General features: G+C 69.0%; 112 protein-coding genes and 2 tRNA genes (2 of these 114 running past the window's edge). 51 read left to right on the top strand and 63 right to left on the bottom strand.

Annotated elements, in window-relative coordinates:
- The 11 genes from ACAM26_RS06465 to surE form a co-directional block, all read right to left on the bottom strand.
- Positions 1-266: the start of a heavy metal translocating P-type ATPase gene (locus tag ACAM26_RS06465; protein ID WP_369613311.1), read on the bottom strand. It extends 2,242 nt beyond the left edge of the window; only the first 266 of its 2,508 coding nucleotides appear in the window; the start codon lies at positions 264-266; the stop codon falls past the left edge of the window.
- A gap of 10 nt (positions 267-276) precedes the next feature.
- A complete protein-coding gene (locus ACAM26_RS06460) occupies positions 277-795 on the bottom strand; it encodes a FixH family protein (RefSeq protein WP_123140102.1) in 519 nt (172 codons plus the stop codon).
- A gap of 39 nt (positions 796-834) precedes the next feature.
- Positions 835-2,253 carry a cytochrome c oxidase accessory protein CcoG gene (ccoG, locus tag ACAM26_RS06455; RefSeq protein WP_369613310.1) on the bottom strand — a complete coding sequence of 473 codons (1,419 nt, stop codon included), beginning with the start codon at positions 2,251-2,253 and terminating at the stop codon, positions 835-837.
- A 134-nt stretch (positions 2,254-2,387) separates the two neighbouring features.
- Positions 2,388-3,302 carry a cytochrome-c oxidase, cbb3-type subunit III gene (gene ccoP / locus ACAM26_RS06450; RefSeq protein WP_123140101.1) on the bottom strand — a complete coding sequence of 305 codons (915 nt, stop codon included), beginning with the start codon at positions 3,300-3,302 and terminating at the stop codon, positions 2,388-2,390.
- Positions 3,289-3,507, bottom strand: coding sequence for a CcoQ/FixQ family Cbb3-type cytochrome c oxidase assembly chaperone (locus ACAM26_RS06445; RefSeq protein WP_123142218.1), 219 nt, complete (start codon positions 3,505-3,507; stop codon positions 3,289-3,291). Before ACAM26_RS06445 ends, ccoP begins: the two co-directional genes overlap by 14 nt.
- A complete protein-coding gene (gene ccoO / locus ACAM26_RS06440) occupies positions 3,500-4,246 on the bottom strand; it encodes a cytochrome-c oxidase, cbb3-type subunit II (protein ID WP_123140099.1) in 747 nt (248 codons plus the stop codon). The genes ACAM26_RS06445 and ccoO overlap by 8 nt, the downstream gene beginning before the upstream one ends.
- Positions 4,247-4,260: 14 nt before the next feature.
- Complete coding sequence (gene ccoN, locus ACAM26_RS06435; RefSeq protein WP_005222653.1) at positions 4,261-5,694, bottom strand: cytochrome-c oxidase, cbb3-type subunit I; 1,434 nt, start codon at positions 5,692-5,694, stop codon at positions 4,261-4,263.
- Positions 5,695-6,102: 408 nt separating this feature from the next.
- Positions 6,103-6,774 (bottom strand): tetratricopeptide repeat protein, encoded by a 672-nt coding sequence (locus tag ACAM26_RS06430; RefSeq protein ID WP_369613309.1) that lies wholly within the window; start codon positions 6,772-6,774, stop codon positions 6,103-6,105.
- A gap of 356 nt (positions 6,775-7,130) precedes the next feature.
- Positions 7,131-8,180 carry an RNA polymerase sigma factor RpoS gene (gene rpoS, locus ACAM26_RS06425; RefSeq protein ID WP_123140096.1) on the bottom strand — a complete coding sequence of 350 codons (1,050 nt, stop codon included), beginning with the start codon at positions 8,178-8,180 and terminating at the stop codon, positions 7,131-7,133.
- 20 nt (positions 8,181-8,200) lie between these two features.
- Positions 8,201-9,040 carry a peptidoglycan DD-metalloendopeptidase family protein gene (locus ACAM26_RS06420; RefSeq protein ID WP_369613308.1) on the bottom strand — a complete coding sequence of 280 codons (840 nt, stop codon included), beginning with the start codon at positions 9,038-9,040 and terminating at the stop codon, positions 8,201-8,203.
- A gap of 89 nt (positions 9,041-9,129) precedes the next feature.
- Entirely contained in the window at positions 9,130-9,882 is a 753-nt protein-coding gene (gene surE / locus ACAM26_RS06415; protein WP_123140094.1) for a 5'/3'-nucleotidase SurE, read from the bottom strand.
- A gap of 248 nt (positions 9,883-10,130) precedes the next feature.
- Here surE and ACAM26_RS06410 point away from each other — a divergent pair, with 248 nt between their 5' ends.
- Both ACAM26_RS06410 and lgt read left to right on the top strand, forming a co-directional pair.
- The gene (locus tag ACAM26_RS06410) at positions 10,131-10,688 is read left to right on the top strand and encodes a Smr/MutS family protein (RefSeq protein WP_132229179.1); all 558 of its coding nucleotides are present in this window, start codon (positions 10,131-10,133) and stop codon (positions 10,686-10,688) included.
- A gap of 42 nt (positions 10,689-10,730) precedes the next feature.
- Complete coding sequence (gene lgt, locus ACAM26_RS06405) at positions 10,731-11,567, top strand: prolipoprotein diacylglyceryl transferase (protein WP_369613307.1); 837 nt, start codon at positions 10,731-10,733, stop codon at positions 11,565-11,567.
- 121 nt (positions 11,568-11,688) lie between these two features.
- On the opposite strand, the gene rpsT is transcribed toward lgt, so the two are convergent.
- A complete protein-coding gene (gene rpsT, locus ACAM26_RS06400) occupies positions 11,689-11,952 on the bottom strand; it encodes a 30S ribosomal protein S20 (RefSeq protein ID WP_123140091.1) in 264 nt (87 codons plus the stop codon).
- 150 nt (positions 11,953-12,102) lie between these two features.
- Here rpsT and murJ point away from each other — a divergent pair, with 150 nt between their 5' ends.
- From murJ to ACAM26_RS06360, 8 genes are all read left to right on the top strand, one after another.
- A complete protein-coding gene (gene murJ / locus ACAM26_RS06395; protein ID WP_369613306.1) occupies positions 12,103-13,644 on the top strand; it encodes a murein biosynthesis integral membrane protein MurJ in 1,542 nt (513 codons plus the stop codon).
- Positions 13,645-14,083: 439 nt separating this feature from the next.
- On the top strand, positions 14,084-15,028 hold the full coding sequence (gene ribF / locus ACAM26_RS06390) for a bifunctional riboflavin kinase/FAD synthetase (protein WP_369613305.1): 945 nt from the start codon (positions 14,084-14,086) through the stop codon (positions 15,026-15,028).
- A gap of 55 nt (positions 15,029-15,083) precedes the next feature.
- Positions 15,084-15,971, top strand: a complete 888-nt coding sequence (locus tag ACAM26_RS06385) for an alpha/beta fold hydrolase (protein WP_123140088.1) — start codon at positions 15,084-15,086, stop codon at positions 15,969-15,971.
- A 67-nt stretch (positions 15,972-16,038) separates the two neighbouring features.
- A complete protein-coding gene (locus tag ACAM26_RS06380; RefSeq protein WP_123140087.1) occupies positions 16,039-16,446 on the top strand; it encodes a DUF2177 family protein in 408 nt (135 codons plus the stop codon).
- A gap of 106 nt (positions 16,447-16,552) precedes the next feature.
- Positions 16,553-16,834, top strand: coding sequence for a FeoA family protein (locus ACAM26_RS06375; protein ID WP_123140086.1), 282 nt, complete (start codon positions 16,553-16,555; stop codon positions 16,832-16,834).
- Between the two features lie 53 nt (positions 16,835-16,887).
- Positions 16,888-17,121, top strand: a complete 234-nt coding sequence (locus ACAM26_RS06370; RefSeq protein WP_005222635.1) for a FeoA family protein — start codon at positions 16,888-16,890, stop codon at positions 17,119-17,121.
- The gene (gene feoB, locus ACAM26_RS06365; protein WP_369613304.1) at positions 17,118-19,451 is read left to right on the top strand and encodes a Fe(2+) transporter permease subunit FeoB; all 2,334 of its coding nucleotides are present in this window, start codon (positions 17,118-17,120) and stop codon (positions 19,449-19,451) included. The genes ACAM26_RS06370 and feoB overlap by 4 nt, the downstream gene beginning before the upstream one ends.
- An 18-nt stretch (positions 19,452-19,469) precedes the next feature.
- Positions 19,470-19,688, top strand: a complete 219-nt coding sequence (locus ACAM26_RS06360; protein WP_062274077.1) for a FeoC-like transcriptional regulator — start codon at positions 19,470-19,472, stop codon at positions 19,686-19,688.
- Between the two features lie 393 nt (positions 19,689-20,081).
- Here ACAM26_RS06360 and ACAM26_RS06355 read toward each other — a convergent pair whose 3' ends face one another.
- Complete coding sequence (locus tag ACAM26_RS06355; RefSeq protein WP_369613303.1) at positions 20,082-20,588, bottom strand: hypothetical protein; 507 nt, start codon at positions 20,586-20,588, stop codon at positions 20,082-20,084.
- A 123-nt stretch (positions 20,589-20,711) separates the two neighbouring features.
- On the opposite strand from ACAM26_RS06355, the gene ACAM26_RS06350 reads away from it, so the two are divergent.
- Entirely contained in the window at positions 20,712-20,843 is a 132-nt protein-coding gene (locus ACAM26_RS06350) for a hypothetical protein (protein ID WP_255419368.1), read from the top strand.
- A gap of 4 nt (positions 20,844-20,847) precedes the next feature.
- Here ACAM26_RS06350 and ACAM26_RS06345 read toward each other — a convergent pair whose 3' ends face one another.
- The 5 genes from ACAM26_RS06345 to cbiM are packed head-to-tail and all read right to left on the bottom strand — an operon-like array spanning position 20,848 to position 25,155.
- Positions 20,848-21,882: an MlaD family protein gene (locus tag ACAM26_RS06345; RefSeq protein ID WP_369613302.1), complete on the bottom strand. Its 1,035-nt coding sequence runs from the start codon at positions 21,880-21,882 to the stop codon at positions 20,848-20,850.
- Positions 21,879-22,631, bottom strand: a complete 753-nt coding sequence (locus ACAM26_RS06340; protein WP_369613301.1) for an ABC transporter ATP-binding protein — start codon at positions 22,629-22,631, stop codon at positions 21,879-21,881. The genes ACAM26_RS06345 and ACAM26_RS06340 overlap by 4 nt, the downstream gene beginning before the upstream one ends.
- Positions 22,628-23,791 (bottom strand): ABC transporter permease, encoded by a 1,164-nt coding sequence (locus ACAM26_RS06335; protein WP_369613300.1) that lies wholly within the window; start codon positions 23,789-23,791, stop codon positions 22,628-22,630. The genes ACAM26_RS06340 and ACAM26_RS06335 overlap by 4 nt, the downstream gene beginning before the upstream one ends.
- Positions 23,784-24,524 carry a cobalt ECF transporter T component CbiQ gene (cbiQ, locus tag ACAM26_RS06330; protein WP_123142228.1) on the bottom strand — a complete coding sequence of 247 codons (741 nt, stop codon included), beginning with the start codon at positions 24,522-24,524 and terminating at the stop codon, positions 23,784-23,786. Before cbiQ ends, ACAM26_RS06335 begins: the two co-directional genes overlap by 8 nt.
- A gap of 4 nt (positions 24,525-24,528) precedes the next feature.
- Positions 24,529-25,155: a cobalt transporter CbiM gene (gene cbiM / locus ACAM26_RS06325; RefSeq protein ID WP_123140080.1), complete on the bottom strand. Its 627-nt coding sequence runs from the start codon at positions 25,153-25,155 to the stop codon at positions 24,529-24,531.
- Between the two features lie 327 nt (positions 25,156-25,482).
- Here cbiM and ACAM26_RS06320 point away from each other — a divergent pair, with 327 nt between their 5' ends.
- Genes ACAM26_RS06320 through ACAM26_RS06310 form a run of 3 tightly spaced genes read left to right on the top strand, consistent with a single transcriptional unit; the run spans position 25,483 to position 31,188 of the window.
- Complete coding sequence (locus ACAM26_RS06320) at positions 25,483-27,411, top strand: ATP-binding protein (RefSeq protein ID WP_369613299.1); 1,929 nt, start codon at positions 25,483-25,485, stop codon at positions 27,409-27,411.
- Positions 27,408-27,839, top strand: a complete 432-nt coding sequence (locus tag ACAM26_RS06315) for a response regulator (protein WP_123140079.1) — start codon at positions 27,408-27,410, stop codon at positions 27,837-27,839. The genes ACAM26_RS06320 and ACAM26_RS06315 overlap by 4 nt, the downstream gene beginning before the upstream one ends.
- A 4-nt stretch (positions 27,840-27,843) precedes the next feature.
- Positions 27,844-31,188: an EAL domain-containing protein gene (locus ACAM26_RS06310; RefSeq protein WP_369613298.1), complete on the top strand. Its 3,345-nt coding sequence runs from the start codon at positions 27,844-27,846 to the stop codon at positions 31,186-31,188.
- Here the strand turns inward: ACAM26_RS06310 and truD are convergent.
- The 7 genes from truD to ACAM26_RS06275 form a co-directional block, all read right to left on the bottom strand.
- Positions 31,185-32,246, bottom strand: a complete 1,062-nt coding sequence (gene truD, locus ACAM26_RS06305; RefSeq protein WP_123140077.1) for a tRNA pseudouridine(13) synthase TruD — start codon at positions 32,244-32,246, stop codon at positions 31,185-31,187. The genes ACAM26_RS06310 and truD overlap by 4 nt on opposite strands.
- Positions 32,243-32,713 (bottom strand): 2-C-methyl-D-erythritol 2,4-cyclodiphosphate synthase, encoded by a 471-nt coding sequence (gene ispF, locus ACAM26_RS06300; RefSeq protein WP_062275677.1) that lies wholly within the window; start codon positions 32,711-32,713, stop codon positions 32,243-32,245. Before ispF ends, truD begins: the two co-directional genes overlap by 4 nt.
- Positions 32,714-32,783: 70 nt before the next feature.
- Positions 32,784-33,494: a 2-C-methyl-D-erythritol 4-phosphate cytidylyltransferase gene (gene ispD / locus ACAM26_RS06295; RefSeq protein WP_132229163.1), complete on the bottom strand. Its 711-nt coding sequence runs from the start codon at positions 33,492-33,494 to the stop codon at positions 32,784-32,786.
- Positions 33,491-33,787, bottom strand: a complete 297-nt coding sequence (gene ftsB / locus ACAM26_RS06290) for a cell division protein FtsB (RefSeq protein WP_123140075.1) — start codon at positions 33,785-33,787, stop codon at positions 33,491-33,493. Before ftsB ends, ispD begins: the two co-directional genes overlap by 4 nt.
- 59 nt (positions 33,788-33,846) lie before the next feature.
- Complete coding sequence (eno, locus tag ACAM26_RS06285; protein WP_369613297.1) at positions 33,847-35,124, bottom strand: phosphopyruvate hydratase; 1,278 nt, start codon at positions 35,122-35,124, stop codon at positions 33,847-33,849.
- A gap of 79 nt (positions 35,125-35,203) precedes the next feature.
- A complete protein-coding gene (gene kdsA, locus ACAM26_RS06280; protein ID WP_369613296.1) occupies positions 35,204-36,052 on the bottom strand; it encodes a 3-deoxy-8-phosphooctulonate synthase in 849 nt (282 codons plus the stop codon).
- Positions 36,052-37,695: a CTP synthase gene (locus ACAM26_RS06275; protein WP_190287899.1), complete on the bottom strand. Its 1,644-nt coding sequence runs from the start codon at positions 37,693-37,695 to the stop codon at positions 36,052-36,054. Before ACAM26_RS06275 ends, kdsA begins: the two co-directional genes overlap by 1 nt.
- Positions 37,696-37,953: 258 nt before the next feature.
- Between ACAM26_RS06275 and ACAM26_RS06270 the strand changes: the two genes are divergently transcribed.
- The gene (locus tag ACAM26_RS06270) at positions 37,954-38,367 is read left to right on the top strand and encodes a sulfur globule family protein (protein ID WP_123140073.1); all 414 of its coding nucleotides are present in this window, start codon (positions 37,954-37,956) and stop codon (positions 38,365-38,367) included.
- 13 nt (positions 38,368-38,380) lie between these two features.
- On the opposite strand, the gene ACAM26_RS06265 is transcribed toward ACAM26_RS06270, so the two are convergent.
- Positions 38,381-38,629, bottom strand: a complete 249-nt coding sequence (locus ACAM26_RS06265; protein ID WP_369613485.1) for a hypothetical protein — start codon at positions 38,627-38,629, stop codon at positions 38,381-38,383.
- Here ACAM26_RS06265 and fnr point away from each other — a divergent pair.
- Entirely contained in the window at positions 38,571-39,329 is a 759-nt protein-coding gene (fnr, locus tag ACAM26_RS06260; protein WP_062275660.1) for a fumarate/nitrate reduction transcriptional regulator Fnr, read from the top strand. The genes ACAM26_RS06265 and fnr overlap by 59 nt on opposite strands.
- Positions 39,330-39,439: 110 nt before the next feature.
- Here the strand turns inward: fnr and dnaQ are convergent, their stop codons facing one another.
- Genes dnaQ through ACAM26_RS06245 form a run of 3 tightly spaced genes read right to left on the bottom strand, consistent with a single transcriptional unit; the run spans position 39,440 to position 41,363 of the window.
- Positions 39,440-40,171 (bottom strand): DNA polymerase III subunit epsilon, encoded by a 732-nt coding sequence (gene dnaQ, locus ACAM26_RS06255; RefSeq protein WP_132229161.1) that lies wholly within the window; start codon positions 40,169-40,171, stop codon positions 39,440-39,442.
- A gap of 6 nt (positions 40,172-40,177) precedes the next feature.
- Positions 40,178-40,609 (bottom strand): ribonuclease HI, encoded by a 432-nt coding sequence (gene rnhA / locus ACAM26_RS06250; protein WP_005222591.1) that lies wholly within the window; start codon positions 40,607-40,609, stop codon positions 40,178-40,180.
- Positions 40,602-41,363, bottom strand: a complete 762-nt coding sequence (locus ACAM26_RS06245; RefSeq protein ID WP_132229159.1) for a class I SAM-dependent methyltransferase — start codon at positions 41,361-41,363, stop codon at positions 40,602-40,604. Before ACAM26_RS06245 ends, rnhA begins: the two co-directional genes overlap by 8 nt.
- A gap of 176 nt (positions 41,364-41,539) precedes the next feature.
- Between ACAM26_RS06245 and ACAM26_RS06240 the strand changes: the two genes are divergently transcribed.
- The 5 genes from ACAM26_RS06240 to ACAM26_RS06220 all read left to right on the top strand — a co-directional run bounded on the left by ACAM26_RS06240 (position 41,540) and on the right by ACAM26_RS06220 (position 46,186).
- Positions 41,540-42,988 (top strand): LysM peptidoglycan-binding domain-containing protein, encoded by a 1,449-nt coding sequence (locus tag ACAM26_RS06240; protein ID WP_369613295.1) that lies wholly within the window; start codon positions 41,540-41,542, stop codon positions 42,986-42,988.
- A gap of 21 nt (positions 42,989-43,009) precedes the next feature.
- Positions 43,010-43,597 carry a murein L,D-transpeptidase family protein gene (locus ACAM26_RS06235; protein ID WP_132229157.1) on the top strand — a complete coding sequence of 196 codons (588 nt, stop codon included), beginning with the start codon at positions 43,010-43,012 and terminating at the stop codon, positions 43,595-43,597.
- Positions 43,598-43,723: 126 nt separating this feature from the next.
- Positions 43,724-43,813, top strand: a tRNA-Ser gene (locus ACAM26_RS06230).
- 196 nt (positions 43,814-44,009) lie between these two features.
- The gene (mtaB, locus tag ACAM26_RS06225) at positions 44,010-45,329 is read left to right on the top strand and encodes a tRNA (N(6)-L-threonylcarbamoyladenosine(37)-C(2))-methylthiotransferase MtaB (protein WP_123140068.1); all 1,320 of its coding nucleotides are present in this window, start codon (positions 44,010-44,012) and stop codon (positions 45,327-45,329) included.
- A gap of 494 nt (positions 45,330-45,823) precedes the next feature.
- The gene (locus ACAM26_RS06220; RefSeq protein ID WP_369613294.1) at positions 45,824-46,186 is read left to right on the top strand and encodes an endonuclease domain-containing protein; all 363 of its coding nucleotides are present in this window, start codon (positions 45,824-45,826) and stop codon (positions 46,184-46,186) included.
- 87 nt (positions 46,187-46,273) lie between these two features.
- Here the strand turns inward: ACAM26_RS06220 and murI are convergent, their stop codons facing one another.
- The 3 genes from murI to ACAM26_RS06205 form a co-directional block, all read right to left on the bottom strand.
- On the bottom strand, positions 46,274-47,107 hold the full coding sequence (gene murI / locus ACAM26_RS06215; RefSeq protein WP_369613293.1) for a glutamate racemase: 834 nt from the start codon (positions 47,105-47,107) through the stop codon (positions 46,274-46,276).
- A gap of 393 nt (positions 47,108-47,500) precedes the next feature.
- Entirely contained in the window at positions 47,501-48,319 is an 819-nt protein-coding gene (gene xthA, locus ACAM26_RS06210) for an exodeoxyribonuclease III (protein ID WP_369613292.1), read from the bottom strand.
- Position 48,320: 1 nt separating this feature from the next.
- On the bottom strand, positions 48,321-48,638 hold the full coding sequence (locus tag ACAM26_RS06205; RefSeq protein WP_369613291.1) for a hypothetical protein: 318 nt from the start codon (positions 48,636-48,638) through the stop codon (positions 48,321-48,323).
- Positions 48,639-48,867: 229 nt separating this feature from the next.
- On the opposite strand from ACAM26_RS06205, the gene ACAM26_RS06200 reads away from it, so the two are divergent.
- Together ACAM26_RS06200 and murU are read left to right on the top strand one after the other, a co-directional pair.
- On the top strand, positions 48,868-50,625 hold the full coding sequence (locus tag ACAM26_RS06200; RefSeq protein ID WP_369613290.1) for a SulP family inorganic anion transporter: 1,758 nt from the start codon (positions 48,868-48,870) through the stop codon (positions 50,623-50,625).
- Positions 50,622-51,287 carry an N-acetylmuramate alpha-1-phosphate uridylyltransferase MurU gene (murU, locus tag ACAM26_RS06195; protein ID WP_369613289.1) on the top strand — a complete coding sequence of 222 codons (666 nt, stop codon included), beginning with the start codon at positions 50,622-50,624 and terminating at the stop codon, positions 51,285-51,287. The genes ACAM26_RS06200 and murU overlap by 4 nt, the downstream gene beginning before the upstream one ends.
- Positions 51,288-51,346: 59 nt before the next feature.
- Here murU and ACAM26_RS06190 read toward each other — a convergent pair whose 3' ends face one another.
- The 3 genes from ACAM26_RS06190 to ACAM26_RS06180 all read right to left on the bottom strand — a co-directional run bounded on the left by ACAM26_RS06190 (position 51,347) and on the right by ACAM26_RS06180 (position 54,748).
- A complete protein-coding gene (locus ACAM26_RS06190) occupies positions 51,347-52,984 on the bottom strand; it encodes a c-type cytochrome (RefSeq protein WP_369613288.1) in 1,638 nt (545 codons plus the stop codon).
- Between the two features lie 34 nt (positions 52,985-53,018).
- Positions 53,019-53,564, bottom strand: coding sequence for a cytochrome b (locus ACAM26_RS06185; protein WP_123140061.1), 546 nt, complete (start codon positions 53,562-53,564; stop codon positions 53,019-53,021).
- A gap of 164 nt (positions 53,565-53,728) precedes the next feature.
- Entirely contained in the window at positions 53,729-54,748 is a 1,020-nt protein-coding gene (locus ACAM26_RS06180) for a PHB depolymerase family esterase (RefSeq protein WP_123140060.1), read from the bottom strand.
- A 274-nt stretch (positions 54,749-55,022) separates the two neighbouring features.
- On the opposite strand from ACAM26_RS06180, the gene moaA reads away from it, so the two are divergent.
- Positions 55,023-56,045: a GTP 3',8-cyclase MoaA gene (gene moaA / locus ACAM26_RS06175; protein ID WP_123140059.1), complete on the top strand. Its 1,023-nt coding sequence runs from the start codon at positions 55,023-55,025 to the stop codon at positions 56,043-56,045.
- Positions 56,046-56,059: 14 nt separating this feature from the next.
- Here moaA and ACAM26_RS06170 read toward each other — a convergent pair whose 3' ends face one another.
- Positions 56,060-58,474, bottom strand: a complete 2,415-nt coding sequence (locus tag ACAM26_RS06170; protein WP_369613287.1) for a diguanylate cyclase — start codon at positions 58,472-58,474, stop codon at positions 56,060-56,062.
- 133 nt (positions 58,475-58,607) lie between these two features.
- Between ACAM26_RS06170 and mobA the strand changes: the two genes are divergently transcribed.
- From mobA to ACAM26_RS06140, 6 genes are all read left to right on the top strand, one after another.
- Positions 58,608-59,246 (top strand): molybdenum cofactor guanylyltransferase MobA, encoded by a 639-nt coding sequence (mobA, locus tag ACAM26_RS06165; RefSeq protein WP_123140058.1) that lies wholly within the window; start codon positions 58,608-58,610, stop codon positions 59,244-59,246.
- 330 nt (positions 59,247-59,576) lie between these two features.
- Positions 59,577-60,491 carry a VWA domain-containing protein gene (locus ACAM26_RS06160; RefSeq protein WP_132229202.1) on the top strand — a complete coding sequence of 305 codons (915 nt, stop codon included), beginning with the start codon at positions 59,577-59,579 and terminating at the stop codon, positions 60,489-60,491.
- Between the two features lie 300 nt (positions 60,492-60,791).
- Entirely contained in the window at positions 60,792-61,265 is a 474-nt protein-coding gene (locus ACAM26_RS06155) for an Hsp20 family protein (RefSeq protein WP_369613286.1), read from the top strand.
- Positions 61,266-61,399: 134 nt separating this feature from the next.
- Complete coding sequence (locus tag ACAM26_RS06150) at positions 61,400-62,758, top strand: trypsin-like peptidase domain-containing protein (protein WP_369613285.1); 1,359 nt, start codon at positions 61,400-61,402, stop codon at positions 62,756-62,758.
- Between the two features lie 4 nt (positions 62,759-62,762).
- A complete protein-coding gene (locus ACAM26_RS06145; protein WP_369613284.1) occupies positions 62,763-63,725 on the top strand; it encodes a DUF72 domain-containing protein in 963 nt (320 codons plus the stop codon).
- Entirely contained in the window at positions 63,722-63,985 is a 264-nt protein-coding gene (locus ACAM26_RS06140) for a hypothetical protein (protein WP_369613283.1), read from the top strand. The genes ACAM26_RS06145 and ACAM26_RS06140 overlap by 4 nt, the downstream gene beginning before the upstream one ends.
- 6 nt (positions 63,986-63,991) lie before the next feature.
- Here the strand turns inward: ACAM26_RS06140 and galE are convergent, their stop codons facing one another.
- The 16 genes from galE to ACAM26_RS06060 all read right to left on the bottom strand — a co-directional run bounded on the left by galE (position 63,992) and on the right by ACAM26_RS06060 (position 81,967).
- Positions 63,992-65,005 (bottom strand): UDP-glucose 4-epimerase GalE, encoded by a 1,014-nt coding sequence (gene galE / locus ACAM26_RS06135; RefSeq protein WP_369613282.1) that lies wholly within the window; start codon positions 65,003-65,005, stop codon positions 63,992-63,994.
- Positions 65,006-65,055: 50 nt separating this feature from the next.
- Positions 65,056-65,514, bottom strand: coding sequence for a protein YgfX (locus tag ACAM26_RS06130; protein ID WP_123140052.1), 459 nt, complete (start codon positions 65,512-65,514; stop codon positions 65,056-65,058).
- A gap of 76 nt (positions 65,515-65,590) precedes the next feature.
- The gene (locus tag ACAM26_RS06125) at positions 65,591-65,860 is read right to left on the bottom strand and encodes a succinate dehydrogenase assembly factor 2 (RefSeq protein WP_123143347.1); all 270 of its coding nucleotides are present in this window, start codon (positions 65,858-65,860) and stop codon (positions 65,591-65,593) included.
- A gap of 87 nt (positions 65,861-65,947) precedes the next feature.
- Positions 65,948-66,640 (bottom strand): succinate dehydrogenase iron-sulfur subunit, encoded by a 693-nt coding sequence (locus tag ACAM26_RS06120; protein WP_005222533.1) that lies wholly within the window; start codon positions 66,638-66,640, stop codon positions 65,948-65,950.
- Positions 66,641-66,767: 127 nt separating this feature from the next.
- Positions 66,768-68,531, bottom strand: a complete 1,764-nt coding sequence (gene sdhA / locus ACAM26_RS06115; protein ID WP_123140050.1) for a succinate dehydrogenase flavoprotein subunit — start codon at positions 68,529-68,531, stop codon at positions 66,768-66,770.
- 8 nt (positions 68,532-68,539) lie between these two features.
- Positions 68,540-68,884, bottom strand: coding sequence for a succinate dehydrogenase, hydrophobic membrane anchor protein (sdhD, locus tag ACAM26_RS06110; RefSeq protein ID WP_062271791.1), 345 nt, complete (start codon positions 68,882-68,884; stop codon positions 68,540-68,542).
- Positions 68,881-69,264, bottom strand: a complete 384-nt coding sequence (gene sdhC / locus ACAM26_RS06105; protein ID WP_123140049.1) for a succinate dehydrogenase, cytochrome b556 subunit — start codon at positions 69,262-69,264, stop codon at positions 68,881-68,883. The genes sdhD and sdhC overlap by 4 nt, the downstream gene beginning before the upstream one ends.
- A gap of 176 nt (positions 69,265-69,440) precedes the next feature.
- The gene (locus ACAM26_RS06100) at positions 69,441-70,361 is read right to left on the bottom strand and encodes a lysylphosphatidylglycerol synthase transmembrane domain-containing protein (protein WP_223806169.1); all 921 of its coding nucleotides are present in this window, start codon (positions 70,359-70,361) and stop codon (positions 69,441-69,443) included.
- Positions 70,362-70,369: 8 nt separating this feature from the next.
- Positions 70,370-71,296: a lysophospholipid acyltransferase family protein gene (locus ACAM26_RS06095; protein WP_123140047.1), complete on the bottom strand. Its 927-nt coding sequence runs from the start codon at positions 71,294-71,296 to the stop codon at positions 70,370-70,372.
- The gene (locus ACAM26_RS06090; RefSeq protein WP_369613281.1) at positions 71,296-75,297 is read right to left on the bottom strand and encodes a translocation/assembly module TamB domain-containing protein; all 4,002 of its coding nucleotides are present in this window, start codon (positions 75,295-75,297) and stop codon (positions 71,296-71,298) included. Before ACAM26_RS06090 ends, ACAM26_RS06095 begins: the two co-directional genes overlap by 1 nt.
- On the bottom strand, positions 75,294-77,009 hold the full coding sequence (locus tag ACAM26_RS06085; protein ID WP_369613482.1) for an autotransporter assembly complex family protein: 1,716 nt from the start codon (positions 77,007-77,009) through the stop codon (positions 75,294-75,296). Before ACAM26_RS06085 ends, ACAM26_RS06090 begins: the two co-directional genes overlap by 4 nt.
- A gap of 209 nt (positions 77,010-77,218) precedes the next feature.
- Positions 77,219-78,028, bottom strand: coding sequence for an ion transporter (locus ACAM26_RS06080; RefSeq protein WP_123139342.1), 810 nt, complete (start codon positions 78,026-78,028; stop codon positions 77,219-77,221).
- Positions 78,029-78,151: 123 nt separating this feature from the next.
- Complete coding sequence (locus ACAM26_RS06075) at positions 78,152-78,352, bottom strand: heavy-metal-associated domain-containing protein (RefSeq protein ID WP_123143485.1); 201 nt, start codon at positions 78,350-78,352, stop codon at positions 78,152-78,154.
- A 49-nt stretch (positions 78,353-78,401) separates the two neighbouring features.
- A complete protein-coding gene (gene glk / locus ACAM26_RS06070; protein ID WP_369613280.1) occupies positions 78,402-79,391 on the bottom strand; it encodes a glucokinase in 990 nt (329 codons plus the stop codon).
- Positions 79,392-79,520: 129 nt separating this feature from the next.
- Positions 79,521-79,823 carry a sulfur globule protein CV3 gene (locus ACAM26_RS06065; protein ID WP_369613279.1) on the bottom strand — a complete coding sequence of 101 codons (303 nt, stop codon included), beginning with the start codon at positions 79,821-79,823 and terminating at the stop codon, positions 79,521-79,523.
- Positions 79,824-80,059: 236 nt separating this feature from the next.
- On the bottom strand, positions 80,060-81,967 hold the full coding sequence (locus ACAM26_RS06060) for a bifunctional diguanylate cyclase/phosphodiesterase (RefSeq protein WP_123139346.1): 1,908 nt from the start codon (positions 81,965-81,967) through the stop codon (positions 80,060-80,062).
- A 363-nt stretch (positions 81,968-82,330) separates the two neighbouring features.
- On the opposite strand from ACAM26_RS06060, the gene ACAM26_RS06055 reads away from it, so the two are divergent.
- The 4 genes from ACAM26_RS06055 to ACAM26_RS06040 all read left to right on the top strand — a co-directional run bounded on the left by ACAM26_RS06055 (position 82,331) and on the right by ACAM26_RS06040 (position 86,684).
- Entirely contained in the window at positions 82,331-83,074 is a 744-nt protein-coding gene (locus tag ACAM26_RS06055) for a glutathione peroxidase (RefSeq protein ID WP_123139347.1), read from the top strand.
- Between the two features lie 186 nt (positions 83,075-83,260).
- A complete protein-coding gene (gene gorA / locus ACAM26_RS06050; protein ID WP_369613278.1) occupies positions 83,261-84,652 on the top strand; it encodes a glutathione-disulfide reductase in 1,392 nt (463 codons plus the stop codon).
- Between the two features lie 148 nt (positions 84,653-84,800).
- A complete protein-coding gene (gene dusA, locus ACAM26_RS06045; protein WP_123139349.1) occupies positions 84,801-85,790 on the top strand; it encodes a tRNA dihydrouridine(20/20a) synthase DusA in 990 nt (329 codons plus the stop codon).
- Positions 85,791-85,805: 15 nt separating this feature from the next.
- Positions 85,806-86,684, top strand: coding sequence for an EamA family transporter (locus ACAM26_RS06040; protein WP_123139350.1), 879 nt, complete (start codon positions 85,806-85,808; stop codon positions 86,682-86,684).
- Between the two features lie 7 nt (positions 86,685-86,691).
- On the opposite strand, the gene ACAM26_RS06035 is transcribed toward ACAM26_RS06040, so the two are convergent.
- Positions 86,692-88,293, bottom strand: a complete 1,602-nt coding sequence (locus ACAM26_RS06035; RefSeq protein ID WP_369613277.1) for an AAA family ATPase — start codon at positions 88,291-88,293, stop codon at positions 86,692-86,694.
- 114 nt (positions 88,294-88,407) lie between these two features.
- Here ACAM26_RS06035 and ACAM26_RS06030 point away from each other — a divergent pair, with 114 nt between their 5' ends.
- Positions 88,408-88,608: a DUF2892 domain-containing protein gene (locus ACAM26_RS06030; RefSeq protein ID WP_123139352.1), complete on the top strand. Its 201-nt coding sequence runs from the start codon at positions 88,408-88,410 to the stop codon at positions 88,606-88,608.
- 39 nt (positions 88,609-88,647) lie between these two features.
- On the opposite strand, the gene rimO is transcribed toward ACAM26_RS06030, so the two are convergent.
- Positions 88,648-89,952 carry a 30S ribosomal protein S12 methylthiotransferase RimO gene (gene rimO / locus ACAM26_RS06025; protein ID WP_200189299.1) on the bottom strand — a complete coding sequence of 435 codons (1,305 nt, stop codon included), beginning with the start codon at positions 89,950-89,952 and terminating at the stop codon, positions 88,648-88,650.
- 335 nt (positions 89,953-90,287) lie between these two features.
- Here rimO and ACAM26_RS06020 point away from each other — a divergent pair, with 335 nt between their 5' ends.
- The 6 genes from ACAM26_RS06020 to ACAM26_RS05995 all read left to right on the top strand — a co-directional run bounded on the left by ACAM26_RS06020 (position 90,288) and on the right by ACAM26_RS05995 (position 95,108).
- The gene (locus ACAM26_RS06020) at positions 90,288-90,425 is read left to right on the top strand and encodes a hypothetical protein (protein WP_165913451.1); all 138 of its coding nucleotides are present in this window, start codon (positions 90,288-90,290) and stop codon (positions 90,423-90,425) included.
- Positions 90,426-90,519: 94 nt separating this feature from the next.
- Positions 90,520-91,002, top strand: a complete 483-nt coding sequence (locus ACAM26_RS06015) for a peptidylprolyl isomerase (protein WP_123139354.1) — start codon at positions 90,520-90,522, stop codon at positions 91,000-91,002.
- Between the two features lie 95 nt (positions 91,003-91,097).
- Positions 91,098-92,045: a 4-hydroxy-3-methylbut-2-enyl diphosphate reductase gene (ispH, locus tag ACAM26_RS06010; protein WP_123139355.1), complete on the top strand. Its 948-nt coding sequence runs from the start codon at positions 91,098-91,100 to the stop codon at positions 92,043-92,045.
- A 130-nt stretch (positions 92,046-92,175) separates the two neighbouring features.
- On the top strand, positions 92,176-93,264 hold the full coding sequence (gene thiO / locus ACAM26_RS06005) for a glycine oxidase ThiO (RefSeq protein ID WP_369613276.1): 1,089 nt from the start codon (positions 92,176-92,178) through the stop codon (positions 93,262-93,264).
- 671 nt (positions 93,265-93,935) lie between these two features.
- Positions 93,936-94,925, top strand: coding sequence for an IS110 family transposase (locus ACAM26_RS06000; protein WP_369612936.1), 990 nt, complete (start codon positions 93,936-93,938; stop codon positions 94,923-94,925).
- Positions 94,926-95,032: 107 nt separating this feature from the next.
- Positions 95,033-95,108 (top strand) — tRNA-Thr (locus ACAM26_RS05995).
- A gap of 18 nt (positions 95,109-95,126) precedes the next feature.
- Here the strand turns inward: ACAM26_RS05995 and ACAM26_RS05990 are convergent.
- The 5 genes from ACAM26_RS05990 to ACAM26_RS05970 are packed head-to-tail and all read right to left on the bottom strand — an operon-like array spanning position 95,127 to position 98,108.
- Positions 95,127-96,008, bottom strand: coding sequence for an ATP-binding protein (locus ACAM26_RS05990; RefSeq protein WP_369613275.1), 882 nt, complete (start codon positions 96,006-96,008; stop codon positions 95,127-95,129).
- The gene (locus ACAM26_RS05985) at positions 96,005-96,853 is read right to left on the bottom strand and encodes an ATP-binding protein (RefSeq protein ID WP_123142846.1); all 849 of its coding nucleotides are present in this window, start codon (positions 96,851-96,853) and stop codon (positions 96,005-96,007) included. Before ACAM26_RS05985 ends, ACAM26_RS05990 begins: the two co-directional genes overlap by 4 nt.
- A 3-nt stretch (positions 96,854-96,856) precedes the next feature.
- Positions 96,857-97,342 carry a NifB/NifX family molybdenum-iron cluster-binding protein gene (locus ACAM26_RS05980; protein WP_369613274.1) on the bottom strand — a complete coding sequence of 162 codons (486 nt, stop codon included), beginning with the start codon at positions 97,340-97,342 and terminating at the stop codon, positions 96,857-96,859.
- A gap of 23 nt (positions 97,343-97,365) precedes the next feature.
- Positions 97,366-97,734 carry a NifB/NifX family molybdenum-iron cluster-binding protein gene (locus ACAM26_RS05975; protein WP_123139360.1) on the bottom strand — a complete coding sequence of 123 codons (369 nt, stop codon included), beginning with the start codon at positions 97,732-97,734 and terminating at the stop codon, positions 97,366-97,368.
- Entirely contained in the window at positions 97,734-98,108 is a 375-nt protein-coding gene (locus ACAM26_RS05970; RefSeq protein WP_123139361.1) for a DUF134 domain-containing protein, read from the bottom strand. The genes ACAM26_RS05975 and ACAM26_RS05970 overlap by 1 nt, the downstream gene beginning before the upstream one ends.
- 240 nt (positions 98,109-98,348) lie before the next feature.
- Between ACAM26_RS05970 and petA the strand changes: the two genes are divergently transcribed.
- The 7 genes from petA (at position 98,349) to ACAM26_RS05935 (ending at position 104,405) form a co-directional block, all read left to right on the top strand.
- The gene (gene petA / locus ACAM26_RS05965; RefSeq protein WP_123139362.1) at positions 98,349-98,942 is read left to right on the top strand and encodes a ubiquinol-cytochrome c reductase iron-sulfur subunit; all 594 of its coding nucleotides are present in this window, start codon (positions 98,349-98,351) and stop codon (positions 98,940-98,942) included.
- A gap of 157 nt (positions 98,943-99,099) precedes the next feature.
- Positions 99,100-100,086 carry a hypothetical protein gene (locus tag ACAM26_RS05960; RefSeq protein WP_369613273.1) on the top strand — a complete coding sequence of 329 codons (987 nt, stop codon included), beginning with the start codon at positions 99,100-99,102 and terminating at the stop codon, positions 100,084-100,086.
- Between the two features lie 81 nt (positions 100,087-100,167).
- Positions 100,168-100,722 carry an ankyrin repeat domain-containing protein gene (locus tag ACAM26_RS05955; RefSeq protein ID WP_123139364.1) on the top strand — a complete coding sequence of 185 codons (555 nt, stop codon included), beginning with the start codon at positions 100,168-100,170 and terminating at the stop codon, positions 100,720-100,722.
- Between the two features lie 392 nt (positions 100,723-101,114).
- Entirely contained in the window at positions 101,115-101,573 is a 459-nt protein-coding gene (locus ACAM26_RS05950) for an SRPBCC family protein (protein ID WP_123139365.1), read from the top strand.
- A 51-nt stretch (positions 101,574-101,624) separates the two neighbouring features.
- The gene (locus ACAM26_RS05945) at positions 101,625-102,083 is read left to right on the top strand and encodes a PAS domain-containing protein (protein ID WP_123139366.1); all 459 of its coding nucleotides are present in this window, start codon (positions 101,625-101,627) and stop codon (positions 102,081-102,083) included.
- Positions 102,084-103,194: 1,111 nt separating this feature from the next.
- Positions 103,195-104,091, top strand: coding sequence for a hypothetical protein (locus ACAM26_RS05940; RefSeq protein WP_123139367.1), 897 nt, complete (start codon positions 103,195-103,197; stop codon positions 104,089-104,091).
- On the top strand, positions 104,088-104,405 hold the full coding sequence (locus ACAM26_RS05935; protein WP_123139368.1) for a BolA family protein: 318 nt from the start codon (positions 104,088-104,090) through the stop codon (positions 104,403-104,405). Before ACAM26_RS05940 ends, ACAM26_RS05935 begins: the two co-directional genes overlap by 4 nt.
- A 16-nt stretch (positions 104,406-104,421) precedes the next feature.
- Here the strand turns inward: ACAM26_RS05935 and ACAM26_RS05930 are convergent, their stop codons facing one another.
- Positions 104,422-105,759: a sodium:alanine symporter family protein gene (locus ACAM26_RS05930; protein ID WP_123139369.1), complete on the bottom strand. Its 1,338-nt coding sequence runs from the start codon at positions 105,757-105,759 to the stop codon at positions 104,422-104,424.
- 210 nt (positions 105,760-105,969) lie between these two features.
- Here ACAM26_RS05930 and ACAM26_RS05925 point away from each other — a divergent pair, with 210 nt between their 5' ends.
- The 3 genes from ACAM26_RS05925 to ACAM26_RS05915 all read left to right on the top strand — a co-directional run bounded on the left by ACAM26_RS05925 (position 105,970) and on the right by ACAM26_RS05915 (position 107,916).
- On the top strand, positions 105,970-106,644 hold the full coding sequence (locus ACAM26_RS05925) for an inner membrane-spanning protein YciB (RefSeq protein WP_369613272.1): 675 nt from the start codon (positions 105,970-105,972) through the stop codon (positions 106,642-106,644).
- Position 106,645: 1 nt separating this feature from the next.
- Positions 106,646-106,957, top strand: coding sequence for a YciI family protein (locus ACAM26_RS05920; protein WP_369613271.1), 312 nt, complete (start codon positions 106,646-106,648; stop codon positions 106,955-106,957).
- Positions 106,958-107,079: 122 nt separating this feature from the next.
- Positions 107,080-107,916 carry a peptidylprolyl isomerase gene (locus ACAM26_RS05915; RefSeq protein WP_123139372.1) on the top strand — a complete coding sequence of 279 codons (837 nt, stop codon included), beginning with the start codon at positions 107,080-107,082 and terminating at the stop codon, positions 107,914-107,916.
- Positions 107,917-107,962: 46 nt separating this feature from the next.
- On the opposite strand, the gene ACAM26_RS05910 is transcribed toward ACAM26_RS05915, so the two are convergent.
- The 3 genes from ACAM26_RS05910 to ligA form a co-directional block, all read right to left on the bottom strand.
- On the bottom strand, positions 107,963-108,745 hold the full coding sequence (locus ACAM26_RS05910) for a carbonic anhydrase (RefSeq protein WP_369613270.1): 783 nt from the start codon (positions 108,743-108,745) through the stop codon (positions 107,963-107,965).
- 4 nt (positions 108,746-108,749) lie between these two features.
- A complete protein-coding gene (locus ACAM26_RS05905; protein ID WP_123139374.1) occupies positions 108,750-109,022 on the bottom strand; it encodes a segregation and condensation protein A in 273 nt (90 codons plus the stop codon).
- Positions 109,023-109,406: 384 nt separating this feature from the next.
- Positions 109,407-110,959, bottom strand: partial view of an NAD-dependent DNA ligase LigA gene (gene ligA / locus ACAM26_RS05900; RefSeq protein WP_369613269.1) — the 3' portion only. 715 nt of this gene lie beyond the right edge of the window; only the last 1,553 of its 2,268 coding nucleotides appear in the window; its start codon lies off the right edge, out of view — the gene reads right to left on this strand; it ends in the stop codon at positions 109,407-109,409.

Genomic DNA, 110,959 nt, shown 5'->3' with positions numbered 1-110,959 from the left:
TCGAGATCGTAGTGCTCGAGGTCGCGCGGCGGCTCGGGCGGCGGCGCCAGCAGCTCGTCGGCGCCGGTACGGCGATAGAAGCCCTCGAGCCCGGCGGCGTGGATCGCCTCGCACACCCCCTTGCAACCGCTGCAACAGAAGCGGCGCTCGACCCCGGCGATCCGTGCCCGCTCGCCACCGCCGGGCCCGATCGGCAGACCGCAGTGATGGCAGCGCGCGGGCGTCTCCCCGGTCGTCGGCGCATGCTCCTCGATGATCGCGTCCATCGCCCAGGCGTCAGCGCGTGCCGACCTCGAGACGCTGGTCGAGGCTGTACTCGTCCTCGCCGTGACCCACGGCGATCAGGGTGTCCCAGACCCCGGGCAGCGGGAAGGCGACCTCGGCGACATAGCGCCCCGCGCCCTCGCGGCGCATCGGTACGCTGAAGTCGCGCGCGGCGTCGGCCGGGCGATAGGCGTGGAGGGTGACGGCGTCGGCCTCGACCGGCTGGCCGGCGCGATCGACCAGGAACAGCCGGATCGCCTCGACGCGCCCCGGCTGCAGCGGCGGGATGTCGGCCTGCATCACCCAACCCGGATCGCGCGCGCGACGCGAGACCAGGGTGCGCTCGTAGTCCTGACCGCGCTCGTAGTAGTCGGCGTTGACCAGACCGGGGTTGGTGGCGACGGCGAGATAGACCATCAGCAGGTTGACCAGCAACACCACCACGATCAGCCCGACCCAGGCGATCACCCAGGGGCTGCGCCAGGCCGGAAGGGGTTGCGCCGGATGGACGGCGCCCGACTGTATCGGCATCTTGACCTCCTCCGCACCCGTCGGGACGGGCACGGCAACTCAGGGCGCGGGGGCGATGAACACGCTCTCGCGCGCGGTGTCGAGCCGCTGGCCGTCGCGACGGCGCGCCTCGGCATGGAAGACCACCGGCTGCTGCTCGGCGGCGAGCGCCGACTCCGGCACCCGCACGAACACCAGCGCCGGGGTCACCACCCCGGCGGCGGCCTGGATCGGCCGCTCCAGCCCGCTCACCTCGAGCCCGGGCGGTCCGCTCACCCGGATCTCGACGGCGAGCGGGTCCGGGGTCTTGTTGAGCAGTTTGAGGGTATAGCGGTTCTGGATCGAACCGTCGCTCAGACGCACGAACAGCGGCGCGCGCTCGTGCAGCACCTTGAGATCGAGCGCGGCGAGCGAGGCCAGACCGTAGACGATCCCGGCGAGCGCCAGGGTGAGGATGCCGCCATAGAGCCAGACCCGCGGGCGCAGTGCCAGGGGCCGGGTCGGTCGTCCCTCGAGTTCGTCGAGCGAGGCGTAGCGGATCAGTCCGCGCGCCTTACCGACCTTGTCCATCACCTGATCGCAGGCGTCGATGCACAGCGCGCAGGTGATGCAGCCCTCCTGCTGCCCCTGGCGGATGTCGACCCCGGTGGGACAGACCGCGACGCACTGGTTGCAGTCGATGCAGTCGCCCTGCCCGGCGGCGGCCTCGCCGCCCCGCCGCAACCGTCCGCGCGGCTCGCCACGCCCGGTGTCATAGGCCGGCACCAGGGTGGTGGGATCGAGCATCACACCCTGGATGCGCGCATAGGGACAGAGCCAGAAGCAGACCTGCTCGCGCAGGAAGCCGGCGAGCACATAGGTACCGGCGGTGAACAGGGCCACGGTGACATAGGCCGCAACCCCGGCCTCGCCGGTGAAGAAGGTCCGCCACAGCGTTGGCGCGTCGACGAACCAGGCGACGAAGCTGAAGCCGGTGAACCAGCCGATCACCAGCCACAGCAGGTGCTTGGGCAGGCGCGCCCGCAGCCTGGTGACGAACGGCGCCTGGTCGAGCCGACGGCGCGCCGCCGGCGGTCCCTCGAGGCGTTCCTCGATCCAGGTGAAGACATCGGTCCACACCGTCTGGAAGCAGAAGTACCCGCACCAGGCGCGCCCCACCACCGCCGTCACCACCGCCAGCAGGATGGCGAAGAACAGCAGCAGCAGCGAGAGCATCCAGAAGTCCTGCGGCAGCACGGTGGCGCCGAACAGGTGGTACTGACGGTTGGGGATGTCGAAGAGCACCGCCTGACGACCGTCCCAGCGCACATAGGGTCCGAGGAAGAACACCAGCCAGACCGAGGCGGTGAGCCACTTGAAGGTGCGCCAGCGACCCGCCAGCCGCTTGGCGTGGATGGTCTCGCCGCCGGCGTTGACATGCCACTGCGCGGCCTCGGCGTACAGACCCTCGACCTCGGTGGCGCGATCTCGGCTACTCATCGACATCCCTCGGGGCGAGACCCCGCTGCGACGGGGCACGACCGCCCCGATTGATGCCCCACGACTCGGCGGTCAGGGGCAGCGTACCGGTCAGAGCATTGGGGCGCGGCACCCCGTGACCAAGCACCGGCGTCTCAGAGACCACCGCCGAGCAGGCGCACGTAGACCACCAGCTTCTTGATCTCCTGGGGATCGAGACGGCGGATCTCGACGTCCTCGACCCGCGCGGTCGGGCCGAAGGCGGGCATCACCGCCTCGCGGGTCTGCTCCACCCCGGACTGGTTGACGCCGTAGAGGATGGTATGACGCGCGCTCTCGTAGCCGCCGGGCTCGAAGCGCCAGATGCGGTCGGTGAGATCGGCCGCGCCGACGGTGATCACCTCGCCGCCGGGCAGCTCGGCGAGCACGCCGTTGGCCGTCGGTCCGTGACAGCCGCTGCAGCCCTTGGTCGAGAACAGCTGCCAACCGGCCTCGCTGCCCGGCTCGCCCTGACTCATCTCGACCGTCCAGCGCGCCAGGGTGTCGACCTCCTCGGCGCTGAGGATGTCCTGATGCGCCAGCATGTTGCCCTTGCGCCCCTGGGTGATGGTCTCGGTGAGCTTGGCGGTGCTGCCGCCATAGAGCCAGTCGTCGTCGGCGAGCACCGGATAGCCGGGGTTGCCCTGACCGCCGCTGCCGTGACAGGCGGCGCAGTTGTCGCCGAACAGCACCTTGGCCGAGGCCAGGGTGTACTGGGTGAGCCCGGGGTCGGCGAGGATCTCCTCGACCCCGAGCGCGCCGATGCGTGACTCGAACTCGGCGCGCCGCGCCTCGATCTGCGCCACCCCCCGCTCGTACTCCTCGATCTGGGTCCAGCCGAGGATGCCGGGGGTGGGCTCCTCGCCCACCGGCCAGCTCGGGTAGAGGATGGTGTAGCCGATCACCCACAGGATCGAGGTCCAGAAGCCGATCATCCACCAGCGCGGCGGCGGGTTCTGCAGCTCGCGCAGGTCGCTGTCCCAGATATGACCGGTGTTGTTCTCGCCGGGGAAGGGGTTATGGTCGGCCATCGCGCGCTCCCGTGCCTTCGTCGTCGTCGTCATCGAAGGGGATGTGCTTCATGGACTCGAGACGGTCGCGGTTCTTCGGGCGGAAGACCAGGAAGTAGGCCACCACCATCAGCACGAAGACCACCACGGTGAGGATGGTGCCGATCCAGTCGTTGACCGTCATCGCCTGCCAGTCGGTGTGGAAGTAATCGCTGAGGCTATTCACGGTAGGTCTTGGCCTCGTCGAGTGCGACCATGGTGCCGAGCACCTGCAGATAGGCCACCAGGGCGTCCATCTCGGTCTTGCCCTCGAGCAGCGCCGGGGCGGCCTCGATGTCGGCCTCGGTGTAGGGCACGCCGAGCGAGCGCAGCCCGCGCATGTGCCACTGGATCCGCCAGCCGCTGGGGTAGCGGGTATCGAGCCAGGGATAGCCGGGCATCACCGACTCGGGCACCACCGCACGCGGGTCGCGCAGGTGCTGGCGGTGCCAGGCGTCGGAGTACTTGCCGCCGACCCGCGCCAGGTCCGGCCCGGTGCGCTTGGAGCCCCACTGGAAGGGGTGGTCGAACATCGACTCGGAGGCGAGCGAGTAGTGGCCGTAGCGCTCCTTCTCGTCGCGGAAGGGGCGCACCATCTGCGAGTGACAGGTGTAGCAGCCCTCGCGCTGGTAGATATCACGCCCGACCAGCTCCAGCGGGGTGTAGGGTCGCACCCCCTCGCCCGCGGTCCAGTTCCACTGCTCGCGCCCGTCGGCATCGACGGTGACGATCGGGGCCTCGCCGGCCTTGGCCCAGACGATCTCGGGGAAACGCGCGTGCTCCATGGTGTTCTTCATGTAGAACAGCGGCACGATCTCCACCAGCCCGCCGACCGACAGCACCAGGGCGAGCACGATCAGCAGCCCCCAGATATTGACTTCCATCCACTCCTGGAAGCTCTTCGGCTTGGTCTTCTGCCTGCTCATGGGACAACTCCGGTTCAGGCCGGCGCCGGCAGCGCGCGGGCACGATCGAGATTGCCCTCGGCGAGCGACTTGCGCACGGTCATCAGCACGTTGAACAGCATGATCACGGCGCCGAACAGGAAGATCATGCCGCCGGTGGCGCGCATCGCGTAATAGGGATGCATGGCGTCGACCGACTCGACGAAGGTGTAGGCGAGGGTCCCGTACTCGTCATAGGCGCGCCACATCAGCCCCTGCATGATCCCCGAGACCCACATCGCGACGATATAGATCACGGTGCCGATGGTGGCGGTCCAGAAGTGCAGGTTGATCAGCCGTATCGAGTACATCTCGGTGTGATAGAGCCGGGTCATCAGGTGGTAGATGGCGCCGATGGAGATACCGGCGACCCAGCCGAGCGCCCCGGAGTGGACGTGACCGATGGTCCAGTCGGTGTAGTGCGAGAGGGCGTTGACGGTCTTCAGCGACATCACCGGTCCCTCGAAGGTCGACATCGCGTAGAAGGCCAGGGCGATGATCAGGAAGCGCAGCACATAGTCGGTGCGCAACCGGTCCCAGGCCCCGGAGAGGGTCATCATGCCGTTCACCGCCCCGCCCCAGGAGGGGATGATCATGGCGATCGAGACCGCCGCACCGAGCGAGCCGGTCCAGTCGGGCAGCGCGGTGTACTGCAGATGATGGGCGCCGAGCCAGACGTAGCCGAACATCAGCGACCAGAAGTGGATCACCGAGAGGCGATAGGAGTAGACCGGCCGACCGGCCTGCTTGGGCACGAAGTAATACATGATGCCGAGGAAGCCGGCGGTGAGATAGAAACCGACGGCGTTGTGCCCCCACCACCACTGGATCATCGCATCCTGCACCCCGGAGAAGATGGAGTAGGACTTGAACAGCCCGACCGGGATGGCGAGGCTGTTGACCACGTGGAGATAGACGATCATCACCATCATGCCGAGGAAGAACCAGTTCGACACATAGATGTGCGAGGTCTTGCGCCGGGCGATGGTCATGATGAAGTTGATGGTGAAGGCCAGCCACACCACCGCGATGAGGATGTCGATCGGCCACTCCAGCTCGGCATACTCCTTCGACTGGGTCAGCCCCAGCGGCAGGGTGATCACCGCCAACAGGATCACCAGGTTCCAGCCCCAGAAGGTGAAGCGCGCCAGCCGCGGACTCCACAACCGCACCCCGCAGGTGCGCTGCACGGTGTAGAAGGCGGTGGCCATCAGGGTACAGCCGCCGAAGGCGAAGATGACGGCGTTGGTGTGGAGCGGGCGCAGCCGCCCGAAAGAGAGATAGGGGGAGTCGAAGTTCAGCGCCGGCCAGGCGAGCTCGGAGGCGATGTAGACCCCGACCGCGGCGCCGACGACCAGATAGACCACGGCCATGACCGTGAACCAGCGTACGACGTCGAGGTCGTATTTCTGCTCCAGATTGGCATCCATAACGGCTCCTCTGGACACGACGATGGATGAGCCGGGAAGCGCCGCATCCGTGACGACTCCCGAGGTGCGAACGCGCACCACCCTGCTCGGGCGTCCCGGCGATGCCACCGATCACGCCCCGACGGTCGACTCGAAACCGATCCATCCGCTGCCGTCGGCCCCGACACCGCCGGGCAAATAACACTGGATCCGCGCCCCAAAGTCAACCAAAACGCTCAGGTAATTCCCACCGCCGTCCTCCAAGCGCTGGCAGCGGCGAGCGCGGTTGCAAGACTGCCGCCGCGAACCGGGCGGGAGCGGGACATCACACACGGAGAAGTTGCGTCCATCCCGGCATGCGCACAAGGGCGGCGCGACGGATCGGGGAGCACCGCTCGTCGGCAAGGGCGCAAGCGATGGCGCCGAGGACTAGAAGCCGAGCGGCAGTGGCTGGACGGGGCCGGTGGGGTGTGGCAGGTCGCGATCGATATGGCGCGAACGATCCTGGGCGCGATTGACCTCCTCGGTCGAGAGCATGCGGCGCAGCCGGTCACGATCGATCTCGGCATGGGGATCGCCGCGCGCCGAGGCGAGATTCAGCCAGACATAGGCCTCGACCAGGTTCTTCTCGACACCACGACCGGTACGCAGCATCCGCCCCAGTCGCGCCATCGCCTGGGGATTACCCTGGGCGGCGGCGCGCCGATACCAGGCGAGCGCCAACTCGTAGTCCTGGATCACCCCGCGTCCCTTCTCGTAGAGTCCGCCCATCACCAACTGGGCGCGCACGTGCCCCTGTTCGGCGGCCTTGGCGACCCACTCGGCGGCCTCGCCGAGACGACGCTGCTCGCCACGCTCCCAGTGCCGCTGCACGATCGCCAACCCCAGCTGGTACTGCGCCTCGGCATCGCCGGACTCGGCCGCTGCCAGCAGTTCGGGATTGGCGTAGGGAAGCGAAAAACCATAGGGCTCGGGCGCCAGGACGGCCAGCACCGGGTCCTCCGACGCGGGGCGCTCACGTTCGACCGCGCCGCCATCGGGCTGGCGCAGCGCCGCCCACACCCCCGCGCCCCCGATCACCGCCAGGGCGATGCCAGCCATCGCCCACTGCTGGATGAGCAGGTAGTCGGTACTCAGGAAGCGCGCACCACAGTCACAGCAGCGAAACCAGGATCGAAACCAGGGGCGTGCCCTCCGCCCACCGGACTGCAAGCGCGACTTGCGGGTGTTGTAGCTTCCACACTGCGGACACTGTTCCATGACGACGACACCGGGAGAAACTGGAGCGGGAGCAACACGAATCAACGACGCGGCGACAACGAAGATCGTCCGTTCACGCAGTGGCCACGCAGCGCCAAGGCCCAATATTCCACATCGGTGCAGCAAACACAAAGGCATGCGACAAGACGCAGGGCATGTCGCAACCGTCACGAAAAGTGCTCAATGCACGAGGAACACTATTTGAAAAACGCGTCGACCGAGAACCCTTCCTTCTCGAGGATGTCACGCAGCCGGCGCAACGCGTCCATCTGGATCTGACGCACCCGCTCGCGGGTCACACCGAGCTCCTGGGCGACGCTCTCCAGGGTCGAGTGCTCATAGCCGTGCAGCCCGAAACGGCGCTCGACGACCTCGCGCTGCTTGTCGTTGAGCTTGCCCAGCCAGTGCTCCAGATTGGTCTGGATATCGGTGTCCTGGATGCGTTCGGTGGGGTCGTCGGCGCCCTCGTCCTGGAGCATGTCGACGAGCGGTTTGTCGGCATCCTTGCTGAAGGGGGTATCGACCGAGGCGATGCGCTCGTTGAGCCCGAGCATGCGCTTGACCTCGGTGATCGGACGATCGAGCAGCTCGGCGATGTCCTCGGTGGTCGGCTCGTGATCGAGCTGCTGGGCGAGCTGGCGTGCGGCCTTGAGATAGACGTTGATCTCCTTGACCACATGAATCGGCAGGCGCACGGTGCGGGTTTGATTCATGATCGCCCGCTCGATGGTCTGACGGATCCACCAGGTCGCGTAGGTCGAGAAGCGAAAGCCACGCTCGGGGTCGAACTTCTCGACCGCGCGGATCAACCCGAGGTTGCCCTCCTCGATGAGGTCGAGCAGCGGCAGACCGCGATTGAGATAGCGCCGGGCGATCTTCACCACCAGCCGCAGGTTGCTCACGATCATCCGCTGACGCGCGGCATTGTCTCCGGCCTGCGCCAGGCGCGCGTAGTGCACCTCTTCCTCGGCGGTGAGCAGCTTTGAGCCGCCGATCTCGTTCAGATAGAGCCGGGTGGCGTCGAAGTCGGCGTCACTCGATGGCAGGCGGGCGGTCGTCGCACTGCGCGCCCGTTCGCCCGCCCCGTCGCTGTCACCATCGTTTTCAGCGTCGCTCTGATCGACAGTGTCAGAGTCGCGACCCTCTTCCTGACCATCCTCGTCGTCACGCTCATAGCCCGAGACCGGGACATCGTCCTCGGTCGCGTTGGGGTTGTCGTGGGCCTGTCGACCTTTGGCGGTTGGCATCCACCTCTCCCTCCGTTGAATCAACGGGGTTGTTTACGCACGGGCAAGTAGAGTACCGGATCGACAGCCGTGCCGTGGCGGCGAATCTCGAAATGCAACAGATAGGCGCCATCCGGGGACTGTCCGATCTCGGCCAGGGGCTGGCCGCGCTTGACCTGCGCCCCTTCCTTGACGAACAGCTTGCGGTTGAATCCGTACGCGCTCAGATACTTCTCGCTGTGCTTGACGATGATAAGGTTGCCGTATCCCTTGAGTCCACTACCGCTGTAGACCACCTTGCCGGGTGCCGCGGCACGCACCTGCAGACCCACGCGACCACCGATGCGGATCCCCTGGCGGGTGCGGTCGGCGTTGCGGAAGTCCTGCACCACGGGACCGTCGATCGGCCACTCCCAGTCCACCCCGGAAGCGGCCCGACGACTCCCCGGCGCGCCCGCCGGGCTGGTGTCGACGCGCGCAACCACCGGCCTGGACGACGACGGCCGACGGGGCGGTGTCGTCGCCTTGTCAGCGCCGGCGTGCTGCGTCACGGCGCGTGCCGGAGGACCGGAACGGGCCCGTGCACCGGTCGGGGGGTCGATCCGCAACAGGGTCCCGGCATAGATGGTGTAAGGCGCCTCGAGTCGGTTCCACTCGGCCAGGGCGCGCAGCCGCTGGCCGCGTCGCGCGGCGATCTCGCCGAGGGTGTCGCCGGGGCGCACCAGATAGAAGCCGTCGGGAACCGGACCCTGCCAGTCCCAGTCATAGACCGGCGCCGGCCCGGTCGAGCCGCAACCACCGAGCCCGAGCGCCGAGACCAGCGCCAGCAGCACCAGCCACCCGATCCCGGAGCGCCTGCTCGGGGTACGGTCGGGGGCCATTCCTCGGGGACAAGTCACCACAGTGTCGCCTCCAGTCATCCTTCAATGGGTGTCGACGCGCGATAGACAAGGGGTGGGGCGACAGACGCTCAACGGCGTTCGCCGTCCAGCCATCGATCAAGGGTCTCGAGCGCACTGTGTCGGGTCAGGTCGACCTGCAGCGGCGTGATCGAGACGAAGCCATTGCGCACGGCATGGAAATCGGTGCCGACGCCCGCGTCCTGCTCCGGGCCGGCCGGCCCCACCCAGTAGATGGTCCGTCCGCGCGGATCCTGCGCGGCGACCACCGGCTCGGCCTTGTGACGCTGCCCCAGACGCGTCGCGCGAAAGCCGGCGAGCGACTCATAGGGCAGATCCGGCACATTGACGTTGAGGATCAGGTTCGGTTCGAGCGGCCGCTCGCGCAGTCGCGACACCAGCTCGACGGCGACCCGCGCGGCGCTGTCGAGATGACGCGGCGCATGCACCGCGCTCGACACCGCGATCGCCGGCAGCCCGAGGAAGCGTCCCTCGGTCGCGGCGGCGACGGTGCCGGAGTAGATCACGTCGTCACCCAGGTTGGGGCCGTGATTGATCCCGGCAACCACGATATCGGGCTCGATCTCGGGCAGCCCGGTGAGCGCCAGATGCACGCAGTCGGTCGGCGTGCCGTCGACACTCATGTAGCCGTTGGGCCGGCGCCTGACGCGCAGCGGGACGTCGAGCGTCAGCGAATTGCTGGCGCCGCTGCGATCGCGTTCGGGCGCCACCACGTGCACGGTGCCGAGCGCGCGCAGCCCCTCGGCCAATGCCACCAGTCCGGGTGACTGATAACCATCGTCGTTGCTGACCAGGATCTTCATGCGTTGGTTGTCTGTCGATTACTGAGATGGATGCGGACAGGCTGACGGGGCACGCCAGCGTCGGCGCCGACGCCCCCGGAGACGCGGACAGGGACCGGGTGACAGAGCGGCAGGATGAGCGCAGATCATACGCAAAAGGCGCGGCGCCGACACCCGTGCCCCGGCGCGTGCCCCTGATATACTGCCCCGCGCCTGGCCACGGCCATCCTCATTCAATGCCCAGGACAACCCACAGCCCGGACCCCCGCATGAAGAGACAGATCGAGCAAGCCGATGTGGAGCTGTTCCTGCAAACGGTCGGCGAGGTCACCCGGCTGGAGATCGAGACGCCACCACCGAGCGAGCGGCGCCGACCGCCGCCCGTGCCGCGCCCGCGCGAACCCGAGCTCGATGATCCGGAACCCATCGCGGGACTCTCCGAGGTCAATCTCGAGACCCCGGAGTACCTGCTGTTCTCGCGCCCCGGAATCCAGCGCAGGGTGCTCGGCGAGCTGCAGCGCGGCGCCATCGAGGTCGGGCTCGAGGTCGACCTGCACGGCCTCAACGCCACCTACGCCAAGGCGCTGCTCGGCGACTTCCTCGCCGAGTGCGGACATCGCCGGATCCGTTGCGCGCGCATCATCCACGGCAAGGGCTACCGTTCATCGGGCAACCAGCCGGTGCTCAAGCAGAAGCTCAACTACTGGCTGCGGCTCTACGATCAGGTCCTCGCCTTCTGCTCGGCGACGCGACGCGACGGCGGTACCGGCGCGCTCTACGTGCTGCTGCGCAACCCCGACAAGTCGCGCCGTCAGCAGCGCCGCTGAGCATTCATCCAACCGCCATCCCCGAGTGAGACCATCGCCCTCATGCTGACCTACCCCGACATCGATCCCGTCGCCCTCGCCCTCGGCCCGCTCCAGATCCACTGGTACGGCCTGATGTACCTGCTCGGCTTCGCCGCCGCCTGGGGGCTGGGACGCTGGCGTGCCGCCCGTCCCGGCAGCGGCTGGAGCGGGGTCATGGTCGACGACCTGATCTTCTACGGGGTGATCGGAGTGATCCTCGGCGGGCGGCTCGGCTACATGCTGTTCTACGGGCTCGACCAGGTAGCCGCCGACCCGCTGGCCCTGCTCCGGGTCTGGGAGGGCGGCATGTCCTTCCACGGCGGGCTGCTCGGGGTGCTGATCGCCACCGCGCTGTTCGCGCGCCGCCAGGGCCTGACCTTCTTCCAGGCCACCGACTTCCTCGCCCCGCTGGTGCCGCTGGGTCTGCTCGCCGGGCGGATCGGCAACTTCATCAACGGCGAACTCTGGGGACACCGCACCAATCTGCCCTGGGGGGTTCAGCTGCCCTGCGAGCAGTTTCCCCGCCAGTGTCTCGACCAGCCGGCCACCACGCTGTTGAGCCCGGCGGTGCACGCCTCGCAACTCTACGAGGCGCTGCTCGAGGGGCTGGTGCTGTTCGTCGTGCTGTGGCTGTTCTCCAGCCGGCCGCGCCCGACCATGGCCGTCTCCGGGCTGTTCCTGGTCGGCTACGGGGCGGCGCGCTTCAGTGTCGAGTTCGTGCGCCTGCCAGACGCCCATCTCGGCTATCTCGCCTTCGGCTGGTTGACCATGGGCCAGCTGCTCACCCTGCCGATGATCCTCGCCGGGGCCTTGCTGCTGGCGCTTGCCTATCGGCGCCCGACCGGCGAGCGGGCCTGATGGGGTACGCCCGAGGTCCGGACTGCGCGCCCGGAGCGGGCGCCGGAGCGCCGGGACGCGGACACAAAAAAACCGGCCAGTGGCCGGTTTTTTCGGTGCCGGAAGCGGTTGCTTCGACGGATCAGCCCATCGCCTTGATGTGTGCGTTCAGGCGGCTCTTGTGACGAGCGGCCTTGTTGGCGTGGATCAGACCCTTGCGGGCGGCACGATCGATACGGGGAGCGGCGTCTTGGAAGGCCTGGACGGCTGCTTCCTTGTCGCCCGCCTTGATGGCCTTGATCACCTTCTTGACGAAGGTGCGCAACGTGCTGCGCTGCGCCATGTTGCTCTGGCGGCGGGTTTCGGCCTGACGGGCGCGCTTGCGGGCTTGTGCTGAGTTGGCCAACGGGGGTCTCCTGGAAATCCGGCGAATTGATCTTAAGAGCGGATAAAGACCGAGCATTCTTCCGCCATCTCTGTCCATTGTCAAGGACCTTGATGCGCTAAATGCTTCTTACGCCATTATAATGTGCGATTTCACGAGGAGTCCCGCCAGGTGTCATCGCTCTCCGGTTCAGCACTCGTGGTCGGCGGCAACACCCTGCTCTCGCGCATCCTCGGCTTCGTCCGCGATCTGGTGATCGCCCGTGCCTTCGGCGCCGACGCCACCACCGATGCCTTCTTCGTCGCCTTCAAGATCCCCAACTTCCTCCGCCGGCTGTTCGCCGAGGGCGCCTTCGCCGCAGCCCTGGTACCGGCACTGGAGGAACGCCGTCGCCACGGCGGGCGCGCCGGCCTGACACGACTCGTCGACGAACTCGCCGGCACCCTGGGGCTGCTGCTGGTGCTCTTCACCGCGCTCGGTACCCTCGTCGCGCCGCTGTTGATCCTGCTCTTCGCCCCCGGCTTCGGCGCGGACACCGACCAGCTCGCCCTCGCCGCCGAGCTGCTGCGCCTGACCCTGCCCTATGTGCTGCTGATCAGCCTCACCGCGCTGGCCGGTGCGGTGCTCAACTGTCACGAGCGCTTCGCCGTACCCGCCTTCACCCCGGTGCTGCTCAACCTGGCGCTGATCGGCGCGGCGCTGTTGCTCGCCCCCCGACTCGAGCGTCCGGTGCTCGCGCTGGCCTGGGGGGTCTTGCTCGGCGGCACCGCACAGCTCGCGCTGCAGCTCCCGGCGCTCGCCCGGCTCGGCCTGCTGCCACGCCCGCGCCTCGCCCTCGACTCGCCGGTGGTGCGGCGCATCCTGCGCCGCCTGGGACCGGCGCTGCTCGGCGTCTCGGTGGTCCAGCTCAGCCTGCTGCTCGACACCCTGCTCGCCTCCTTCCTCACCCCGGGCAGCATCTCCTGGCTCTATTACGCCGAACGGCTGATGGAGTTCCCGCTCGGGCTGCTCGCCGCCGCGCTCGGGGTGGTCATCCTGCCCCGACTCACCCGTGGCAGCGGCGCGGCAAGCGCACGACGCTTCTCCGCCACCCTCGACTGGGGACTGCGCTGGACGCTGCTGCTCGGACTGCCGGCGGCGGTGGGGCTCGCGGTGCTCGCCGAGGGGCTGATCGCCACCCTGTTCCAGTCCGGCGCCTTCGGCGACACCGATGTCACCCACGCCGCCAGGGCGCTGAGCGCCTATGCACTCGGCCTGCTCGCCTTCATCGCGATCAAGGTGCTCGCCCCCGGCTGCTATGCCCGTCACGACACCCGCACCCCGGTGCGGATCGCGTTGATCGCCCTCGGGATCAACCTGGTGCTCGACCTCGCGCTGATGGGGCCGCTCGGACACGCCGGACTGGCGCTGGCCACCACCCTAGCGGCCCTGCTCAACGCCCTGCTGCTGCTGCGCGCGCTGAGACGCGACGGCAGTTACCGCCCGCGCCCGGGCTGGCCCGCGCTCGGCGCCGCGGTGCTCGGCGCCAGCCTGGCGATGGCCGGGATGTTGCTCTGGGCGCTCGGCACACTCGACTGGGGCGCGCTCGCCCCCTGGGACCGGGCCTGGCACCTCGGCGGCGCCATCCTCGCCAGCGCCACCCTCTACGCCGCCCTCGTCCTCCTCGCCGGCGTGCGTCCGCGCCACCTCGCCGCCCCCGAGCGACGGCGCTGACACCAGCGGCCAGCGGATTGAACCGCAAAGCCGCAAAGCACGCGAAGGGAGAGGAAGGATCAATCGATGATCATGGCGGTCACCCTTCCCCTCCGGCGGCTGGGGGCTGGGGGCTGGGGGCTGGGGGCTGATCGCTGGCGGCTATAACCGACAGGCCGGATGCCGATGCGCGCGGTCTTCGCTTGGTCACTCATCCCAGCCTACGTCTCACCCCCTTGGCGTCCTTGGCGCCTTTGTGGTTCGATCCCTCGCTGGCGGCTGGCGGCTGGCGACTGGCGACTGGCGACTGGCGACTGGCGACTGGCGACTGGCGACTGGCGACTGGCGACTGGCGACTGGCGACTGGCGACTGGCGACTGGCGAGAGCCTCTCACGCCCCATCGTCGCCCCACGACGCGTATACTCAGCACCTTTGCCCATTGTTCCCTGCACTGCTGCCATGAGGCTTATCCGCGGTCTTCACAACCTGCGTCCCGGCGACCGGGGCTGTGTCGCCACCATCGGCAACTTCGACGGCGTCCACCTCGGACACCGCAGCATCTTCCAGCGTCTGCTCGAACAGGGGCGCGCGCTCGGGCTGCCGGCGACCGTGATCACCTTCGAGCCGCAGCCGCTCGAGTGCTTCGCGCCGGAGACCGCGCCGGCGCGGCTCACCCGGCTGCGCGAGAAGCTCGCGGCGATCGCCCACTGCGGCATCGAGCGGGTGATGGTGCTCGGCTTCGGCCCCAGGCTCGCGGCGATGCCGGCCGAGCGCTTCGTGCACGAGCTGCTGATCGAGGGGCTGGGGGTCAATCACCTGCTCGTCGGCGACGACTTCCGCTTCGGTCACGGTCGCGCGGGCGACTTCGCGCTGCTCCGGCGCATGGGCGCGGCACACGGCTTCAGCCTGGAGAACCTCCATACCGTGACCCACGCCGAGGAGCGCATCAGCAGCACCCGGGTACGCGAGGCGCTCGCCCGCGGCGATCTCGAGCAGGCCGAGCACCTGCTCGGGCGGCCCTATCGCATCGCCGGACGGGTCGGTCACGGCGACAAGCGCGGACGCACCATCGGCTTCCCCACCGCCAACATCGACCTGCACCGCCGGGTCAGCCCGCTGCACGGCGTCTACGCGGTGCGGATGCACGGACTCGGCCCCGCGCCCCGCCCCGGGGTCGCCAACATCGGCACCCGCCCCACGGTCGACGGGCGCGCCCATCAGCTCGAGGTCCATCTGTTCGACTTCGCCGCCGACATCTACGGGCGTCAGGTCGAGGTCGAGTTCTGTCTCAAGCTGCGCGACGAGCAGCGCTTCGCCTCCTTCGAGGCGCTCAAGCACCAGATCCAGCTCGACGCGGACGCCGCGCGCGCCTATCTCGACCGCGCCCCGGCGCCCGCCCCCTGACCCCCCGAGCGGCCACGGCGCCGCCCACAACCCCGAGAGCGAGAGCATCATCGTCATGGATCCAATCGCCCCCACCGACCCGGCCGCCGACACCGCCCGGTTCATCGACTGCAACGGCTTCCGTCTCCACTACCGCCGTCTCGGCGACGGCCCCCGGCTGCTGTTGCTGCTGCACGGCAGCTTCCTCAGCCTGCGCTCCTGGCGCGCGGTGATGGCGCCGCTGGCCGAGGCCGGCTACACCGTGGTCGCCTTCGACCGCCCCGCCTTCGGCGCCAGCTCCAAACCGCTGCCCGGCGCCGACGGCCAACCCGGCTACAGTGCCCACGACCAGAGCGCGCTGATCGCTGCGCTGATCCCGGCGCTCGGCTTCGAGCGCGCGGTGCTGGTGGGCAACTCCACCGGCGGCACCCTGGCGCTGATGACCGCGCTCGAACACCCCGAGCGGGTCGAGGCGCTGGCGCTGGTCGACGCGATGATCCTCAGCGGTTACGCCACCAGCGAGATCCCCGGCTTCGTCAAGCCGCTGATGCGCGCCCTCACGCCCTTCTTCTCCTGGCTGATGGGCCGGCTGATCGCACGGCTCTACGACAAGGCGATCCGCGCCTTCTGGTACCGCCCCGAGCGGCTCGACCCCGAGGTGCTCGCCGCCTTCCGCGCCGACATGATGCAGGGCCCCTGGCCGCGCGCCTTCTGGGAGCTGTTCCTCGCCACCCGCAAGCTCGGGCTCGAACCCCGACTCGCCGGGGTCACGCCGCCCACGCTCGTGGTCACCGGCGCCCACGACCAGACGGTCAAGGTCGCCGAGAGCGAGCGCATCGCCGCGGCCATCCCCGGCGCCCGGCTTGAAGTCATCGCCGACAGCGGCCACCTGCCACACGAGGAGTCGCCACAGGCCTTCGTCGCGACCCTCACCGACTTCCTGCAGACACTGCCGGAACACTGATCGAGGCCGAGGCCGGGGGCTGCCTCCCGGCATCGACGAAGGCCCATCATCACCCCGGGAGCGCGTCATGGGTCCGTGGTTCGTCGTCAAGCTCTATCTGCTCACCTTCACGGTCTTCATGGCCATCGACCTGCTGTGGCTGGGGGTGATCGCGCGCGGCTTCTACCGCGCCCAGCTCGCTCACCTGCTCGCCGACACCACCCGCTGGCCGGCGGCCATCGCCTTCTATCTCATCTATGTCGCCGGCATCCTGGTGATGGCGATCCTCCCCGGCGTGGAGGCGGGCTCGCTCGACAGGACCCTGTTGCTGGCCGCCGGCTTCGGCTTCTTCACCTACATCACCTACGAGCTGACCAACATGGCCACGCTGCCCGATTGGCCGCTACGCCTGGTGCTGGTCGACACCCTGTGGGGCGTGGTGCTGTGCACCCTGGTCGGCGCCGCCGGCTTCTATCTCGCCCGGCTGCTCGGCTGATCGGCGCGGAGACCGTCCGAACCCCGTCATTGAGAACGATTTGCAATAAAGCAGCCGGAGGAATATGCTGCGAATCATTCTTATTGACGTACGAGGCGGCACCCGCATGCACATGGCACCGACTTCGCTCCCCCTTCAGCAGCAGTCCCCGCACCCCTCCTATCCGCTCACCATGGCCGACAACGACACCCTAGTGCGGGTCTGCAACCTACTGGGCGGTCGCCAGTTGGTGCGCCGACTCACCGAGCTCGGGCTCAACCAGGGTGCCGAACTGCGTGTCGTCCAGCGCCAGGGCGGCGGTCTGATCGTCGCCCGCGGCGAGACCCGGATCGCACTCGGCGGCGGCATGGCCGCCAAGATCCTGGTCACCGACGCCGCCACCGCCTGAGCCTCGACCCCTCACGCCGTCCGCACTCCACTGCAACCGCTCAAGACGTCACCATGAACACGACCCTGAAAGACCTCGTCGTCGGAGACCACGGGGCCGTCCGCGGCTATCGCCCGGGCGCCGATGCCTACCGCCGCAAGCTGCTGTCGATGGGACTGACCCCGGGGGCCGCCCTGGAGGTGGTCCGGGTGGCCCCGATGGGCGATCCCGTGGAGGTGCGGGTGCGCGGCACCCGCGTGACCCTGCGCCGCGAGGAGGCAGCCATCCTGGAGGTCGAGCGGGCATGACGACATCAACGACGCACAGCATCGGGGTCATCGGCAATCCCAACTGCGGCAAGACCACCCTGTTCAACGCGCTGACCGGCTCGCGTCAGCGCGTCGGCAACTGGCCCGGGGTGACGGTCGAACGCAAGACCGGTCACTTCCGTTTCGAGGGGGCCGACTACACCCTCATCGACCTGCCCGGCACCTACTCGCTGGATGTCAGCGAGGGCGCGGTCTCGCTCGACGAGCGCATCGCCCGCGACTTCGTCCACGCCCGCGAGGCCGACCTGATCCTCAACATCGTCGACGTCGCCAGCCTCGAGCGTAACCTCTATCTCACCACCCAACTGCTGGAGATGGAGCGACCGATGGTGGTCGCGCTCAACATGATGGACGTCGCCGCCGAACGCGGGCTGCGGGTCGACGCCGCCGCACTGGCCGAGCGCCTCGGCTGTCCGGTGGTGCCGATCGTGGCGACCACCGGCGACGGGCTCAACGCCCTGCGCGCGGCGTTGCAACAGGCCGTCGAGCGCCCGCCGATCCCGCAGGCGCGGATCGACTACGCCCCGGCGCTCGAGCGCGTGATCGAGCAATTGCACGAGCGCATCGAGCCGATCGCCAGCAGGCACGGCGATCCGGCGCGCTGGTTGACCACCCGTCTGCTCGAAGGCGATGACCTCGCCCGCGAGCTGATCGGCGACACCGTGCCCGCGCACGAGGTCGCCGCGCTGCTCGGCGAGGACGCCGAGCAGATCGACATCCTCATCGCCGACGCCCGCTACGGCTTCGCCCACGCCGTCACCCAGGCCTCGCTGACACAGAGCGGCGAGATGCCGCGCAGCCTCTCCGACCGCATCGACCGGGTGATCCTCAACCGCGCCCTGGGCATCCCGATCTTCCTCGCGGTGATGTACCTGATGTTCATGTTCACCATCAACATCGGCGGGGCCTTCATCGACTTCTTCGACATCGCCGCCGGCACCCTCTTCGTCGACGGCGTGGCGCACCTGCTCGCCGGTCTCGGCACCCCGGAGTGGGCGGTCCTCGGGCTGGCCGACGGCATCGGCGGCGGCATCCAGGTGGTGGCCACCTTCATCCCGGTGATCGCCTTCCTCTATCTGTTCATGTCGGTGCTGGAGGACTCGGGCTACATGGCCCGCGCGGCCTTCGTCATGGACCGCTTCATGCGCTCGATCGGACTGCCCGGCAAGTCCTTCGTGCCGCTGCTCGTCGGCTTCGGCTGCAACGTGCCGGCGATCATGGCCGCGCGCACCCTGGAGCAGCCGCGCGACCGCATCCTCACCGTACTGATGGCACCCTTCATGTCCTGCGGCGCGCGGCTGCCGGTCTATGCCCTGTTCGCCGCCGCCTTCTTCCCGGTCGGCGGTCAGAACGTCGTCTTCGGACTCTATCTGATCGGCATCCTCGCCGCCGTGCTCACCGGCTTCCTGCTCAAGCGCACCCTGCTCGAGGGCCAGGCGATGCCCTTCGTGATGGAGCTGCCGCCCTATCACCTGCCGACCCTCGGCGGCGTGCTGCGCCGCACCTGGGAGCGCACCAGCGGTTTCATGTTCCGCGCCGGCAAGGTGATCGTGCCGATGGTGCTGGTGCTCAACGTGCTCAACAGCCTCGGCACCGACGGCAGCGTCGGCAACGAGGACAGCGACAGCTCGATGCTCGCCGAGATCGGTCGCACCATCGCTCCGGCCTTCTCGCCGATGGGTCTCGACGCCGAGAACTGGCCGGCCACCGTCGGCATCTTCACCGGCGTGCTCGCCAAGGAAGCGGTGGTCGGCACCCTGGACGCCACCTACTCGGCGCTCGGCGCCGACCCCGAGGCGAGCGACGAGGAGGCCGCGCCCTACGACCTCGGCGCCGGTCTCACCGAGGCGCTCGCCACCATCCCGGCGGCACTGGGCGATGCGCTCGGCACCTGGTCCGACCCGCTCGGCGTCGGCATCGGCGAGGTCAGCGACCCCGAACTGGCCGCTGCCGAGCAGGAGGTCACCAGCGCCACCTTCGGCGCCATGCACGAGCGTTTCGACGGCGCCGCCGGGGCCTTCGCCTATCTGCTGTTCATCCTGCTCTATTTCCCCTGCGTGGCCGCCATCGGCGCCATCGCCCGCGAGACCAGTGGCGGCTGGGCGCTGTTCGCCGCCCTCTGGACCACCGGCCTGGGGTATGTGAGCGCGACCATCTTCTACCAGGCAGCCATCTTCGCCCGCGACCCGGTCAGCTCGTCGATCTGGATCGGCATCATGACCGCGCTCTTCCTCGCCACCGTGCTGGGGATGCGTTGGTGGTCGCGACGTGACCCGGCACTCGCCACCCCGGCGCGCGACCCGGCCTGAACCGACGGAGGGACACCCATGATCATGTCCGATCTCACCAGTCATCTGCGCACCCAGGGGCGCGCCGCGCTGCGCGACCTCTCCTACCGGTTCGATACCGACCCCGAGGCGCTGCGCGGCATGCTCGAGCTGCTCGAACGCAAGGGCCGGGTGCGCAAGCTGCCCGGCGGCACCCCCTGCAGCGGCTGCTGCAGCTGCGACCCGACCGCGATCGAACTCTACGAATGGGTCGGCTGAACCCGACCTGACCACCCGCGGTCGACCGCCACAGGGACGTGGCGACCGCACCGGGCCTGGCCACGACCAGGCCCCCGAGTTCTCCCTGCGCCGCTCGCATCCCTCGGGGTCGGGCGGCGTTCCTTTTGCAGCTACCAGCTACCAGCTACCAGAGGAGCGGAACCGCAAAGGCGCGAAGGGGGCAAAGGGGAATAAGCCGCCAGCCGTCAGCGATCAGCCGCCAGTGGGTGCGGACCCGCGCCGCCTGTGGCCTCACGCCGACATCACACGTCACTCACTTTGCGTGCTTCGCGGCTTTGCGGTTGAATCCTGGCGGCTGGCGGCTGGCGGCTGGCGGCTGGCGGCTGGCGGCTGGCGGCTGGCGGCTGGCGGCTGGCGGCTGGCGGCTAAAGGCTAACGCCGGGTCTCGAAGCGGAAGGGGGCGACGAGCAGGCCGTCCGCGGTCTCGAGCAGCACCCGCGCCTCCCAGCGCATCAGGGTGCGCGCACAGACCGGGAGCATGGCCTCGCCAGCGAAACGCGACGCGCCGATGGGGTCGAGTTGCGCGCGGTTATAGCCCATCTCCATGTCGACGCCGACGAAGTCGACCGCTACCGCGCCGACCTCGCGACCCTCGACCTCCACCCGCAGCCGCAAGGGCGTGACCAGTGGGATGGGGTCGCGCGGTGCTACCGCCAGACGGACCTCGCCACCGCCGGGAAGGGCCAGCGCGCAGTCGCGGCTGGCGAGATCGCAACGCGGATCGGGATCGGCCCAGCGTGCATCGGTACCGAGACCACTCAACAGTCCACGCCCCCCCAGCCAGGCGGCCGGCAACGCGACCAGCACCGCGACGATCGTCCAGATCAGGATCGGGCGGGCGCGCCGGCGTCCATCCCTGGTCCCCCCGGAGTCGCTCATGGCAAGCCTCCATCGAGATGGGTTCAAAATATTAGTGAATTCTTATATTATTGACTCGACCGATCCACGCCAGGGACGGTGAGATTCTTCGATGCGATCCACCACCAACCCAGGAGCCGTAACATGGGTATTCTCGGAGCCTTGGCACTCGCCGCCGTCCTCTTCGGCGGGGTCCAGACCACACTCGCGCCCCAGTCACCCCAGACCCAGGACATCCAGGCGCAGGCCGTCACCACGCCCGCGTCACCGGACTGAGCACTCACTTGCCGCGCAGCAACGCCTCGGGGTGGCGCTCCAGATAGTCGGCCAGCTCGCGCAGCGCACGCGCCGAGCGCGTCAGCTCGGCGAGCGCGCGGTCGAGTCGCACGCGGGTGCCACGCCCATCCTCGACCAGTCCATCGAGATGACGCAACGTCTGGCTGGCCTGCCCCAGGGTGCTGCGCGCGGCACCGGAGAGCGGTCCGACCTCGGCCTCGAGCGTCTCGGCCAGCCGGGTCAGGGCCGCGCTGGTCTCACCGATACGGGTGGCGACCGGCACCACCTCGCCATCGATACGCCGCGCCAGGCGCTCATAGGCGACCAGGGTCTGGTCGAGCCGTCCGACGAGCGGCGGCAGCCGCCGCTCCAGGGTCTCGGCCAGGGCGCGGATTCCGGTCAGGGTGGCGTCGAGATTGCCCATCAGTGCGCCGGCCTCGGCCGAGCCGAGCAAGGTGCCGAGACCGCGCAAGGCAGCGCTCGCCTCATCGACCAGCTCGTCCAGACGCAGGTTCCCCAGCATCTCGCCGAGTTGATCGCGGATTGCCGGCAGCGCCGGCACCACCACATCGTCCCCGCCCGCGGCGGCGGCCACCGCGGGAACCTCGTCGACCAGCGCCGGATCGAGGTTCAACGCGACCACGTACTGACCGGTGACGAAGCTCAGCGACTCGAGCCGGGCATGCAGCCCGCGCCGCGCCACCAGCTCGCGCAGCACCACGCGCGCATCACGCGGCTCGGTACCCTGACTGATACGCACCCGCTCGGGCCAGACCTCGTAGCGCACCGGGATGCGCACCGCACCGTCGCTGGGTGAGAAGTCCAGCTCGATGGCGGTCACCTGCCCCACCGTCACCCCCTGGAACTGCACCTCGGCGCCGACCGACAGCCCCTGCACCGAGCCGGGGAAATAGGTCAGCAGGCCGACCCGCTCACGGAACAGCGCGCCGCCGCCGAAGAGGATCAGCGCCAACACCAACAGCGCCAGCGCGCCGAGCACGAAGGCGCCGATCAGGGTGGGGCTGGCGCGACGACTCATACCACCCCCCGGCGCAGGAAGGCGCGCACCCGCGCATCGGCGGCATGATCGCGCAACCAGCGCGGGTCACCGGTGGTGAGCATGGTGCCGCGCTCGACATCGAGGAAGACCGCCTCGTCGGCGATGGCGAAGATGCTCGCCAGGTCATGGGTGACCACCACCATGGTGGTGCCGAGACTGTGCTTGAGTTCGACGATCAGCTCGTCGAGCAGGCGTGCGCTCAGTGGATCGAGCCCCGCCGAGGGCTCGTCGAAGAACAGCACCTCGGGGTCGAGCGCCATCGCCCGCGCCACCCCGGCGCGCTTGCGCATGCCGCCGCTGATCTCGGCCGGATAGAGCGCCCCGCACCCGCCCAGCCCGACCAGCGCGAGCTTGTAGTCGACCAGCTCACGGACCTGGCGCGGTCCGAGGTCGGTGTACTGCTGCAACGGCAAGGCCACATTCTCCTCCAGCGTCATCGAACTCCACAGCGCCCCGCCCTGATACATCACCCCGTGACGGCGGATGCGACGCGCGCGCGCCGCCGGCGAGACCTCCCAGAACGACTCGCCGTCGAACAGGATACGCCCGGCCAGCGGCGCCAACAGCCCGGTCATGGCGCGCATCAGCGTACTCTTGCCGCAACCGCTCCCGCCCATGATCACGAAGATGTCGCCGCGCCGGATCTCCAGATCGAGATCACGCTGCACCGCGCGCCCGCCATAGCCGACGCTCAGCCGCTCGAGACGGATCTGCGTCGATCCGCTCACAGTCCCACCGCGTCGAACAGCACCGTCAGCACCGCCGCGGCGATGACGATGTGAAGGATCGCGGTGACCACCGCCGAGGTGGTGGTCGCGCCCACCGCCGCGGCATCGCGGCCGCTCTGCATCCCCCGCAGACAGCCGGAGACGGCGACCACCGCGCCATAGACCCCGGCGCTGATCAGACCCTGGACGAAGTGGTTCCAGCCCACCGCCTGGACGGTCTGCACCGCGTACTCGGTGGGGTTGATGCCACCGACCACGGCGGCGGCGAAGGCGCCGCCGAGGATGCCCATGAGATCGGCATAGAGCGCGAGCAGCGGGGTCATCGCGATCAGCGCGAGCAGCCTGGGCAGCACCAGGAACTCGACCGGGTCGATCCCCAGGGTGCGCAGCGCGTCGATCTCCTCGTTGGCCTGCATGCTGCCGAGCTGGGCGGCGAAGGCCGCGCCGGTACGTCCGGCGAGCACGATGGCGGTGACCAGGGCGCCGATCTGCATCACCACCGCCAGCCCCACCAGGTCGGCGACATAGATGCGCGCGCCGAAGCGCGCCAGCTGCTGATCGCCGATATACCCGAGGATCAGCCCCACCAGGAAGCTCACCAGGCTGACGATCGGCAGCGCCTCGGCGCCGACCTGCTGGACGATCAGCCAGAACTCGGCGCGTCTGAAGCGCCCCCGCCCCCGCGCCAGTCGCCCCAGCGCCAGCACCACCTCGCCGACGAAGGCGAAGAGCGCCCCGCTCGCACGCGACGCGTCGATCACCCGCCTGCCGAGCCGGGCCAGCGGGCGCGAGCGCGGGCGCGCATCGATGGGAGGCGCGGACTGCAGGGGCACCGCCTCGGCCAGCGTCAGCAGCGCGCCGACCCCCTCGGGTAGTCCTGCAGGCGCCAGTTCGATGTCGTGCGCCCGGCAGTGCGCGCGCACCGCCAGCAGCAGACTCGGCAGGCTCGAGTCCCAGCCCCCGAGACCTGTGGTGTCGAAGGCCAGCTCACTCACCTGCGCGCGCGCAAGACGCGCCACCACCACCTCGGCCGCTGGCGGGGCGCCGGCCAGCCGCCACTCGCCGGAGAGACGCAACACCGCGCGCGCGCCCGTTCCCACCAGCTCGGCGCGTGCCGGCGGCGAGCCGGCGCGCGCGCTCACGCCATCCCCTTCAACCATGCTCCAGCACCATCAATACCGCCAGCAGCAGCGCAAACCCGACCGCGAACCCGAGATCAGCGCCACGCAGCGGCGCCAGTTCGGGTAGCGGCATGCGCCCGGCATAACCTCGACAGCGCATCGCCGCTCCCACCCGCTCGGCGCGCTCGAGCGCGCGCACCAACAGCATCCCGACGAGGAAACCATAGCTGGTCAAAGTATGAAGATCGCTGCGTGGACGAAAGGCACGGGCGCGCATCGCCGCGCGCAACCGCGCCTGCTCGCGCGCGAGCACATCGAGATAGCGCGCGCTGAGCAACAGCAACTCGATCAGCGCACCGGGCACCCGCAGGGCGCGCAGCGCCGCGCCGAGCCCGTCCGCGCCGACCCCGGCGAGCAGCGCCAACGTCACCAGCGCCACCGCGCTGGCGCGCGCGGCGATCACCCCGGCGAGGGTCAGTCCCTGCTCGCTGAGCACCAACCCACCGCCCTGCCACAGCGGCTGCCCCGGAACGGTGAAGGGCAACAGCCCGAGGGTGAGCAGCATCAAGCCCTCGAAGACCAGCACCAGGCGCACCAGACGGCGCGGCGCGATGCCCGCCCACCGTGTCAGCAGCACGCCGGCGAGCAAGGCAGCAGACAGCGCCGCCCAGCCCTCCAGCCCCACCACCACCAGCGCCCAGCCCAGACAGCAGAGCAGCCGCACCCGAGGATCGGGCCCGCGCGACGCGGCACCGGCACGGCTCCCCGGCATCGCCTCAGCAGGCGCGCGCCGATCGCGCCAGCAGCTCGGGCCGAACCGTCCACAGCAGTCGCAGTGCCGCGGCCGTCACCACCGCCTCGATCAGCGCCACCGGCAGCTGCGCGATCAGCGCCAGACGGGCCGCCGCCCAGAACCCCTCGCCGCTGGCCGCCAGCGACCCGGCCACCAGCAACGCCGAGCCGGCGAAGGCGCCGGCCCCGACCAAGGCACCGAGCGGCATCACCCACCAGGACAGGGCAGCGGGGCGCAGCCGCGCCAACACGGCGCGGCCGGCCAGACCGAAGAGCAACGCCGGCAGCGCCAGATTGAGGGTATTGGCGCCGAGCACCGTCACCCCGCCATAGCCGAAGAACAGCGCCTGCAGCAGCAGGCCGACGCAGATCGCGGGGAACACCGCCCAGCCGAGCAGCACGCCCATCAGCCCGGTCAGCAACAGGTGCGCACTGGTCGGTCCCAACGGGATATGAATCAGGGAGACGGAGAAGAAGGCAGCGGTGAGCAGCCCGGCGCGCGGGATGCTCGACTCGTCGAGCGCGCGCAGCCCGAGACCGACCCCGGCGAGCGCCAGGACACCGGAGCCGAGCAGGACCGGCATGGAGAGGACACCATCGACGATATGCATGAGAGGCTGGCAGCCCCGTTGAGCGATTGCAATGGATGAAAATAGTGTCGACGGTATCACCCCGTCAGCGCGCCAGTCCACCGGCGCCCTGTGCAAGGTGTGGATTATGCTAGTCGATAGCACTCCTGTCCCGAGGAAGCCATGCGTACCAAGCTCAGCAACGATCTTCGAGTCTCACCACCAACCAGGGCTCATCAGCACCACCGAGCCAAATCAATTGGTGGCCCAGCACACATCAACAACACCTGACTCATGGAGTCGCCGCCCCCCCCTGCCCCCCACGGCGCACCCCACCGCTGGCAACATCCGCTGGCGGTCGTGTTGGTGATGGCGCCGATTCTGGCGACCACGGGGCTGCTCGATCACTTCGCCACGGCCCACCGGCAGGAGCTCCTCCGTCACTCCGTCGTCGATCGCGTCTCGGCGCTGCGCGGCCGACTCGAGGGCATGCTGCAGAGCAACCTGCTACTCACCCGCGCACTGAGCGCCCTGATCGCCTCCCAGCCCGATCTCGACCAGACCGCCTTCACCGAGATCGTCACCGACCTCACCAAGCACCAACAGCTGCTGCGCAATGTCGCCGCAGCCCCCGACCTGGTGGTGAGGATGATCCACCCGCTCAACGGCAACGAAGCGGCGCTCGGACTCGACTACCGCAACCACCCGCAGCAGCGATTCGCTGCGATACAGGCGATCGAGAGCGGCCAGACCGTGGTCGACGGCCCACTGCCCTTGATCCAGGGGGGCGTCGGGCTGATCGCCCGCACCCCGGTGTTCGTCGCCACCGCGCAAGGACCGGGGACCTGGGGAGTGGTTTCAGCGGTGATCGATGTCGAGCGACTCTACCGCGTCAGCGGCTTGACCGCAGCCAATACCGAGTTACGTCTCGGGCTGCGCGCTCGACACGAACACATCGCCCCACCACGGATGGTATTCGGCGATCCCGAGGTCTTTCGGCTCGCCCCGGTGACCGCGACGGTAGCTCTACCAGGGGTCACCTGGGAGCTTGCCGCCATTCCCACCGAGGGTTGGCACTCCTCGTCCTGGCCGAGCTGGCTGATTCGACTCGGCGGCATCATCACCGCGCTCGTGACCGGGGGACTACTGCACCTGCTGCTAAATAGCCGTCAGCGACGTGCCAACAGCGAGGCGCAACTGCGCGCCCTGCTCGACAACCTCCCCGACCTGGTGTGGCTGAAGGATCCGCACGGCGTCTATCTGATCTGCAACCCGCGCTTCGAGTCCTTCTTCGGTGCCCCCGAGCACGAGATCGTCGGCCGTACCGACGCCGATTTCGTCGACCCGGAACAGGCAAGGTTCTTCCGCGAGAAGGATCAGGCCGCACTCGCCGCCGGTCGCGCCAGACGCAACGACGAGTGGATCACCTTCGCCAGCGACGGTCACCAAGAGCTTGCCGAGACCATCAAGACCCCGGTCTACGATGGCGCCGGGCGTCTCACCGGCGTCCTCGGCATCGCCCGCAACATCACCGAGCGCCAACGCCAGCAGGACGAGATCCGGCGGCTCAACGCCGAGCTCGAGTCACGGGTGGCGACCCGCACCGAGGAGTTGGCCGCGCTCAACCGCGAACTCGAGACCTTCACCTACTCCGTCTCCCACGACCTCAAGGCGCCGCTGCGCGGCATCGACGGCTACAGCCAGCTACTCCTTGAACAGCATGGCGCCGAACTCTCGCCCGAGGCCGCCACCTTCATCGCCAACATCCGCCGTGGCGTCGAGCAGATGCGCGCGCTGATCGACGACCTGTTGACCTACTCGCGGATGGAGCGCCAGGTGCTGACCGGACGCCGGGTCGAACTCGGCGGGGTGATCGAGATGGTGCTCGCCGAGCGACACGCGCTGATCGTCGAGCGCGACATCGAACTCGAGGTCGATGTCTCCGAACTCACCGTCAGGGCCGACCCCGACGGACTGCAGATCATCCTCCGCAACCTCGTCGACAACGCCATCAAGTTCAGCCGCGACGCGACCCCACGACCACGCATCCGGATCCTCGCCCGGGATCAGGGCAGGCGGGTGGTGATGGCGATCTCGGACAACGGTATCGGCTTCGACATGCGTTTCCACGACCGCCTGTTCGAGGTCTTCCAGCGCCTGCACCGCGCCGAGGACTATCCGGGCACCGGAGTCGGCCTGGGAATCGTACACAAGGCCGCCCAACGCATGGGGGCGCGGGTCTGGGCCGAGAGCGCTCCCGGGCATGGTGCAACCTTCTATCTGGAGCTATCACGATGAGTGCCGGACCGCACTGCTCGATGCTGCTGGTCGAGGACGACCCGGTCGATCTCGACTTCATACTGCGCGCGCTCACCCCCCACATCGACCCCGACTGGATCAGCGTCGCACGCGACGGCGAGGAGGTCCTGGCCAGGGTCGAGCACTGGGAGCGCGGCACCCAGCCCCCGCCGCAACTGATCCTGCTCGACCTCAAGCTGCCGGGGATCGACGGGCTCGAGGTCCTGAGACGACTGCGGCGCAGCGAGCCCGGGCGCCTGATCCCGGTGGTGGTGCTGACCTCGTCGGACGAGCCACGCGACATCCAGGCCGCCTATGACCTCGGCGCCAATTCCTATGTCGTCAAGCCGATCAACTACGAGCGCTTTCTCGAAGGTCTGCATCAGATCAATCGCTATTGGTGCTGCATCAACAGGCCCCCAAGCTAGGACCATGGACATCCTCTACGTCGAAGACGACGTCACCGACCTCGAGCTGACACGCCAGCGGCTGGCCCATTCGGCACCCCGGATCGGCGTCGATCATGCGGCAACGCTCGCCGAGGCCAGGGCGCGACTGCGCCACCCGGAGCGCTACCATCTGGTGCTGCTCGATCTGGGGCTGCCGGATGGCTCGGGGCTGGAGCTACTCGACTGGATCCGTGAGCAGCACCTCCCCCTGGCCGTGGTCGTGCTCACCGGCGCGGGTGATACCGACAGTGCGGCCGGCGCGCTCCAGGCCGGCGCCGACGACTACCTGATCAAGGATGAGATCGAGGCCCGTGAACTCCCCGGTCGGCTCGCCCGCGCCTTGCGACGCTTCCGCAACGCCGAGGCGCGTCACGGACTCAGGCTGCGCGTCCTCTATGCCGAGCGCAACGCCGACGACGCCGACCTCACCGCCCGCCACCTCGCCCGTCACGCCCCCCACATCCACCTCACCCTGGTCGGCAGCGCCGAGGAGGCGCTCGACCAGCTACCGAGCACCACCGAGGACACCTCGATCTTCGACGTGCTGCTGCTCGACTACCGCCTCCCCGGTCTGGATGCGCTGGAGGCGCTCAAGCAGCTGCGCGACGACCGCGACTTCGCACTGCCGGTGGTGATCGTCTCCGGGCAAGGGGGCGAACGCGTGGTCGCGCGCGCGCTCCAGCTCGGGGTCGACGCCTATGTCCTCAAGCAGCCCGGCTATCTCCACCAGCTCACCGCCACGCTCGAACGCATCGCCCACCAGGCCGAACTGGCCCGCGAGCGTGCCGCACTGCGCCAGACCTCGACCCATCTCGGGCTGATGCTCGAGGCCAGTCCGGTGGTGCTCTACACCCTGGGCATCGACCAGCACCAGATACAGCCGACCTGGGTCAGCGACAACGTCACCGCACTGCTCGGCTTCACCCGCCACCAGGCCTTGCACCCCGCCTGGTGGCGTGGCCAGCTCCACCCCGACGACCGGGAGCAGGCCTGTCGCGCGATGGACCAACTCGTCACCCTGGGGCAGTTGCGGCACCAGTACCGGTTCTTCGATCATGCCGGAGACGTACACTGGATCGAGGATGAGCTGCGCGTACTACGCCACGACAACGAAGCCCGCACCGAGGTGATCGGCGCCTGGCGTGATATCAGCGACAGCAAACGCGCCGAACACTTCCGCGAGACCCGCATGACGGTACTCGACGGCCTGCTCAACGAGCGCGGCCTGCCCGAGCTGCTCGGCGAGATCGCCACCCGGCTCGAGCAGGTCGACCACCGGCTGCGGGTCTCGGTACTGGTTCGCGCTCCGCTCGACACGCGCCTGCGTACCTGTGCCGCGCCGCGGCTCGCCCCCCAGTTCAACGCAGCACTCGACGACTGCGCCCCGGAGCAGGCGCCTTTCGCCACGGCACTCCACGACGCCCATCCGACGCTGGTCGCCGACATCAGCACGCACCCCAGTTGGCGAAGCTGCCTCGAACAGGCCCAGGCGGCGGGGCTGCGCGCCTGCTGGTCCTTCCCCTTTCACGACGACACCGGCGAGGCGCTGGGCATACTCGCCGTCTATCGCTCCACCCCCGGCCTGCCCGATGCCGCCACCCAGGTGCATATCGCCGAGTTCGCCCAGCTCGCCGCGCTGGCGGTCACCCGTGCGCGCACCGCCAACGCGCTACGCCAATCGGCCGCGGTCCTGGCGAGCGCCCACGAGGGCGTGGTGATCACCGATCTCAGCCCCCGGATCCTGTCGATCAACCCGGCCTATACCCAGATCACCGGCTACAGCGCCGCGGAGGTCATCGGTCGCAATCCCAGCCTGTTGCGCTCCGAGCGTCAGGGACGCGCCTTCTACCAGCAACTGTGGGCCAGCCTGCTCGAACACGGACACTGGCAAGGCGAGATCTGGAACCGCACCAAGAGCGGCGAGGTGCGCCCCGTGCTGCTGTCGATCAGCCTGGTCACCGACACCGCCGGCAACCCCGAGCGCTATGTCGGGGTGATGACCGATCTCAGCCAGCTCAGGCACTCGGAGGCGGCACGCGAACGCCTGGCGCACTTCGACCCGCTCACCGGGCTCCCCAACCGGCTGCTGCTGCAATCACGACTCAGCCACGCCCTCGAGCGCGCGCAGCGTCATCGTCACCACATCGCCGTGCTGCTGATCGATCTCGACCGCTTCAAGCACATCAACAACAGCCTCGGCCATCCCGCCGGCGACAACCTGCTCGAACGCCTGGCGCAACGCTTCGCGACCCGGCTGCGCGAGGGCGACACCCTCGGGCGGCTCGGCGGCGACGAGTTCCTGCTGGTGCTCGAACGGCTGCACCAGCCGCGCCAGGCGGCGAGCGTCGCCCGCGACCTGCTCGAGCTGTTGCGACGGCCGCTCACCCTGCCCGGCAACCACGAGGTCCATGTCGGCGCCAGCATCGGCATCGGGGTCTATCCACAGGACGGCTGCTCGGCCAGCGAGCTGATCCAGCACGCCGAGGTCGCGCTCTATCAGGTCAAGGCGCAGGGACGCGGCAGCTATGGCTTCCATACCCCGGAGTTGAGCGCCCAGGCCGCCGAGCGACTCGAGTTGGAGGCGCGACTGCACCATGCACTGGGAAACGAGGAGTTCCTGCTGCACTTCCAGCCGCAGCTCGACTGTGTCAGCGGCGCGCTGGTCGGCTGCGAGGCACTGGTGCGGTGGAACACGCCCGACCAGGGGCTGGTCGCGCCGACGCGCTTCATCCCCCTGGCCGAGGAGACCGGACTGATCCTGCAACTCGGCGACTGGGTGCTGCACACCGCCTGCCGTCAGGGGATGCGCTGGCTCGACGCCGGGCTGGTGCTCGAGACCATCGCGGTCAACCTCTCGGCGCGCCAGCTGCTGCAGCCCGACTGTGTCGGTCGCATCGAGCAGGCGCTCAGCGCGACCGGCTGGCCGGCGCACCGGCTCAAGCTCGAACTCACCGAGAGCATGCTGATGGGAGGCGACGAGACCGAGCAGTGCCTCCAGGCACTGCGCGCGCTCGGCATCCGTCTGTCGATCGACGACTTCGGCACCGGCTACTCGTCGCTGGCCTATCTGCGTCGCTTCGCCATCGACGAACTCAAGATCGACCGCAGCTTCGTGCGCGACATCCCGGCACAGCGCGACGACATGGAGATCGCCGCCACCATCATCGCGATGGCGCGCAACCTGAAACTGCGCGTGGTCGCCGAGGGCGTCGAGACCGAGGCGCAGCTGGAGTTCCTGCGCGAGCGGGGATGCGAGGCCTATCAAGGCTATCTGTGCGCGCCGCCGCTCACCCCGGAGGCCTTCGTCGCACGCTTCGGGCCGCGCTAAGCGGCGTCGTTCCAGTCATCGAGCAGCTCGCGCAGCACCGCGGTGGCATAGGCCCCGGCGGGCAACTCGAAGGCAAGGCGCACGCCGCCGTCGACCTGTTCGGCGACGAGATCGAACACCGGCAGACGCAGCGCGCGCCGCTCCTGCGCCAGCCCCGCCGCGGCCAGCCCCTCGGGCCAGCCGGGGAAGGCCGCGGCCACCGCCTGCTCACGTGCCAGCACCGCGTCCCGGCTCGGCGGCGCACCCTCGCCCCACAGCGGGCCGGTGGGGTGTACGTCGAGTCGGGCACAGCGCGTCAGCAGCGTTTCATCGACGGCCTCGACGGCGAAGTGCGAGTTACAGCCGTCGAGCTGCATGCGATCCCCGGCGAGCGGCCGATCCCAGCAGGCGTCGGCCACCCGTCCAGCGAGCACCTCGTTGAACAGCTGCGAGCGCGCCGCCGACAGCCACAGACCGCGGACATGACGCGAGACCCGGGGCACCGGCGCCCCGCTGAACAGCGCATGGGCCTGAACGAGGTTGCCGCCATCGCGCCCGAAGCGCTGCTCGCCGAAATAGTTGGGCACGCCGCGCGCACCGATCACCGCGATCCGCTCGGCCAGGGCCTCGGGGGCGGGGGCGAGGTCGCGCACCAGGAGACGGAAGCGATTGCCGATCAGCGCGCCGCGACGCAGCTTGCGCCGATGGGCGTGGACCTCAAGCACCTCGATGCCGTCGGCGGCGAGCACCGACCAGTCGGGCTCGCCGGCACGCGGGCGCGGCAGCGAGAACCACTGCCAGGTGACCGCGTGACGGTCCTTGAGCCCGGCATAGCCGACCGCCGAGACCGCCACCCCGGCGCAAGCGGCCAGCCGCCGCGCCGCCCACTCGGTATTGGCCTCGCGCTTGCGCACCCACAGCAGCAGGTGCTCGCCGTCGTCGTCGGGGTCGAAGGCGAGCCGCTCCTCGACCTGGAAGTCCTCCGGCTCGACCCGCAGCCGGCCGCGCCCGAGCGGCGCGCCATGGGCGCGCGGCAACCGCGCGAAGGGGATGTGCCCGGGCAGCGGCGGCTGGTTCATTCGACCAACAGCACCGAGGCCGAGGCGGCGATGCCCTCGCCGCGACCGGTGAAGCCCATCTGTTCCATGGTGGTGGCCTTGACGTTGACCCGCGCCGGATCGCACTGCAGGTCCCCGGCGAGCACCTCGCGCATGGTGTCGATATAGGGGGCGAGCTTGGGCTGCTGGGCGATCAGCGTCATGTCGGCGTTGTGCACCCGCAGGCCGCGCTCGTGCAGGCTGGCGATCACCCGACGCAGCAGGATGCGGCTGTCGATCCCGGCATAGGCCTGATCGTTGTCGGGGAAGTGACGGCCGATGTCGCCGAGCCCGGCGGCGCCGAGCAGGGCGTCGCACAGCGCGTGGATCAGCACGTCGCCGTCGGAGTGGGCGGTCAGTCCCAGCTCGTGGGGGATCTCCACACCGCCGAGCACCAGTCGGCATCCGGGGGCGAAACGATGGGCATCGAAACCCTGACCAATCAACATGGAGCGCATTCTCCGAAGGCAGATTGAAGGAAACCGGGACGCGTCCCTCGCCCTGGTGCAGCGGCGGGCCTCAGTCGAGGCGACCCTGCTGCTGCAGATGGAAGCGGGCGAGCGCCAGATCCTCGGGACGGGTGATCTTGAGGTTGTCCGACTGCCCCTCGAGCAGCCGCGGGGCCTGCCCCAGACGCTCGATCGCCGAGGCCTCGTCGGTGACCAGCGCGCCCTCGGCGAGCGCCTGGCGCAGCGCCTGACGCAGCGTCCCGAGGCGGAACATCTGCGGGGTGAAGGCGTGCCACAGGGCGCTGCGCTCGACGGTGGTCTCGATCCGTCCCTCGGTCCCGGCACGCTTCATGGTGTCGCGCACCTGCACCGCGAGGATGCCGCCGACCGGATCATCGGCCAGCTCGTCGAGCATGGCGTCGAGATCCGAGCGACGCAGGCAGGGGCGCGCGGCATCGTGCACCAACGCCCAGTCGTCGGCGGCGGCGTGCGCGCTCAGCGCCTCGAGCCCGTTGAGTACCGAGTTGCAGCGTTCGGCGCCGCCCGGCGCGCGGATCACCCGGGGATGGGTGGCGTAGCGGGTCTCCGGCCAATAGGGGTCGGCGGGGTCGACGGCGACCACCACCCCGGCGATGGCGGGGTGGTCGATGAAGCACTCGAGGGTGTGCTCGATCACCGGTCGGCCGGCGAGTTCGAGGTATTGCTTGGGGATGGCGCTCCCCATCCGTCGGCCGACGCCGGCGGCGGGGATCACCGCCCAGAAGGCGGGTGTGGCGGTCAATGCGGGGGCTCCTCGGAGCGGCGAGGTTCGATCACCTGCAGGAAGGTCTCTCCGGGCCGGATCATGCCGAGCTCGGCGCGGGCACGCTCCTCGAGCGCCTCGAGCCCGCTGCCGAGATCGACCACCTCGGCGCGCAGCTTGGCGTTGCGCGCACCGAGACGCTCGAGCTCGCCGCGCTGCGCGGCGATCTCCTGGCGCAGCGCGGCGAGTTCGGCCTGACTCCCCTCACCGACCCACAGCCGGTAGTGGAGCGCCAACAGCACGAACACCAGCAACGCGATCAGCAGGCGCATGGATGAGGTGCTCGAGAACGGTGGCCCGGAGCAGGCTCAGCGACGACCAGGATCGTCGCTCACAGCCACTTGAAGGCGTCGCGACCGGCGTAGACGGCCTCGTCGCCGAGCTGGTCCTCGATGCGCATCAGCTGGTTGTACTTGGCGATGCGATCGGAGCGCGACAGCGAGCCGGTCTTGATCTGACCGGTGCCGGCGGCGACCACCAGGTCGGCGATGGTGGTGTCCTCGGTCTCGCCGGAGCGGTGCGAGACCACCGCGGTATAACCGGCGGCGTGCGCCATGGCGATCGCCTCGAGGGTCTCGGTGAGGGTGCCGATCTGGTTGACCTTGATCAGGATCGAGTTGGCGATGCCCTTGTCGATGCCCTCGCGCAGGATCTTGGTGTTGGTGACGAAGAGGTCGTCGCCGACGATCTGCACCCGCGCACCGAGACGCTCGGTGAGCGTCTTCCAGCCGTCCCAGTCACCCTCGGCCAGGCCGTCCTCGATGCTGAGGATCGGGTAGCGATCGACCCAGGACTCGAGCAGGTCGACCATGCCCTCGGCGTCGAGGGTGCGGCCCTCGCCCTTGAGGTGGTACTGGCCGTCCTCGTAGAACTCGGAGGCGGCGACGTCGAGCGCCAGGAAGATGTCCTCACCGGCCTTGTAGCCGGCCTTCTCGATCGCCTCGAGGATGACCTCGATGGCCGCCTCGTTGGACTCCAGGTCGGGGGCGAAACCACCCTCGTCGCCGACGCTGGTGGCCAGGCCACGGGCGTGCAGCACCGACTTGAGCGCGTGGAAGACCTCGGCGCCGTAGCGCACCGCCTCGCGGATGCTCGTGGCACCCACCGGCATGATCATGAACTCCTGGAAGTCGACGCTGTTGTCGGCGTGCTCGCCGCCGTTGATGATGTTCATCATCGGCACCGGCAGGCGGTAGGGACCGCTCGAGATCGAGCGGAACAGCGCCACGGCCTTCTCCTGCGCGGCGGCATGGGCGTTGGCCAGCGACACCCCGAGCAGGGCGTTGGCGCCGAGCCGGCCCTTGTTGTCGGTACCGTCGAGCTCGATCATGCGGCGATCGAACGCCTGCTGGTCGAGCACGTCCATGCCGATCAGCGCCTCGCGCAACTCGCCCTGGATGTTGGCCACCGCGGTGCGCACACCCTTGCCGCAGAAGCGCTCGGCCTCGCCGTCGCGCAGCTCCAGCGCCTCGCGCGAGCCGGTGGAGGCGCCCGAGGGCACGATGGCGCGACCGATGGCACCATCGGCGGTGATCACATCGGCCTCGACGGTCGGGTTACCCCGGGAGTCCAGTACCTCGCGGGCACGGACGTCGACGATCTCGGACATGCTTCGATTCTCCTCAGAAATTAGGGTCGATGATGAATTCTGGGATGTCTGGCGCGCGCCAGGTCTGACGCGGGCCCCTTCAACTCGACGACTCGGACCCGCTCTGCTCGATCAGACCACTGCGCTTGACCGTGCGGTCGAGCTCGACCAGGGTCTCGAGCAGCGCCTGCATCCGTCCCAGCGGCCAGGCGTTGGGACCGTCACTGAGCGCCTGATCGGGGTCCGGGTGGGTCTCCATGAACAGCCCGGAGACGCCGGCGGCGACCGCCGCGCGCGCCAACACCGGCACGAACTCGCGCTGACCGCCCGAACTCGTGCCCTGGCCGCCGGGCAGCTGCACCGAGTGAGTGGCGTCGAACACCACCGGGCACCCGGTCTCGCGCATCACCGCCAGCGCGCGCATGTCCGAGACCAGGTTGTTGTAGCCGAAGGAGACGCCGCGCTCGCAGACCATGATCTGCTGGTTGCCGGTGTCACGGGCCTTGTCGACCACGTACTTCATGTCCCAGGGGGCGAGGAACTGCCCCTTCTTGAGATTGACCGGCTTGCCCTGCGCGGCCACGGCGCGGATGAAGTTGGTCTGACGGCAGAGGAAGGCGGGGGTCTGGAGCACGTCGACCACCGCCGCGACCTCGTCGAGCGGGGTGTCCTCGTGCACGTCGGTGAGCACCGCCACGCCGATGCGCTGGCGCACCGCCTCGAGGATCTGCAGACCACGCTCGATGCCCGGGCCGCGGAAGCTGCCGAGCGAGGAGCGGTTGGCCTTGTCGAAGGAGGACTTGTAGACGAAGGGGATGCCGAGCGCGTCGGTGATCTCCTTGAGCCGTCCGGCCGTCTCCTCGGCCAGCCCCGCGCTCTCGATCACGCAGGGGCCGGCGATGAGGAACAGTGGCCGGTCGAGTCCGACCTCGAAGTGCGCCAGGCGCATCAGTCGTCCTGCCCGCCGGTGAGCTGGCGCTGCTTGAGCGCCGCCTCGACGAAGCCACGGAACAGCGGGTGGCCGTCACGCGGGGTCGAGGTGAACTCGGGGTGGAACTGGCAGGCGATGAACCAGGGGTGGTCGGGGATCTCGACGATCTCGACCAGCCGGTTGTCGAGCGACCAGCCGGAGAAACGCATCCCCGCGTCCTTCATCTGGTTGAGGTAGCGGTTGTTGAACTCGTAGCGGTGACGATGACGCTCGCGCACCTGCGGCTCGCCGTAGACGCTGCGCGCCAGGCTGCCCGGCTCGAGCCGGCAGTTCTGACCGCCGAGACGCATGGTACCGCCGAGGTCGCCGTCGGCGTCGCGGGTCTCGACCCGCCCCTGGTCGTCGCGCCACTCGGTGATCAGGCCGATCACCGGATGCGGGGTCTTGGGATCGAACTCGGTGCTGTGCGCGCCCTCGAGACCGACCAGATCGCGGGCGTACTCGATCACCGCCACCTGCATGCCGAGACAGATGCCGAGATAGGGCACGCGGTTCTCGCGGGCATAGCGCACCGTGGCGATCTTGCCCTCGACGCCGCGCTCGCCGAAGCCGCCCGGGACGAGGATGGCGTCGAGCCCCTCGAGACAGGCGGTGCCCTCGCGCTCGACCTGCTCGGAGTCGACATAGACCACCTCGACCTTGGTCGAGGTGTGCACTCCGGCGTGGGCCAGCGACTCGGAGAGCGACTTGTAGGCCTCGGTCAGGTCCATGTACTTGCCGACCATGCCGATGCGCACCGCGTGCTCGGGCTTGTCGAAGCCGTCGAGTACCCGATCCCACTCGCTGAGGTCGGCCTCGGGCACGTCGAGCTGGAACTGGCGCACCACCAGGGCGTCGAGTTCCTGGGCGTGGAGCAGACGCGGGATGCGGTAGATGTTGTCGGCGTCGATCGCCGAGATCACCGCCGCCACGTCGACATTGGTGAACAGCGCGATCTTGCGCCGCTCGTCCTCCGGCAGCAGATGCTCGGCGCGACACAGCAGGATGTCGGGCTGGATGCCGATCGAGCGCAGCTCCTTGACCGAGTGTTGGGTCGGCTTGGTCTTGATCTCGCCGGCGGTGCGGATATAGGGCACCAGGGTGAGATGCATGAACATCGCGTTCTCGCGACCCTCCTCGACGCGCATCTGACGGATCGCCTCGAGGAAGGGCAGCGACTCGATGTCGCCGACGGTGCCGCCGATCTCGACCATCGCGATGTCGGCGCCCTCGGCGCCGAGCCGGATGCTCTGCTTGATCTCGTCGGTGATGTGCGGGATGACCTGCACGGTACGGCCCAGATACTCGCCGCGGCGCTCCTTGCGCAGCACGCTCTCGTAGATCTGGCCGGTGGTGAAGTTGTTGTTGCGACCCATGCGGGTGCGCAGGAAACGCTCATAGTGGCCCAGATCGAGATCGGTCTCGGCCCCATCATCGGTCACGTAGACCTCACCGTGCTGAAACGGGCTCATGGTGCCCGGATCGACGTTGATGTAGGGGTCGAGCTTGATCATCGTGACCTTCAGGCCACGCGCCTCGAGGAGTGCGCCGAGCGATGCCGAGGAAATGCCTTTTCCCAGCGATGAGACAACACCGCCGGTGATGAAAATATACTTTGTCATATGGAAGCAGGAGGGAGTCGAGGGCGGTCGCCCGAATGCCCGGACAAACTACCAAAATCGCGTGCTCGGCTCAATCCGCGGCGCATCATGGGTTGCCGAGTCCGACCCGACGTACACGATTCGCCACCCCACCGCCTTCACAAAGCCAGGCGTGCCGCGTATATTCCGCTTGCGCCTCGTCTCGCAGACCGACGCGCCCCTCCGCCCCGGCGGGCGGACCACAACGGCTGAAGCATTTCAATAGTCAGGAGTGGCAATATGCATAAGCTTGCGAAAGTGATCGGTATCGCTGCCATCACCGGTACCGCTGCCTTCTCGATGAACACCGCCCAGGCATGGTGGGGCGGCCCCGGCTGGGGTGGCTACGGCCCCGGCTACGGCTCCGGCTGGGGTGACTGGTTCAACGACATGTTCGGAGACGGCTGGGGCGACTTCAACATGAACATGAGCGGCGGCGGGCGCGGCTGGGGCCGCGGGCGCGGCTGGGGCCGTGGCTACGGCTATGGCTACGACTACCCCTACTACGGCGGTTACGGCCCCTACGGCTATGGCGCACCTTACGGCTACGGCGCACCCTACGGCTACGGCGCGCCCTACTACGGTGGCGTCCCCTATGCGCCCTACGGCGCACCGGCCGCGCCGGCAGCCCCTGCGGAGAGCGGCTCCAAGTAATCCGCAGCTGCGCTCAGCGCAGCGCCGACAAGAAGCCGCGCCAGTCCTGGCGCGGTTTTTTTGTGGGTAATCGTCGCCATGACGAGTACGCCGACACGTTAACCGGCTTGTAATCCAGGATGGTTCCGGTTAAAAAAGAAAATATTTGATCCAGATCAATACGACCACTCATTCCGGGTGAGTCGGCGGAAAGGTGTGTTGTCGTGAGCCAGCGAAAAGTGGTTTCGTTAGAGACGATTCGGGTCGCATGCAAGAATTGCACGCTCTCATCCCTGTGTCTGCCCATGGGGCTGACACAGGAGGACGTCGAGCGCCTCGACGACATCGTCAAGCGCACCCGACCGCTCCATCGGGGGGATTTCCTGTTTCGCGACGGAGATCGTTTCCGTTCGCTCTACGTGGTCAAGACCGGCTCGGTGAAGACCTTCGCCCCCAGCCCCGAGGGCGGCGAGCAGGTACTCGGTTTTCACCTGCCCGGCGAGATCATCGGTCTCGACGCCATCGACAAGGATGAGCACGCCTGTTCGGCCAAGGTGCTCGAGACCTCGGCGATCTGCGAGATCCCCTTCCAGCGACTCGAGGAGCTCACCTGCTCCATCCCCAGTCTGCAGCATCAGATGTACCGGCTGCTGAGCAAGGAGATCGGTCACGACACCGACATGCTGCTGCTGCTCGGCAAGAAGAACGCCGAGGAGCGTCTCGCCGCCTTCCTGCTCAGCCTCTCGCAGCGCCTGCACAAACGCGGGCTCTCGCCCTCCGACTTCTATCTCAGCATGTCGCGCCACGAGATCGGCAACTATCTCGGGCTCGCGGTGGAGACCGTCAGCCGGCTGTTCACCCGCTTCCAGGACGACGGCCTGATGCGCGTCGACCGCAAGCACATCGAACTGCTCGACCTGCCCGCGCTCGAGGCGCTGGTCGGCGGCAACGGTCAGGGCCGACGCCAGAACCAGCAGCGCTGAGCGCACTGGAGCGACCGAGTCCGCCTACCCTCAGGCGCGCGCGGACCGCTCCACTGAGACGCGAGCGGGGGTGAGCGCAACTCACGCCCCGGCACACGGAACACCGCCGCTCAACCCGGCTCGCGCAACCACAGACAGCCCTCGGCACTCGCCTTGTCGATCGCCTCGAGCCGCGCCGCATGCGCCCCGAGCGCGCGCTCATCGGCCCGCACCACCCGCAACGGCGGGCGCTCGGCGCTGATCCGGCCGTGCTCCCCGGTCGCGCCCTGAGCGCCCTCGCCCGCCGTCTCGACCTCGCCGAGCCCGAGCTTCACCTGCCCACCGGTCATCGCCAGATAAACATCGGCGAGGATCTCGGCGTCGAGCAGGGCGCCGTGCAGGTCGCGCTGCGAGTTGTCGACGTCGTAGCGCTTGCACAGCGCATCGAGGCTGTTGCGCTGTCCCGGATGGAGGCGGCGCGCCATCATCAGGGTATCGGTGACCGAGCACAGCGCTTCGATGCGCGGCGCCTCCGGCTGCCACAGCCGCAGCTCGTGGTCGAGGAACCCGACATCGAACGCGGCGTTATGGATGATCAGCTCGGCGCCGCGCACATAGTCGAGAAAGGCCTCGGCCAGCTCGCCGAAGCGCGGCTTGTCGGCGAGAAAGTCGTTGGTGATGCCGTGCACCTCGACCGCGCCGGCATCGATCTCGCGATCGGGCTGGATATAGCAATGGAAGTTGTTGCGGGTCAGGCGTCGGTCGACCAGCTCCACACAGCCGATCTCGATGATGCGATGCCCGTCCTGCGGGTCGAGACCCGTGGTCTCGGTATCGAGCACGATCTGACGTGTCTGCTGCATGGCCATCTACCTCGGGATACCCTGATTGGCGAGCTGATCGGCGCGTTCGTTGCCGGGGTGGCCGGCATGCCCCTTGACCCAGTGCCAACGCACCTGATGGTCGGCGAGCGCGGCATCGAGCCGCTCCCACAGGTCACGGTTCTTCACCGGCTGGCGACTGGCGGTCCGCCAGCCGTTGCGCTTCCAACGCGGCATCCACTCGCCCACCCCGCGCTTGACGTACTGCGAGTCGGTGGTGATCTCGATCTCGCTCGACCGCTTGAGCGACTCCAGCGCCATGATCACCGCCATCAACTCCATGCGGTTGTTGGTGGTCTCGCGTTCGCCGCCGCAAAGGCTCTTCTCGGCCTCGCCCCAGCACAGCAGCACCCCCCAGCCGCCGGGGCCGGGATTGCCCTTGCAGGCGCCATCGGTATAGGCGTGCACCGCCTCAGACATGTGGATTCCTCCGTGCGGTCGGTTCAACCCGTCCCGGCAACAATTGTCGGCGACCCCGCCACGACGGACGCAGCGGGGTGAGCGTCGACACCCGCTTGACCGCGCGCAGCACATAGACCCCGCCGAGCGCCGGCAGCAGACGCCGCCCCAGGGTCTCGATACGCGGCCCGCCGGGGCCGAGCGCCCGGGTCAGGGGGGGACGGAACATCAGGAACTCGCGCCGTTCGAGCGCAAAACCGAGATCGGACAACCAGGCCTCCATCTGATAATGGGTACGAAAGCGACCGCACCAGGGTGCCGGCCCTCGCGCGCCACGCAGCAGAGCGCGCAAGCCCCAGGTGCTGAGGGCGTTGAAGCCGATGACAATGAGTCGTCCCTCGGGGATCAGGGTACGCTCGGCCTCGCGCAGCACCGCCTGCGGGTCGGGCGAGAAGTCGAGGGTATGGGGCAGGAAGAGCGCGTCGATGCTGTCGGAGGCCAACGGCAACTGCGAGGCCAGTCCGACGATCGCCGGGGCCCGGGCCAGCGGCGGCGGATCGCAGGGCATGGCGATGCGATGCCGGATCCGGCTGGTGGCGAGTGCGTCGCGGAAGCTCTCGGTGACGCCGACCTGCACCAGATAATAGCCGAAGGTGTCATGCAGCAACTGCTGTACGCAGGCACACTCGAGCCGCGCCAGCTCGGTGCCGAGCGGCGAGCGATACCAGCGCTGGAGTTGGGCGAGCGGGGAGTCTGGCCCCTTGCAAGCAGTCATGCGGCAGCCTCTTCGAGGCGGCCATGGTAACCGCAGCGGCCCCGCGCTGTCGTCTCCTCAGGCGCACCCAATTCCCGACCTCGGGTCTGGAAATCCCCCCCGGGTTTGGCTTATGATGACGCGCGAAAATTCAAAAAATCCTGCTTTACAAACACTTAACGCCTCCCGGGGATTCAATGCCTGATGTTTCACGTCTGGCACGCACGCTGTGCGCGCTGCCCCTGTTGCTCGCGCCCGTCCTCTCGGGCTGCGTCAAGGACTCACCACTCACCCGCGCCGAACAGGACTCGGACGCACGCCCCCAGATCGTCTCGGCCCGCGAATACGGCTTCGTCCGACCCGCGGTCGATATCAGCAGCCTCGAGGCCACCGACAGCGGCAAGGGTCTCGCGACCACCGGCGGCGGTGGCAACCTGTGGACGCGGGTGCGCGCCGGCATGCGGCTGCAAGACCAGCACAACCCGCGGGTCGAGGCGGTCATCGCACGCTTCAAGCGCGATCCGCGCTATCTCACCCGACTCAATGACCGCGCCCGCCCCTATCTGCGCCTGATCGTCGACGAGATCGCACGGCGCGGCCTGCCGATGGAGCTGGCGCTGCTGCCCCAGGTCGAGAGCCGCTACAACCCCGGTGCCACCTCGACCAAGGCCGCCGCCGGGATCTGGCAGTTCATGCCCTATACCGGACGTGCGATGGGACTGCGCCAGGACCAGTGGTACGACGAGCGGCGCGACGTGCTCGCCTCGACCCGCGCCGCGCTCGACTATCTCGAACAGCTCAACGCCCAGTTCGACGGCGACTGGGCGCTCACCATGGCCGCCTACAACTGTGGCCCCGGCTGCGTGGCCAACGCCGTTGAGCGCAATCGCCGCCAGGGCAAGCCGACCGACTTCTGGTCGCTGCAACTGCCCACCGAGACCCGCGACTATGTGCCGCAGATCCTCGCCACCGCGCGTCTGGTGGCAACCCCCGGGCAATACGGCCTGGCCCTGCCGCCGCTCCCCGATCGCCCCCAGCTCGAGCTGATCCGCACCCCGGGCGCGGTCGAGCTGGCCAAGCTCGCCAGCGCCAGCGGCGTCGAGCTGGCCACCCTCAAGCGACTCAACCCCGGTCTCAAGCGCGCGCGTACCGCCCCCGGCGCCCAGGCCAACCTGCTGGTGCCGGCCGGCAGCGGTGCGCTGCTGCGCAAGGCGCTGGCCCAGGCCGAGGTGGTCACGCCCGCGGCCTACAGCGCCTCGAGCCGCGTCCATATCCGCGAGCGCACCACCCCGCAGGCACGCCCGGCGGTCGCCGTTGCCAAGCCCGTGCGCACGACGCCCAAGGCACTGGTCCACGTGGTCAAGCGCGGCGAGACCCTCAGCGCCATCGCCCGCCGTCACGACCTCGGGGTACGCGCACTCGCCGAGAGCAATCATCTCGATCTCGACGACACCCTGCGCCCGGGGCAGAAGCTGCGCATCCCCGGCAGCAACGCGCTGGTCACCTATCGGGTGCGCAGCGGCGACTCGATGAGCGTGATCGCCCGCCGCTACGGCGTCACCGTCGACGACCTCCAGCGCTGGAACGCCCTCTCCGACTCGCGTCTCGACATCGGCGACACCCTGCGCATCTATCGCAAGAGCTGATCCGATCGCGAGGATGCGCGCATGTCCCGCGTCATCCACACCGCCGAGCAACGCCCATCGCCCACCCCCGGGCGCCGGGCGCTGCTCGGCACGCTGCTCGGGCTGACGCTCCTGCCATCGGCTCGCGCGATGTCGCTGCTCGCCCTCCCCCAGCCACTGCGCCCGACCAGCGCGCCCGACGACTTCCGCCCCCCGCGCCCCGACATGGCCGACCGCGTCCTCGTGCGCAAGGCCGAGCGCCGACTCTATCTGCTGCGTGACGGCGCGGTGTTGCAAAGCTACGCCATCGCGCTCGGCTTCCAGCCGCTCGGCCACAAACGCCGCGAGGGCGATGGGCGCACCCCCGAGGGACGCTATCGCATCGACTGGCGCAACCCCGCCAGCCGTTTCCACCGCGCCCTGCACATCTCCTACCCCGGTCCCGGCGACCGGTTGCGCGCGCGTCTCCACGGTGATGACCCCGGCGGCGCCATCATGGTCCACGGCACCGGTCCCGACACCCGCCGCAACGGCGACTGGACCGCCGGCTGCATCGCCGTCGACAACGCCGCGATCGAGCAGATCTGGTCGCTGGTGGCCGACGGCACCCCGATCGAGATCCTGCCCTGAGCGGTCCCGGCGCGCCCCGAGACGCGGGACGGAGACACCAACCCGCAAAACAGGGGTAGACAAGCCGGGACGACACCATTAATATTGCCGACTCGCTGCCGCGCCATGCGCGGACCGCCAGCACTTGGAGAGGTGCCGGAGTGGTCGAACGGGCTTGACTCGAAATCAAGTGACTCGCTTGCGGGTCCGTGGGTTCGAATCCCACCCTCTCCGCCATCTTCCCTTCTGGATCGTCCGATCCGCGCAAGACCCCCAATCCCAGCATCATCGACCGAAGGCCGGCGCTACGCCCTGCCCGGGATTCGTCGCATCCTGGCCCAGCGCACGACCGAGCGGATGCCCTCGTCCCGGCAACCCCCTATAATACTTGCCGCTCCGCGCAACACCAGCTCCACCGCAGTCCCGGCCGATCATGCACCGCACCAATGCCCCCGCTCCCACCATCCGCCTACACAGCCTCGGCTGCCGTCTCAACGAGGCCGAACTCGAGGAATGGGCCGAGCAGTTCCGCCGCGCCGGAATCCAGCTCGCCGACGACGACCAGGGCGCCGACCTGGTGGTGATCAACACCTGCGCCGTCACCCAGGAGGCGGTGCGCAAGTCGCGCAAGCTGCTGCGTCGCGCCCAGCGCGACAACCCGCGCGCGCGGCTGATCGTCAGCGGCTGTCTGGCCGCGCTCGAGGCCGAGGCGCTGGCCGGCGAGTCCGGCGTCGATCTGGTGGTGAGCAACGCCGACAAGGACCGGCTGGTGGAGATCGCGCGCGCCACCCTGACGCTGCCGCTGATGCCCGAGAGCGCTACCGCCGGCGGCGCCGAGGCGCTGTTCGCGCGTGGGCGCCAACGCGCCTTCGTCAAGGTGCAGGACGGCTGTCGCTACAACTGCACCTTCTGCATCACCACCCGCGCCCGTGGCGAGGAGCGCAGCCGTCCGATCGCTCAGGTGGTGAGTGTGATCAACCGTCTGACGCGCCAGGGGGTGCGCGAGGTCGCGCTCACCGGCGTCCACCTCGGCGGCTACGGCCATGACCAGGGCAGTGACCTCGGCGAGCTGATCGCCGCAGTGCTCGCCGACACCGGCATCGAGCGCCTGCGGCTCGGCTCACTCGAACCCTGGGACCTGCCGGAAGGCTTCTGGGGATTGTTCGCCGATTCACGACTGATGCCGCACCTGCACCTGCCGGTACAGAGCGGTTCGGACCGGGTGCTGCGCCGCATGGCCCGACGCTGCAAGCGCGAGGCCTTCATCGAACTGGTCGCCGCGGGCCGTGCGGCGCGCCCCGAGCTCAACGTCACCACCGACGTCATCGTCGGCTTCCCCGGCGAGGACGAGGAGGACTGGCGCGAGACCCTGTCGCTGGTCGAGACCGTCGGCTTCGGCCACATCCACGCCTTCGCCTACTCGCCCCGCGCCGGCACCCTGGCCGCCACCCTGCCCGGACGCGTCGATACCGCCACCAAGCGCGCGCGCAGCCAGGCGCTGCAGCAGTTGGCCGCCGCCAGCCGCGCCCAGCTGCTGCACGAACAGCGCGGCGCCCGTCTCGAGGTGCTCTGCGAGCAGCCCCCCGACCCGGCACGCGCCCTGCCGGGCCAGGGCTACACCCCCAACTACCTACCGGTCCGCTTCACTGCCCTGCCCGACCCGATCGACACCAACACCCTGGTCGAGGTCGAGATCACCGGCGTCGACGACGATGGAGAACATCTGCTCGGGCGGGCGATCCGGGCGCGTTGATCAGACGGGTGACGCCCAGCTCAGCGAGGACCAATCCTCCCTCCCCTCCTTTGTCAAAGGGGGGGGAACTGCGTTGGACACGTTTAATGAGGGATGCCCCCTGCGCCGGAGGGGGAGCTGGGTTGGAGACGTCAATGAGGGGATGCTCCCTCCTGCGTCAGAGGAAGATCTGGGTTGGAGACGTTACTCACCAGTACGCCAGCCGCGCCTTCCAGCAACCTGCGCCGCTACGCCATGCGTTGCGCGATGAGCCAGTGCAGCAACTGCGGGGACACCCCCCTGAGGCTTCCCCTTTGAACACCCTGAGGTACCCCCCTTTGGAAAAGGGGAGCCAGGGGGGATTTCCCATCAAAAAAGCAAGGTAAAAGGAGACCCCCGACCATCCCCCAGCCTTCGAGCATCAACACAAAACCGGACTTCACGCGACGAGCAACCACCTTCTCCACAGGCCATGAACTGACGCCCGATTCAGCCAAGGGGCAGGAAGGTCGAGCTTGCAACCCTACAACAAGTCGCTCAAGCCCTTCTCCCGTCACCTCCGCAGCAACATGACCGAGGCCGAACAGGCGCTCTGGCAGCGGTTGCGTCGCAAACAGGTCCACGGTCCGCGGCTCTACCGACAAAAACCGCTGCTCGGCTTCATCGTCGATTTCTACTGCCCCAAGGCCGCACTGGTGATCGGGATCGACGGCGGTCAGCACCGAGTCCCCGACCACAGGGCCAAGGACGCGAGACGCGATCAGGCGCTGGCCGATATCGGTCTGACCGTGCTGCGATTCGACAGCCGTCAGGCCCTGAACGAGACCGACGTCGTGTTGGAGACGATCCATCGCGCCATCGACCACGGCCCGACCTGAAGGGCCAGAAGCGCAGGAATCAACATCCAGAAAGGAAGAACCCGACACAACCCCGATTGAAACAAGGGGTTGGTTGATTCGTCGCGCTCAAGCCCCCTCGCGCAGCAGCGAGACACCCGACTCGACCGGCTCCGGCAGCACGGCCAACGACGGCGCCCCCGGCCACAGGCGCGCGATCAGGGGCGCGACGCGCTCCAGCTCGCCGCTGGTCCAGAAGCGCTCGCCGCCGATCCGACCGGGCGGGGCGAGCAGACCGGCCTCGGCGAGCCGGCGGCGCACCTGACGGGCGACGCCGGCCCCGGAGTCGAGCACCGCGACCTCCGGCCCGGCGAGCCGTTCGATCAGCGGGCGCAGGTGCGGGTAGTGGGTGCAGCCGAGCACCAGGGTATCGACCCCTCGTTCGAGCAGCGGCGTCAGATAACCCTCGAGCAGAGCGTGGGTCAGCGGGCCGTCGAGATCCCCCTGCTCGATGCGCTCGACCAGTCCGGGACAGGGCTGGGCAAGGACCTCGGCCTGCCCGGCGACACGGGTACGCAGGCGCGCGAAGTTGGCGCTGGCCAGCGTCTGACGAGTAGCGAGCACGCCGACACGACCACTGCGGGTGCGCGCGGCGGCGGGCTTGACCGCCGGCTCCATCGCCACCACCGGCAGCGCATGACGCGCCCGCAGCACTCGCGCCGCCACCCCGGTAGCGGTGTTGCAGGCGATCACGATCGCCTTGGCCCCTTGAGCGATCAGAAACTCGGCAACCGCCAGCGAGCGCGCCTCGATCGTCACGGTCGACTTGTCGCCATAGGGAGCGTGGGCGGAGTCGGCGACATAGAGCAGGGCCTCGCCAGGCAGCTCGCGACGGATCTCGCGCAGCACCGACAGCCCGCCGACGCCGGAGTCGAATACGCCGATCGGTTGCTGTCGGATCATCCTGGAGTGGCCTGAGGAAGCGAAGAGTAGGTCGAGACCCGCACGAGTGTAGGCCGCGCCCGACGACCTGACAATCGGTGGCGACGCCGGCCGCCGGGGGATTGAACCGCGCCGGGACGGCCGGCGGCCAGCGGCCAGCGGCCAGCGGCCAGCGGCCAGCGGCCAGCGGCCAGCGGCCAGCGGCCAGCGGCCAAGATTGAACCGCGAAGGCGCGAAGCGCGCAAAGTGAATGCTGTGTGATGTCGGCGTGAGGCCACAGACGGCGCGAGTCCGCACCCTCTGGTGGCTGATCTCTGACGGCTGGCGGCTTATTCCCCTTGGCGCCCTTCGCGGCTTCGCGGTTCAAATTCCTGGCGGCTGCCGACTGGCGGCTGAAAGCGCCCGACCGCCCCCTCAGCCCTCGAAGCTCGCCCACACCGGGCAGTGGTCGGAGGGCTTCTCCATGGCGCGGATCTCGTAGTCGATGCCGGTCTCGATCAGGCGTTCGCGCAAGGGCGCGGTCACCAGCAGCTGGTCGATGCGCAGTCCGCGCCTGGGCTCGCGCTCGAAGCCGCGTGAGCGGTAGTCGAACCAGCTGAAGGTCTCGGCGTTGTCGGGATGCAGCTCGCGATGGGCGTCACAGAGCCCCCAGTCGGTCAGCGCGCGGTGCCACTCGCGCTCCTCGGGGAGGAAGCTGCACTTGCCGCTGCGCAGCCAACGCTTGGCGTTGTCGGCGCCGATGCCGATGTCGAGGTCCGAGGGGGCGACGTTCATGTCGCCGAGCACCACCAACAGATCGGCGGGCGAGAACTGACCGCGCAGATACTCGAGCAGTCCGGCATAGAAGCGCTGCTTGGCGGGGAACTTCAGCGGGTGATCGCGCGACTCGCCCTGGGGGAAGTAGCCGTTGATGACCGTGATCGGCGTGCCGTCGGACAGCGCATAGCGCCCGGTGATGAGCCGCCGCTGGGCGTCCGGCGCATCGCCCGGCAGCCCCTTGACCACCGCCAGCGGCTCGGCCTTGCTGAGCAGGGCGACGCCATAGTGTCCCTTCTGACCGTGGAAGCGGGCGTGATACCCCAGCCCCTCGACCGCCGCGCGCGGGAACTGCTCGTCGGCGACCTTGCACTCCTGCACCCCGACGATGTCGGGGTCGTGCGCCTCCCTGAGCGCCTCGAGCTGATGCTGGCGAGCACGGATACCATTGATGTTGAAGGAGACGATCTTGAACATCTCAGGCACCTCCCAGCACGTCGCGGGTCTCGCGCCCGCCGACCTCGACCCCATGGGCATGGGCCCGCCCCCAGGGCGTCACCCGCTCGGTCGGCGCCAGCGGCTCGATCTCGGGCAACGGGCGGGCGGCGAGCACCGCACCGTGACCGAGTGCGGCGAGCGCCGCGCGCATGCCGTCGGCATAGCCACGGTCGTACCAGCACTGGGCCTCGTCGCAACGCGCGCGATAGTCGGCGGTGTCGCGATAGAGCCGTTCGAGCAACGCCAACAGACGGTCGAGGAGCTGATCGGGCGACAGGGCGATGGCTGGACTGGACATGGGATCGGGGACGCTCGTTGATCGGTGGTGACGGAAGACGCTGGCCGGATGCCATCGCCGCGAGGCTAGCATGTGTCGACCGGGCACCCAAGCGCCGCACCGATGCCCGCCGCGCCGGGAGAGGATTTTTCATCGTCCCGTCGCTCACTTAGAATGCAGCGCTCGATGCCCGCCAACGGGGCCGCCCGCACCCGCCCCGCTCCGCCAACCATCACCCGAGGTCTCGCCGATGCAGTCGTCCCCGCCCTCTCCCTGGTCCTGGTTGACGCCCTTCATGGCCTGGCTCCCCGGCATCGGCCCCGCCGAACTTCGCGCCGATCTCGTCGCCGCGCTCACCGGCGCCATCGTCGTGCTGCCCCAGGGCGTGGCCTTCGCCACCATCGCCGGGATGCCGCCCGAATACGGGCTCTATGCCGGCATGGTGCCGGCGATCATCGCCGCGCTGTTCGGCTCCTCGCGCCACCTGGTCTCGGGGCCGACCACCGCCGCCTCGGTGGTGGTGTTCTCATCGCTCTCGGTGATGGCGGTGCCGGGCACGCCGGACTATGTCGCCCTGGCGCTGACCCTGACCTTCATGGTCGGGGTGCTGGAACTGGCGCTCGGGCTGGCGCGCATGGGTGCGCTGGTCAACTTCATCTCGCATGCCGTGGTGGTCGGCTTCACCGCCGCCGCCGCGGTACTGATCGCCGCCAAGCAGCTCAAGCACTTCTTCGGCGTCGAGATGGACAGCAGCGGCCACCTCCACGAGATCCTCTTCGAGTTCCTCAAGCATCTCCCCGAGATCAACCCGGCCGCGGCCCTGGTCGGGCTCGCCACCGTGCTGATCGGACTCGCCTGTCGGCGTTGGGTGCCGCGCATCCCCTTCATGATCGTCGCCATGCTCGGCGGCAGCCTGGTGGCGCTGGGGCTCGATCAGCTGTTCGGGGCGGCGCGCACCGGCATCGTCACCGTCGGCGCCCTGCCCTCGACCCTGCCGCCACTCTCGGCGCCCTCGCTCACCTTCGACCACATCCGCGAACTCGCCCCGGTGGCGCTGGCGGTGACCCTGTTCGCGCTCACCGAGGCGGTGTCGATCGGGCGCGCGCTGGCCGCGCGCGGCGGCTACCGCATCGACGGCAACCAGGAGTTCATCGGCCAGGGGCTGTCGAACCTCGCCGGCTCCTTCTTCTCGGGCTATGTCGCCACCGGTTCGTTCAACCGCAGCGGGGTCAACTACGAGGCCGGCGCCCGCACCCCGCTGGCGGCGATCCTCGCCGGCGTGCTGCTGATGGTGATCGTGTTGCTGGTCGCGCCGCTGGCGAGCTATCTGCCCAAGGCGGCGATGGCCGGGGTGCTGTTCCTGGTCGCCTGGGGGCTGATCGATCGCGCCGAGATCCGCCATATCCTCCACGCCTCCAAGCGCGAGACCGCGGTGCTCGCCGTCACCTTCTTCTCGGCGATCCTCCTCGAGCTGGAGTTCGCGATCTTCGCCGGGGTGCTGCTGTCGCTGGTGCTCTATCTCGATCGCACCTCCAAGCCGCGGATCCATACCCGCGCGCCCGACCCGCGTCTGGCCCATCGCGCCTTCTCCAGCGACCCGGAGCTGCCGCAGTGCCCGCAGCTGCACATCATGCGGGTCGATGGCTCGCTGTTCTTCGGCTCGGTGCCCCATGTCGAGCAGGCCTTCGACCAGCTGCGCAGCCAGCACCCGGAGCGCAAGCATCTGGCGCTGGTGTGCAGCGGCATCAACTTCGTCGACTACCAGGGCGGCCAGGCGCTGCTGCAGGAGGAGCGGCGCCGACGCCTCGAGGGCGGCGGCATGTATCTGATCCACGTCAAGCAGGGGCTGTGGGACGCGCTCGAGCGCTACGGCTGTTTCGAGGAGACCGAGGCGCGCAACGTCTTCCAGTCCAAGACCGCGGCCATCCGCGCCATCTACCAGAAGCTCGACAAACGGGTCTGCGCCGGCTGCGAGCAACGTATCTTCCAGGAGTGTCATCCATCATGAAGGCGATGATCCTCGCCGCCGGGCGCGGCACCCGCATGCGCCCGTTGACCGACCACACCCCCAAGCCGTTGCTCGAGGCCGGCGGCCGGTCGCTGATCGTCCATCACATCGAGCGTCTGGCCACGGCGGGTATCCGCGAGCTGGTGATCAACCACGCCCATCTCGGCGCACAGATCGAGCGCGCGCTCGGCGACGGCTCGGGCCTCGGAGTGGAGATCCGCTACTCGCCCGAGGAGCGCGCGCTGGAGACCGGCGGCGGCATCCGCCGCGCCCTGCCGCTGCTCGGCGACGCGCCCTTCCTGGTGGTCAACGGCGATGTCTGGTGCGACCTCGACCCGGGCGCACTGCGCCTCGCCCCGGGCGATCTGGCGCAGCTCGCGCTGGTCGACAACCCGCTGCACCACCCCGAGGGCGATTTCTCGCTGGATGACGGACGGGTGCGCGATGACGCCGCGCCGCGCCTGACCTTCGCCGGGATCGGGCTCTATCACCCGGCGCTGTTCGCCGAGCAGCCCGAGGGCGCCTTCCGGCTCGCGCCCCTGCTGCGCGCGGCGATGGCCGACGACCGGGTGGGCGGACTGCACCATCGCGGACGCTGGTTCGACATCGGCACCCCGGAGCGTCTCGCCGCGCTCGACGCCCTGCTGCGCGAGCGCGGCTGAACCGACGGCGGCTGCGGGAATCGAACCCGCCGCCGCACGCCCGGGCGCGCGAGCGGTCCTCAGTCCGCGGTGGTGCCCTGACCGAGCACGGCGCCACCGTCACCGAGCGGCTCGCCGTAGAGGTCGAAGGGACTGGTGTGGAAACGCGCGGCGGTCCGCTCCACCGAGCCGTCGAAGCGCGGGTCCTGCGGCCGCTCGTGAGCATTGATGTAGGCGGCGACGTCCCAGGCCTCCTGGGGAGTGAGTCGCACCGTATCGAGCAGCGGCATGTTGGCGGCGATGAAGGCCGCGGCGGTATCGACGCGATGCATGCCGGCACCCCAGTTGTAGGAGCGTGGCCCCCACAACGGCGGGAACACCACCTCGCCCTCGACCAGCAGCCCCTCGCCCTCGGCGCCGTGACAGAGCGCACAGTGCTCGGCGTAGAGCGCCGCGCCACGGGTGCGGTCGAAGCCCTCGGCGGGCGGCTGCAGACGCGGATAGCCGCGCCCGGACATCGCGGTGTCGCCGGTCGGGGCGCCAGTGGCGAGCCAGTAGATGTAGGTCTGCAGGGCGTCGATCACCACACTGTTGGTCTCCGGCACCTGGCCGCTGGCGCTGTCCTGCGCGTTCATCGAATAACGGAAGCAACCCTGGATGCGCTCGGCCATGGTGTCGACCCGCTGGTTCTTGCCGCGATAGGCCGGATAGGCCACCCAGGCGGCCCACATCGGCGAGGCGTCGGCGCGACGGCCATTGTCGAGATGACAACCGGCGCAGGTCTGGTCGTTGCCGACATGGGACGCCGAGCGCGGATCGGTGTTGGTATGACGGAACAGTCGCGCGCCGAGTCGCACCATCTCGCCGAACGGCCCCTCGGGCAGCGCATCACGGCCCGGCGGGGTGAAGCGCGACGCGGCCTCGGCGCGCCCGGCGGGCACCGAGCCGAGGTGTTCGGGCACGGCGGCGTCCGCGCCAGCCACCGCAGTCGCGGGCGTGCTGGCGCTGGCGGTCACGGGCGCCGGCGCCGGCGCCGGCGCCGGATCGGGGAGATCGTCGACGGGATCGGCGACGGCCAGCGGGCGGGTCGCGAAATAGGCCGCAAGCGCGCGCTGCTCGTCGGCGTCGAGTCGCCCGGCGACGGCGCCCATCAGCGCCATCGGCTCGCCGTGGCGCCGCCCCGCCGCCCAGGCCTCGAGCTGGGCGAGCAGATAGCTGTAGGGCTGCCCCGCCAATGGCGGGAAGACCGTGCCCGCACCCGTCCCACCGGGGCCGTGACAGCGTACGCAGGCCGGCAGGTCGCGCCCCGACCAGTCGCCGGTCTCGGCCAGCGCCCGGCCGGCGACGGCATCGACATCGCTCGGCGCCCTGGCGTTGGAGGCCGGCGCCAGCGCGCCGTAATAGGCGCTCACCGCGGTGATGTCGGCCGGTTCCAGCCGCTCGGCCCAGGGGCTCATCACCGGGTGGCTGCGCTGGCCGGCGCGAAAGCGCTCGATCTGGGTGGCGAGATAGGCCGGTTCCAGACCGGCCAGGCGTGCCGCGCCCAGAGCCTCGTCGCCGCCGCCGTCGGCGCGATGACACCCGGCGCAGGCGACGATGCCGCGCGCGGCATCGCCCTGCTCGGCGAGCGTTCGACCATGCTCGAGTGGTGTGGCGCCGGAGACGGTCGCGGACACGGTCAAGAGCACCGTCGCCATGACGGCGGCGAGATGAGACATCGCGGGGTCCCTCCTGTCGGCGTAACGCGCGCCCTTACCAGGGCAGCATGCGGTGCAGGCCGTTGTCGCGACGGATGTACTGGTGCCAGAGCGCGGCGAGCACATGCACGCCGATGAGAGCGTAGAAGAACAGCTCCATCGGCTCGCCGTGCGGCCACGCCTTGACGAACGCGTGCAGCGCCGGCATCTCACCGATGATCGAGGGCACCTGGGTGCCGAAGAAATCGGCGGGGATGTCCTTGGAGGCGATGCGCAGATAGCCCGAGATCGGCACCAGCAGGGTGGCGAGGTTGAGCAGCACGTGACCGAGATTGGCGGCGAGGCGGCTCCAGGCCGGGGCATCGAGCAGCGCGGGCGGCGGCACCAGTCGACGCCAGGCAATGCGCGCCAGGGTCAGGCCGAAGACCAGGAAGCCGAGCGACATGTGCAGGTTCAGCCACATCATCCGCAGCTCGGACTCGCGCGGGGTGATCTCGCGCATGGCATTGCTGAGAAAGAGACCGAGCAGCAGGATGGCGATGGTCCAGTGGAAGGCCTGGGCAATCAGGCCATAGCGCTTGAAATCGGATGATTGGGTCAAGGTCGAGATCCTCTTGCGGGGTTGCGGGGGTAGCACCGGGATGAGCCGGCGCCGACCTGGCTGTGACCGGCGTACCGCCGCGGGCGGGGACCGGCGCGAGGAATTCTGGCACGCCCGGCGGCATGAGACCATGCAAACACAATGGAATCACGCCAGAGCACGGTTCAGCGCGCGTGTCGGAGAAAGAAGCGCAGCATCTCACTGGATGCGTCCGGACCGCGCGGCTCGGTATAGCTCGCCTCGGCGGCACCACCCGACCAGCCGTGCCCGGCACCATGCACCAGCCACAGCTCGGCCTCGGCACGCCCGGCGACCTGGGGATAACAGGTACGGCTGAAGGCCAGTCCGGCCGGCGCGCACCCACGTTCGATCTCGACGGCGCCCTGCATCGCCCCGGCACGCGCCTGGGCGATCAGCGCCAGCGCATTGCTCGGATTGACCCGGGTGTCGCGATCCCCGTGGAAGACGATGGTCGGACAGGCCGGCAGCGGTCCATGCGCTGGCGGCGAGGCGCCCTGGCGCATCACCGTCATCGCCGAGATCAGGTCGTGGGCGCAGCCGGCGGGCAGCCCTGAGTGCACCCCGAGCGCGACATAGCGCTCGGGATAGGCCGCCGCCAGGGTCGCGGCCATCGCCCCACCGGCCGAGAGCCCGGCGATGTAGATGCGCCGATCGTCCAGTCCATGGGCCATCATCACCGCCTCGGTCATGCCGGCGAGGATGGCGCACTCGCCGCGATCGCGTCCCTGGTCGGCCGGCTCGTACCAGTTCCAGCAGCTGGCGCCATTGGCCTCGGATGACTGTGCCGGATAGAGCGTAGCCAGTCCCTGGGCGGCGGCGCACAGGTGCATCCGCGTCGCGGTGGCGAAGTCCTCCGGCCCCTGGCCGCAGCCGTGCAGCATCACCACCAGCCCATCGGCACGCTCGGGCAGATAGAGCCGATAGCGGCGCACGCCGGCGGTATTGGCAAAGCTGTCCTCGATCCAGCGCCCGTGCGCGATCTCGCCACCAGAGGCGGCGGCGGGGTCGACCCGCCGGCACTCACCCTCGATCACCGCGGCATCGCCGTCGGCAGCCCCGCTCAACCCCATGGCGCGCTGCACCAGCGCGGTTGCCTCGGCCACGCGCCCGGCCTGGGTGAGCCGCGCGGCCTCTTGCATCGCCGACTTGAAGAAATCTGCCATAAGGTCCCCTGTCTACCGCGATCGATGCGCCTTTATCGTGGACGGATACGGCCCCTGTCCGGGGCGCACCAAAGGATCGAGGCTAGAGTAAGGCCGGCGTGGCCGTCAACGCGGTCCGGCCCAGCCAGGGCACGGCAGCGGGACGACCGACAGAACCGGCGAGAGGCCACGCCGGTTTTCAATACCCCAAAGGGCCGGGTTGCCGTACACGCCACGGGCTGAGACAGTGTTGAGTGCCCCAACCCGGGCGACCGCATCCACGAGGAGGGCCTGCATGACCCGATCGCACTCGCCCCAGGCTGCCGACCGCGCCATACTCGTCGATCCCTTCGGTCGACGTATCGATTATGTGCGGATCTCGATCACCGACCGCTGCGACCTGCGCTGTGTCTACTGCATGCCCGAGCGTCAGCAGTTCCTGCCGCGCGCGCAGCTGCTCACCCTCGAGGAGATCGCCCGGCTCGGACGCTGCTTCAGCGCGCTGGGGGTGAGCCGGCTGCGCATCACCGGCGGCGAGCCGCTGATGCGACGCAACGCGCTGTGGCTGTTCGAGCGGCTCGGCACCCTGCCCGGCCTCAACGATCTCACCTTAACCACCAACGCCAGCCAGCTCGCACGCCTCGCCCCGGCGCTGGTGGGCGCCGGGGTGCACCGGGTCAACATCAGCCTCGACACCCTGCGCCCGGCGCGCTTTCGCGCACTCACCCGGCGCGGCGAACTCGCCCCCACGCTGGCCGGGATCGAGGCCGCACTTGCCGCCGGCTTTCGCCGGGTGAGCCTCAACAGCGTGATCCTCAAGGGGCGTAACGACGACGAGGTCTGCGACCTGGTCGCCTTCGCCATCGAACGAGGCCTCGATATCCGCTTCATCGAGGAGATGCCGCTCGGCGCGATCACCGAGCACGATCGCGCCGCGCTCCATTATCCGAGCGAGGCGATCCGCGCCGACCTGGCGCGACACCACGAGTTGATCCCCAGCACCGCCCACGAAGGCGGTCCGGCGCGCTATTTCATCATTCCCGGCACCGCCACCCGGGTCGGCTTCATCTCGCCGCACAGCCACAACTTCTGCGCCGACTGCAACCGCGTACGCGTCACCACCGAGGGCCGGCTGCTGCTCTGTCTCGGCCAGGAGCACTCGGTCGACCTGCGCCGGGTACTGCGTGCCCACCCCGACGACGACCAGCCGGTCAGGCGCGCGATCGTCGCGGCGATGGCGCTCAAACCGCGCGGCCACGACTTCTCGCTGGTCGCGCCACCGCGCATCCGGCGTCACATGAACCACACCGGGGGCTGAGTCGTGGTCGGGACTCAGCCGACCAGCCCCTCGGGCTCGACCTCGGGGTCGGCGACCATCACCCGGTCGCGGCCGGCGTGCTTGGCCCGATAGAGGGCGGCGTCGGCCTGGGCGATCAGCGCCATCTGATCGGTGGCATGGAGCGGGAAGACGGCGAGACCGATCGAGATGGTGATCTGCTCGCGCTGCTCGCCCAGAGCGATGCGCTGCGCGGCAAAATAGCGGCGCACCGACTCGGCCCGGGCCATGCCCTGCTCGAGATCGGTCCCCGGCAGCACCACCAGGAACTCCTCCCCACCATAGCGACAGATCAGATCGAACTCGCGGAAGTGATCGCGCAGCGTGGCGGCGAGCGAGCGCAGCACTCCGTCGCCGACCGGATGGCCCCAACCATCGTTGATGCGCTTGAAGTGGTCGATATCGGCCATCAGCACCACCAGCGTGGATGCCTCGCGCCGCATCCGCGCCAGCTCGCGGGCCAGCGCATCGTCGAGATGACGTCTGTTGTAGAGTCCGGTGAGCGGGTCGCGCACCGCCTGCTCGGCCAGCTCCTGTTGCAGCTCGCTGATCTCGTCGAGATTCTCGCGCAGACGCTGGTTGGCCGTGCGCAACGCCCGCTCCATCGCCCGCTGCACGCTGATGTCGCGCTTGATGGCGATGAAACGCTCGATCTCGCCGCGCTCGTTGGCCACCGGCGAGATGGTCATCTCCTCTTCGTAGAACTCGCCGTCGCGACGACGGTTGACCAGCTCGCCGCGCCACACCCGACCGGCGAGGATGGTCTGCCACATCTCGGCATAGAAATGGCTGTCGTGGCGACCGCTCTTGAGCACCCGCGAGTGCAACCGTCGCCCCGGTTCCAACCGATAGCCGGTCTGACGGGTGAAGGCCGGGTTGGCATAGAGCAGGTAGCCCTCGACATCGGTGATGATGATGGCATCGGCGGCGGCCTCGATCGCAGCGGCGCGGATCCGCAGCTTGGCCTCCAGCGCCTTGCGCACGGTGATGTCACGCGTGATCCCGAGCACCTTGGAGGGCCGCCCGGAGCCATCGATCAACAGCGAGGTCACCACCTCCGTCTGTACCGATCCGCCCCCCTTGCACGGCTGCTCGATCTCGGTGAGAGCGAACAGCCCCTCGTGGTCCCCGGCGGCGACCCGCATCGCCCCCTCCAACAACTGCTGGCGCAGACGCGCCGCAGACTCGGTGGTGAGCGATGCGTCGATCGGCACGGACATCACCTCCTCCGGGCTGAAGCCACGCAGTCGCTGCACCGAGGGGCTGACATAGTCGAAGCGCCAGCGATCGATATCGAGCATCCAGATCACATCCCCGCTGTTCTCGGTGAGCAGGCGATGCAGCGCCTCGCTCTCGGCGAGTCGACGATGATCGCTCTCACGCTGCACGATCTCGCGGCGCAGCCGCTGGTTGAGGCTGTGCACCCGCCAGCTCAGCAGACCCAGCAACGCGGCGATCAGCAGCGCGGCGATCAGCGCCAGCACCACCCGCGGGGCGATATCGATCGGTCCGGGGTCATAGACGAAGCCATCGAGCGAGACCGTCTCGGGCAACATGCCGAGCCCGGCATAGACCTCGGCGATATGGCGCCAGCGACCGGGGTTGACGTGCCCGACCTCGATCACCTCGGGCTGGATCAGCCGCCGGGTCTCGGCGGCCTCGAAACGGTAGAACGCGGCATCGAGACCTTGAGTGTTGTAGTCGGCGAGGATCAGCGCGATCGCCTGCTCGGGGTCGCGCAGCGCCGCCTTCCAGCCGGCGAGACTGGCGGCGACGAAGTCGCGCACCAGATCAGGATGATCGCGCAGCAATGCCTTGCGGGTGAACAGCATGTCACCGTAGAGATCGATACCGTGATCACGCGCCGAGAACATCCGCGGAGCGGCCCCGGCCCGGCGCAGCCAGTAGGGCTCGGTGGTGGAATAGGCCGCGATCGCCGCGACCTCGCCGGCGAGCAACGCCGCCACACCGTCCTGATAGCCGCGGATGGTGAGCGCCTCGGCGGGGACCCCGATCTTCAGCAGGAGCGCACGAATCTCGGCGGCACCACGATCGAGCATCACCGGCTCGCCAGCAAGCGTCGCCAGATCGGCTGTGCCGTCGAGGGTCAAGAGCACATAGGGCGAGTGCTGGAAGATCGGCGCCAGGGCGACGACCGGCGCATACTGAGCGGCGAGCAGCAGCTCGCTTGCGGCAACCCCGAACTCGGCCTCGCCGGAGACCACTGCAGCAACCACGTCGGTCTCCGGGCCAGCCTCGCGAAAGCGCACCTCGATGCCGCGCTCGCGATAGAATCCGAGGTGCTCGGCCATGTAGTAGCCGGCGAACTGGAACTGGTGGCGCCACTTCAGCTGCAGCGTCACCGGTGATTCGTGCGCCTGTGCCGGGGCGCCCAGCAGGGATGCCAACATCAACCCCACGATCGGCAATCCGCGACTTCGGGGGCGAGCTGCGGCTGATCGACTGCTGGTCATGATCACCTCACTGTTGTCGCCCGAAGCAACGGCTGCGGGACCACGCACCAGACCACCGAGGGTAGACAGGATGCATCCACCCAGTGCTCATGACGCAATCACCGGTGTCATCCTCGCCGGTGGGCGTGCAAGGCGCATGGGCGGAATGGACAAAGGGTTGGTTGCAGTCGCCGGACGACCGCTGATCGAGTGGACACTGACGGCCTTGCACCCCCAGGTCGACAGCATATTGATCAGCGCCAATCGCAACCTCGAACGCTACTCAGCCTACGGCCACCCGGTGATCCGCGACCCACTGCCCGACTACCCGGGACCGCTCGCCGGCATCCTCGGCGCAATGCGCACCGCATCGACCGATTGGATCCTCACCCTGCCCTGTGACGCCCCCCTCCCGCCTCGTGACCTGCTCGCACGACTACGCACCGCACTGACCGAACAGGGAGCCGTCGTCGCCTGCGCACATGATGGCGTGCGGCCTCAACCCCTGCATGCGTTGCTGCCAACCGCACTGGCCCCCGATCTGGCGGGCTATCTCGCCGACGGGGAGCGCCGCTTGTGGTCATGGCTGACGCGCCATCGCCTTGCACACGCCCACTACAATGCCTCCACCTGGCCCGATCTCAACCTCAACACCCCCGAGCAGCGACACCACGCCGAGGCCAGACTCCTGGCCAGCAAAGACGCCGACGGGGCATCGCGCACCCTGTAACAGCGCCCGACACCACCCTCCTCTATCTATCTGATTGATTCAGCTTGAACTTGGCTGATCAATCCCGCCCGACACAACACCAAACCTGTCGAATTATTTGACACCGTTGCGCAGATCGCAGCGCGTTGGATCATAAGCAATTGATTAAAAAAATATAAACCGAATGCCATCAAAGGCACAATTCATGCTTGGTTGAGTTATGAGCCGCTGACGGATCGCCGGCAAAAACGCATGTTGAAAGGCTTGGGTTGCAACGCGGGCGGCTATCCAGCAGGTCTCAGGGATCGCGGAATCGATAAGCAAAAGAAACGGAACATGGAGTCACGCATGATGCAACACACACCCAAACTGTTGAGCGTCGCCTTGCTCGCCGGACTCTGCATGAGTGGCGCAGCGCAGGCCGGCAAGATCGCCGACATCGCCATCCTGATCGACGAGTCAGGCTCAATGGGCGGGGAACAGGCCTGGCTGTCGGGCGCGATCAGCTCGCTCGAAAGCCAGCTCATCTCACACGGCATCGGTGACGGCACCGACGGCGAGAACCGCTATGCGCTGATCGGATTCGGCGCCAGCTCCTCGGGGCAGACCGGCGGGGTGGGCATCGATGATCAGGCGCGCGAGAACGACACCTGGATGTCCGCCGGCACCTTCGGCTCGGCCACCGGCAACCTGGTCACCTCCGGCGGCACCGAGGATGGCTACTCGGCCATCGACTACTTCCTCGACAACTACACACCCCGCGCGGACGCCGCGCTCAACGTCATCCTGATCACCGACGAGGATCGCGACAACACCAACAGCGCGCTCGACTACAGCAGCATCCTCGGCGACCTCAACAGCATCAATGCCATGCTCAACGTCGTCGTCGAGGCCGATTTCGGCACCCAGACCGTCGGCAACCTGCTCGGGTTCGACAGTCAGGGCACCGGCTACCAGGCCGACGGCAACGGCGGCTTCACCATGCTCAGCGGCGCCTCGGCACTGAACGGCTATGGCTCCACCATCCCCGACTATGTCGACCTCGCGCTCGCCACCAAGGGCGCGGCCTGGGACCTCAACCAACTGCGCGCCGGTGGCCTGATGGCCGACTCCTTCAGCACCGCCTTCGTCAACATCAAGGCCACCGAGATCCAACAGCAGGTCTCCAACCCAGGGACCGTGCCCCTGCCGGGAACCCTGCTGCTCTCGGCGGTGGGCGCACTCGGTCTGGTTGCAAGCAGCAAGCGCCGCAACCGCCGCACCTGAGCCCTTCACTTCAGGCCGCCCGTCCAGGGCGGCCCCATCGCGCACATCCCCGCGAGCGGTCCGCCTCGTCTCCCCTCGTCCTCATCTCACAGTCGTCTTGCAACCCGCGCCTCAGCCCCCAGATCACGGTGCCGAGGGCTGTCGATCGAATTGACATAAAAAATTTGCCGACACCCCTTGACATCGTTTTCGGTCGATTCTACTTTACATAACGCAGGCGCTCATCGAGGCCTGCTGACTGAAACCGGGCGGTTCCACGGAACGCTCGATCCCATATTGCTCAATGAAGAGGATATGCACATGACGACCATCGACTTCTCCCCGCTGCTGCGTTCCATGATCGGCTTCGATCGCATGACCTCCGCGCTCGAGAACGCCTATCACTCGGAGCCCGGCGGCTACCCCCCCTACAACATCGAGCGGCGCGGCGAGAACGACTATCGCATCACCATGGCGGTGGCCGGCTTCTCCGAGCAGGACCTCGGGCTTGAGGTCAAGGAGAACATCCTCACCGTCTCGGGATCGCGACCGGAGCAGGCCGAGGAGCCCGGCGAGTATCTCTATCGCGGGATTGCCAACCGCAGCTTCGAGCGCAAGTTCCAGCTCGCCGAGTACGTGCGGGTGCTGGATGCGCGACTGGAGAACGGTCTGCTGCACATCGAGCTGCGCCGTGAGATCCCCGAGGCGATGAAGCCGCGCAGGATCGCCATCCGTGGCGCCGACGGCGAGCACTATCTCACCGACCAGGGGAGCGGCAAGGTCGAGGCCGCCTGATACCGGTGAGGGTCCTCCCGGACCATGCACCGGACCACGGGCCGGGCGCACGCCCGGCCCGTGCCGCATTCCCGGGGCGCCCCCGACCGGTCCAGCCCCTTGCTTCGCCCATCCCGAGGACATCGAGACAACCGATGAGGCGTTCCTCCGCGCTCCCCCGTCTCGCGCTCGCGCTCGTGCTGCTCTGCACCGCGCCGCTCCCCCAGGCCGCGCTCCCGCTGGCCGTCGACGGCCAGCCGCTGCCGAGCCTGGCGCCGATGCTCGAACGGGTGCTGCCGGCGGTGGTCAACATCTCCACCGTCACCGCGATCGAGACCGCCGACCACCCGCTGCTGCGCGACCCCTTCTTCCGCCGCTTCTTCGATCTGCCGCGCGAACGCAAGCGCGAGAACAGCAGTCTCGGCTCGGGGGTGATCGTCGACGCCCGCCGCGGGCTGGTGCTGACCAACCACCACGTCATCGACAAGGCCGACCAGATCCGCGTCACCCTGCAGGACGGGCGCGCGCTCGAGGCCAGCCTGATCGGCACCGACCCCGAGACCGACATCGCGGTGCTGGAGATCCCCGCCGCGGGGCTCAGCGCCCTGCCCTTCGCCGCCGCCGACACACTCGCCGTCGGCGACTTCGTGGTCGCCATCGGCAACCCCTTCGGGCTGCGCCAGACGGTGACCTCGGGGATCGTCAGCGGGCTGGGGCGCTCCGGGCTCGGCATCGAGGGCTACGAGAACTTCATCCAGACCGATGCCTCGATCAACCCCGGCAACTCCGGCGGCCCGCTGGTCAACCTGCGCGGCGAGCTGATCGGCATCAACACCGCCATCCTCGCCCCCGGCGGCGGCAACATCGGCATCGGCTTCGCCATCCCGGTGGACATGGCGCGCGCGATCATGACCCAGCTCGTCGAGCACGGCGAGATGCGTCGCGGCCAGTTCGGCGCGGCGGTACAGAACATCGATCACGCCCTGGCCGCCGCGCTCGGACTCGAGCACCGCGCCGGCGCCGTGGTCACCCGCATCGACCCCGACTCGGCCGCCGCCGCGGCCGGGCTGCGGGTCGGCGACGTCATCCTCGGCGTCAACGACGAGCCGATCGCCAACGCCAGCGACGTTCGCAACCGCTTCGGCGTGCTGCGGGTCGGCAGCCGGGTCGCGCTCGACATCGTCCGCGACGGGCGCGCGTTGCGCCTGAATGGGCTGATCGCCGATCCCTACCGCGACTACCTCCCCGGCGCGCGCATCGACGAGGCCCTCGCCGGCGCGCTGATCGGCGCCTTCGATCGCAGCGGCGGCGTCCCCGGGCTGCCGGTGGGCAGGGTCGAGCCCGACTCGCCGGCCTGGGCGGCGGGGCTGCGCGAGGGCGACCGCATCCTCAACGCCAACGGCGTGCGCATCGACGCACTGCAGACCCTGGCGCGCGTACTGCGCCGCGCCGGCGGGCTCTACAGCCGGAGCCTGCAACGCGGCGACGAGCTGGTGCGCCTGTCGCGGCGCTGAGACCATGACCGAGCAGCTCGATCTGTTCGGCGCCCCGACGGCGGCCGAGACCGTCGCCCCCGCCCCCCGGTCCCAACCCGAGCAGTCACTCCCGGCGGGGCTACGCCTCGGCACCTCGTCCTGGTCCTTCCCCGGCTGGGACGGAGTGGTCTATGCCGGCGCCCACCCCAGCAGCCGGCTCTCGCGCCACGGGCTCGGCGCCTATGCCGCCCACCCCTGGTATCGCACCGTCGGCGTCGACAGCGGTTACCATGCGCCGCTGCCGCGCGCGCGCCTGGCCGGCTATGCCGAGCAGGTACCGCCCGACTTCCGCTTTCTGGTCAAGGCCCCGGCGCTGGTCACCGATCCCTTCGAGCGGGGCGGCGGCGGGGTCCCCCAAGCCGCCAACCCCGGCTTTCTCGATCCGGCGCGCGCCACCGAGCTGGCCGTCGCCCCCTTCGTCGAGGCTCTGGGCGACCGCGCCGGGGTACTGCTGTTCCAGTTCCCGCCGCTCGGGCGCGCCCTCGCCGAGCAACCACGCCGCTTCGCCGAGGCGCTCTACCGCTTCCTCCACCGCCTGCCGCAGGGGCCCTGCTATGCCGTCGAGGTGCGCGATCGCGACCTGCTCACCCGCGATCTGGCCGAGGCGCTGCGTCACGGCGGTGCCCGTCCGGCCCATGCCCTGCACCCGCGTCTCCCCGACCTCGCCGCACAACAGCAATGCTTCGCCGACCTGCCGCCGGGTCCGGTGGTGATCCGCTGGATGCTCCACGCCGGGTTCGGCTACGAGGCCGCGCGCCGGCGCTACGCCCCCTTCGACCGTCTCCACGACCCCGACCCGGCCAGTCGCGCCGCGATCGCCCGGCTGGTGCGTGCGGCACTCGGCGCCGGCGAGTCGGTCTATGTGATCGTCAACAACAAGGCCGAGGGTTGCGCCCCGCTGAGCCTGGAGGCACTGGGGGCGGAGATCCTGGGAGGGGAAGGATGAGACGGCGACTCGACCCGATCCTGGTACTGGCGCTCGGTCTCGGCGCCCCCGGCGCGATCGCCGGGGTGGACCCGCTGCTCGAGGACGCGCCGGCGCCGCGACAGGACAAGCACTACAGCACCCGCCCGAGCCAGCGTCAGCCGGCACCGCCGCCGCTGATCATGCCGCCGCCCCGGGTCGAGGTCGTGGTGCCGATGCGACCAGCGCCGCGCCCCTGGCCACCACGCCCCTGGCCCCGACCCTGGCCGCCACGGCGCTGACCGCCCTCAGGCATAGCCCCCGGGGTTGTCGGACTGCCAGCGCCAGGCATCCCCGACCATGGCATCGATGTCGAGCACGGCCTCCCAGCCGAGCAGCGCGCGGGCGCGGCCGGGGTCGGCGTAACAGGTGGCGATGTCGCCGGGACGGCGGGCGACGATCTCGTAGGGCACCGGGCGTCCGCTGACCCGCTCGAAGGCATCGACCATCTCCAGCACGCTGTAGCCGCGTCCGGTGCCGAGGTTGATCGCCTCGACCCCGGGGCGCGCCTCGCGCAACCGGCGCAGCGCGGCGAGATGACCGCGCGCGAGGTCGACGACATGGATGTAGTCGCGCACCCCGGTGCCATCGGCGGTGGGATAGTCGTCGCCGAACACCTGCAGCCGGGGCCGTCGCCCGATCGCGACCTGGGCGACGTAGGGCATGAGGTTGTTGGGGATGCCGCGCGGGTCCTCGCCGATACGCCCGCTCGGGTGCGCCCCGACCGGGTTGAAGTAGCGCAGCAACGCCAGATTCCAGCGCGGGTCGGCACGATGCAGGTCGCCGAGCATCTGCTCGATGAAGAGCTTGGAGCGGCCATAGGGGTTGGTCGCCGAGAGCGCGAAGTCCTCGGTGATCGGCACCCGCGCCGGATCGCCGTAGACGGTGGCCGAGGAGCTGAACACCAGATCGCGCACCCCGGCCTCGGCCATCACCTCACAGAGCGTGAGGGTGGCGCCGAGGTTGTTGTCGTAGTAGCGCAGCGGCTGCTCGACCGACTCGCCGACGGCCTTGAGCCCGGCGAAGTGGATCACCGCGTCGATCGGCGCGGCGGCGAACACCGCGGCGAGCGCGGCGCGAGCGCGCAGATCGATGGCGTGGAACGCGACTGCGCGGCCGGTGATCTCCCGCACCCGATGCAGCGAGACCTCGCTGCTGTTGCTGAGGTTGTCGACGACCACCACCTCGTTGCCCGCCTCGAGCAGTTCGACACAGGTGTGGCTGCCGATATAACCGGCGCCGCCGGTGACCAGAACACGCATCGACTCTCTCCTCTCGATCAATGGACGATCCTTCTCCGAGCGCCCGCAGTCTAACCCAATCCCCCGGCGCCCTCAGCCACGCCCCGATGGCGCAGCCGCACCCGCAGCCGGCGCAGGGTATCGGCGTCGAGCGCATCGACGAACAGCACCAGGGAGCGCCGCCGCAGCCGGCCGACGCGCCAGTGCAACACCACCAGTCGGGGCGCGACGAAGCTCGCCGCACTGAGTCGCGCGTTCAGCTCGCGCCCGTCGCGCAACCACAGCCGCCAGCCGCCGTCGGCCTCCCAACGCGCCGCCACGAGCGACCAGGGCAGTCGGGCATGGACACGATCGAGCAGCGCGAAACCGGCGCCGAGCAGGATCAGCGCGGCCAGCGCCCAGCGCCAGTGGCCCAGCGGCAAGGCCAGCGCCACCGCAACGGCGAGCGTGTGCACGAGCAGGATCCAGAGCAGCAGACGGGACGAGCGACGGGGGCGGATCGACAGTGGCGGGAATTGGGTGGCGGACATCGGCGGACTCCATGAGGCTGGAGACGACGCCCGCGGGACCGGCACGCGGGGCAGAGACGCGTGCCGGAGGACGGCGTCAGTCGCGCTGTACGCTGACCACCGCGAGGATCCGCTCCACCATGACGGCGATCTCCGGGTCGGGCGCCTCGACGCCCATCATGAACCAGTCGTTGAGGATCTGGTCCTGCTCGCCGAGCAGGCGCTGGAAGGCCACGCGCCCGGCGGCATCGAGGTCATCGTAGCCGAGTTCGAGAAAGCGGGAGAACAGATGGTCGAGTTCCAACAGGCCACGGCGACACTGCCAGGCCAGGCGTTGACGCTCGGACGCGGGGGTGGAATCGGTCATGAACGAGGTTCCTGTGAAGCGGCATCGGTCGGACGCCCCGGCCCGGCGCGACAGGCGGCGGGCCGGGGACGGCATGGTCGCGCGGGCCTAGATCCCCTTGTCGAGCATCAGGTCCTTGATGTGACCGATGGCGCGGGTCGGGTTCAGGCCCTTGGGGCAGACCTCGACGCAGTTCATGATGGTGTGGCAGCGGAACAGCTTGTAAGGCCCGGTGAGGGCGTCGAGCCGCTCCTCGGTGGCCTGGTCGCGGCTGTCGGCGAGGAAGCGCCAGGACTGCAGCAGCGCCGCCGGACCGTGGAACTTCTCCGGATTCCACCAGAACGACGGACAGGCCGTCGAACAGCAACCGCAGAGGATGCACTCGTAGAGTCCGTCGAGCTTGTCGCGATCGGCCGGCGACTGCAGGATCTCCTGCTCCGGCAGCGGATCGTTGCGCACCAGATAGGGCTTGACCGCACGATACTGCTCGTAGAACTGGGTCATGTCGACGACCAGGTCACGGATGATCGGGCGACCCGGCAGCGGGCGCACCTTGATCGACCTGCCCAGCTCGGCGACCGGGGTGACACAGGCCAACATGTTGCGCCCGTTGACGTTGACGGCGTCCGATCCGCACACCCCCTCGCCGCAGGAGTGACGGAAGCTGAAGCTCTCGTCCTGCTTCTTGATCTCCAGCAGGGCGTCGCGAAGCATCATGCCCTGGAAGGGCTCGACCTCGAAGTCCTGCATCCGCGGCCGTTCGTCGATGTCCGGATTGTAGCGATAGACGCTGATTTTCATGCTCGGTACCTGATGGGGTCGGGGCGGTGAACGCACGCGGCGCCGCCCCGACCGGAATGGAGTTCAACCAGCGCCGCGCCCGACGGCCCGGCAAACGGACCCTGGACGCGGCGGCGCGAGGCGGGGCTCAGTACACCCGTTCCTTCGGCGGGAAGGACTCGACGGTCAGCGGCTTGGTGCGCACCGGCTTGTAGTCCATGCGATCGCCCTCGCGATAGTAGAGACTGTGCTTGAGCCAGTTCTGGTCGTCGCGATCGGGGTAGTCGGGGCGCGAGTGGGCGCCGCGGCTCTCCTGGCGCTTGAGCGCGGAGACGGCGATCGACATGCCCACGTCCATCATGTTCTCGAGCTCGAGCGCCTCGATGCGCGCGGTGTTGAACACCTTGGAGTGATCGTGCAGGCGCACCTCGGGCAGACGCTCGCGCAGCTCGCAGAGCCGCTCGTAGCCCTCGGTCATGATCTCCTCGGTGCGGAACACCCCGGCGTGGTCCTCCATGCACTTGCGGAACTCGGCGCGCAGCTGCGACACCGGGATGCCCTCGCCCTTCTGCTCCCAGCGGGTCAGGCGCGACATCGCCTGCTCCAGGCTGGCCGAGTCGGTGGTGCGCTGATAGGGGTTCTCGCGCACGTAGTCGATGATGTTCTTGCCCGCCAGGCGGCCGAACACCAGGATGTCGAGCAACGAGTTGCCGCCGAGACGGTTGGCGCCGTGCACCGAGGCACAGGCGCACTCGCCGGCGGCGTAGAGCCCGGGGACGATCTCCTCGGCGCCGTGACCGGCGGGCACCGCCACCCGACCGAAGCGGTCGGTGGGAATGCCGCCCATCGCGTAGTGGGCGGTAGGGAAGACCGGGATCGGCTCGCGCACCGGGTCGGCGCCGGCGAAGATCTTGCTCGACTCGCGGATGCTCGGCAGCCGCTTGGAGATGATGTCCTCGCCGAGGTGGTCGACCTTGAGCAGCACGTGATCGCCGTTGGGACCGCAGCCGCGACCCTCCTTGACCTCGGTGACGATGGCGCGCGAGACCACGTCGCGGCTGGCGAGGTCCTTGGCACGCGGGGCATAGCGCTCCATGAAGCGCTCGCCGTCCTTGTTGATCAGATAGCCGCCCTCGCCGCGCACGCCCTCGGTGATCAGCATGCCCTTGCCGGCGATGCCGGTGGGATGGAACTGGAAGAACTCCATGTCCATCAGCGGGATGTCGGCGCGCAGCGCCATCGCCACGCCGTCACCGGTGTTGATGTGGGCGTTGGAGGTGGTGCGGAACACCTGGCCGAAGCCGCCGGTGGCGAGCAGCGTCGCCTTGGCCTCGATCAGCATCGGCTCGCCGGTCTCGATCTCGAGCACCAGCGCACCGCAGATCACGCCCTCGGCATCGCGCACCAGATCGAGCGCGAAGAACTCGTCGAAGAAGTGGGTGCGCGAGCGGATGTTCTGCTGATAGAGGGTGTGGAGGATGGCGTGACCGGTGCGGTCGGCCGCGGCACAGGTGCGCGCGGCCTGGTCGCCACCGAAGTTCTGGCTCTGGCCACCGAACGGACGCTGGTAGATCTTGCCGTTGTCGAGCCGCGAGAAGGGCACGCCGGCGTGCTCCAGCTCGTAGACGGTGGGGATGGCCTCGCGACACATGAACTCGATGGCGTCCTGGTCACCGAGATAGTCCGAACCCTTGACGGTATCGAACATGTGCCAGTGCCAGGAGTCGGGCAGCACATTGGCCAGCGCGGCGTTGACGCCACCCTGCGCGGCGACGGTGTGCGAGCGGGTCGGGAAGACCTTGGAGACCACGGCGACGCGCACGTCGGCGCTCGCCAGCTGCAACGCGGCGTTGAGGCCGGCGCCACCGGCTCCGATGATCAGCGCGTCGAAATGGCGTGTTGGGATACTCATGCGTGACCTTACTCCCCGAGACCGGCGGTAATGATCGCCTTGAAGGCCCACAGGCCGGAGGCGACGAAGATGAAAGCGAACAGGGTCAGCAGCGCGACACGGGCGCCGAGATGATGGACATAGTCGATCAGCACGTCACGGATGCCGATCCAGGCGTGCGCGAGCAGCAGCGGCAGGAACAGCAGCCAGCCGGCGGTGACCCAGGGGGTGGTGATCCAGTCGACCAGCGCGGCATGATCGGCCGGCGCGGCGAAGCTGAAGAACACCAGGACATAGCCCAGGAACAGGGCGAGATAGACGGCCGAGGCGCGCTGGATCAGCCAGGCCATGAGACCGGAAGCTTGTCGACTCATCGGAAGGTCCCTCCCAGGGCGATCACGGCAACCAGCGCGGCCAGGGCGGCGAGCAGCGCGGTCCAGGCGGTGGCGCGCGCCACCGGACGGTCGAGCCCCAGGCCCAGGTCGAGCACCAGGAAGCGGATACCGGCGATCAGATGGTGGAGCAGGCTCCAGATCATCAGTGCGAGCGCCGCCTTGATGAACCAGGAATCGAACAGCGCCGCGGCGAGGGCGAAGCCCTCGGGATCGGACAGCGCGCGATCGAAGAGGACGGCGGCGACCGGGATCGCCAGGATCATCAGCACCCCGCTGACACGATGCAGGATGGAGACGAATGCTGGAATCGGCAGCTTGATCCGCCACAGATCCAGAAAGACAGGTCTAGTGATGTGCATTCTCGAACCTTTGGTGATGCGCAGGGTGCACGCCGATCATTCGACCACCGGCGTTTGCGCGGTTCTGGTAAGTTGTCAGCAAACGAAGAGGTCCCAGCGGCGGGCCAGTGCGGGTCGGCGATCTACCGCATCCGGTTCGTGGTCCGCAACAGGATATCCGGGCCTCTTCGGCACCATCAATCGTTTTCGTCGATACTCGCTCTCGGCAGCAGTAGCGCGAGCGCCCCGAACAGGAGCGTCGCCCCGAGCAGGAACAGGTGCAGGTTCACCGCACCGCTCAGCGCCAGCCGCGGATCCACGCCAAGGGGTACCAGCGCGGCCACGGCGGCGAGCTCATAACTGCCACTGCCAGCGATGCCATGGAACGGCAATACGCTCGAGAGTTCCGCCCCCATCACGCCGGCCAGCACGCGCCAGAAGTCGACCGCCATGAAGTGCTGGAGCACGCCGGCGAAGGCGGCGAACTTCAGCGACCAGCTCGCGGCGGTCCACAGATAGACGCGTGCAACCACGCCGAGATCGCGCGGCGCGGCCTCGGCCACCCGCGCCAGCGCACGGCCCGGTCGGGAACGCGGCGACCAGCGCGCGCCGCCACGGCCCACCCAGGCGAGCACCACCAGCATGGCCAGCCAGCACCCGGCAAGTCCCCACCAGATCCAGGATGGATGACGCAGCGACAGGATCCACAGCCCGATCAACCCCAGAAAATGCAGGTCGAGCACGCGGATCCACACCAGCGAGAAGGCGGCCCCGAGGAAATCGTGACCGAAATAGCGCCGCATCAGCCAGGGGAAGACCAGCTCGCCGGCGCGCATCGGCAACAGATTGTTCGCGACATTGTGCAGCACGCTCAGGCGCAGCACCAACACGAAACGCCCTTCGAGGCGCCTGACATAATACTCGTAGACGCGTACTGCGCGCAGCACATAGCTCAATGCCAGCAGCGCGACCAGCCAGATCAGGGTCAGCGGCGGGAAGCTCGCCCAGGGCGCGAGCAGGGTCGACCAGCCCACCGCCAGCTCGACCGTGACCAGCAACGCGACCAGCAGCAGCGCGCCGATCAGCCAGTCGCGCAGCCGCCCGAGACGCAACGACATCGCGCGCTTCATCGACGCTTGCGCTTGCGTCTGCGCTTCGGCGGATAGATCGGCGCCTCGCCCGGAGGACGGGTCTTGAAGCGCCGGTGCACCCAGAAGTACTGCTCCGGCATCGCCCGCACCTCGGCCTCGATCGCCCGGTTCATGTGCGCGGTATCGGCCTCGCGGTCGCCCGTCGGGAAGTCCTCGAGCGGCGACGCGAAGCGCAGCTCGAGCCCCCGCCCCCAGGGCAGATAGCGCGCGAAGGTCGGGATCACCTGGGCGTCGGACATCGCCGCAAAACGCCCGAGCATGGGCACGGTCGAGGCACTCACCCCGCAGAAGGGCACGAACACCCCGTTGCGTCCGCCGTCCTGGTCGGGCAGATAGAAGAAGGGGATGCCCTCGCGCAGCGCGCGGATCAGGCCGCGCAGATCGTCGTGACGCTCGATCGAGCGGCTGCCGTACTGACGCCGGGCACGACGCACCTGCCAGTCGACCACCGGGTTGCGGATCTTCTGGTACATGTAGACGCCGGGATGGACCAGTGCGGTGAAGGCCGCGCCGCCGAGTTCCAGCCCGACGAAGTGCGGCACCAGCACGATCGTCGCGCGCCCCTCGGCCACTGCGTCATCGATCCGCTCGCGCCCTTCGATACGCACCAGTCGCTGCAGCCGCGCGCGCGAGATGCCCCAGCCGACGCCCTGACTGAGCGCAGCCACGCCGAGCCAGCCGAAGTGCGCGCGCAGCACCCGCTCACGCTCGGCCGGGGTGCGATCGGCGAGACAGATGGCGAGATTGCGTCGGGCCACCTCGCGCCGTTCGCGCGCGAGCAGGTAGCCGAGCCGCCCGGCCAGCGAGCCGAGCGCCCAGAGTACGGGGAATGGAAGACGCCCGAGGGCGTAGATCAGCCCCAGCAGCAACCAGCTGGGCCAGTGTTTCGGGTGCGCAAGCATCAGTTCTCGAACTTGAAGAAGATATCCGCACCCTGGCTCTCACCGGTCTCGGTCTGCAGCTCGATGCGACGCGAGAGATCGTACCGCAATCTGACCTTGTTCGGCTCATCGCCGAGACCGCTCTCGTATTCCATGTAGACCTTGGGCGCGACATAGGTCCCGACCGCGAGGCCGGTGTCGTTGATCCGGTCATTGTCCTGCGGCGCGATGCCGGTGACCAGATACTTGATGATCTCCGACTGGCTCATCTCCGGATCGGTGTCGGAGAAGAAGGCCAGCCGCGGGTCGCGCAGGGTGCCGAGCACACGCACCCCGGCCGAGGTGTCACCGCCCTCGCGCTGCGCCTGGAGCAACAGCCCGGGGTTGTCGATCACGCTCTTGGCATAGATCAGCCGGCCCTGCTCGATGGTCAGCGGCACCCCCAGCTCGGCGCCGAGCCCGAAGCCGGCGGAGAAGCGGTACTGACCGTCGATGATCTGCAGCTGGCCGTCGCCGAGCATGTCGCGCCCGGGACGCTGGCTCACCCCGAGCGCGCCGGCGAGCCGGCCATTGACGCCGAAGGCATCGATCGTCACCTCATCGCCGAGCACCAGCCGCAGATCGATGTCGAGTGGATAGGGCGGACTGGTCTCGCTGCCGGCGAGCACCACGTCGCTCGACGGCGAGACCGTGCCCGCGGGCAGGGTGCGGGTGCGGATACGCGCCTCCGGCACGCGGATCTCGCCGCGCAGCCGCGCCCCACTCGTACCCGCCTCGAGACGCAGTTCGGGCGAGACCAGGGCGAAGTACTCGGCGGTGTCGGCCACCGTCAGCCGCTCGCCGGCGAGGGTCACCCAGCCGTCCAGGGCGCCGAGGTCGGCGCCACCCTCGATCTCGAGCAGCCCCTTGCCGAGCCGGGCCGAACCGCCGAGCGTCAGCCGCTCGCGCGAGCGCGCCTCCAGCGTCAGCCCGAGGTCATCGACCTCGAGCCCGACCAGCGGCACCTCGAAGCCGACCCCGGCCAGCCGCGCCTCGCCCCTCACCCCGGGCGCGGCCAGGGTGCCGGCGAGCGCGAGACGCCCGCGCAGGGTACCGCGCATCGAGGCGATATCCGGCAACAGGTCTGGAACACGCGAGAAGTCGTCGAGATCGACACGCAACTCACCACCTAGCGATTGATCGGGCCGAGCCGGGGCGTCGAGCCGCCAGTCCGGCAGACGCACCTCGCCGGCGAGGGCGCCGAGCCCGCGCAGCGGCAGCTCGAGCCGTGCGACGAGCGCAGCCGGACCGGCCTCGAGACGCAGCGCGCTGCCCGAGAACTCGACCAGCGCCTCCTCCCCCCGGGTCATCAGGGTACGCAGCCGCCCGTCCTCGACCCGGGCCACCAACCCGCCGTCGAGCACCGTCGACTCGGCGCGCAGCCGGCCGTCGACGGCGAGCGTCCCGGCGAGATCGAGCGTGTCGTCGAGCGCCTGCTCGACCAGCCCGAGATCGAGCCTCAGTCCGTCGATCCCAGCCTCCCAGCCGGTCTCATGGAGCGCCGCGTCAAGACAGCCGCCCGAGCCGCCGCGCTCGCGCAGACACAGCGGCCCCACCCCAGCCTCGGGCAGGGCCAGGCGCAGCGGCGCCGGACGCGTCAGCGACCAGTCGCCGAGTGCCTCGCCGGCCACCCGCAGCGCCGCCAGACGCCCATCGTAGCGGCCCTCGGCATCGAGTCCACCGGCAAGGCCGAGGCGGGCCTCGAGCAGCTCACCGGCGAGTTCGGCATCGAGCCGGTGCGCGGCGGTGGTCCCGCTCCCGGCGAGCGTCAGCCGCGACCAGGCACCGCCGAGGCTGAGATCACGGGCATCGAGCCGGATCTCCAGCGGCGCGGCGGGGTCGAGTCCGAGCGCGCTGTCGAGTTCGAGCCGAGCCACCCCCTGCCCCGCCACCAGCACATCGCGCGCCAGCGCGCGCAGCTTGAGGCGCGGATCGGCGACGCTGCCGCCGAGCCGAGCGGAGACGCGCAGCTGGCCGCGAGCGTCCGGCAGCAGGCTGCCGAGATCGGGCGAGTCGAAGCCGAGATCGAGTGCCAGTTGCTCGCGCGCCAGGCTGCCGGCGAGGCTGGCGCGGGTCGGCCCGGAGTCGAGCCGCAACCCGTCGATCTGCAGCACCTCGCCGGCGAGCGCGAGCCGGCCGGCAAGCGCCACCGGATAACCGCGCAGGGTGCCGGCGATCCGCTCGAGCCGGGCATCGAGGCGCAGCCCGTCCGCACCCAGCCCGCCGTCGAGATCGATGGCGCCATCGAGCCGACCGCGCCAGGCCGGGTCGAGCACCCCGGGGTCGATCCCGGCGATCCGTACCGCGCCCTGCCATGCCGTCTCGGGCGCGAACGTCACCTCGGCCTCGCCACTGACCCGGCCATCGAGCCCGTCGAGGGTGAGCTGCTCGAGCGCGATCCGCTCGGCGCTGCCGGCACCCTCGGCGTGCAGCGCCAGTACCGGCAGACCCGGCCCCCGGGTGCTCGCCTCCAGCCGGTAGTCGAAGGCCGCGAGGTCGCCGGTGCTGGCCAGCGACAGCGCGACCCGATCGTCGAGCCCGTCGATCCATTGCCCCGGGTCCAGCCCCTCGCCGTCGAGCGCCAGACGCCAGCGCAACCCCGGCGCCCAGACCAGCTCGCCCTCGCCGCTGATCGTCCCGTCGAGCGTCTCCAGACGCAGACTGTCGAGCGCGACCTGGGTCGAACTCCCCTGCCCCGACACCCGCAGCTCGAGCGCGGGGGAGGACTCCCCCTCGATCGCCGCGGCAAGACGATAGGCGAAGTCATCCAGGGTGCCGTCGAGACGCAGCGAGCCCTCGGGGGCGCGCACCAGCGCCGCGCCGCTCAGCGGCCAGCGCAGTCGCGACCAGTCGGCCTCGAGCTGCAGCGCCGGCGGCGCCGGGTCGAGCACCACCCGACCGCTGGCGGCGAGCCGCGCCCCGGAGACCCGCTCGGTGATCTCGAGCGCGCGCAGCTCCAGCGCCGGGGCCTGCCAGTCGCCGTCGAGCCGCAGCGCCAGATGACCGAAATCGGGCAGCTCCGGGGCGCGGGCGTCGAGCTGTCCATCGAGGGTGGCGCGATCGAGATCGCCGGCACTGCGCAGGCTGGCGCTGAGCTCGACCGCCGGCGCGTCGGGCTGGATGTCGGCCAGACGCACCCCGGCCAGCTCCAGCGTCGCCGACCAGCGCGGCGCCTCCAGCACCCCTTCGATCTCGCCTCGGAGCAGCGCCTCGACCGTGCCGCTCAGACGCTGCTCGAGGGCGAGCCGGGCGAGATCACCCCGCGCAAAGCCCTCGCCCCGGAGCGCGATCGCGGGGTCCAGCCCGAGGCGCCAGTCGAGGGCAAGATCGAGCGGATAGTCACCACTCAGGGTCGCCCCACCGGCAGCACTGAGCGCGGCGCGCGGCTCGCTCAGCTCGACCTCCAGCACCTCCAGCGTCAGCGCCCCCCGGGTCAGCGCGGCGCCCAGCTCGGCGCGTTCGAGCACCAGCCAGGGGGCCGTCTCCGGGGCGCGGAGCCGCAGCCGCTCGAGGGTCAGCGAGTCGACCTCGACGGCCAGCGGCAGGCTCAGATCGGGCAGGGTCAGCGGCGTCGGGTCGGGCTCCTCCGGGCTCGGCGCGAGCGCGAGATCGACCCCGGCGACGGTCAGTGCGCGCACCCGCAGCCGACCGCGCAACAGCGCGCCGGGCGACCAGTCGAGCCGGGCGTGCTCGACGTCGAGACTGATGCCCTCGAGGCGCAGTGCCAGCCCGGTGAGGTCGAGCGGGCCGAGCACCCGCCCCTCGGCGCGCTCGACCTGCACCACCCCGGGGGCGAGACGCTCGCCCAGCGCGAGCAGGCCGTGCAGCCCGCGCTGGGTGCCGAGCAGCCAGCCGAGCAGCAACACCAGGACGAGCAGCAAGGTGAGCAGCGCGAGCAGCAGCCGGCGCGGCCAGCGGCGGCGGGGCCGCGCAGCTGGCGGGGACGGCGCGGCGGGCGGCGCGGCGCGGGCGGCGTCGTTCATAGGTCGGGACCGATCACGATGTGCAGCCGCGCCGGGGGCCAGCCGCCGTTGTCGTTGTCCTTGCTGAGCGCAAAGGCGAGATCGAGCCGGACCTGCCCGATCGGCGAGGCCCAGCGCACCCCGACCCCGGCGCTGTAGGCGAGCTGCTGATCGTAGTCGGGATCGAAGGCGTTACCGAAGTCGGTGAACAGCGCCGCGCTCCAGGGGCCGCGGATCTCGCGCTCGAGCTCGAGGCTGCCGACGGCGAGATAGCGCCCGCCGACGGTCTGACCGGTGAGCGGGTCGATCGGGCCCAGGGCATCGTAGTCCCAGCCCCGGATCGAGGCATCGCCACCGGCATAGAAACGGCGGCTCGCCGGCAGGTCGTCGACCGAATCGGCGAGGGTGGCACCGAGATCGGTGCGGGCGATCAGCCGATAGCGCTCGGCGAAGCGGCGCACCCACTTGAACTGGATCTGACCGCTCAGATAGGAGTGCTCGGCGAGCACGCCGCCGAAGGTGCCGAGCAGGGTGTACTTGATGCGATAGCCACGATTGGTGTTGACCGGGTCGTCGGAGACCGTCTTCGACCAGGAGATGTTGGGCACCAGCTCGCTGGTGCGTTGCGCCGGGGCGTCGTTGATGGCGACGTCCTCGTAGCGGAAGTCGAACCCGCCGGTGCGCCGCCAACCCTCGCCGGTGAGGCGCGAGTGGGCGAACTGCACGGTGTGGACCCAGCCCTTGCGACTGGCGGTATCGTCATAGACCGATTGCGGCCTGATGGTGAGATAGTCGCGGGTCGGGTCCTGGACCGGGATACGGTAGTCGAGGTTCCATTCCGAGTGACGCGGCGAGAGGATCAGCTCGGTGCGGAACTTGTGGCCCCAGCGATTGAGATAGCGCCGCCGCCAGTCCATGCTGAAGCGCGGCCCGCTGTCGGTGGCGAAGCCGACGCCGAGACGGTACTTGTTGGCCTTGTTGCGGGTGGCGATGACCTCGATGGGGATACGCCCCTCATCGTCGCGCGCCTCCTTGTGCGGCACGATCTCGACCTCGCTGTAGTACTCGCTGCCGAGCAGCCTGCTCTGCAGCTCGAGCAGCAGATCGGGATCGTAGACCGCCCCCGGGGCGAAGCGCAGATAGCGCTGCAACAACCCGTCATCGAGCAGGTCCTGGTTGAAGGTCACCTCACCGAGGTGGTACTGGGGACCGGTGTCGAGATGGAAGTGGACCGCCGCGCTGTCGGCCTCGGGGTCGACCAGCACCTGGTGACGGGGCAGGCGGTAGTCGAGATAGCCGTTGGCCGAGGCGGCATAGCGCAGCTCCGACTTGGCGCGCTCGTAGTCGGCGTGCAGCAGCACGTCGCCGCGCTGCATCGGGAAGCGCTCGGGGAAGGCCGGATCGTCCTCGCCGGGACCGCGCACCTGGTAGTCGACGGCGCCGATGCGCACCGGTTCGCCGGGACTCACCCGATAGCGCGCCAGCCAGGGACCGTCGGGCGGGGCGGACTGCTCGAGGGCGGCATCGATCGCCACCCGATACAGACCGAAGGGAGCCAGGGCGTCGCGGATCTGCTGCGGGGCGAGACGGTGCAGCGCGCGCACCCGCGGCAGATCGAGCCCGGCGGCGTCGCGCTCCTGATAGATGTCGAGCAACGCCAGGACGTTGTCGCGCTCCTTGCCCTCGAGCCCGCTGACCTCGACCTTCAGCCCGAGCGCCATGACCGGCGCCATCCACCCGAGCAGCAGGAGCGCCAACCAGTGACGGCCCGGTCCCGCAAGACCGGGAGAGTGGGCGTCGCTGGCGCGCCGCGCTGGCTGTGTCACGATCCGCTCCCCTCGCACGAGAATCCGATCCCCATTGATGATGCCGACGGCGCGGTCGCGCAGCGGACATCCGTCCCGCGATCGCGACCGATCATAGCAGAACCACCCCGCCCGACTCAGCGCCCCAACGCCTCGCGCAGCGCGCGCACCTCGGCGCGCAACGCCTGCAGCTCGTGCTCGAGCTGGACGCTGTCACGGTGCATCGAGCGCTCCAGCTCATCGCGTACCCCCTGGTGCTGGGCATCGTGCAGTGTCTGCATGGTGTCGACGATGATGCCGATGAACAGGTTGAGCATGGTGAAGGTGGCGATGAGGATGAAGGGGATGAAGAACAGCCAGGCCAGCGGATAGGCCGCCATCACCGGACGCACGATCCCCATCGACCAGCTCTCCAGGGTCATCACCTGGAACAGGGTGTACATGGAGGCGCCGAGCCCGCCGAACCACTCCGGGAAGCGCTCGCCGAACAGCCCGGTGGCCATCACCGCGAAGACGTAGAACAGGATCAGCATCAGCAGCGCGATCGAGGAGATCCCGGGCAGCGCCTTGAGCAACGCCTCGACCACGAAGCGCAGTCGCGGCGCCATCGAGATCAGTCGCAACACCCGCAGCACGCGCAGCGCGCGCAACACCGCCAGCGGTCCGCTGGCCGGGACCAGGGCGATGGCCACCACGGTGAAGTCGAACAGGTTCCAGCCACTGGCGAAGAAGCGCCCCCCCCGCGCATAGAGCTTGAGCAGGATCTCGACCACGAACACCGCGAGCACCGCCTGATCGATCAGGTGCAGCACGCCGCCGAAGCCGGCGACCAACGCCGGCGAGGTCTGCAACCCCAGGGTGACGGCGTTGAGGACGATCAGCGCGATGATCACGCGCTGGACGGGATCGGACTCGATCCAGGCACCGATCCGTTCACGACTCGACATACGACAGATTCTCCAGGTTCTCCATGACGAACGACGCCCCCGCCGGCACGAACTGGCGAGGGCGTATTGAAAGACGTGTTAGCGCAGGATGCGCGCCCCGGGCGGGCGCGCGGATGAGCGCACTCAGCAGGGCTCGGCCTGGTAGCCGGCAGCCTCCACGGCGGCGATCAGGGTGGCGGACTCGACCGCGCCCTCCACCCGCGCGCGACCGGCCTCGAGGTCGATGCTCACCGACTCGACCCCGGCGACCGCGACCAGCGCCTCGCGGACGCGACGCTCGCAGTGCTGACAGCTCATCCCGGTGATCTTCAGTTGCTGGCTCAAAGGTTGTTCTCCTGTGACGCGCGCTCGCGGCGCGCACTCGTCGTTGACCTCACCCGGCTACCACGACGGGCCGCCCGGGCGACTGATCATCCTGCCAGGCGCGCGCCGCACCGAGCAGCGCCACCTGCGGCTGCAGGATCACCCGCACCGGCATGCGCGTCATCAACCCGCGCATCCGCCCCTTGTCGAGAAAGCCATCGAGGAAGGCGCTGGCACGCAGCGCCTCGAGGTTGCGCGGGGCGATGCCGCCGCCGAGATAGACCCCGCCGAGCGCCATCTGCTTGAGCGCCAGGTCGCCGGCCTCGCGTCCATAGAGACGGAAGAACAGCGCCATCGTCTCGACACAGCGGGCATCGCCCTCGCGCGCGCCGACGGCGACCGCGGCCGGCTCGAGCACGGGTTGCGGTGACCGCCCGCCGGCGTACTCGCAACAGAAGGCGTGGAGGGCGCTGATGCCCATCCCGGAGACCAGCCGCTCCCAGCTCACCCGGGCGTGACGGCGCCGGAGGAATTCACGCAGCGCCCACTCACGGGCATCGGTCGCGGCGAACTCGGCGTGCCCGCCCTCGGTGGCGAAGGGATGATGGCGATGTCCGTCCCAGAACAGACCGGCCTCGCCGAGCCCGGTCCCGGCGGCGATCACGCAGCGGTTGCCGACGGCCCCGGGCTCACCCGGCTGGAGCTCGCAGACATCCTCCGGCGCCAGCGCCGCGATTCCCCAGGCCACCGCCTCGAGGTCGTTGAGCAACAACACTCGCGAGAGACCGAGCGCCCGCTCGAGGGCATCGGCGTCGATCTGCCAGGTCAGGTTGGTGACCTGGCTGCGGCGCCCCGACACCGGGCCGGCGATGGCGAACGCCGCACCGCTGCAGGAGACCGCGTGCGTGGCCAGATAATGGCGCACGATCGACTCGAGCCCCGCATGCTCGGCACTCGGATAGCGTTCGGGATGGTGCAGCACGAGACCACCGCCGGCGTCCGGCGCGGCGATGGCGAGCGCCGTCTTGGTGCCCCCGATGTCCCCCACCAGGATGCGCATGGCGCAGACCTCCACAGGGTGCGGACGGCGGCCTGGCGGGACCGCCGTCGGTGCGTGTGGCGGGGATGATAGCAGCCGCGCGGGCGACGATGACAGCGCCCCGCCGGCGGGCGGGGCGCACGGGCTGACTCAGTCGTTGCTGGCCGTCGGCTGGTTGGCGGCGGGGTAGCCGTAGTAGGGCTGACCGTAGACCGGCGCGCCCCAACCGTAGGGGGCACCCCAGGCGCCATAGGGGACGTGATAGGGATAGCCGTAGCCATAGGGGTGGTGATAGCCGTAATAAGGCGCGCCGCCATACCAGGGGCCACCCCAGGGACCGCCCCAGCCACCCGGGAACATCCCGAACGGCCCCCAGCCCCAGAAGGCGTTGGCGGACATGGAACCGAGCGCGGAGACACCCGCGACGGTGGCTGCAAGCATCAGTCGTTTCATGCGCGTCATCGCTCAACTCCCATAGATGATTCAGGGAAACGCCACCGGCCCCCGTCCCTGGGGCAGGCGGCGCGGTCGCGACAGGGAACCGCGACCCGTGGACCCGGCCCAGGCGTCATCCCTGGCCAAGGGCCGGAGGACGTCGCCTGAGGCCGTCCTCGGGGCTAGCCTAGGCCGCGCCCGAGACGACAGCGTTGACGTCAATCAATATTCGCTAATATTCAACTGCACGAGGATCAACGGCCATAGGTCTCGAGGATCTCGCGCGCCGAGACCGGCCGTCCGTAGAGAAATCCCTGCCCCGCCCGACAACCCTCGCGCGCCAGGAAGAGCACCTGGTCGTCACACTCGATCCCCTCGGCGAGCACCTCCAGGCCCAGGGTCTTGCCGAGACCGATGATGGAGCGCACCGTGGTCTCGTCGGCCGAGTCACGACCGATGTCGCCGACGAAGGAGCGATCGATCTTGAGCTGGTCGATCGGCAGTCGATGGATGCGCCCGAGCGAGGAGTAGCCGGTACCGAAGTCATCGACCGCGATGCCGACGCCGAGCGCGCGCAGCGCATGCAGGTGCGCCAGCGCGCGCTCGGCCTGACGCATCAGCATCGCCTCGGTGACCTCCAGCTGCAACGCCCCGGGCGACAGCTGATAGCGCTGCAACACCCCCTCGACACGCTCGACGAAATGCGCCTGCTCGAGCTGCTGCAACACCAGATTGACGGCCATGCGCGGCACCTCCAGCCCGCTGTTGCGCCAGGCGGCGAGCTGGGCGCAGGCCGTCTCCAGCACCCAGTCGCCGACCTCGCCGAGCACGCCGATCTCCTCGGCCAGGGCGATGAAGCGCGCTGGCGGCAACAGGCCCTGACGGGAGTGGTGCCAGCGCAGCAGCGCCTCCACCCCGAGCAGGCGACCGCTGCCGAGATCGATCTGGGGTTGGAAATAGAGCACGAACTCGTGCCGGCGCAGCGCGCCGCGCAGCGCGTGCACCAGCTCGAGCTGCGCGACCACGCCGCCGGCCATGTCGGCATGGAAGAACTGGAAGTCGTTGCGCCCGCGCGACTTGGCCTCGTACATGGCGATGTCGGCGTGCCTGAGCAGGGTGTCCGGGTCGGTGCCATCGACCGGATAGAGGCTGATGCCGATGCTGGCGCTGACCTGGAAGCGTTCCCTGCCGACCTGGAAGGGCGGGCCGAAGACCTGCAGCAACCGGTTGGCCACCCGTCCGGCGCGCCGCGCGCAGTCGGCGTCCTCGAGCAACACCACGAACTCGTCGCCGCCGACCCGCGCCAGGGTGTCGCTGTCGCGCAGCTGGCCTTGCATCCGCTCGGCCACCTCGCGCAGCAGCTCGTCGCCGGCGCCATGACCATAGCGGTCGTTGATGATCTTGAAGCGGTCGAGATCGACGAACAGCACCGCCATCACCCCATGATGACGGTGGGCGCGACTCACCCCCTGGGCGAGCCGGTCGTTGAGCAGGGTGCGATTGGGCAGGTGGGTGAGGGTGTCGTGATGGGCGAGGAACTCGAGCTTCTCCTCGGAGCGGCGCAACGCATCCTGCTGGCGCAGCAGCTTGCTCAGATCGAGCACCGCGCAAACGAACTGCGACGGCTCGTCGGCGTCGACGGCCAGTCGCGCCATGTGCAGCTCGCCACCGAAGACATCACCGCCATCGGCGAGGAAGTGCACCCCCTCGACCACCTCGCCCTCGCTCTGTCGCGCCCGACTCAACGCCGAGGCCAGCCGCTCACGATCGAGCGGGATCACCAATCGCTGCAGGAAATGATGACGCAGATGCCGGTTGCCCAGCCCGAACAGCTGCTCGGCAAGCGCATTGGCATCGAGCACCAGGCCGTTACCATCGACCACCAGCTGCGCCAGCGGCATTGCCGAGAACAGCGTGTTGTAACGCTGCGCCATGCGCTCGGAGGCGACCTGGGCCTCGCGCAGCTCGGCGTTCTGCACCTCGAGCTCAGCCTGATAGATGCGCAGCTCCTCGGTCAGCGTGGTGAGATCGATCTCACCCTGCCCGAGCAACCGACCGAGCCGGTCGAAATCGCCGCGCTCCAATGCCCGTCTGGCCTGTACATAGAGGTCTTGTGCCATCTCGTCCTGAGCGGGCACCTTCGGATCCTCGGAACCTGTCATTCTGGGGGACTCCTGCGTCCGTCGAGGAGGATCCGATCGTCGCACACTTGGCCGATCGCTTGGGCAGTCCCCTTGGTTCACAGGGGGAACTGCCGCATCCTAAGTGTGGGTGTGCGCCGAGCGTCGCCGGAACCGCAGCGGGTGAGCGGTGCTGTCTGGATGGCAACAGACACGATCAGGTGTGCGCCAGACCGAGCCGAACGATCGTCTCAGACAATCAGATCAATTTTTATTATCCATTTCACGCATCGGCCATCAGGACGTAATCTTAGCACCGTCGACACGCCATCCTCTTCGGGGCGCGACGATCGCTCAAGAACTTTTGACCCAAATCCCACAGCGACAACCATGGAGAATCGACACATGTTGCAAGATCGCACCGGAAGCCGCGTTCCTCAGGTCACCTTCCACACCCGTAGCGGACACGAGTGGGTCGACCTGACCACCGACGAGATCTTTGCCGGTAAGACCGTGGTGGTGTTCTCGCTGCCGGGTGCCTTCACCCCCACCTGCTCCTCCTCGCACGTGCCGCGCTACAACCAGCTGGTACCGATGTTCAAGGAGCACGGGGTCGATACCGTGGCCTGCGTCTCGGTCAACGACACCTTCGTGATGAACGAGTGGCAGAAGACCCAGCACGCCGATGACCTGCTGTTCATCCCCGACGGCAACGGCGAGTTCACCGAGGGCATGGGGATGCTGGTCGAGAAGGACGATCTCGGCTTCGGCAAGCGCTCCTGGCGCTACTCGATGCTGGTACGCGACGGCGTGGTGGAGAAGATGTTCATCGAGCCCGAGGTCGAAGGCGACCCCTACGAGGTCTCCGACGCCGATACCATGCTCGCCCACCTCGCCCCGAACGCGCCCAAGCCGATGGACGTGAGCGTGTTCACCCGCGACGGCTGCCCGTTCTGCGTCAAGGCCAAGGAGGCTCTGCGCAACGCCGGCATCGACTTCGAGGAGCTGGTGCTCAACGAGGACTACACCGAGCAGACGCTGCGCGCCGTGGCCAACGCCCGTACCGTGCCGCAGGTGTTCGTCAACGGTGAGCTGATCGGTGGCTCGGAGGCGGTCGAGGGCTGGCTCAAGGAGCGCGCCAGCGCCTGATCCGGGAGCACGCCGGAGGACCACAGCTGCCGACGCCGGCCGGCGTCGGCAGATTCGAGGGGGTCGGGCAACCCATGGGTTACCGACCCCTTTGCTATGGACAGGACCGCTCTCGGACCACCTGCTGCGCCCCATCCGGCGCCACGGGTATGATCCTCGGTCACAGCATTATCAGGAAGCACAATCATGACCCAGCATTTCGACCTGATCGCGATCGGCGGTGGCAGCGGCGGCCTGGCGGTGGCCGAGAAGGCCGCCGCCTTCGGCAAGCGCGTCGCCCTGATCGAGTCCAAGGCGCTCGGCGGCACCTGCGTCAACGTCGGCTGCGTACCCAAGAAGGTGATGTGGTACGCCTCGCACCTCGCCGAGGCGGTGCGCGACGCCCCCGGCTTCGGCGTCCAGGCCAGCGGCGGCGAGCTCGACTGGCCCAGGCTGGTGGCCGGGCGCGATCGCTACATCAGTGCCATCAACAGCTTCTGGGACGGCTATGTCGAGCGCCTCGGCATCACCCGGGTCGATGGCCACGCCCGCTTCGTCGACGCCCACACCATCGAGGTCGAGGGTCAGCGTCTCAGCGCCGATCACATCGTCATCGCCACCGGCGGGCGCCCGATCGTGCCGCGTCTGCCCGGCGCCGAGCTCGGTATCACCTCCGACGGCTTCTTCGCCCTGCAGCAACAACCCAAGCGCGTGGCCATCATCGGTGCCGGCTATATCGGCATCGAGCTGGCCGGGCTGCTGCGCAGCTTCGGCTCCGAGGTCACCGTGGTGGCGCTCGAGGACCGGTTGCTGTTCCAGTTCGACCCCCTGCTCAGCGCCACCCTGGCCGAGAACATGCACGCCCAGGGCATCGAGACCCATCTCGAGTTCGCCGTCGCCGCACTCGAGCGCGACGCCCAGGGCACCACCCTGGTGGCCCAGGACGGCACCCGGCTCGAGGGCTTCGACAGCGTGATCTGGGCCGTCGGGCGCGCGCCCAACACCCGCGACCTCGGGCTCGAGACCGCCGGCATCGAGGTCCAACCCAACGGCATGGTGCCCACCGACGCCTATCAGAACACCAATGTCCCCGGCGTCTACGCGCTCGGCGACATCACCGGACGCGACCAGCTCACCCCGGTGGCGATCGCCGCCGGGCGCCGCCTCGCCGAGCGCCTGTTCGACGGCCAGAGCGAGCGCAAGCTCGACTACGACAACATCCCCACCGTGGTCTTCGCCCACCCGCCGCTGTCCAAGGTCGGGCTGAGTGAGCCGGAGGCGCGCGAGCGCCTCGGTGACGTGCTCACCGTCTACGAGACCAGCTTCACCCCGATGCGCTACGCGCTCAACGAGCACGGCGCCAAGACCGCGATGAAGCTGGTCTGTGCCGGTCCCGAGCAGCGCGTGGTCGGTGTCCACGTCATCGGCGACGGCGCCGACGAGATGCTCCAGGGCTTCGCCGTGGCGGTGAAGATGGGCGCGACCAAGGCCGACTTCGACAACACCGTCGCCATCCACCCCGGCAGCGCCGAGGAGCTGGTCACCCTCAAGGAGCCGGTACGCCGTCCCGGCGACCCGCTCCCCGAGGGCGCGGCCTGAGGCTGCCCGCCCGCCGCCCGGCGGGCGGACCTCGCCGCGAGCGCGCCGATGATGGAAAAAATCGGCCCGGTCGCGGACAATCCCCGCTCGAGATCAACGACCCGGCCACGCCTCCGCCGGCGTCCCCAGCCCGAGCCCGACCCGCGCCATGCCTGCACCGCTAGACCGTCGTCTGTCCATCGCCCCGATGTTGGACTGGACCGATCGCCACTGCCGTTATTTCCTCCGGCTGATCAGCCGTCACACCCTGCTCTACACCGAGATGGTGACCACCGGCGCGCTGCTCCACGGCGACCGCGAGCGCTTCCTGCGCTTCGATCCGAGCGAGCATCCGGTGGCGCTGCAGCTCGGCGGCTCCGATCCCGCCGACATGGCCACCTGCGCCCGACTCGGCGCCGAGTACGGCTACGACGAGATCAACATCAACGTCGGCTGCCCCTCCGACCGGGTGCAGAACGGGCGCTTCGGTGCCTGTCTGATGGCCGAGCCCGGGGTGGTGGCCGACTGCGTGCGGGCGATGAAGGACGCGGTGGCGGTCCCGGTGACGGTCAAGAGCCGCATCGGCATCGACGATCGCGACAGCTACGGCGAGCTGGTCGACTTCGTCGGCGCCCAGGTCGAGGCCGGCTGCGACGCGCTGATCGTGCACGCGCGCAAGGCCTGGCTCTCCGGGCTGAGCCCGAAGGAGAACCGCGACATCCCGCCGCTGCGCTACGACGTGGTGCTGCAGCTCAAGCGCGACTTCCCCGCGCTCTCGATCAGCCTCAACGGCGGGGTGCAAGACCTCGACCAGGCCTGCGCCCTGCTCGAGACCCTCGATGGGGTGATGATCGGTCGTGAGGCCTACCACAACCCCTGGATCCTCGCCGCGGCCGACGCGCGCATCTTCGCCGACCCGACCCCGCCGCCGACCCGCCACCAGGTCATCGAGCGGATGCTGCCCTATATCCAGCGCGAGCTCGACGCCGGGGTGCCGCTGACCGCGATCAGCCGTCACCTGCTCGGACTCTTCCAGGGCCGTCCCGGCGCGCGCGTCTGGCGCCGCTGGATCAGCGAGCACGCCCATCTCCCCGGCGCCGGCTGCGAGGTGCTGACCGAGGCGCTGCCGCGGCGCATGCAACCCGCCGCCGCCGACTGATCCGGCGCCGCGGCCATGGACTGGGTGAGCCTGTCGCTGCTCTGCGCCCTCGCCCTGGCCAGCGCCGATGCCGCCACCAAGGCCTGGCTCGGCGCGCTCTCGGCCGCCGAGCTGGCGCTGGTGCGCCTCACCCTGAGCGGCGTGCTGCTCGCCCCGCTGCTCGCCGACCTGCCGCCGCTCGCCACCCTCGCGCCCGCCTTCTGGGGCTGGCTGGCGGCACTGGTGCCGCTGGAGATCGCGGCGATGCTGCTCTACATGCGCGCCATCCGCGACCACCCGCTCTCGCTCACCCTGCCCTATCTCGCCTTCACCCCGGTGTTCGTGCTGCTGGTCGCCTGGCTGCTGCTCGACGAGACGGTGAGCGCGCGCGGCGCCTTTGGGGTGGTGCTGGTGGTGGCCGGGGCCTGGCTGCTCAACGTCGGCCATGCCCGGGCGCGCGACTGGCGCAGCTGGCTGCGCCCGCTCGGCGCCATCCTCGAGCAGCGCGGCGCGCGGCTGATGCTCGCGGTGGCGGCGATCTACGCCCTCACCGCCACCCTCGGCAAGGGCGCGATGCAGTATCTGCCGCCGGCGCAGTTCGGCGCCTTCTACTTCGCCCTGCTCGGGGTCGTCGCACTGCTGGTGCTGGCGCTGCCGCGCCCGCGCCGGCTGCTCGCGCTGGCGCGCCATCCCTGGGCGGTGCTGGCGGTCGCGGCGCTGAGCGCGGTGATGGTCTACACCCACTTCCTCGCCATCGCCGCGACCGAGGTCGCCTACATGATCGCGCTCAAGCGCACCAGCCTGCTCTTCGGCATGCTCTACGGCGCGCTCTGCTTCGGCGAGCGCGGGCTGCGTGCGCGCCTGCCCGCCGGCGTGCTGATGCTCGCCGGCGCGGCGCTGGTACTGCAGGGATGAGGCGGACTCAGTGGGGCGGCTCGGCAAGGTCGCAGGACTGGGCTTGTCCGGCGAACACGGTCTCGAGCTGCTCGCTCACCCGCTCGATGGCGGGGTCGGCGCTGGTGTCGACGCGCACCAGCCGGTCGCACTCCTCGCCCTGCGGCGGCTCGCAGCGCGCATGCTGGCGCTCGAGCACCGCGAGCGTCGCCTCGGAGGCGTCGTTACCGGCGGCCAGACGCCGGGTGACGCGCTCGCGCAGCACCGCCAGCGGCGCCTCCAGCGCGAGGATGGCGAACCCGGCGTGATGACGCCGCGCCAGCGCAGCGAAACCGACGCGCCGCTGGTGCGCGGTGAAGGTGGCATCGACCAGCACGTCGTGGCCACTGGCGAGGATGGTCTCGGCCAGGTGCAGCAGCCGCTCGTAGGTCCAATCGGTGGCCGAGGGGAAATAGATCCCGCCATCGACCCCGGTATTGGTGCGCGCCTGCGCCTCGAGCCCGAACAGTCGCTTGCGCTCGACGTCCGAGCGCAGATGGACGAAGGGCAGCCGCTCGCAGAGCGCGCTGGCCATGTGGCTCTTGCCCGAGCCCGACAGCCCGCAGGCGATCAGCAGCCGCGGCCGTCTCGCCCGGGTATAGCCCTCGGCCAGCGCCAGATAGCGCGCGCACGCATCCCAGGCGGCGGCGCGCTCAGGCGCCGCCAGCCCCGTCTGACCGGCGCGGATCGCGCCGACCTTGGCGCGCACCATCGCCCGATAGCACTGATAGAGACGCAGCAGTGCCAGCAACCCGTAGTCACCGCCGCGCTCCAGATAGCCGTTGAGCAGACGCTGCGCCAACCCCGGCTCACCGGCGGCCTCCAGGTCCATGACCAGGAAGGCGAGCTCGCTGGCGGTGTCGATCCAGCGCAGCTCGGGGGCGAAGTCGATACCGTCGAAGATCTGCGGCTCGCCGTCGATCAGCGCGATGTTGCCGCGATGCATGTCGCCGTGACACTCGCGGATCCAGCCCTCGGCGCGACGCTGCTCGAGCAGCGGACGCAGCACCCGCCAGCGTGCCCGGGTCCAGTCCTCGATGCGTTGGAGACGCCTCAGCAGCGCCGGCGCCTCGACCCGCGCCCGGATCTGCTCGACGTTCTCGATCATCGGCGCGAGCACCATGTCGGGCGCCCCCCAGGGGGCATCGGGCGCGGCGGCCGGGATGGCGGCGTGGAAATCGGCCAAGCGCTCGGCGAGCCGGTCGATCAGGGGACCGTCGAGGGGGCGGTGCGCGAGCAACGCCGACTGCGCGAAACGGCGCATCCGTACCGCATACTCCAACACCGCGCCCGCGGCGCCGATGCGCGGGTGCGCGGCCTCGCCGCCGATCGCCACCACGTCGAGATAGATCGTCGGCGCGAGCCGGCTGTTGAGGCGAGTCTCCTCCTCACAGCAGTGACGACGCAACGCCAGGGTAGAGCAGTCGAGAAAACCAAGATCGAGCGGCTTCTTGAGCTTGTAGGCGAAGTCGCCGGCGAGCAGCACGTGGGAGATATGGGTTTCGATGTGCTCGATCCGATCGACCGGATGGGGATAGGCCTCGGGGCGCTGCAGCGCCGCGATCAGCCGGGGGAACTCACTGGCATCCATGACACCACCTCCAAGACAGCCGACGGTCTCGGTGACTGCCCGATCTTGAATCAAGTATAAGCATTGGTTAATACTCCGCCGCTTACACCCATCGCAACCGAAACGGAAGCACCCATGTCCATCGAACGTATCGTCTTCGCCGTCGCCGGCGCCTTTGTGCTGCTCTCGGCCATCCTCGCGGCCACCGTCAGCATCCACTTCCTGTGGTTCACCGGCTTCGTCGGCGCCAACCTGCTGCAGTCGGCCTTCACCGGCTTCTGCCCGCTGGCGATCATCCTCAAGAAGCTCGGCAAGACCCCCGGCCCGGCCTTCTGATCGGCCGCCGGGCGGCACCCCGCCGCCCGGCGCCAAGGCTCATGCCGGATCGACCGGCTGGGCCCACAGGTCGTGATCGCCCGAGGCGGTGATCTCGACCTCGATGAAGTCGCCGGGGTCGATCTCCCAGGCCCCCGGCACCAGCACGTTGCCGTCGATCTCGGGCGCATCGCCATAGCTGCGCGCCACCACCTCGTCTTCGTGCACCTCGTCAACCAGCACCGTCATGCGCTCGCCGACCCGCGCGGCGAGCTTGTCGCGGCTGATCTCGGCCTGGACCTCCATGAAGCGCTCGCGGCGCTCCTCGCGCTCTTCGGCAGGCACCGCATCGGCCAGATCGTTGGCCGCCGCGCCGTCCACCGGCGAGTAGGGGAAGCAGCCGACGCGGTCGAGCCGCGCCTCGCGGAGGAAGTCCAGCAGCGACTCGAACTCGGCCTCGGTCTCACCGGGGAAGCCGACGATGAAGGTGCTGCGCAGCACCAGCTCGGGACATTGCGCGCGCCAGCGTGCGAGACGCTCGAGCACCCGCTCGGTGGCCGCCGGACGGCGCATCGCGCGCAGCACCCGGGTGTTGCCGTGCTGCAGCGGCATGTCGAGATAGGGCAGGATCAGCCCCTCGGCCATCAACGGGATCAGCTCGTCGACCTGGGGATAGGGGTAGACGTAGTGCAGTCGCGTCCACGCCGGCAACTGGCCGAGCTCGCGCGCCAGGGTGGTGATGTCGGTACGCAGCGGTCGCCCGCCGTGGAAGCCCGGCGCGTACTTGAGGTCGCGGCCATAGGCGCTGGTGTCCTGGGCGACCACCAGCAGTTCGCGCACCCCGGCCTCGACCAGCCGTTCGGCCTCGCCGAGCACCTCACCGAGACCACGACTGACCAGGTCGCCGCGCAGGCTGGGGATGATGCAGAAGGTGCAGCGATGGTCGCAGCCCTCGGAGATCTTGAGATAGGCGTAGTGACGCGGGGTGAGCCGCACGCCTTGGGGCGGCACCAGACTGGTGAAGGGGTCGTGCGGGGCAGGCAGCGCCTCGTGCACCACCGCCATCACCTCCTCGAGCGCGTGCGGTCCGGTGATCGCCAGCACCTCGGGATAGGCGGCGCGGATGCGTTCGGCGCGGGCGCCGAGACAGCCGGTGACCACGACCCGGCCGTTCTCTTCCAGGGCCTCGCCGATCACCTCCAGCGACTCGCGCTCGGCGGCGTCGATGAAGGCGCAGGTGTTGATGACCACCAGCTCGGCGTCGTCATAGTCGTGCACCACCCGATAGCCCTCGGCGCGCAGCCGGGTGAGGATGAGTTCGGAGTCGACCGTGGCCTTGGGGCAGCCGAGGCTGACGAAGCCCACGGTGGGCACGGCGGCGGATGGGGATGAGATGTCCAAATGAAGCTCGCTGATCTGGTTGCGGTTGGGGACTGGCGGGCATTATCGCCCAGCCGAGACCGGGCGCACGTCATCGCGGCGACGCGTCGTGCTTGATCGTCCCCTGTATATCGGTAACGATAGCGGCGTTTGCCATCTAACGCGACGGCATCACGGGACACGCTTGAAGAGACGTGACACGGCCAGGACTCCGAGGCGGGATCGATACTGGCAGCGATCGCCCCCGCGCGCGCCAATGGCGCGGCGCGAACACGGACAGGCCGGCGCCCGGGCGCATGGCAACAGGAGGGTCGAGACAGATGAAGCACTGCAAACTCTGCAAGTTCAGCGCACTCTGCAACGACCTGCCCGGCGTCTGCGTCCTGATCCCGTACGTCGCGATCGCGGTCGTCGCGACCTCGCTCGGTTACCTCTTCGTGACCCAGGAGCTGTTGTAGCGGCGCCCACCCTATCCGTAGCGGGGGCGGGAGACGTCGAGCCCTTGCGGGCCATCCGGTCCCGCCCTCGCCGTTGCAATGGACCCACTGCACCATGGTCATCAACGACACCCTGTCCACGCCCGCCGAGACCGTCAGCGAGCCACCGCTCGCGGTCGCCGCGGGACGACGCATCGCCTTTCACCTCCAGGTCCGCTTCCCGGACGGTTTCGTCGCCTTTTCCACCTTCAAGGAAGAACCGATTCGTTGCACCGTCGGCGACGGCACCCTGACCCCGGCACTGGAGACGGCCATCGACGGACTGCTCGCCGGCAGCGAGACCGAGTTCGCCGGCGACGGCTCCGAGCTGTTCGCCACCTACGACGAGAACAATGTCTTCTGGCTCGAACGCAGCGAATTCCCGCCCGAACTCCAGCCCGAGCCGGGCAAGGTCATCGCCTTCGAGACCCCGGCCGGCCAGGAGACCAGCGGCATGGTGCTGGAGACCGAGGGCGAGCGGGTGCGGGTCGACTTCAACCACCCCTTCGCCGGACGCGCGTTACAGCTACGCATCGCCATTCTCTCCGTCGAGACCTGAACCCGGGCGCGGCCGGCGCCACCGGCCGCGCGCAATAACCCCGAACACCACCCGCTGTTTTCAATCCCCGCCGACCGCCTATCCTGTTCCGAGCCATGACTATCCTGCTAGCCAATCCCCGCGGTTTCTGTGCCGGCGTCGATCGCGCCATCGCCATCGTCGAGCGCGTCCTCGAACGCTACGGTGCGCCCATTTATGTCCGTCACGAGGTGGTGCACAACCGCTTCGTCGTCGAGGGACTGCGCGCGCGCGGCGCCATCTTCGTCGAGGACCTCGACGAGGTGCCGGACGACGCCACCCTGGTGTTCAGCGCCCACGGCGTGCCCCAAGCGGTACGGCGCGAGGCCGAGGCGCGCGGGCTGCGGGTGTTCGATGCCACCTGCCCGCTGGTCACCAAGGTCCACCTCGAGGTCACCCGGCACTGTCGCAACGGCATCGAGACCGTGCTCATCGGCCATCGCGGTCATCCCGAGGTCGACGGCACCCTCGGCCAGTGCGACCCCGAGGGCGCCCCGGTGCACCTGGTCGAACGTCCCGAGGACGTCGCCGGACTCGAGATCGCCGATCCCGAGCGCATCGCCTACGTCACCCAGACCACGCTGTCGATGGACGACACCACCACCATCGTCGCGGCACTGCGCGAGCGCTTCCCGGCCATCCAGGGACCGAAGAAGAGCGATATCTGCTACGCCACCCAGAACCGCCAGGACGCGGTCAAGACCCTGGCCGAGAGCTGCGAGCTGCTGCTGGTGGTCGGCTCGCCCAACAGCTCCAACTCCAACCGGCTGCGTGAACTGGCCGAAAAGCGCGGCTGCAGCGCCTATCTGATCGACGGCCCCGAGGACATCGAGCGCGGCTGGCTCGAGGGCATCTCGCGCATCGGCCTCACCGCCGGCGCATCGGCCCCCGAGGTCCTCGTCGAGCGGGTCATCGCCCAGCTGCGCGACTGGGGCGTGGAGCAGGTCGAGGAACAGCCCGGCATCCGCGAGCAGGTGGTGTTCGCGCTGCCGCGCGAGCTGACCAGGGAGCCGGCCGAGGACTGAACCCCGCCCCTCGCGCTTGCACCTCGACCGACCGAACCGCACCTAATGAGGCTGGAGGCGGCCAGACAGGCCGCCCCGGTCCCTGAGCGAGACGGCCCGGCGCCCGCCAGGCCGCGAGGAGAGGAGTTGCATGAGCGAGATCCTGGTCATCGGTGGCGGCGTCATCGGGTTGCTGACCGCGCGCGAGTTGGCGCGCGCCGGTGTCGACACCACCCTGGTCGAGATGGGCAAGACCGGCCAGCAGTCGTCCTGGGCTGGCGGCGGCATCCTCTCCCCACTCTACCCCTGGCGCTATCCCGACGCGGTCGGGCGGCTGGCCGCCTGGAGCCAGCGGGTCTATCCGGCGCTGGCCGCCGAACTGCTCGACGAGACCGGGATCGACCCCGAGCTCACCGTCAACGGCATGCTGGTGCTCGACACCGAGGAGCGCCAGCGCGCACTCGACTGGGCCGCGCGCCACGACACCGCCATCGAGGTGCTCGACGCCCGCCAGCTCCACGCCAGCGAGCCCGAGCTCGGCCCCCGTCCCGAGCAGGCGCTGCTGCTCCCGGGCATCGGCCAGGTGCGCAACCCGCGCCTGACCCGCGCGCTGCGCCGCGCCATCGAGCGCAAGGTGACGCTGCGCGAGCAGGAGGAGGTGCTGGAGCTGCTGATCGAGGGCGGGCGCGCGGTCGGGGTGCGCACCCCCAAGGGCGAGATCCGCGCCGAGCGCGTCATCATCTGCGCCGGCGCCTGGACCGCCAAGCTGCTCGAACAGCTCGGCAACAGCCCCGAGATCCAGCCGGTGCGCGGCCAGATGATCCTCTTCTACGCCCACCCCGGCCAGGTCCATCACATCACCCTGCACCGCGAGCGCTACATCATCCCCCGGCGCGACGGTCGCATCCTCTTCGGCTCGACCCTGGAGCAGGCCGGCTTCGTCAAGCGCACCACCGCCGAGGCCAAGGAGGAGCTCTATCGCGCCGCCGTCGAACTCTACCCGCTGCTCAAGCGCACCCCGATCGAGGACCACTGGTCCGGACTGCGACCCGGCTCGCCCAGCGGCATCCCTTATATCGGCGCCTACCCCGGCATCGACGGGCTCTATTTCAACGCCGGCCACTACCGCAACGGCCTAGTCACTGGCCCGGCCTCGGCCCGCCTGCTCACCGACCTGGTGCTCGAGCGCGACCCCATCCTCGACGCCGCGCCCTATGCGCTCGACGCCGCGCGGGACTGATCGAGGGCGATCAGCCGCCAGCCGCCAGCCGCCAGCCGCCGGGATGATGAACCGTGAAGATAACGTCTTGCCTGTCAATCGACGATCATGCAACACCTGCCTCCCCGACTGGAGGCTGGAAGCTGATCGCTGGAAGCTGGTTCGAACCGCAAAGACACAAAGCACGCAAAGGGGAGAAAAGCCTTCAGCGACCAGCCTCCAGCCCGTCGGTTGGGTTGCTCATGCACTACCTGATCGACGAATCGCCGGGATGCCAGGACGGGCAACCCAACATCGTCATCAGGCGGCAGCCAGCGGATCGAACCGCAAGGCCGCAAAGAACACGGAGAGAAGAAAGACTTCCTACGGTCAGCCTCCGGCAAGAAGAACAGGCTTATCTCGTACCGCCAAGGTTGACTGCAAACCGACACTGGAGGCTGCTTGCTGAAGGCTGGTCGCTTTCTTCACGTCCTTGGCGGCTTGTATCTTGCCACCCCGTGGTGGTTAGCTCCCACCGCGCGAGATTGAGGCAGCTCGATTGCGACTGAAGGCCTGGACCTTGCCGCGAAGATTCAGCCCTCGATCTCTCTTCTCATGCCAGTCTCGACACTGAACGGTATCCAAGGGGCGAACCCTGCATGGACAAGGCGAGTGGGTATGAGGACTGGCCCAGGATCAAGGAGTGGACGACGATGATGTATCTCGGAATCGATGTCTCGAAGGCGAAGCTGCACACCGCGCTGGAGCTGAGCGAGCAGGAGCGGGTCAAGCTCAAGACCAAGACGGTGCCCAATACCGCCGCGGGGGTGGAGGCGCTGATCGACTGGCTGGGGCGTCAGGGGGCGAGGCCGGAGGCGGTCCATGTGGTGCTGGAGGCCACCGGCCCTTACCACGAGACGGCCGCCGAACTGCTCCACGGGCGTGGCCTGACGGTCTCGATCGTCAACCCGGCCCAGGCCCGGGACTTTGCGCGCGGCCTGGCGGTGCGCACCAAGACCGACGCGGTCGATGCCAAGGTGCTGGCGCGCTTCGGCGCGCTCCTCAAGCCCGCGCCCTGGACGCCGCCCTCGCCCGAGGTGCGCGCCCTGCGGGCGTTGCTGGCCCGTCAGCGCGCCCTCATCGAGGACCTGCGACGCGAGCGCAACCGCCTGGAGAAGGTCGAGGCAACCCACACCCCGGCGCTGGTGCGCGACTCGGTGCGCGAGAGCATCGCCTTCCTCGAAGAAGCCCTCGCCAAGCTCCAGCAACAGATCGACGACCACCTCGACGGCCACCCTCAGCTACGCGAGGACGTCGACCTCCTCACCTCGATCCCCGCCATCGGCCTCAAGGTCGCTCAGCGCTTCGTGGCGTTGCTGCAAAGCCGCCCCTTCACCTCGGCCCAACAGTTCGCCGCCTACCTCGGGCTCGTGCCCGTCGAGCGACAGTCGGGCACCTCCGTGCAGGGGCGCCCCAGACTCTCCAAGGCCGGGCCTGCCCATGCACGCGCCACCCTCTACATGGCCGCCGTCACCGCCATTCGCTACAACCCACACGTCAAGGACCTCTACGAACGCCTCCTGGCGCGCGGCAAGCCCAAGATGGTCGCCCTCGGCGCCGCCATGCGGAAACTCGCCCACATCTGCTTCGGCGTGTTCAAGAACCGTCGTCCCTACCAGCCCGATTACGCTTCTGCGGCTTGACGGGAAAGACGGTATCTTCGCGGTTCAATCTTCCGGCGGCTGGAGGCTTTCCCCAGACAGGGATTGATGTCCGGCGGAAAGCTGGCTAAAATCCGTGGGCTTGAGTAGCCGATGTAGCTCAGTTGGTAGAGCAACGCATTCGTAATGCGTGGGTCAGCGGTTCGAATCCGCTCATCGGCTCCATCTCCCCAAGCGCCCGTCTCACTCCACCCCCAGGCGCGTTTTCACCCGTTCCCACAGCTCGATCACCGCACTCGATGCGGCACCGCCGTCGTACTCGGCGAGGCTCTTGCGCGCGACCAAGGCGCGGGCGACCACGGGGTCGAAGGGCAGTTCACCGATCACATCGATGTCGCGCGCACCACACCACTCCCGGATCGTCACACCGTTCTCCAGGTTGAGATCGGCCTTGTTGATGCAGACGACCAAGGGGATGGCGAAGTGGACGCAGAGTTCGGCGACGCGCTGCAGGTCGTGCAGCCCGGAGAGGGTCGGCTCGGTGACGGCGAGCACCAGATCGACACCGGTGATGGCGGCACTCACCGGACAGCCGATCCCGGGCGGGCCGTCGTTGAGGATCAGCGTCGCGCCCTCGGCCTCGGCCTGACGTCGCGCCTCGCGCCGCACCAGGGTGACGAGCTTGCCGGAGTTGTCCTCACCGACGCCGAGCTGGGCGTGGACCAGGGTGCCGTGACGGCTGTCGGAGACCATCCAGCGACCGTTCGGACGGGTCTCCAGGACGATCGCCTCCTCGGGACAGACCCGCGCGCACAGCCCGCAGTGCTCGCAGGCGAAGGGGTTGATGCGATAGCCCGCGTCGAAGTCGAGCTCGATCGCCTCGAACCGGCACCAGGCGGCGCAGTCCCCGCACTCGGCGCACAGCTCGGGGTCGATCCGTGGTGTCGCGCCGCCGACGAAGTCGCCGCCGGTCCGTTCACGCGGGTCGAGCAGCAGGTGCATATCGGCGGCGTCGACGTCACAGTCGGCCACCACCTTGTGCTGAGCCAGGGTGGCGAAGGCGGCGCTCACCGTGGTCTTGCCGGTGCCGCCCTTGCCGCTGATGATGGTGAGTTCCTTCATCATGACGGGAGCATCCCCTCGATCTGTGCATAGAGCTGTTGGAAGCGCGCGCGCCACTCGGGCGCGGTACGCACCCAGGGCTCGCCACGCGCGTAGGCCTCGGCGAGCGCGCGGGTGAAGGGGATCTCGAGCAGCACCGGGATCGACTCGGCGCGACAGTACTCCGCCACGCCCTGATCGCCGATGTCGCAGCGGTTGATCACCACTCCACAGGGCACCCCAAGCGCCCTCGCCACCGCGACGGCGAGGCCCAGGTCGTGCAGCCCCGAGGGGGTGGGCTCGGTGACCAGCAGACAGAAGTCGACCCCATCGAGGGTCTCGACCATCGGGCAGGCGGTGCCCGGCGGGGCATCGAGGATGGTCGCGAGGCCCGGCTCCAGACGCCGCTTGAGCGCCTTGATCACCGGCACCGCCGAGCGCTCGCCGATGGCGAGTTCACCCTGGAGCACCGGCAGGGTGTCGGCCTGACCGGCGGCGATCTCGCCGATCGGGCGCTCGACCTCGCCGAGCGCGCCCTCGACACGGCAGACGTAGTCGCAGGCACCGCAACCGTGGCAGAGCTCGTCGAACACCATCAGCTCGTCGGGCGTGAGCGCCAGGGCGTTGAAGGCACAGGCCTCGACACAGTCGCCGCACAGGGTACAGCGCCCGGGGTCGATGCGCGGGACGCGCACCCCGACCGGCTCACGCCGGTCGAAGTGCGGGCGCAGGAACAGGTGCCCGTTGGGCGCCTCGACGTCGCAGTCGGCGTATTGCACGCGCTCGAGCGCCAGCGCCAGATTGGTCGCCACCGTAGTCTTGCCGGTGCCGCCCTTGCCGCTGGCCACGGCGATGGTCAGCGCCCGCATCGCTCAGCCCCGACCGCGACCGTTGCCCAGCCCGCGACCAACGCCCATGCCGCGCCCGGCACCGGCACCGGCACCGGCACCGGCACCACGACCATGTGCCATGCCACGACCACCACCGCAGCGCGCAATGCCGTCGCAGGGTTCGCGGCCTGCCACGGCGGCGTCGAGCGCCATGCCCTGCCCGGCATGGCGCTCGACGGCCTCGGCCACGGTGCCGGAGACACCCTCGACGACCCGCACCCCAGCGCGCTCGAGCACCATCGCCGCCTTGGGGCCACAGCGGCCAGTGATCAGCAGCTCGGCGCGCTGGCCGGCGATCCACTGCGCGGTGCGGGTGCCGGCGCCACCGTTGGTCTCGAGGAAGGGGTTGGGCATGCTCTGGAAGTCACCGCTCTCGGTATCGACCACGGCGAAATAGGCGCAGCGTCCGAGTCGGGCGTCGACCGGGGCGTCCTGACCCTGGCCGGCTGCGGAGATCACGATCTTCATGGGGCAATTCCTCGTTGTTCGATTCAGTGGGCGTGGTCGTGGGCGCACTGGGAAACGCCGTTCAGTTCACCGGCGAGATAGGCGTTGAGGGTCTCGCCGACGCCGGGACGGGCGCCGGTGACCACCTCGATGCCATTGCGCGCGAACAGCTCGATGGCCTTGGCGCCCATACCGCCGGCGAGCACCACATCGGCGCCGAGCGACTGGATGTAGGTCGGCAGCTGCCCCGGCTGATGGGCGTCGGCGAAGGGGTTGGCCACCACCTCGGCGCCGACGAGCCGGTCGGTGTCATCGAGCTGGGCAACCACGAAATGGCTGCAATGGCCGAAGTGCATCGACATCTCGCCGGCCAGTCCGAGCGCGTCGTTGGCGGTCATCACGATCTTTTTCATCAGGTCTCATCTCTCTGTCCGGCACAACCGGGCACCGAACGGGGGTGGTCGTTGTCAGAGTGTTGGATACCTTGCGGCGGCTCTTCCCCGTGCTCCGGGATCTGGATCACCAGCCGCTGTCCGGTGAGCAGTGCGCCAGCGACCTTGGCGCGGGCCCGGGCGATGGTGCGCGACAGGGTGGTGCGCGAGATCCCCATGCGCCGGGCGCTCTCCTCCTGGTAGAGCCCCTCGAGATCGCACAACCGCAGCGCCTCCATCTCGTCGGCGCGCAACATCACCGTCTCCAGGGTGTGACCGTGGCGGCCACAGGGCTTGAAACAGATCCGCCCGGGATCGAGTCCGATCCGGCGGACGCGTCGTCTTCGACCGGGCACAGTGCCTCCGCTTGGCTGTCTCGGGTAGGTTCGAGGATGCATTCAAACGCACATATGTGCGTTTTGCATTGACAAATATCAGGGTGTTTTAGTCAAGAAAGGCGAGACACTGGGATTCATCGTTAAGAGATTCTTTTTCGCAACGACACGCATCCCGAGCGGACGCCGGGCGATCACGGTTGCCCCGAGCGCCACCCGACATCCATGCAGGGATACGCATCACACAAGGAGCCTTGAATCATGAGCGCTACAGCGGTCAACAAGACACGGCGTCGCCTGCTGGTCGCAGCGACCAGCGCGGTCGGCGCCGTCGGTGCCGGCTTCGCCCTCGTACCCTTCGTCGCCTCGATGAACCCGAGCGCGCGCGCCCGTGCCGCAGGCGCGCCGGTCGAGGCCGATATCAGCAAGATCGAGCCCGGCGCGCTGCTGCGCGTCAAGTGGCGCGGCAAACCGGTGTGGGTGGTGCATCGCACACCGAAGATGCTCGAGATGCTGGCGAGCAACGACCCCAAGCTGGTCGACCCCGCCTCCGAGGTGCCGCAGCAGCCCGAGTACTGCCAGAACCCGACCCGCTCGATCAAGCCCGAGTATCTGGTCGCCATCGGCATCTGCACCCACCTCGGCTGCTCGCCGACCTACCGCCCCGAGTTCGCCCCCGAAGACCTCGGCGCGGACTGGAAGGGCGGCTTCTTCTGCCCCTGCCACGGCTCGCGCTTCGATCTCGCCGCGCGCGTCTTCAAGGGCGTGCCGGCCCCGACCAACCTGGTCATTCCCAAGCACACCTATCTCAACGACACCACCCTGCTGATCGGCGAGGACGGCAGCGCCGCCTGACCCCTCCCCCGCTCGACAGCGCCAGACGCTTGGCGTAGATTTCCGCCCCTGGGTCGGACACGCGACCGCCGGTCCTGTGTCCGACCTGCCCGTCGCCCCACCCCCAATCAGGCGACCGCCTCTTCCCCGTCATCCAGAACCGACAAGAGGACTCGGCGTGAACCGACGTCTGGCTGCCCATCTCCCCCTGTTCATGCTCGCCGCCTGGCTGCTCGGCGGCTGCGCGAGCGGCCCCGACACCCGACCCCAGTCGCTGATCCCGGCCAACCTCTCGAGCCTGCCCCAGATCCAGCTCGCGGCGAGCGAGCGCGACCAGGTGCGATCGCTGGCGATGGGCGCGGCCCGCAGCAAGGGCTGGCGGATCACCCAGAGCGACCCCGAACGACTGCTGCTCGAGCGCCCCGTCACGCCCGACTCGACGCTCGCCCGTGTCCTCGACCTGCCCCCGGGGCAGTTGCCGACCGACACCAGACTCGAGGTCGCCAGCTATTTCATCGACGAGGGGACTGCCGTGCGGGTCGCCTCGGCCGCCGCCCTGATCCGCCCACGCGCCGATCAGCCCGAGCCGGAACGACGCGACGTCACCAGCCGCTTGCAGCCGCTGCTGACCCAGTCGCTCGCCGCGCTCGAACGGGCCTGGCAGACCCATCACCAGCGACTCGCCGAGGCCGCCCCGCCGCTGCCGCCGCAACCCGCCCCGAGCACCGACGGCGAGGCGACTCCGGCAGGGACGCTGGCGGCCATCCCCGCCGCGCCCATCGAGGGCAGCGAGACCACACAGCGCCAACCGCTGACTGCAGCGACACAGACCGACAACCCGGCGAACGCCTCGCGAGACGTCCGCCCTCAGCAGGGACCGGCCCCGGTGATCGACGCCACACCGATGCTCCGTGAGGCACCGCCGCTCGCGCCCGAGCCGCCGCAGGCGCAGACCCAGATGCTCAGCCTCACCCCGCAGCAGCGTGACGTCACCTGGGCGGCCTATGCCGAGCAATATGCGAGATTGCGCGGTTGCGTGTTGACCGACGAGGGCGCGGTGCTGATCGACAACCGCTCCGATGGCGAGATCCACAAGGTCCCCTGCGAGGGCACCGACAGCATCCTGGTGCAGTGTCACGACGGCCTCTGTCGCGGACTGCTGTAACGGCGCCAGATTGCGGATTCGCATTGTCGCGGGACGTCAGGCCGGGTGAATAATAACCAATCATTCAACTCGGAAAACGCCATGACTCCCGCACGCATTCTCCTTCTCGTCACCCTGCTGCTCGCCGCCCTCACCGGCTGCGGCGGTCCGGACGACCAGGGGGCGGGCGACCCCGCCCTGCTCGAGTTCGCCGAACAGGGCGATCTCGGCGCGCTCGATGGACTGCTCTCGCGCACCGGACGCCCCGACGTGCGCGACAGCTGTGACTGGACCCCGCTGATGAAGGCCGCGCTCAACGGTCACACCGCCGTGGTCGAGCGCCTGCTCGCCGCCGGCGCCACCGTCGACGCCGAGGACAAGGGCGGCTACACCGCGATGATGCTCGCCGCCTCCAACAACCACGCCGAGATCGTCGAGATGCTGTTGCAGCAGGGCGCGATGATCGACCACCAGGAGCAGACCAAGGGCTGGACCGCGCTGATCTGGGCCACCACCCAGGGCCGCACCGCCGCCGTCGAGACCCTGCTGAAACACGGCGCCGATCGCACCCTCAAGGACTTCGAAGGCAACACCGCCGCCGACTGGGCACGCCTCAACGACAAACCCGAGATCCTCGCACTGCTGCAGGCGGGTTGATCGAGTACGGTATTCAGGAGACTGAACCGCCAAGTCGCAAAGAACGCAAAGGTTTTTCGAGCGTTCGACCTCCGAGCGCCACCTTGCTCTCCCCCTTGTCAGCGGGGAGGCAGGGTGGACGCATCAGCAAGACGATCGTGGACCGGCGTCAACCCTCAGTCCTCGGCCATAAGCGTCGCTCAATCCGAGCGATCAACGAAGACCGCTGACTGGACATTTCCTTGGCGTCCTTCGCGTCTTTGTGGTTCGTCCCCCCCGACAGCCCCCCTGGAATTCCCCCCACCCCGCCGCCAGATAGACCAGCGGGCCGTTTCGGGCCCGATCGCGCATGCCCGTCCAGCGTCCGCCCGCGCACGGACGCGCCGACTCCAGCCACACGGCAGCCGATACCCATGGTCAGAACACAAGCGAGCACGCACATCGCCCGCCCGCCGGATCAGGTCTTCGCCTTCGTCGCCCTCGACTTCTTCAGCAATTACCAGCGCTGGTCGCCCGAGGTGGTCTCGCTCGAGGCGCTCTCGCCCGGTCCGATCCGGCTGGGCAGCCGCGGCCGACAGGTACGGGTCGATCACGGTCGCCGCACCGAGGCGACCTTCGAGGTCTGCGTCTTCGAGCAGGACCGTCGCATCGACTTCCAGGGACTCAGCGCCCCGATCTACATCAGCTACCGCTTCGAGCCGAGCGCCGACGGCACCCGCCTGACCTTCGTCTTCGAACTGTCGCGGCTCGAGCTGTTCATGCGTCCCTTCGAGAAGCTGATCCGCGCCGCCATCCAGGAAGGCGGCGAGCGCGTCGTCGGCAACATCAGGGGGCTGCTCGAACAGGCCCCGACAGCCGTATCGCAGCACTGAGGCAAACACCCGGCGAGGCACGATCCATCAATCTTGTAGCGAGGTCACCACATGGAATTCGTCGTCGACAAAGATGCGGGGGTGATCCCCTTCGTGCTCTCGCAGATCCTCGACACCTGCGTCAACGGTATCACCCTCTCCGACCCCGACCAGGACGACAACCCCATCGTCTATGCCAACGCCGCCTTCGAGTTGATCACCGGCTACAGCCGCGAGGAGATCCTCGGACGTAACTGTCGCTTCCTTCAGGGCGAGGACCACGATCAGGAAGGGGTGGCGCAGATCCGCGAGGCGATGGTCGGCAACCACCCGGTGACCGTCACCCTGCGCAACTACCGCAAGGACGGCAGCCGCTTCTACAACCGCTTCACCATCCGCCCGCTGTTCGACCGCGAGGGGCGGCTGATCTACTACCTCGGCATCCAGCACGACGTCACCAACCAGGTCGAGGCCGAGGCCGAGGTCGCGCGCCTCAACGCCCTGCTCGCCAAGGCGGACGCCGGCGGCTAGGTTGGGCGCCGCCAGCCGCCAGCCGCCAGCCGCCAGCCGCCAGCCGCCAGCCGCCAGCCGCCAGCCGCCAGCATGGATTGAACCGCGAAGGCACGAAGGACGCAAAGCAAGCGAACAGTCTGCAGATCCGCAGACCGGGCAAGGCGCAGTCTCCCCGACTGGAGGCTGGAGGCCGATCGCTGGAAGCTGTTCGAACCGCCAAGGCACGAAGGACGCAAAGCAAGCGAACGGTCTGCAGATCCGCAGACCGGGCAAGGCGCAGTCTCCCCGACTGGAGGCTGGAGGCTGATCGCTGGGAGCTGTTCGAACCGCGAAGGCACGAAGGGCACAAAGCAAGCGGACAGTCTGCAGATCCGCAGACCGGGCAAGGCGCAGTCTCCCCGACTGGGGGCTGGAAGCTGATCGCTGGGAGCTGTTCGAACCGCGAAGGCACGAAGGGCACAAAGCAAGCGGACAGTCTGCAGATCCGCAGACCGGGCAAGGCGCAGTCTCCCCGACTGGAAGCTGGAAGCTGATCGCTGGAAGCTGTTCGAACCGCCAAGGCACGAAGGACGCAAAGCAAGCGAACGGTCTGCAGATCCGCAGACCGGGCCAGGCGCAGTCTCCCCCGACTGGAGGCTGGAAGCCGATCGCTGGAAGCTGTTCGAACCGCCAAGGCACGAAGGACGCAAAGCAAGCGAACAGTCTGCAGATCCGCAGACCGGGCAAGGCGCAGTCTCCCCGACTGGAAGCTGGAGGCTGATCGCTGGAAGCTGTTCGAACCGCCAAGGCACGAAGGACGCAAAGCAAGCGGACGGCCTGCAGATCCGCAGACCGGGCAAGGCGTGGCATGCCCGGCGGAAAACCAGCTACCAGCGATCAGTCACCAGTGGGCGGCCTGACTCGACCGTGCCCACGGTTGCCAGCGCAGGGAAGCCCGAAAGGCGACCTGCAGCGGCGACCGGCACACAAAAGGGTCTCGGCTTCTATCCCCTTCGCGCCCTTGGTGTCTTTGCGGTTCAATCCCCCTGGTCGCTGGTCGCTGGTCGCTGGTCGCTGATATCTCGGCGGCTCAAATGCCCGACGGCTGGAAGGCTGGCTCCCGCCACGACCAAGCGGCTATCATCCGTACATGTCCAGTCTGCGCGAACGCATGGCCGAGCACGGGTTCGAGTCGAACGACGACTACGAATTCGAGATCCGCTGTCTGCTCGAGAGCAGGCCGCGCGGGCTGCGCGCGCTCAATGTCGCCGGCGACGGTGGCCGACGCAAGAGCGCCTTCGCCAACGCCCTGGCCCGGGCACTGGGGATGGACCAGATCGTCTATCACGACTTCACCGACGCCCATCCTCCCCAGCCCGAGGTGATCCTGCCACCGAGCCGCGACGAACTCGGTCGCGAGGAACCGCCGATCGCGCCCCTGGACCTTGCCGTCAGCGAGGCCTGCGCGCAGAGCGAGGGTGAACCGACGGTGCTCATCCTCGACCAGCTCCAGGCCGCCGACTTCCGCGAACACATCCGCATCCATCGCCTGGTGCGCGAGTGCCGTTGGCAGGTACGCGACGCCCCCTACGACGCCAACCGGCATCATCTGCTGGTGTTCCTGATCTCGGAGCAGGCGCTCTATCACGCCCTGCACAAGGAGAGCTACCGGGTCTGGGTCGGACGCGACACCACGCTGCGCGACTGGGATCCGCGCGAGTTCGGGCTCGATACTCGTGCCCGGGGGCTGTTCACCGCGCTCGCCGAGCTGTTCCATACCCTCGGTCAGGCGCCCACCCGCAGCGAACTCGAACACCTCATCGAGGACCTGCGCCACCAGATCCACACCCGCGAGCACCTGCGCCGCGCGCTCTATGGCCGGGTCGAGGGCATCGACCACGCCGCGCTCGCCGATCCGCGTCACGACCCCGCGCTCGATCAGGTCCTGGCGACCATGCAACAGTCACTGCGCTGGACCGAGCACATCGAGATCACCGGCGGCGCAGCGCCGCCGATCCAATCGAACCAAGGGAGAGATGAGCAATGAACCGACGGACCCGCATCGAGCGCCGCATCCGCGAGGCATTCGACCCCATGCACCTCGACGTGGTCGACGAGAGCTACATGCACGCCGTGGCCCCCGACGCCGAGTCGCACTTCAAGCTGCTGGTGGTCAGCGAGGGCTTCTCCGGACAGCCGCTGATCGAGCGTCACCGAGCCATCAACAGCCTGCTCGCCGACGAGTTCGAGCAGGGCCTGCACGCACTCAGTCAGCACACCTGGACCCCGGAGGAATGGCACGAGAAGGGCGGCGCCGCACCGCAGTCGCCGCCCTGCCAGGGCGGCTCCGGCGCCGCCTGACCCCGGGAGCCCGACCTCAGGCGCGGGCGAAGTGCTCGCGCGTCAGCCGGAACACCACCGGGCTGAGCAGCACCAGCGCCAGCAGGTTGGGCAGCGCCATCATCGCGTTGAGGGTGTCGGCCACCAGCCACACGAACTCCAGCTTGACCATCGCGCCGACCGGGATCGCCGCCACCCACACCAACCGGAACGGCAGGATCGCGCGCACCCCGAACAGATACTCGACACAACGCTCGCCGTAGACGCTCCAGCCGAGGATGGTGGTAAAGGCGAACAGCGCCAGACCCAGCGCCACCACATAACCGCCGACCCCGGGCAGACCGGCGCCGAAGGCCGCGGTCGAGAGGCTGGCGCCGGTCTCACCACTGGTCCAGGCTCCGGTGACCATGATCACCAGCCCGGTGATGGTGCAGATGATCAGGGTGTCGATGAAGGTGCCGAGCATGGCGATGGTGCCCTGCTGCACGGGGTTGTCGTTCTTCGCCGCGGCGTGCGCGATCGGCGCGCTGCCGAGCCCGGCCTCGTTGGAAAAAACGCCGCGTGCCACCCCCATCTGGATGCCCATCATCACGGTCGCGCCGGCGAACCCGCCGACCGCGGCGGTGGGCGAGAAGGCATACTCGACGATCTGCACCACCGCACCGGGCAGCGCCTCGGCATTGAGCCCGAGCACCACCAGCCCGCCGAGCACATAGGCGATCGCCATGAAGGGCACCAGCTTGCCGGCGACCTGGGCGATCCAGCGGATACCGCCGATCAGCACCAGCCCGACCAACAGCGCCATCACCCCGCCGACCCAGGCCTTGGGCAGCGCGAACTTGGAGTTGAGCGCGTCGGCCACCGAGTTGGCCTGCACCATGTTGCCGATACCGAACCCGGCCATGGCACCAAACACGGCAAAGGCCGCGCCCAGCCACAACCAGCGCCGCCCGAGACCGTTCTTGATGTAGTACATCGGACCGCCGACATGGTTGCCCTTGGCGTCGACCTCGCGGTACTTCACCGCCAGCACGCCCTCGGCATACTTGGTCGCCATGCCCACCAGTGCGGTGCACCACATCCAGAACAGCGCCCCGGGACCGCCGATCGCGATCGCCGTGCCGACACCGGCGATATTGCCGGTCCCGACGGTTGCCGACAGCGAGGTCATCAGCGCGTTGAACGGGGTGATGTCCCCCTCGCCACGCCCACGCCGTCCCGACCACAGCATGCGAAAGCCGTAGCCGAGCCGGAGCCAGGGCATCAGCCGCAGGCCGAGCAGCAGGAACAGCCCGGTGCCGAGGATCAACACCAGCATCGGCGGCCCCCAGACCCAGCCGTTGAGCACCCCGATCCATGTCGTCATGGATTCCATCCACACCTCCTCTCGAATCAAAGCCTTCAGGACGAGCGGGCACTATACAGCGCCCGCCCCTGTTGATTACAACGCCGGCGCGGCCCCATTTACCGCGACCGGCCCTTGCCCGTATGCTCTTGAAGAGGAGTCGGGTGCCGCCGGAGCGGTCGCGCGACCATCCGGCGCCGGGCACGGACCAGAGGCCAACGAAGGACACCACCACACACCATGAAACTGCTGATCGACTTTTTCCCCATCCTGCTGTTCTTCGTCGCCTACAAGCTCGCCGGCATCTATGTCGCCACCACGGTGGCGATCCTCGCCGCGGCGCTGCAGCTCGGCTGGACCTGGTGGCGCCAGCGCCGGGTCGAGACCATGCACCTGGTCACCCTGGGGCTGCTGGTGGTGTTCGGCGGCATGACCCTCGCCCTGCGCGACCCGATCTTCGTGATGTGGAAGCCGACCATCGTCAACTGGCTGTTCGCCGCGGCCTTCCTCGCCAGCCAACTGGTCGGCCAACGCACCCTGGTCGAGCGCACCATGGGGCACGCGGTCAGCGTCGAACCGATGGTGTGGCGCCGGCTCAACCTGATGTGGGTCGTCTTCTTCCTGGTGCTCGGACTGACCAACCTGTTCGTGGTCTATGTCGCCAGCGGCTTCTTCGCCGCCCATCAAACGCTGCTCGCCGGCAGCGGGCTTGTCAGTGTCGACCTCAGCAGCTGCGCCGCCCAGTTCCAGGGCGAGCTGCTCGCGCTCTGCACCAGCGCCCAGGCCAGCGAGGAGATCTGGGTCAACTTCAAGCTGTTCGGTATGATGGGGATGACCTTGGTCTTCGTGCTGCTCCAGGCGTTCTATCTCGCCCGTCACATCGAAGACGAACCCCGCCCGCAGGAGGCCGACTGACGTGCTCTATGCCATCATCGCCGTCGATACCCCGGACAGCCTCGAACGCCGCCTCAAGGCCCGCCCCGCGCACCTCGAGCGACTGCGCGAACTGCACGACGCCGGGCGCCTGGTGCTCGCCGGTCCGCACCCGGCGATCGACGCCGCCGACCCCGGCAGCGCCGGCTTCACCGGCTCGCTGGTGGTCGCCGAATTCCCCGATCTCGACGCCGCCCGTGCCTGGGCCGAGGCCGACCCCTATCGCGCCACCGGTGTCTACGCCGAGGTCGAGGTACGCCCCTTCAAGCAGGTCTTTCCGCCCACGGCGGGTTGAACGCCAAGGAACCGACGTCGCCGTCCGGGGTCGCAGAAAGCGCCGAACGCGGATTCGTCGACAGGTCGCCCCGTGAGCGATCCGGCACCTGCCCATTCACCCCAACCCACGGAAGTTTCACCATGAAGAGATCCACCCTCTCGCTCCTGGTCTGCGCACTGCTCGCCGCCGGACCGGGTAGCGCGCTGGCCGAGCCCGACGCCGACACCGTCATCGCCACCGTCAACGGTGTCGAGTACCCGCTCGACCTCTTCCGGCTGTTCTATGTGGAACGGCTGCAGCAGAACCCCGAGGCCGACACCCAGGCGGTGCAGCAGCGCGCCTTCGACGAGTTCATGAACCTGGTGGTGGCCTCCCAGGAGGCCGAGCGGCGTGACCTCGACGACAGTCGCGAGGTCGCCATGGCACTTGAACTGCAGCGCATGAAGGTGCTCTCCAGCGCCGCGCTCGGCGCCATGGCCGAGGACATCGAGCCGACCGACAAGGCGCTCAAGGAGGCCTACGACCAGGTCGTCGAGCGTGCCGCCCGCACCGAATACAAGGCCCGTCACATCCTGGTCAAGGACGAGGCGACGGCCAAGAAGCTGATCAAGCAACTCGACAAGGGCGCCGACTTCGCCGAGCTGGCCAAGGAGCACTCGCTCGGCCCGACCGGCAAGAACGGCGGCGAACTCGACTGGTTCGACGCCGGGCAGATGGTCGCCCCCTTCGCCGAGGCGGTCGCCGAGATGAAGCCCGGCAGCCACTCCGAGAAGCCGGTGCAGACCCAGTTCGGCTGGCACGTCATCGAACTGCAGGAAACCCGCAAGGCCGAGCCGCCGAGCTTCGAGGATGCCAAGCCGCAGCTCAGCGCCATGCTCAAGCGTCGCGCGCTCGGCGAGCAGCTCACCGAGATGCGTGACGGCGCCATGGTCGAGCTCAACGAGGAGATCGTCACGGTCACGCCCAAGGAGGATTGACCCGAGTCCCCGCGTCCCGGCGGGACGCGGGACACCCCCGCCCGGTTCAGTAGCGCGGCAGCGCCAGCACCTCGCGCCCGTTGCGCGGCTGAACCGGGCGGGCATTCTCGCCGATCACGGCACGCAGCCGTTGCAGCTGCCGCACCCCCACCTCGAGCGGCTCACCGAACACCAGCCACAGCGCCGACTCGCGGCACGGCGGCTGGGTGAGCGAACCGTGATAGCGGAAATAGCCGCGATCGAGCGGCAGCAGGAAGAGCGGATTGACCCCGATCTGACGATGACGTGTGCGTTCGCCCGGGCGCGCCGGCAGATGATCGAGGATACGCTCGAAGATGCGATTGTCGCGCTCGGCGGCGCGCAGGCCCACCGCCACCACCGCATGACCACCCTGACGATCATGATGCACCAGCTGCAGCTCGGCATCGTAACGCTCGCCCTCGATGCGGTGCTCGCCAGGGACATGGAAGTCGACGTAGGAGAGATCGTAGGCGCTGCCCCGGATGACCAGCGCGCTCCCCGGCGGCGTGAGCAGTCGGATCCCCCGCCCGGTGTTGACCAGCTCGAGCAGGTGCGAGCGATAGCGAAACAGCAGCGGCGTGTAGACGATGCGGCGCGCACCACGGATATCGATCGGCGACTGCGAACGCCCCTCGGCGCAGGTGGCGAAGGACGGATCCAACTCCCCCCAGTGCTCCGGGCCGGCGTCGCCGACATAGTCCCAGGGCGGATCGACCGGGAAACTCAGGCCGTCATCGCCCACCGCGCCGCCGCCCCACAGCGCCCCCAGCACGGCCAGCCCGACCGCGCACCGGTTTTGGCTCCTCACCGGCTCAGTCCTTGCGCGACCTGAGGCTGTCGATCGGCACCACCTGCGCCGCGCCGGGCTGATCGGCATAGACCGGACGCTCGCCGCCGCGCCCGTCGCGCTCGGCGAGCAGACGCTCGCGCTCGGCGATCATGCCGAGACAGCGACGCACGTCGTCGATGGTGGAGGCCGAGAGAGGATGGCGCATCCCCTGCGGCGGAGTGAGATCACGCACGATCGCGGTCAGCGTCTTGCGCATGGTGATCAGGATCTGCTGCTCGGGGGACAGTTCGCTCATGATCGATCCCTGCGGTGAGGGCGGCATGCCGCCGTGAAACCCCGCGGGCGAGACCGCCAGCCCGCGCCCCAATCTTGCATCAGCCGCCGCCGCCGGGCAATGGGGGAAGGGGCGACAGTCGCCAGCTACCAGCGATCAGCCCCCAGCCGCCAGTGGGCGTGCACACCGGCGTCAGCGGCGACAGACGAGCCCGCCCACCAACTGGTGACTGGCGGGCAGAGCCTCCCCTGCTCGTCTCGATCGTCTTTACCGCTGTCGTCGAGTACCAGCTTCCACATGAAAAGCGGCCGCTAAAGCGCTTTTAAAACGCTTTCTTTGCGCCCTTTGAGTCTTAGCGGTTCAATTTGCTGGCGGCTGACGGCTGGCGACTGGCGGCTGGCGCCCCTACCCAGCGCCGCCGATCAGCGCCTCGAGGCCGGCCTCGTCGAGGACCTCGACGCCGAGGTCGCGGGCGCGGGCGAGCTTGGAGCCGGCGGCCTCGCCGGCGAGCAGATAGTCGGTCTTGCCCGAGAGGCTGCCGCTCACCCGCGCGCCCAGCGACTCGACCCACGCCTTGATCTCGGGCCGGGGGCGGCTCAGGGTGCCGGTGATGACCAGGGTCAGACCGGCGAGCGGTCGGGCTTCGGGCTCGACCGGGGCGTCATCGGCCTCCGCCGCGCCCTGCTCCGGCCAGTGCACGCCGACCTCGCGCAAGGCCGCGATCGCCTCGCGATTGTGCGGCTGGGCGAAGAAGGCGACGATGTGCGCCGCGACCACCGGACCGATGCCCTCGATCAGGCTCCGGGTCTCGGCGCGCAGGTCCTCGGCGCCGGCTGCGCGCAGCGCCTCGAGGGTGCCGAAGTGCTCGATCAGCGTCTCGGCGCGAGGCCGGGTCAGACCGCGTACGCCGAGACCGAGCAGCCAGTCGACCGGCCTCGTCCCCGGGGCTGGATCGGCGGACTCGGCCAGGGCCGCGGCCAGGGCCGCGGCGGTCACCGGACCGATCCCGCGCACCCCGCGCCGCTGCACGAAGTCGCCCTCGCGCGCCGCCATCAGCGCGTCCAGCGAACCGAAGCCACGCGCCAGCGCGCGCGCCGTGCTCTCGCCGACCTCGCGGATGCCGAGCGCATAGACGAAGCGGGCGAGATCGGTCGAGCGGGCGCGATCGAGCGCGGCGATCAGGTTCGCCGCCGATTTCTCGCCCATGCGTTCGAGCCCGGCGAGCCGTGCCTGATCGAGCCGGAACAGATCGGCCGGTCCGTGCACCAGCTCGCGCTCGACGAGCTGATCGATCAGCTTGTCGCCCAGCCCCTCGATGTCGAGCGCGCGACGCGAGGCGAAGTGCTTGAGCGCCTCCTTGCGCTGCGCCGGGCAATAGAGCCCGCCGGAGCAGCGCGCCACCGCCTCGCCCTCGGGACGGACGACATCGGCCCCGCACACCGGGCAGTGCGCGGGCAGCGCCACCGCCTCGGCGTCCGCGGGACGGCGCTCGACCAGCACCCGCACCACCTCGGGGATGACATCCCCGGCGCGCCGCACATAGACGGTGTCACCGATACGCACGTCCTTGCGCACCACCTCGTCCATGTTGTGCAGGGTCGCGTTGGCGACCGTGACCCCGCCGACCTGGACCGGGGCGAGCCGCGCCACCGGGGTGACGGCGCCGGTGCGCCCGACCTGGAACTCGACCGCCTCGACCCGGGTGAGCGCCTCCTGGGCCGGGTATTTGAAGGCGATCGCCCAGCGCGGCGCGCGGGCGACGAAGCCGAGGGAGGCCTGATCGGCCAGCGCGTCGACCTTGAACACCACCCCGTCGATGTCATAGGGCAGCTGTTCGCGCAGCGCGCCGATGCGGCGCTGGTAGGCATCGCAGCCGTCCAGCCCGCGCACCCGTTCGAGCTGCGGCGAGAGCGGCAGTCCCCAATCGCGCAGTGCCTGCAGCATCTCATATTGGGTCG

It is taken from the genome of Marichromatium sp. PS1, assembly GCF_041155115.1.
Taxonomy (GTDB): domain Bacteria; phylum Pseudomonadota; class Gammaproteobacteria; order Chromatiales; family Chromatiaceae; genus Marichromatium; species Marichromatium gracile.
Note: the sequence above shows the minus strand (reverse complement) of the source record. Positions and strands in the feature narration are given on the sequence as shown.

Excerpts from the sequence above, each read along its gene's own strand:
- ACAM26_RS06460 (WP_123140102.1), bottom strand. The coding sequence starts at position 795 with ATGCCGATACAGTCGGGCGCCGTCCATCCGGCGCAACCCCTTCCGGCC.
- ccoG (WP_369613310.1), bottom strand. The coding sequence starts at position 2,253 with ATGAGTAGCCGAGATCGCGCCACCGAGGTCGAGGGTCTGTACGCCGAG.
- ccoP (WP_123140101.1), bottom strand. The coding sequence starts at position 3,302 with ATGGCCGACCATAACCCCTTCCCCGGCGAGAACAACACCGGTCATATC.
- ccoO (WP_123140099.1), bottom strand. The coding sequence starts at position 4,246 with ATGAGCAGGCAGAAGACCAAGCCGAAGAGCTTCCAGGAGTGGATGGAA.
- ccoN (WP_005222653.1), bottom strand. The coding sequence starts at position 5,694 with ATGGATGCCAATCTGGAGCAGAAATACGACCTCGACGTCGTACGCTGG.
- ACAM26_RS06430 (WP_369613309.1), bottom strand. The coding sequence starts at position 6,774 with ATGGCTGGCATCGCCCTGGCGGTGATCGGGGGCGCGGGGGTGTGGGCG.
- rpoS (WP_123140096.1), bottom strand. The coding sequence starts at position 8,180 with ATGCCAACCGCCAAAGGTCGACAGGCCCACGACAACCCCAACGCGACC.
- ACAM26_RS06420 (WP_369613308.1), bottom strand. The coding sequence starts at position 9,040 with ATGGCCCCCGACCGTACCCCGAGCAGGCGCTCCGGGATCGGGTGGCTG.
- surE (WP_123140094.1), bottom strand. The coding sequence starts at position 9,882 with ATGAAGATCCTGGTCAGCAACGACGATGGTTATCAGTCACCCGGACTG.
- ACAM26_RS06410 (WP_132229179.1), top strand. The coding sequence starts at position 10,131 with ATGAAGAGACAGATCGAGCAAGCCGATGTGGAGCTGTTCCTGCAAACG.
- lgt (WP_369613307.1), top strand. The coding sequence starts at position 10,731 with ATGCTGACCTACCCCGACATCGATCCCGTCGCCCTCGCCCTCGGCCCG.
- ribF (WP_369613305.1), top strand. The coding sequence starts at position 14,084 with ATGAGGCTTATCCGCGGTCTTCACAACCTGCGTCCCGGCGACCGGGGC.
- ACAM26_RS06385 (WP_123140088.1), top strand. The coding sequence starts at position 15,084 with ATGGATCCAATCGCCCCCACCGACCCGGCCGCCGACACCGCCCGGTTC.
- ACAM26_RS06380 (WP_123140087.1), top strand. The coding sequence starts at position 16,039 with ATGGGTCCGTGGTTCGTCGTCAAGCTCTATCTGCTCACCTTCACGGTC.
- ACAM26_RS06375 (WP_123140086.1), top strand. The coding sequence starts at position 16,553 with ATGCACATGGCACCGACTTCGCTCCCCCTTCAGCAGCAGTCCCCGCAC.
- ACAM26_RS06370 (WP_005222635.1), top strand. The coding sequence starts at position 16,888 with ATGAACACGACCCTGAAAGACCTCGTCGTCGGAGACCACGGGGCCGTC.
- feoB (WP_369613304.1), top strand. The coding sequence starts at position 17,118 with ATGACGACATCAACGACGCACAGCATCGGGGTCATCGGCAATCCCAAC.
- ACAM26_RS06360 (WP_062274077.1), top strand. The coding sequence starts at position 19,470 with ATGATCATGTCCGATCTCACCAGTCATCTGCGCACCCAGGGGCGCGCC.
- ACAM26_RS06355 (WP_369613303.1), bottom strand. The coding sequence starts at position 20,588 with ATGAGCGACTCCGGGGGGACCAGGGATGGACGCCGGCGCGCCCGCCCG.
- ACAM26_RS06350 (WP_255419368.1), top strand. The coding sequence starts at position 20,712 with ATGGGTATTCTCGGAGCCTTGGCACTCGCCGCCGTCCTCTTCGGCGGG.
- ACAM26_RS06345 (WP_369613302.1), bottom strand. The coding sequence starts at position 21,882 with ATGAGTCGTCGCGCCAGCCCCACCCTGATCGGCGCCTTCGTGCTCGGC.
- ACAM26_RS06335 (WP_369613300.1), bottom strand. The coding sequence starts at position 23,791 with ATGGTTGAAGGGGATGGCGTGAGCGCGCGCGCCGGCTCGCCGCCGGCA.
- cbiQ (WP_123142228.1), bottom strand. The coding sequence starts at position 24,524 with ATGCCGGGGAGCCGTGCCGGTGCCGCGTCGCGCGGGCCCGATCCTCGG.
- cbiM (WP_123140080.1), bottom strand. The coding sequence starts at position 25,155 with ATGCATATCGTCGATGGTGTCCTCTCCATGCCGGTCCTGCTCGGCTCC.
- ACAM26_RS06320 (WP_369613299.1), top strand. The coding sequence starts at position 25,483 with ATGGCGCCGATTCTGGCGACCACGGGGCTGCTCGATCACTTCGCCACG.
- ACAM26_RS06315 (WP_123140079.1), top strand. The coding sequence starts at position 27,408 with ATGAGTGCCGGACCGCACTGCTCGATGCTGCTGGTCGAGGACGACCCG.
- ACAM26_RS06310 (WP_369613298.1), top strand. The coding sequence starts at position 27,844 with ATGGACATCCTCTACGTCGAAGACGACGTCACCGACCTCGAGCTGACA.
- truD (WP_123140077.1), bottom strand. The coding sequence starts at position 32,246 with ATGAACCAGCCGCCGCTGCCCGGGCACATCCCCTTCGCGCGGTTGCCG.
- ispF (WP_062275677.1), bottom strand. The coding sequence starts at position 32,713 with ATGTTGATTGGTCAGGGTTTCGATGCCCATCGTTTCGCCCCCGGATGC.
- ftsB (WP_123140075.1), bottom strand. The coding sequence starts at position 33,787 with ATGCGCCTGCTGATCGCGTTGCTGGTGTTCGTGCTGTTGGCGCTCCAC.
- eno (WP_369613297.1), bottom strand. The coding sequence starts at position 35,124 with ATGTCCGAGATCGTCGACGTCCGTGCCCGCGAGGTACTGGACTCCCGG.
- kdsA (WP_369613296.1), bottom strand. The coding sequence starts at position 36,052 with ATGCGCCTGGCGCACTTCGAGGTCGGACTCGACCGGCCACTGTTCCTC.
- ACAM26_RS06275 (WP_190287899.1), bottom strand. The coding sequence starts at position 37,695 with ATGACAAAGTATATTTTCATCACCGGCGGTGTTGTCTCATCGCTGGGA.
- ACAM26_RS06270 (WP_123140073.1), top strand. The coding sequence starts at position 37,954 with ATGCATAAGCTTGCGAAAGTGATCGGTATCGCTGCCATCACCGGTACC.
- dnaQ (WP_132229161.1), bottom strand. The coding sequence starts at position 40,171 with ATGCAGCAGACACGTCAGATCGTGCTCGATACCGAGACCACGGGTCTC.
- rnhA (WP_005222591.1), bottom strand. The coding sequence starts at position 40,609 with ATGTCTGAGGCGGTGCACGCCTATACCGATGGCGCCTGCAAGGGCAAT.
- ACAM26_RS06245 (WP_132229159.1), bottom strand. The coding sequence starts at position 41,363 with ATGACTGCTTGCAAGGGGCCAGACTCCCCGCTCGCCCAACTCCAGCGC.
- ACAM26_RS06240 (WP_369613295.1), top strand. The coding sequence starts at position 41,540 with ATGCCTGATGTTTCACGTCTGGCACGCACGCTGTGCGCGCTGCCCCTG.
- ACAM26_RS06235 (WP_132229157.1), top strand. The coding sequence starts at position 43,010 with ATGTCCCGCGTCATCCACACCGCCGAGCAACGCCCATCGCCCACCCCC.
- mtaB (WP_123140068.1), top strand. The coding sequence starts at position 44,010 with ATGCACCGCACCAATGCCCCCGCTCCCACCATCCGCCTACACAGCCTC.
- murI (WP_369613293.1), bottom strand. The coding sequence starts at position 47,107 with ATGATCCGACAGCAACCGATCGGCGTATTCGACTCCGGCGTCGGCGGG.
- xthA (WP_369613292.1), bottom strand. The coding sequence starts at position 48,319 with ATGTTCAAGATCGTCTCCTTCAACATCAATGGTATCCGTGCTCGCCAG.
- ACAM26_RS06205 (WP_369613291.1), bottom strand. The coding sequence starts at position 48,638 with ATGTCCAGTCCAGCCATCGCCCTGTCGCCCGATCAGCTCCTCGACCGT.
- ACAM26_RS06200 (WP_369613290.1), top strand. The coding sequence starts at position 48,868 with ATGCAGTCGTCCCCGCCCTCTCCCTGGTCCTGGTTGACGCCCTTCATG.
- murU (WP_369613289.1), top strand. The coding sequence starts at position 50,622 with ATGAAGGCGATGATCCTCGCCGCCGGGCGCGGCACCCGCATGCGCCCG.
- ACAM26_RS06190 (WP_369613288.1), bottom strand. The coding sequence starts at position 52,984 with ATGTCTCATCTCGCCGCCGTCATGGCGACGGTGCTCTTGACCGTGTCC.
- ACAM26_RS06180 (WP_123140060.1), bottom strand. The coding sequence starts at position 54,748 with ATGGCAGATTTCTTCAAGTCGGCGATGCAAGAGGCCGCGCGGCTCACC.
- moaA (WP_123140059.1), top strand. The coding sequence starts at position 55,023 with ATGACCCGATCGCACTCGCCCCAGGCTGCCGACCGCGCCATACTCGTC.
- ACAM26_RS06170 (WP_369613287.1), bottom strand. The coding sequence starts at position 58,474 with ATGTTGGCATCCCTGCTGGGCGCCCCGGCACAGGCGCACGAATCACCG.
- mobA (WP_123140058.1), top strand. The coding sequence starts at position 58,608 with ATGCATCCACCCAGTGCTCATGACGCAATCACCGGTGTCATCCTCGCC.
- ACAM26_RS06160 (WP_132229202.1), top strand. The coding sequence starts at position 59,577 with ATGCAACACACACCCAAACTGTTGAGCGTCGCCTTGCTCGCCGGACTC.
- ACAM26_RS06155 (WP_369613286.1), top strand. The coding sequence starts at position 60,792 with ATGACGACCATCGACTTCTCCCCGCTGCTGCGTTCCATGATCGGCTTC.
- ACAM26_RS06150 (WP_369613285.1), top strand. The coding sequence starts at position 61,400 with ATGAGGCGTTCCTCCGCGCTCCCCCGTCTCGCGCTCGCGCTCGTGCTG.
- ACAM26_RS06145 (WP_369613284.1), top strand. The coding sequence starts at position 62,763 with ATGACCGAGCAGCTCGATCTGTTCGGCGCCCCGACGGCGGCCGAGACC.
- ACAM26_RS06140 (WP_369613283.1), top strand. The coding sequence starts at position 63,722 with ATGAGACGGCGACTCGACCCGATCCTGGTACTGGCGCTCGGTCTCGGC.
- galE (WP_369613282.1), bottom strand. The coding sequence starts at position 65,005 with ATGCGTGTTCTGGTCACCGGCGGCGCCGGTTATATCGGCAGCCACACC.
- ACAM26_RS06130 (WP_123140052.1), bottom strand. The coding sequence starts at position 65,514 with ATGTCCGCCACCCAATTCCCGCCACTGTCGATCCGCCCCCGTCGCTCG.
- ACAM26_RS06125 (WP_123143347.1), bottom strand. The coding sequence starts at position 65,860 with ATGACCGATTCCACCCCCGCGTCCGAGCGTCAACGCCTGGCCTGGCAG.
- ACAM26_RS06120 (WP_005222533.1), bottom strand. The coding sequence starts at position 66,640 with ATGAAAATCAGCGTCTATCGCTACAATCCGGACATCGACGAACGGCCG.
- sdhA (WP_123140050.1), bottom strand. The coding sequence starts at position 68,531 with ATGAGTATCCCAACACGCCATTTCGACGCGCTGATCATCGGAGCCGGT.
- sdhD (WP_062271791.1), bottom strand. The coding sequence starts at position 68,884 with ATGAGTCGACAAGCTTCCGGTCTCATGGCCTGGCTGATCCAGCGCGCC.
- sdhC (WP_123140049.1), bottom strand. The coding sequence starts at position 69,264 with ATGCACATCACTAGACCTGTCTTTCTGGATCTGTGGCGGATCAAGCTG.
- ACAM26_RS06100 (WP_223806169.1), bottom strand. The coding sequence starts at position 70,361 with ATGTCGTTGCGTCTCGGGCGGCTGCGCGACTGGCTGATCGGCGCGCTG.
- ACAM26_RS06095 (WP_123140047.1), bottom strand. The coding sequence starts at position 71,296 with ATGCTTGCGCACCCGAAACACTGGCCCAGCTGGTTGCTGCTGGGGCTG.
- ACAM26_RS06090 (WP_369613281.1), bottom strand. The coding sequence starts at position 75,297 with ATGAACGACGCCGCCCGCGCCGCGCCGCCCGCCGCGCCGTCCCCGCCA.
- ACAM26_RS06085 (WP_369613482.1), bottom strand. The coding sequence starts at position 77,009 with ATGGCGCCGGTCATGGCGCTCGGGCTGAAGGTCGAGGTCAGCGGGCTC.
- ACAM26_RS06080 (WP_123139342.1), bottom strand. The coding sequence starts at position 78,028 with ATGTCGAGTCGTGAACGGATCGGTGCCTGGATCGAGTCCGATCCCGTC.
- glk (WP_369613280.1), bottom strand. The coding sequence starts at position 79,391 with ATGCGCATCCTGGTGGGGGACATCGGGGGCACCAAGACGGCGCTCGCC.
- ACAM26_RS06065 (WP_369613279.1), bottom strand. The coding sequence starts at position 79,823 with ATGAAACGACTGATGCTTGCAGCCACCGTCGCGGGTGTCTCCGCGCTC.
- ACAM26_RS06060 (WP_123139346.1), bottom strand. The coding sequence starts at position 81,967 with ATGACAGGTTCCGAGGATCCGAAGGTGCCCGCTCAGGACGAGATGGCA.
- ACAM26_RS06055 (WP_123139347.1), top strand. The coding sequence starts at position 82,331 with ATGTTGCAAGATCGCACCGGAAGCCGCGTTCCTCAGGTCACCTTCCAC.
- gorA (WP_369613278.1), top strand. The coding sequence starts at position 83,261 with ATGACCCAGCATTTCGACCTGATCGCGATCGGCGGTGGCAGCGGCGGC.
- dusA (WP_123139349.1), top strand. The coding sequence starts at position 84,801 with ATGCCTGCACCGCTAGACCGTCGTCTGTCCATCGCCCCGATGTTGGAC.
- ACAM26_RS06040 (WP_123139350.1), top strand. The coding sequence starts at position 85,806 with ATGGACTGGGTGAGCCTGTCGCTGCTCTGCGCCCTCGCCCTGGCCAGC.
- ACAM26_RS06035 (WP_369613277.1), bottom strand. The coding sequence starts at position 88,293 with ATGGATGCCAGTGAGTTCCCCCGGCTGATCGCGGCGCTGCAGCGCCCC.
- ACAM26_RS06030 (WP_123139352.1), top strand. The coding sequence starts at position 88,408 with ATGTCCATCGAACGTATCGTCTTCGCCGTCGCCGGCGCCTTTGTGCTG.
- ACAM26_RS06020 (WP_165913451.1), top strand. The coding sequence starts at position 90,288 with ATGAAGCACTGCAAACTCTGCAAGTTCAGCGCACTCTGCAACGACCTG.
- ACAM26_RS06015 (WP_123139354.1), top strand. The coding sequence starts at position 90,520 with ATGGTCATCAACGACACCCTGTCCACGCCCGCCGAGACCGTCAGCGAG.
- ispH (WP_123139355.1), top strand. The coding sequence starts at position 91,098 with ATGACTATCCTGCTAGCCAATCCCCGCGGTTTCTGTGCCGGCGTCGAT.
- thiO (WP_369613276.1), top strand. The coding sequence starts at position 92,176 with ATGAGCGAGATCCTGGTCATCGGTGGCGGCGTCATCGGGTTGCTGACC.
- ACAM26_RS06000 (WP_369612936.1), top strand. The coding sequence starts at position 93,936 with ATGATGTATCTCGGAATCGATGTCTCGAAGGCGAAGCTGCACACCGCG.
- ACAM26_RS05990 (WP_369613275.1), bottom strand. The coding sequence starts at position 96,008 with ATGATGAAGGAACTCACCATCATCAGCGGCAAGGGCGGCACCGGCAAG.
- ACAM26_RS05985 (WP_123142846.1), bottom strand. The coding sequence starts at position 96,853 with ATGCGGGCGCTGACCATCGCCGTGGCCAGCGGCAAGGGCGGCACCGGC.
- ACAM26_RS05980 (WP_369613274.1), bottom strand. The coding sequence starts at position 97,342 with ATGAAGATCGTGATCTCCGCAGCCGGCCAGGGTCAGGACGCCCCGGTC.
- ACAM26_RS05975 (WP_123139360.1), bottom strand. The coding sequence starts at position 97,734 with ATGAAAAAGATCGTGATGACCGCCAACGACGCGCTCGGACTGGCCGGC.
- petA (WP_123139362.1), top strand. The coding sequence starts at position 98,349 with ATGAGCGCTACAGCGGTCAACAAGACACGGCGTCGCCTGCTGGTCGCA.
- ACAM26_RS05955 (WP_123139364.1), top strand. The coding sequence starts at position 100,168 with ATGACTCCCGCACGCATTCTCCTTCTCGTCACCCTGCTGCTCGCCGCC.
- ACAM26_RS05950 (WP_123139365.1), top strand. The coding sequence starts at position 101,115 with ATGGTCAGAACACAAGCGAGCACGCACATCGCCCGCCCGCCGGATCAG.
- ACAM26_RS05945 (WP_123139366.1), top strand. The coding sequence starts at position 101,625 with ATGGAATTCGTCGTCGACAAAGATGCGGGGGTGATCCCCTTCGTGCTC.
- ACAM26_RS05940 (WP_123139367.1), top strand. The coding sequence starts at position 103,195 with ATGTCCAGTCTGCGCGAACGCATGGCCGAGCACGGGTTCGAGTCGAAC.
- ACAM26_RS05935 (WP_123139368.1), top strand. The coding sequence starts at position 104,088 with ATGAACCGACGGACCCGCATCGAGCGCCGCATCCGCGAGGCATTCGAC.
- ACAM26_RS05930 (WP_123139369.1), bottom strand. The coding sequence starts at position 105,759 with ATGGAATCCATGACGACATGGATCGGGGTGCTCAACGGCTGGGTCTGG.
- ACAM26_RS05925 (WP_369613272.1), top strand. The coding sequence starts at position 105,970 with ATGAAACTGCTGATCGACTTTTTCCCCATCCTGCTGTTCTTCGTCGCC.
- ACAM26_RS05915 (WP_123139372.1), top strand. The coding sequence starts at position 107,080 with ATGAAGAGATCCACCCTCTCGCTCCTGGTCTGCGCACTGCTCGCCGCC.
- ACAM26_RS05905 (WP_123139374.1), bottom strand. The coding sequence starts at position 109,022 with ATGAGCGAACTGTCCCCCGAGCAGCAGATCCTGATCACCATGCGCAAG.